The sequence below is a fragment of the Arthrobacter sp. SLBN-112 genome (genome assembly GCF_030944625.1).
Classification (GTDB): Bacteria; Actinomycetota; Actinomycetes; order Actinomycetales; family Micrococcaceae; genus Arthrobacter.
The window spans coordinates 3199189-3314531 of the sequence record NZ_JAUSXY010000001.1 but is presented as its reverse complement, the minus strand read 5'-3'; the positions used below and the strand labels follow the sequence as shown (position 1 = coordinate 3314531).

Annotated in this window: 98 protein-coding genes and 3 pseudogenes (1 of these 101 running past the window's edge); 37 read left to right on the top strand and 64 right to left on the bottom strand. The window is 61.9% G+C overall.

The window, feature by feature from the left end:
* Window positions 1-232 precede the first annotated feature (232 nt).
* From QF050_RS15455 to QF050_RS15430, 6 genes are all read left to right on the top strand, one after another.
* The gene (locus QF050_RS15455; RefSeq protein ID WP_308931217.1) at window positions 233-1849 is read left to right on the top strand and encodes a GMC family oxidoreductase; all 1617 of its coding nucleotides are present in this window, start codon (window positions 233-235) and stop codon (window positions 1847-1849) included.
* On the top strand, window positions 1842-3635 hold the full coding sequence (locus tag QF050_RS15450) for a thiamine pyrophosphate-binding protein (protein ID WP_308931216.1): 1794 nt from the start codon (window positions 1842-1844) through the stop codon (window positions 3633-3635). Before QF050_RS15455 ends, QF050_RS15450 begins: the two co-directional genes overlap by 8 nt.
* Window positions 3636-3648: 13 nt before the next feature.
* Window positions 3649-4506: a sugar phosphate isomerase/epimerase family protein gene (locus tag QF050_RS15445; protein ID WP_308931215.1), complete on the top strand. Its 858-nt coding sequence runs from the start codon at window positions 3649-3651 to the stop codon at window positions 4504-4506.
* 14 nt (window positions 4507-4520) lie between these two features.
* A complete protein-coding gene (locus QF050_RS15440; protein ID WP_308931214.1) occupies window positions 4521-5828 on the top strand; it encodes an extracellular solute-binding protein in 1308 nt (435 codons plus the stop codon).
* A 125-nt stretch (window positions 5829-5953) separates the two neighbouring features.
* Window positions 5954-6796: a sugar ABC transporter permease gene (locus QF050_RS15435; RefSeq protein WP_308931213.1), complete on the top strand. Its 843-nt coding sequence runs from the start codon at window positions 5954-5956 to the stop codon at window positions 6794-6796.
* On the top strand, window positions 6793-7653 hold the full coding sequence (locus tag QF050_RS15430; RefSeq protein ID WP_308931212.1) for a carbohydrate ABC transporter permease: 861 nt from the start codon (window positions 6793-6795) through the stop codon (window positions 7651-7653). The genes QF050_RS15435 and QF050_RS15430 overlap by 4 nt, the downstream gene beginning before the upstream one ends.
* Window positions 7654-8063: 410 nt before the next feature.
* Here the strand turns inward: QF050_RS15430 and QF050_RS15425 are convergent, their stop codons facing one another.
* Complete coding sequence (locus QF050_RS15425) at window positions 8064-9023, bottom strand: LysR family transcriptional regulator (protein ID WP_308931211.1); 960 nt, start codon at window positions 9021-9023, stop codon at window positions 8064-8066.
* 9 nt (window positions 9024-9032) lie between these two features.
* On the bottom strand, window positions 9033-10460 hold the full coding sequence (locus QF050_RS15420) for an aspartate ammonia-lyase (RefSeq protein ID WP_308931210.1): 1428 nt from the start codon (window positions 10458-10460) through the stop codon (window positions 9033-9035).
* A gap of 283 nt (window positions 10461-10743) precedes the next feature.
* Between QF050_RS15420 and hisD the strand changes: the two genes are divergently transcribed.
* The 5 genes from hisD to QF050_RS15395 all read left to right on the top strand — a co-directional run bounded on the left by hisD (window position 10744) and on the right by QF050_RS15395 (window position 16815).
* Window positions 10744-12042 carry a histidinol dehydrogenase gene (gene hisD, locus QF050_RS15415; protein WP_308931209.1) on the top strand — a complete coding sequence of 433 codons (1299 nt, stop codon included), beginning with the start codon at window positions 10744-10746 and terminating at the stop codon, window positions 12040-12042.
* Window positions 12043-12139: 97 nt separating this feature from the next.
* Window positions 12140-12355, top strand: a complete 216-nt coding sequence (locus QF050_RS15410; RefSeq protein ID WP_308931208.1) for a hypothetical protein — start codon at window positions 12140-12142, stop codon at window positions 12353-12355.
* Window positions 12356-12737: 382 nt separating this feature from the next.
* Window positions 12738-13898 carry an iron-containing alcohol dehydrogenase gene (locus QF050_RS15405; RefSeq protein ID WP_308931207.1) on the top strand — a complete coding sequence of 387 codons (1161 nt, stop codon included), beginning with the start codon at window positions 12738-12740 and terminating at the stop codon, window positions 13896-13898.
* Between the two features lie 82 nt (window positions 13899-13980).
* Window positions 13981-15489: a CoA-acylating methylmalonate-semialdehyde dehydrogenase gene (locus QF050_RS15400; RefSeq protein WP_308931206.1), complete on the top strand. Its 1509-nt coding sequence runs from the start codon at window positions 13981-13983 to the stop codon at window positions 15487-15489.
* 300 nt (window positions 15490-15789) lie between these two features.
* On the top strand, window positions 15790-16815 hold the full coding sequence (locus tag QF050_RS15395) for a Gfo/Idh/MocA family oxidoreductase (protein ID WP_308931205.1): 1026 nt from the start codon (window positions 15790-15792) through the stop codon (window positions 16813-16815).
* A 14-nt stretch (window positions 16816-16829) separates the two neighbouring features.
* Here QF050_RS15395 and QF050_RS15390 read toward each other — a convergent pair whose 3' ends face one another.
* Entirely contained in the window at window positions 16830-18080 is a 1251-nt protein-coding gene (locus QF050_RS15390) for an MFS transporter (protein WP_308931204.1), read from the bottom strand.
* Window positions 18081-19040: 960 nt separating this feature from the next.
* Here QF050_RS15390 and QF050_RS15385 point away from each other — a divergent pair.
* Both QF050_RS15385 and QF050_RS15380 read left to right on the top strand, forming a co-directional pair.
* Complete coding sequence (locus tag QF050_RS15385; RefSeq protein ID WP_308931203.1) at window positions 19041-20603, top strand: APC family permease; 1563 nt, start codon at window positions 19041-19043, stop codon at window positions 20601-20603.
* Between the two features lie 75 nt (window positions 20604-20678).
* A complete protein-coding gene (locus QF050_RS15380; RefSeq protein WP_308931202.1) occupies window positions 20679-21341 on the top strand; it encodes a ThuA domain-containing protein in 663 nt (220 codons plus the stop codon).
* A gap of 841 nt (window positions 21342-22182) precedes the next feature.
* Here QF050_RS15380 and QF050_RS15375 read toward each other — a convergent pair.
* Genes QF050_RS15375 through QF050_RS15365 form a run of 3 tightly spaced genes read right to left on the bottom strand, consistent with a single transcriptional unit; the run spans window position 22183 to window position 23824 of the window.
* Window positions 22183-22518 (bottom strand): DUF202 domain-containing protein, encoded by a 336-nt coding sequence (locus QF050_RS15375; RefSeq protein WP_308931201.1) that lies wholly within the window; start codon window positions 22516-22518, stop codon window positions 22183-22185.
* Window positions 22515-22880 carry a DUF202 domain-containing protein gene (locus QF050_RS15370; RefSeq protein ID WP_308931200.1) on the bottom strand — a complete coding sequence of 122 codons (366 nt, stop codon included), beginning with the start codon at window positions 22878-22880 and terminating at the stop codon, window positions 22515-22517. Before QF050_RS15370 ends, QF050_RS15375 begins: the two co-directional genes overlap by 4 nt.
* Window positions 22874-23824 carry a formylglycine-generating enzyme family protein gene (locus QF050_RS15365; protein ID WP_374121534.1) on the bottom strand — a complete coding sequence of 317 codons (951 nt, stop codon included), beginning with the start codon at window positions 23822-23824 and terminating at the stop codon, window positions 22874-22876. The genes QF050_RS15370 and QF050_RS15365 overlap by 7 nt, the downstream gene beginning before the upstream one ends.
* A 217-nt stretch (window positions 23825-24041) precedes the next feature.
* On the opposite strand from QF050_RS15365, the gene QF050_RS15360 reads away from it, so the two are divergent.
* From QF050_RS15360 to QF050_RS15340, 5 genes are all read left to right on the top strand, one after another.
* On the top strand, window positions 24042-24485 hold the full coding sequence (locus QF050_RS15360; protein ID WP_308931199.1) for a PadR family transcriptional regulator: 444 nt from the start codon (window positions 24042-24044) through the stop codon (window positions 24483-24485).
* Between the two features lie 277 nt (window positions 24486-24762).
* Window positions 24763-26532 (top strand): sulfatase, encoded by a 1770-nt coding sequence (locus QF050_RS15355; protein ID WP_308931198.1) that lies wholly within the window; start codon window positions 24763-24765, stop codon window positions 26530-26532.
* Window positions 26533-26573: 41 nt separating this feature from the next.
* Entirely contained in the window at window positions 26574-27935 is a 1362-nt protein-coding gene (locus QF050_RS15350; RefSeq protein ID WP_308931197.1) for an MFS transporter, read from the top strand.
* Window positions 27936-27991: 56 nt separating this feature from the next.
* Window positions 27992-30475, top strand: coding sequence for a glycoside hydrolase family 3 C-terminal domain-containing protein (locus QF050_RS15345; RefSeq protein WP_308931196.1), 2484 nt, complete (start codon window positions 27992-27994; stop codon window positions 30473-30475).
* A gap of 11 nt (window positions 30476-30486) precedes the next feature.
* On the top strand, window positions 30487-30693 hold the full coding sequence (locus QF050_RS15340; RefSeq protein ID WP_308931195.1) for a hypothetical protein: 207 nt from the start codon (window positions 30487-30489) through the stop codon (window positions 30691-30693).
* A 573-nt stretch (window positions 30694-31266) separates the two neighbouring features.
* Here QF050_RS15340 and QF050_RS20370 read toward each other — a convergent pair.
* The 10 genes from QF050_RS20370 to QF050_RS15300 form a co-directional block, all read right to left on the bottom strand.
* Window positions 31267-31521 carry a peptidase dimerization domain-containing protein gene (locus QF050_RS20370; protein WP_374121533.1) on the bottom strand — a complete coding sequence of 85 codons (255 nt, stop codon included), beginning with the start codon at window positions 31519-31521 and terminating at the stop codon, window positions 31267-31269.
* Window positions 31522-31791: 270 nt separating this feature from the next.
* Window positions 31792-31872, bottom strand: a complete 81-nt coding sequence (locus tag QF050_RS20365; protein ID WP_374121576.1) for a hypothetical protein — start codon at window positions 31870-31872, stop codon at window positions 31792-31794.
* A 509-nt stretch (window positions 31873-32381) separates the two neighbouring features.
* Complete coding sequence (locus QF050_RS15335) at window positions 32382-32519, bottom strand: hypothetical protein (protein ID WP_308931194.1); 138 nt, start codon at window positions 32517-32519, stop codon at window positions 32382-32384.
* A 420-nt stretch (window positions 32520-32939) separates the two neighbouring features.
* A complete protein-coding gene (locus QF050_RS15330; protein WP_308931193.1) occupies window positions 32940-34172 on the bottom strand; it encodes a family 1 glycosylhydrolase in 1233 nt (410 codons plus the stop codon).
* Between the two features lie 389 nt (window positions 34173-34561).
* Window positions 34562-35155, bottom strand: coding sequence for a PadR family transcriptional regulator (locus QF050_RS15325; protein WP_308931192.1), 594 nt, complete (start codon window positions 35153-35155; stop codon window positions 34562-34564).
* A 135-nt stretch (window positions 35156-35290) separates the two neighbouring features.
* A complete protein-coding gene (locus tag QF050_RS15320) occupies window positions 35291-37063 on the bottom strand; it encodes a sulfatase-like hydrolase/transferase (protein ID WP_308931191.1) in 1773 nt (590 codons plus the stop codon).
* Window positions 37063-37926, bottom strand: coding sequence for an ATP-binding cassette domain-containing protein (locus QF050_RS15315; protein WP_308931190.1), 864 nt, complete (start codon window positions 37924-37926; stop codon window positions 37063-37065). The genes QF050_RS15320 and QF050_RS15315 overlap by 1 nt, the downstream gene beginning before the upstream one ends.
* Window positions 37919-39730 carry a dipeptide/oligopeptide/nickel ABC transporter permease/ATP-binding protein gene (locus tag QF050_RS15310; protein ID WP_308931189.1) on the bottom strand — a complete coding sequence of 604 codons (1812 nt, stop codon included), beginning with the start codon at window positions 39728-39730 and terminating at the stop codon, window positions 37919-37921. Before QF050_RS15310 ends, QF050_RS15315 begins: the two co-directional genes overlap by 8 nt.
* Window positions 39727-40668: an ABC transporter permease gene (locus tag QF050_RS15305; RefSeq protein WP_308931188.1), complete on the bottom strand. Its 942-nt coding sequence runs from the start codon at window positions 40666-40668 to the stop codon at window positions 39727-39729. The genes QF050_RS15310 and QF050_RS15305 overlap by 4 nt, the downstream gene beginning before the upstream one ends.
* A 57-nt stretch (window positions 40669-40725) precedes the next feature.
* Window positions 40726-42045, bottom strand: coding sequence for an ABC transporter substrate-binding protein (locus QF050_RS15300; RefSeq protein ID WP_308931187.1), 1320 nt, complete (start codon window positions 42043-42045; stop codon window positions 40726-40728).
* 486 nt (window positions 42046-42531) lie between these two features.
* On the opposite strand from QF050_RS15300, the gene QF050_RS15295 reads away from it, so the two are divergent.
* The 8 genes from QF050_RS15295 (at window position 42532) to QF050_RS15260 (ending at window position 52755) form a co-directional block, all read left to right on the top strand.
* Window positions 42532-43278, top strand: coding sequence for a sugar phosphate isomerase/epimerase (locus QF050_RS15295; protein ID WP_308931186.1), 747 nt, complete (start codon window positions 42532-42534; stop codon window positions 43276-43278).
* Entirely contained in the window at window positions 43275-44396 is a 1122-nt protein-coding gene (locus QF050_RS15290; RefSeq protein ID WP_308931185.1) for a Gfo/Idh/MocA family oxidoreductase, read from the top strand. The genes QF050_RS15295 and QF050_RS15290 overlap by 4 nt, the downstream gene beginning before the upstream one ends.
* Window positions 44397-44416: 20 nt before the next feature.
* A complete protein-coding gene (locus QF050_RS15285) occupies window positions 44417-45592 on the top strand; it encodes a Gfo/Idh/MocA family oxidoreductase (RefSeq protein WP_308931184.1) in 1176 nt (391 codons plus the stop codon).
* A gap of 26 nt (window positions 45593-45618) precedes the next feature.
* Window positions 45619-46620 carry a sugar phosphate isomerase/epimerase gene (locus QF050_RS15280; RefSeq protein ID WP_308931183.1) on the top strand — a complete coding sequence of 334 codons (1002 nt, stop codon included), beginning with the start codon at window positions 45619-45621 and terminating at the stop codon, window positions 46618-46620.
* Between the two features lie 240 nt (window positions 46621-46860).
* Window positions 46861-48960, top strand: coding sequence for a M28 family peptidase (locus QF050_RS15275; RefSeq protein WP_308931182.1), 2100 nt, complete (start codon window positions 46861-46863; stop codon window positions 48958-48960).
* Window positions 48961-49424: 464 nt separating this feature from the next.
* Window positions 49425-51236 carry a long-chain fatty acid--CoA ligase gene (locus QF050_RS15270; RefSeq protein ID WP_308931181.1) on the top strand — a complete coding sequence of 604 codons (1812 nt, stop codon included), beginning with the start codon at window positions 49425-49427 and terminating at the stop codon, window positions 51234-51236.
* Between the two features lie 1255 nt (window positions 51237-52491).
* The gene (locus tag QF050_RS15265) at window positions 52492-52626 is read left to right on the top strand and encodes a hypothetical protein (protein WP_308931180.1); all 135 of its coding nucleotides are present in this window, start codon (window positions 52492-52494) and stop codon (window positions 52624-52626) included.
* A complete protein-coding gene (locus QF050_RS15260) occupies window positions 52627-52755 on the top strand; it encodes a helix-turn-helix domain-containing protein (RefSeq protein ID WP_308931179.1) in 129 nt (42 codons plus the stop codon). It begins immediately after the preceding gene.
* A gap of 412 nt (window positions 52756-53167) precedes the next feature.
* Here QF050_RS15260 and QF050_RS15255 read toward each other — a convergent pair whose 3' ends face one another.
* The 3 genes and pseudogenes from QF050_RS15255 to QF050_RS20360 all read right to left on the bottom strand — a co-directional run.
* A complete protein-coding gene (locus QF050_RS15255) occupies window positions 53168-53743 on the bottom strand; it encodes a carboxymuconolactone decarboxylase family protein (protein WP_308931178.1) in 576 nt (191 codons plus the stop codon).
* Window positions 53744-53918: 175 nt separating this feature from the next.
* Window positions 53919-54494, bottom strand: coding sequence for an SDR family oxidoreductase (locus QF050_RS15250; RefSeq protein ID WP_308931177.1), 576 nt, complete (start codon window positions 54492-54494; stop codon window positions 53919-53921).
* A gap of 88 nt (window positions 54495-54582) precedes the next feature.
* Window positions 54583-54684 (bottom strand): annotated as a pseudogene (locus QF050_RS20360) (hypothetical protein); the annotation flags it as partial.
* A gap of 160 nt (window positions 54685-54844) precedes the next feature.
* On the opposite strand from QF050_RS20360, the gene QF050_RS15245 reads away from it, so the two are divergent.
* The 3 genes from QF050_RS15245 to QF050_RS15235 all read left to right on the top strand — a co-directional run bounded on the left by QF050_RS15245 (window position 54845) and on the right by QF050_RS15235 (window position 58973).
* On the top strand, window positions 54845-55681 hold the full coding sequence (locus QF050_RS15245; protein WP_308931176.1) for an IclR family transcriptional regulator: 837 nt from the start codon (window positions 54845-54847) through the stop codon (window positions 55679-55681).
* A 2726-nt stretch (window positions 55682-58407) separates the two neighbouring features.
* On the top strand, window positions 58408-58608 hold the full coding sequence (locus tag QF050_RS15240; protein ID WP_308931175.1) for a ribbon-helix-helix protein, CopG family: 201 nt from the start codon (window positions 58408-58410) through the stop codon (window positions 58606-58608).
* The gene (locus QF050_RS15235) at window positions 58605-58973 is read left to right on the top strand and encodes a Fic family protein (protein WP_308931174.1); all 369 of its coding nucleotides are present in this window, start codon (window positions 58605-58607) and stop codon (window positions 58971-58973) included. The genes QF050_RS15240 and QF050_RS15235 overlap by 4 nt, the downstream gene beginning before the upstream one ends.
* Window positions 58974-59398: 425 nt before the next feature.
* On the opposite strand, the gene QF050_RS15230 is transcribed toward QF050_RS15235, so the two are convergent.
* Together QF050_RS15230 and QF050_RS15225 are read right to left on the bottom strand one after the other, a co-directional pair.
* A complete protein-coding gene (locus QF050_RS15230; protein WP_308931173.1) occupies window positions 59399-59773 on the bottom strand; it encodes an iron-sulfur cluster assembly protein in 375 nt (124 codons plus the stop codon).
* A gap of 492 nt (window positions 59774-60265) precedes the next feature.
* Window positions 60266-60784, bottom strand: a complete 519-nt coding sequence (locus QF050_RS15225; protein WP_308931172.1) for a cupin domain-containing protein — start codon at window positions 60782-60784, stop codon at window positions 60266-60268.
* 200 nt (window positions 60785-60984) lie between these two features.
* Here QF050_RS15225 and QF050_RS15220 point away from each other — a divergent pair, with 200 nt between their 5' ends.
* Window positions 60985-61530: a MarR family transcriptional regulator gene (locus QF050_RS15220; RefSeq protein WP_308931171.1), complete on the top strand. Its 546-nt coding sequence runs from the start codon at window positions 60985-60987 to the stop codon at window positions 61528-61530.
* Window positions 61531-61759: 229 nt separating this feature from the next.
* Here QF050_RS15220 and QF050_RS15215 read toward each other — a convergent pair whose 3' ends face one another.
* From QF050_RS15215 to QF050_RS15160, 12 genes are all read right to left on the bottom strand, one after another.
* Entirely contained in the window at window positions 61760-62560 is an 801-nt protein-coding gene (locus QF050_RS15215; protein ID WP_308931170.1) for an aspartate dehydrogenase domain-containing protein, read from the bottom strand.
* A gap of 517 nt (window positions 62561-63077) precedes the next feature.
* Window positions 63078-64166 (bottom strand): Rieske 2Fe-2S domain-containing protein, encoded by a 1089-nt coding sequence (locus QF050_RS15210; RefSeq protein WP_308931169.1) that lies wholly within the window; start codon window positions 64164-64166, stop codon window positions 63078-63080.
* A gap of 3 nt (window positions 64167-64169) precedes the next feature.
* Window positions 64170-64388: a recombinase-like helix-turn-helix domain-containing protein gene (locus QF050_RS15205; RefSeq protein ID WP_308931168.1), complete on the bottom strand. Its 219-nt coding sequence runs from the start codon at window positions 64386-64388 to the stop codon at window positions 64170-64172.
* The gene (locus QF050_RS15200) at window positions 64381-64908 is read right to left on the bottom strand and encodes an alpha/beta hydrolase (protein WP_308931167.1); all 528 of its coding nucleotides are present in this window, start codon (window positions 64906-64908) and stop codon (window positions 64381-64383) included. The genes QF050_RS15205 and QF050_RS15200 overlap by 8 nt, the downstream gene beginning before the upstream one ends.
* Window positions 64909-65019: 111 nt before the next feature.
* Entirely contained in the window at window positions 65020-66666 is a 1647-nt protein-coding gene (locus QF050_RS15195; protein ID WP_308931166.1) for a thiamine pyrophosphate-binding protein, read from the bottom strand.
* 88 nt (window positions 66667-66754) lie between these two features.
* Entirely contained in the window at window positions 66755-67543 is a 789-nt protein-coding gene (locus QF050_RS15190) for an SDR family oxidoreductase (RefSeq protein WP_308931165.1), read from the bottom strand.
* Window positions 67544-67630: 87 nt separating this feature from the next.
* Window positions 67631-68374 carry an SDR family oxidoreductase gene (locus QF050_RS15185; protein ID WP_141941025.1) on the bottom strand — a complete coding sequence of 248 codons (744 nt, stop codon included), beginning with the start codon at window positions 68372-68374 and terminating at the stop codon, window positions 67631-67633.
* The gene (locus tag QF050_RS15180) at window positions 68371-69078 is read right to left on the bottom strand and encodes an alpha/beta hydrolase (RefSeq protein ID WP_308931164.1); all 708 of its coding nucleotides are present in this window, start codon (window positions 69076-69078) and stop codon (window positions 68371-68373) included. The genes QF050_RS15185 and QF050_RS15180 overlap by 4 nt, the downstream gene beginning before the upstream one ends.
* Window positions 69079-69169: 91 nt before the next feature.
* Complete coding sequence (locus QF050_RS15175) at window positions 69170-70165, bottom strand: VOC family protein (RefSeq protein ID WP_308931163.1); 996 nt, start codon at window positions 70163-70165, stop codon at window positions 69170-69172.
* A 27-nt stretch (window positions 70166-70192) separates the two neighbouring features.
* Complete coding sequence (locus tag QF050_RS15170; protein ID WP_308931162.1) at window positions 70193-71227, bottom strand: PDR/VanB family oxidoreductase; 1035 nt, start codon at window positions 71225-71227, stop codon at window positions 70193-70195.
* A 3-nt stretch (window positions 71228-71230) separates the two neighbouring features.
* Complete coding sequence (locus QF050_RS15165; protein WP_308931161.1) at window positions 71231-71578, bottom strand: RidA family protein; 348 nt, start codon at window positions 71576-71578, stop codon at window positions 71231-71233.
* Between the two features lie 44 nt (window positions 71579-71622).
* The gene (locus tag QF050_RS15160) at window positions 71623-73116 is read right to left on the bottom strand and encodes an aldehyde dehydrogenase (RefSeq protein ID WP_374121532.1); all 1494 of its coding nucleotides are present in this window, start codon (window positions 73114-73116) and stop codon (window positions 71623-71625) included.
* A 485-nt stretch (window positions 73117-73601) separates the two neighbouring features.
* Here QF050_RS15160 and QF050_RS15155 point away from each other — a divergent pair, with 485 nt between their 5' ends.
* Together QF050_RS15155 and QF050_RS15150 are read left to right on the top strand one after the other, a co-directional pair.
* Entirely contained in the window at window positions 73602-74885 is a 1284-nt protein-coding gene (locus tag QF050_RS15155) for an MFS transporter (RefSeq protein ID WP_308931160.1), read from the top strand.
* Between the two features lie 500 nt (window positions 74886-75385).
* Entirely contained in the window at window positions 75386-75529 is a 144-nt protein-coding gene (locus QF050_RS15150; RefSeq protein ID WP_308931159.1) for a hypothetical protein, read from the top strand.
* Window positions 75530-75578: 49 nt separating this feature from the next.
* On the opposite strand, the gene QF050_RS15145 is transcribed toward QF050_RS15150, so the two are convergent.
* Entirely contained in the window at window positions 75579-76973 is a 1395-nt protein-coding gene (locus QF050_RS15145) for an IS110 family transposase (protein ID WP_308931158.1), read from the bottom strand.
* 539 nt (window positions 76974-77512) lie between these two features.
* Window positions 77513-78678 (bottom strand): annotated as a pseudogene (locus QF050_RS15140) (IS30 family transposase).
* Window positions 78679-78877: 199 nt separating this feature from the next.
* Between QF050_RS15140 and QF050_RS15135 the strand changes: the two are divergent.
* The gene (locus tag QF050_RS15135) at window positions 78878-79801 is read left to right on the top strand and encodes an aminoglycoside phosphotransferase family protein (protein WP_308931157.1); all 924 of its coding nucleotides are present in this window, start codon (window positions 78878-78880) and stop codon (window positions 79799-79801) included.
* Window positions 79802-79865: 64 nt separating this feature from the next.
* Here the strand turns inward: QF050_RS15135 and QF050_RS15130 are convergent, their stop codons facing one another.
* From QF050_RS15130 to QF050_RS15080, 12 genes and pseudogenes are all read right to left on the bottom strand, one after another.
* Window positions 79866-80093, bottom strand: a complete 228-nt coding sequence (locus QF050_RS15130) for a transposase (RefSeq protein WP_374121531.1) — start codon at window positions 80091-80093, stop codon at window positions 79866-79868.
* 122 nt (window positions 80094-80215) lie between these two features.
* The gene (locus tag QF050_RS15125; RefSeq protein WP_308931155.1) at window positions 80216-81247 is read right to left on the bottom strand and encodes a sugar phosphate isomerase/epimerase; all 1032 of its coding nucleotides are present in this window, start codon (window positions 81245-81247) and stop codon (window positions 80216-80218) included.
* A 1-nt stretch (window position 81248) separates the two neighbouring features.
* Window positions 81249-82457: a Gfo/Idh/MocA family oxidoreductase gene (locus QF050_RS15120; RefSeq protein WP_308931154.1), complete on the bottom strand. Its 1209-nt coding sequence runs from the start codon at window positions 82455-82457 to the stop codon at window positions 81249-81251.
* Between the two features lie 9 nt (window positions 82458-82466).
* Window positions 82467-83603 carry a Gfo/Idh/MocA family oxidoreductase gene (locus QF050_RS15115; protein WP_308931153.1) on the bottom strand — a complete coding sequence of 379 codons (1137 nt, stop codon included), beginning with the start codon at window positions 83601-83603 and terminating at the stop codon, window positions 82467-82469.
* Entirely contained in the window at window positions 83600-84343 is a 744-nt protein-coding gene (locus QF050_RS15110; protein WP_308931152.1) for a sugar phosphate isomerase/epimerase, read from the bottom strand. The genes QF050_RS15115 and QF050_RS15110 overlap by 4 nt, the downstream gene beginning before the upstream one ends.
* A 49-nt stretch (window positions 84344-84392) precedes the next feature.
* Complete coding sequence (locus QF050_RS15105) at window positions 84393-85286, bottom strand: carbohydrate ABC transporter permease (RefSeq protein WP_308931151.1); 894 nt, start codon at window positions 85284-85286, stop codon at window positions 84393-84395.
* Window positions 85287-85298: 12 nt separating this feature from the next.
* A complete protein-coding gene (locus QF050_RS15100; RefSeq protein WP_308931150.1) occupies window positions 85299-86255 on the bottom strand; it encodes a sugar ABC transporter permease in 957 nt (318 codons plus the stop codon).
* 2 nt (window positions 86256-86257) lie between these two features.
* The gene (locus tag QF050_RS15095; RefSeq protein ID WP_308931149.1) at window positions 86258-87547 is read right to left on the bottom strand and encodes a sugar ABC transporter substrate-binding protein; all 1290 of its coding nucleotides are present in this window, start codon (window positions 87545-87547) and stop codon (window positions 86258-86260) included.
* A gap of 166 nt (window positions 87548-87713) precedes the next feature.
* The gene (locus QF050_RS15090) at window positions 87714-88787 is read right to left on the bottom strand and encodes a LacI family DNA-binding transcriptional regulator (protein ID WP_308931148.1); all 1074 of its coding nucleotides are present in this window, start codon (window positions 88785-88787) and stop codon (window positions 87714-87716) included.
* A gap of 211 nt (window positions 88788-88998) precedes the next feature.
* On the bottom strand, window positions 88999-90069 hold the full coding sequence (locus tag QF050_RS15085; protein WP_308931147.1) for a LacI family DNA-binding transcriptional regulator: 1071 nt from the start codon (window positions 90067-90069) through the stop codon (window positions 88999-89001).
* 372 nt (window positions 90070-90441) lie between these two features.
* Entirely contained in the window at window positions 90442-90606 is a 165-nt protein-coding gene (locus QF050_RS20355; protein WP_374121575.1) for a GH32 C-terminal domain-containing protein, read from the bottom strand.
* Window positions 90549-91678 (bottom strand): annotated as a pseudogene (locus QF050_RS15080) (glycoside hydrolase family 32 protein). Before QF050_RS15080 ends, QF050_RS20355 begins: the two are co-directional and overlap by 58 nt.
* Before the next feature lie 423 nt (window positions 91679-92101).
* On the opposite strand from QF050_RS15080, the gene QF050_RS15075 reads away from it, so the two are divergent.
* Complete coding sequence (locus QF050_RS15075) at window positions 92102-93586, top strand: glycosyltransferase (RefSeq protein WP_308931146.1); 1485 nt, start codon at window positions 92102-92104, stop codon at window positions 93584-93586.
* 312 nt (window positions 93587-93898) lie between these two features.
* On the opposite strand, the gene QF050_RS15070 is transcribed toward QF050_RS15075, so the two are convergent.
* On the bottom strand, window positions 93899-94324 hold the full coding sequence (locus QF050_RS15070) for an Hsp20/alpha crystallin family protein (RefSeq protein WP_308932183.1): 426 nt from the start codon (window positions 94322-94324) through the stop codon (window positions 93899-93901).
* A 601-nt stretch (window positions 94325-94925) separates the two neighbouring features.
* On the opposite strand from QF050_RS15070, the gene QF050_RS15065 reads away from it, so the two are divergent.
* Window positions 94926-95198 carry a hypothetical protein gene (locus QF050_RS15065; protein ID WP_308931145.1) on the top strand — a complete coding sequence of 91 codons (273 nt, stop codon included), beginning with the start codon at window positions 94926-94928 and terminating at the stop codon, window positions 95196-95198.
* Window positions 95199-95248: 50 nt separating this feature from the next.
* Here the strand turns inward: QF050_RS15065 and QF050_RS15060 are convergent, their stop codons facing one another.
* The 7 genes from QF050_RS15060 to QF050_RS15030 form a co-directional block, all read right to left on the bottom strand.
* Window positions 95249-96805, bottom strand: coding sequence for a glycoside hydrolase family 32 protein (locus tag QF050_RS15060; RefSeq protein ID WP_308931144.1), 1557 nt, complete (start codon window positions 96803-96805; stop codon window positions 95249-95251).
* Entirely contained in the window at window positions 96802-97899 is a 1098-nt protein-coding gene (locus tag QF050_RS15055) for an ATP-binding cassette domain-containing protein (RefSeq protein ID WP_308931143.1), read from the bottom strand. Before QF050_RS15055 ends, QF050_RS15060 begins: the two co-directional genes overlap by 4 nt.
* Window positions 97896-98858: an ABC transporter ATP-binding protein gene (locus QF050_RS15050; protein ID WP_308931142.1), complete on the bottom strand. Its 963-nt coding sequence runs from the start codon at window positions 98856-98858 to the stop codon at window positions 97896-97898. The genes QF050_RS15055 and QF050_RS15050 overlap by 4 nt, the downstream gene beginning before the upstream one ends.
* Window positions 98855-99781 (bottom strand): ABC transporter permease, encoded by a 927-nt coding sequence (locus tag QF050_RS15045; protein ID WP_308931141.1) that lies wholly within the window; start codon window positions 99779-99781, stop codon window positions 98855-98857. Before QF050_RS15045 ends, QF050_RS15050 begins: the two co-directional genes overlap by 4 nt.
* A 10-nt stretch (window positions 99782-99791) precedes the next feature.
* Window positions 99792-100769 carry an ABC transporter permease gene (locus QF050_RS15040; RefSeq protein WP_308932182.1) on the bottom strand — a complete coding sequence of 326 codons (978 nt, stop codon included), beginning with the start codon at window positions 100767-100769 and terminating at the stop codon, window positions 99792-99794.
* 106 nt (window positions 100770-100875) lie between these two features.
* Window positions 100876-102555 carry an ABC transporter substrate-binding protein gene (locus tag QF050_RS15035; protein WP_308931140.1) on the bottom strand — a complete coding sequence of 560 codons (1680 nt, stop codon included), beginning with the start codon at window positions 102553-102555 and terminating at the stop codon, window positions 100876-100878.
* Window positions 102556-102633: 78 nt separating this feature from the next.
* Complete coding sequence (locus tag QF050_RS15030; RefSeq protein ID WP_308931139.1) at window positions 102634-103704, bottom strand: LacI family DNA-binding transcriptional regulator; 1071 nt, start codon at window positions 103702-103704, stop codon at window positions 102634-102636.
* Window positions 103705-103945: 241 nt separating this feature from the next.
* On the opposite strand from QF050_RS15030, the gene QF050_RS15025 reads away from it, so the two are divergent.
* Together QF050_RS15025 and QF050_RS15020 are read left to right on the top strand one after the other, a co-directional pair.
* Entirely contained in the window at window positions 103946-105013 is a 1068-nt protein-coding gene (locus tag QF050_RS15025; protein WP_308931138.1) for a LacI family DNA-binding transcriptional regulator, read from the top strand.
* A gap of 11 nt (window positions 105014-105024) precedes the next feature.
* Window positions 105025-106020: an aldo/keto reductase family protein gene (locus QF050_RS15020; RefSeq protein WP_308931137.1), complete on the top strand. Its 996-nt coding sequence runs from the start codon at window positions 105025-105027 to the stop codon at window positions 106018-106020.
* Between the two features lie 66 nt (window positions 106021-106086).
* On the opposite strand, the gene QF050_RS15015 is transcribed toward QF050_RS15020, so the two are convergent.
* From QF050_RS15015 to QF050_RS14975, 9 genes are all read right to left on the bottom strand, one after another.
* Entirely contained in the window at window positions 106087-107043 is a 957-nt protein-coding gene (locus QF050_RS15015; protein ID WP_308931136.1) for a carbohydrate kinase, read from the bottom strand.
* Between the two features lie 31 nt (window positions 107044-107074).
* Entirely contained in the window at window positions 107075-108592 is a 1518-nt protein-coding gene (locus QF050_RS15010; RefSeq protein ID WP_308931135.1) for a glycoside hydrolase family 32 protein, read from the bottom strand.
* Window positions 108593-108615: 23 nt separating this feature from the next.
* Entirely contained in the window at window positions 108616-109527 is a 912-nt protein-coding gene (locus QF050_RS15005; protein WP_308931134.1) for a carbohydrate ABC transporter permease, read from the bottom strand.
* Window positions 109528-109535: 8 nt separating this feature from the next.
* The gene (locus QF050_RS15000; protein WP_308931133.1) at window positions 109536-110465 is read right to left on the bottom strand and encodes a sugar ABC transporter permease; all 930 of its coding nucleotides are present in this window, start codon (window positions 110463-110465) and stop codon (window positions 109536-109538) included.
* On the bottom strand, window positions 110462-111922 hold the full coding sequence (locus QF050_RS14995; RefSeq protein WP_308931132.1) for an extracellular solute-binding protein: 1461 nt from the start codon (window positions 111920-111922) through the stop codon (window positions 110462-110464). The genes QF050_RS15000 and QF050_RS14995 overlap by 4 nt, the downstream gene beginning before the upstream one ends.
* Before the next feature lie 202 nt (window positions 111923-112124).
* Window positions 112125-113168, bottom strand: coding sequence for a LacI family DNA-binding transcriptional regulator (locus QF050_RS14990; RefSeq protein WP_308931131.1), 1044 nt, complete (start codon window positions 113166-113168; stop codon window positions 112125-112127).
* A 212-nt stretch (window positions 113169-113380) separates the two neighbouring features.
* The gene (locus QF050_RS14985) at window positions 113381-113941 is read right to left on the bottom strand and encodes a hypothetical protein (protein WP_308931130.1); all 561 of its coding nucleotides are present in this window, start codon (window positions 113939-113941) and stop codon (window positions 113381-113383) included.
* Window positions 113942-114059: 118 nt separating this feature from the next.
* Entirely contained in the window at window positions 114060-115118 is a 1059-nt protein-coding gene (locus tag QF050_RS14980) for a DUF4862 family protein (RefSeq protein ID WP_308931129.1), read from the bottom strand.
* Between the two features lie 26 nt (window positions 115119-115144).
* Window positions 115145-115343, bottom strand: partial view of a sugar kinase gene (locus QF050_RS14975; RefSeq protein ID WP_308931128.1) — the end only. Its footprint extends 752 nt past the window's final position; 199 of the gene's 951 nt are visible here — the last part of the coding sequence; its start codon lies beyond the right edge, outside the window; the stop codon is at window positions 115145-115147.

The window sequence follows — 115343 nt, the reverse complement described above, 5'->3', positions numbered from 1 at the left end:
AAGTACGATCGTACACTAGATCCACATTGGATGTGATGGTGATCACCAAATGATGGTTATGTTGGACTCTTTGAGTGTCCGAGCACAAGGGTAGGCTTGAGTAATTGAATATTCCCTGTACTCTTGCTTATAGGTGATGGGGCTCGCGGCAGCATGAGCAGCACGAAGGCATCGAGCAGATACCGCTTATACGCGCATCAACCGGCTAGAAAATCGAGAGGTTCAAAAGATAATGACTGTTCAGACTCCTTTGCAGGCGCATGCTCCCACGAAGTCGAGCTATGACGTTGTCATCGTCGGCAGTGGCATGGGTGGAGGCACCCTCGCCTATGCATTGAAGGACAGCGGGGCCAGCATTTTGCTTATCGAACGCGGAGGATTCGTACCGCAGGAGCCGCAGAACTGGAATCCGGACGCCGTCTTTGAGCAGGGCCGGTACAAGAACGCTGAGAAGTGGTACTCCTCGTCTGGGGAGGCCTTCAGTCCCGGGACGTACTACTACGTGGGAGGCAATACCAAGTTCTACGGTTCGTCGTTGGTCCGTTTCCGCCGTGAAGACTTTGCCGCCTCCGAGCACGAGGAAGGCATATCCCCTCAGTGGCCTTTCGGCTACAACGACCTTTCCCCTTACTATTCACGGGCGGAGCATGTCTACAGAGTCCACGGTGATCACACTGACGATCCCACTTTGCCTAGGGATGAACCGTTCCCGTACCCCGCGATTGGGCACGAACCCGAAATTCAAAAAGTTGCGGATGGCTTGCGCCGGCAGGGACTGACTCCGTCCAATATTCCCCTGGGCATCGACTTGAGGCAGGGCGGCACCTGCATTCGTTGCCGCACCTGCGACGGATTCCCTTGCCGGGTCCTTGCAAAAATGGACGCCGACATCGCTTGCGTCCGGCCAGCTCTTGAAAGCGGCACGGTCGAGATTCTCACCGGGGCCTACGCCGAGAAGGTCTTGACGGAGAGTTCGGGGCAGACGGCTACCGGCGTGCAGGTCACTGTCGGCGGGAAGAGCATCGTCATCGAAGCCGGCAAGGTCGTGGTTTCGTGTGGTGCGGTGAACTCAGCGGCCCTGCTGCTGAGGTCGGCGAATGATAAACACCCCAACGGGCTTGCCAATTCTTCGGGAATGGTCGGGCGAAACTACATGGTGCACAACAACAGCATCATGGTGGCATTCCACCCGCAGCGTAACAAAGTTGAGTTCCAAAAAACGCTCTACTTCAATGACTACCTGCTTAAGGGCACCCAAGACTTTCCCTATCCTCTCGGCCACGTTCAGCTCATCGGCAAACTCCAAGGTGCCATGCTGGTTGGGCAAAAACCCCTCATCCCCAAATGGGCGTTGGACATCGCCGCCGGGCACAGCCTCGACTGGTGGCTGTTCACTGAAGACCTGCCGGACCCTGAGAACCGTGTAACCCTCCGAGACGACAAGGGAATCCAGATCAACTGGACACCGAACAACGTCCGTGCCCATCAGCTTCTCGTAAAGGAGGTTAAACGGATTCTGCACAAGATGGGCTACCCGATGATCTTCAGCGAGACCACGGGGATCGCCGTGAACTCCCATCAGGCAGGAACCATCAAGGCTGGGGAAGACCCCCGGACCTCGGTGCTCGATTCGACCTGCCGCACCCACGATGTCGACAACCTCTTCGTCGTTGACTCGTCCTTCTTCCCATCGCTACCCGTGATGAACCCGGCCCTGACGATCGCAGCAAACGCCTTCCGCGTTGCTGAGCACATCGTGCCTGGGGCAAGCCAGCACTGGGCCGCGGTACGTCAGAACCAATTTCTACCGATAACACCCGTACTTACAGGAAGCAACCACAATGACTGAGAAGCAGCTGACCGGCGGACAGATGATTGTCGACTGCCTTATCCGCGAAGGCGTTGATCGAGTCTTCGCGGTGCCCGGCCACGGCAACACCGCCCTTCTGGACGCCTTCGTCGACCGTTCAGACGAAATCCAGGTGATACCTGCAATGCACGAGCAGGGTGCTGCGCACATGGCCGACGGTTACTACAGGGCCTCGGGCAAAATTGCAGCCGTGTGCACCTCTATCGGCCCCGGCGCCACGAATACGCTGACCGGCCTGGTAACGGCCTTCGCCGACTCCCAGCCGTTCATCCTCATCACCGGCGCCGTCCACACCTACATGGAAAACCGCGGCGTGCTCCAGGAAATCGACCGACCCCATGGCAACAACTTCCCTCGCATGGCCGAACCTGTCGTCAAGCGCTGGTGGCAGCCAAGCCGCCTCGAGCAGATCCCCACGGTCATGGCTCAGGCGTTCAACACCATGAATGAGGGCCGAAAGGGACCTGTTCTGGTTGATGTCCCCCAGGACCTGCAGGCCGAGTTCGGCACATACGTGCACGTTCCTGGTCACCGGCGTCCCCGCACTCGGCCTACAGGTGATGCCAGGACCATTGCTGAAGCAGCGGCCCTGTTGGCGTCGGCCAAGCGCCCCGTCATTCTTGCCGGCGGTGGCGTCATTGCAGCCGAAGCGAGTGAGGAACTGCGCTCGGTCGCCGAACGGCTGGGCGCGCCTGTGACGCACTCCTTCATGGGTAAGGGCGCGTTGCCCGCCGACCACGATCTCTACGCGTGGCCCTGCGGGGACATGGGGTCTATCCCGGGCAACCGAATGACCACCCAGGCCGACGTCGTCCTCGCCGTCGGATGCCGCTTTAGCGACCGCATCACCTCTTCCTACAAAGAGGGGATCACCTTCAACATCCCTGCCAAGACCAAGCTCGTCCAGATCGACATCGATGGCTTTGAGATTGGACGCAACTACCCTGTCGAGGTCGGCATCGTCGGTGACGCAAAGAGCTCTCTGGCCCTGCTGCGTGAGCAACTGGGCGACGGCCGTGATTACCACGGCACGGAGTACTTTGAAGAACTCCAGGACTACAAGCAGCGCTGGGAAAATCACCTCGCACCCATGCGGGAGACTGACTACCTCCCTATGACCAACTCCCGTGCCATGGTTGAGATCCGTAAAGCACTCCCGCGCGAGGGCATCCTGGTCACGGACTCAAGCAACCCCGCCAACCAAGCCTTCAATGAATTTCCGATCTACGGGCCGAAGACCAACATCGTTGCCGGCGGTATGTCTGGTATTGGTTTCGGTCTCCCGGCGGCCATCGGCGCCCAGATCGCCGCCCCGGGGACCCCCGTCCTCGCCATGGTGGGTGACGGCAGTTTCCTGCAGACCGGAACCGAGCTTTCAACCGCTGTGATGCTGGGAACCCCTCTCGTCGTCGTTGTTTTGAACAACGGCGGCTGGGAGGCAATCAAGGACCTCCAGATCAGCCTGTTCGGTGCCGACCGGAGGCTCATCACGAACTGGTGCACTCCCGATGGGAAGCCCTACTTTGCCAACATCGCCGAATTTGCCCGTTCCCTCGGATGCACTGCCGAACGGGTCGAAGATCCCGCCCGCTTAGCGGAAGCGATAGAACGTGGTTTCGCCACCGAGGGCCCCGTCGTCATCGAAGCCATGAGCGCCCACGAGCTGCCCTGGAGTGAGATGCACCCGACCGGTTGGTGGGACATCGCTGTTCCTGCCTACCACGGTGAGACCCGCGACGAGTACGTCGCCCAGCGCGGATTCTAGCGGGGTAAATGCCATGGGAAATATCAGCCTTGGTCTCAATCTCGAGTTTGCACGCTACGAAAATGGGTCATTCGACTGGGCCATGGATCGAGCGGCGGAAATCGGCTACCGATACGTGGAGCCCATGGTCCACTGGGGCCGTGAACTCCTGAGCGAGGCCGGCTACTTCCACAGCAGGTCTATGCTGGATGACCCGCTGAAGCTCAAGCATGCAGCGGAAAGCCGCAGCCTGCGGATCTCGTCGATCTCCAGCCATGCGCCGCTGGCCAAACCAGATATCGCGGTGGACTACCTCAAACAGGCCATCCGCTACGCAGCTGAGTGTGGCTCGCCAATGATCATGGTCGACGACGGTCCCGTATCCGGATGGACCACCGAGGAGGAGAACTTCACCTTGATGAAGTACACCCTCCAAGAAGCCGTCATGGTCGCAGAACCTCGCGGCATCGCCATCGCCATCGAGACCCACGGCCCCTTCACGGCAACACCTCAAGGGCTGGACCGGCTAATGAAGCTTGTCGATAGCCCTGTCCTGACTATCAACCTGGACACCGGAAACAGCTACCTGAGTGAGAACGATCCTCACGCTTGGCTGGACGACATCATCTCCAACGTCACCCATCTGCACGCCAAAGATATCTCCGTCGAGGACGCCCGAAGATACCGCGGAAAAGTCCGCGGGATGCTTGGCTGCGCCTGCGGCGAAGGTGTCATTGACTGGGAACGCATCATTCGCACCCTGACATCCGCTGACCACGACACCGTTCTCTCCGTTGAGTGCGGGTCACTGGATGCCGCAACCAAGAGCTTCCACTACCTGAACGACGTCGTCAGGCGTGTAAGCCAACAATCTCCCCAACCCATCAGCTAATCAGAGGAATAGTAATGAACAACAACTCATCGCTGGTCTCTAATGTGTCCCGGCGTGGCTTTCTCTCCCTTGCCGGGGCAGCCGCGCTGACAGCCTCGCTCTCCGCATGCGCCGCAGGCGGCGGAAGCTCCGCAAGTTCCGGAACATTGAAGTTCTGGGACATGCCCTGGGGTACCTCCGTGTACGCCACGGAGGCCGAAAAGCTCGCGAAGTCCTTCACCGGGGCCGGCAACGTCAAGGACGTCTCCTACCAGCAGGTTCTGTGGAATGGCTTCAACGAGACCTACTCATCAGCCATCGCGTCAAAGACCGGCCCGGCCGTATCCACCGGTGGCGGCTTCCAGGCTTTTCAGTTCGCAGCACAGGGCGCCGTAGAGTATGCCGACAAGCTCATCGAATCCTTCAAGTCCAATGGCCTTTACGATGACTTCCTGCCCAACGTGCTTGATGCGATGAAGACGCCGCAAGGTTCAGTCGCCGTTCCTTGGGCCGTTGACATCCAGACCCTCTGGTACCGGAAATCCGTACTTGAGGCCGCCGACGTCGCCGCTCCGACGACGTGGACCGAATTCATTGAGGCCGGAAAGAAGATCGCGGCCAAGGGCTACTACGCCTGGGGCATCAGCGGCGGCAGTGGAAACTTCGGGCCCATGGCCATTCTGAGCCTGATGATCAACAACGGCGGCGGCCTGTTCAACGATGGCGGCGATCTCGACATCGTGACGGACCGTAACACCGAGACCTCAGAATTCGTCATTGAGGCGGTCAAGGCAGGCTTGACCGACCCCGGGGCCGTCAGTCTGAAAGACGACGACCTCGTCACGCAATGGACCAACAAGAAGATCGGTATGGGCTTCTACTACGTAGGCCTGGACGAAGCCATAGGTGACAACGACGTCGTCGTTATGGATCCGCTTAAGGGACCTCACGGAGACACGGGCACCATCCAGTACGTCAACAACATCATGATGTACAAGAACACCCCGTCCCAGGAAGCTTCGGAGGCATTCGTCACCCATTACCTGCAGAACATGAAGGTGCTGTGGGAAAAGAAGTTGGTCTCACAACTGCCGGCACTGAAGTCGATTGCTGGAGCCTCCAGCTTCACCGGAAGCCAGTCCAACGTTGCGATCGTCAACAAATGGCAGCCGATCGCGAAGACGCTTGCCACTAAGGGAACCCAGTCATCTGCCAAGCTCGCAGCTATCGACGGCGGACAGGCAATGGCCGATTTCTGTCAGACCCTGCTCGGAGGCAAGACCGATGCCAAGTCGGCCCTCACGAAGCTCGAAAGCGATATCAAGGCTGTTGTCTCGTCATGACTCCCCAAACTTCGCTAGTCGATACACCCGTTGGGCGGTCCCAAGCCGCCCAGCGTGCGAAGACCCAACACTCAGCCCGTCGAACCATCCGGCGCCGGCACGTCGCCGGACAATCGCGAACGACTTTGGCGGTTCTGATCGCCCCGTCCGTCATCCTCCTTTTGCTGACCAACGCGTACCCGATTGTCTACGCTGCCTTCCAGTCCGTCCACGACGGTTCGCTGATCAATGCCGGCGACTTCGTTGGTTTGGATAACTTTGCCCGCGTCCTCAGCGGTGAGGCCTTTTGGAAAGCCGCCGGTTTTACCCTGGTCTTCACCATCACCGGGGTCTTCGGCAGTTGGCTTGCAGGCCTGGGAATTGCACTTGTCCTGCAACAAAAAGTTCCGGCGCGCGGACTGATCAAGACCTTACTGCTACTGCCCTGGGTAGTCCCGGTGGTTGTCTCATCCACCTCGTGGAACTGGCTTCTGAGCACAGACTCAAGCCCCATCCCTACCCTGTTCCGCTCCCTGGGGCTGGGCGAAGTAAGGTTCCTTTCGGATCCTTTCCTTGCCCAGGTCACTGTTTGCTTGTTTATTGTGTGGCTGAACTTCCCCTTCATGATGCTCATGATGAGCGCCGCACTTACTTCAGTGGACGAAAGTGTCTACGAGGCAGCAAAGATTGATGGCGCCTCTCCGCGTCAGCAGTTCATGTACATGACTCTTCCGATTATTGCTAAGCCGACCTACATCTCGTGGGTGCTGATGACGATTTTCTGCGTCAACGAATTCCCTGCGATCTACCTGCTGACCCATGGCGGCCCGGTGGGATCCACCAGCACGTTGGTTGTGTTGGCGTACCGGACCGTCTTCCAAAACTTCCAGACCGGACCTGGTGTGGCCATCGCCTTCATTATGACCATCGCCCTGGCCACTGTCGCTACCTTCCTGTTTAGGCAGATCCGAAAGTCGAGAGTCGAATGACCACCACCCAGCTCAACCGAAAGCTCGGAAGCGCGCCGATACGTCGGAACCTCGATCCGGCCGACCGTGGAAAATGGAAGCGATTTTGGCTTCTGATCGCGATCGCAGCAGTTGCCCTCGTACCCATTGCCGGCACGTTTGTGTTGTCGCTGCGAGGCAACAACGGTACAGGTGACTTCACCCTGGAGAACTTCGTCCACGTCATCGTTGACACCCAGGTGGTGGCGTGGCTCCTGAACAGCCTTCAGGTAACCCTTGCAACAGTCGTGGTATCTGTTCTGGTCGCCGCCCCGGCAGGATATGTGCTTTCGCGGGGCCGCAGCCGGCTTGTCGAAGGCTACTCGTTGCTCTTGTTTGTTATCCAATCCCTGCCGGTCATTACCTCGGTTATTCCGCTGTTTATCCTCTTCTCGGGCATGGGCCTTGCCGACAACCTGATCGGCATCACCGTCCTGTACGTGGGCAGCTCCATGTCGGTGGCGACGTGGATGATGGCCTCCTACATGGACGGCATTCCAGGAAGCCTGGAAGAAGCTTCCTGGATCGACGGTGCATCCGTGTTTGGCAGCTTCTGGCACATCGTTCTCAGGAACTCTCTGCCCGGTATTCTGTCCACGGCCATCTTCACCTTCCTCATGGCCTGGAACGACTACCTTGTGGCCAGCATCTTCCTCCGGTCCTCCGGAACCTTCACCCTGCCAATCGGCGTTCAGACATTCTTCCAACAGCACTCCACCGACTGGGGATCTGTGATGGCGGTAGCCGTGATCATGATGCTTCCACCGGCCCTCGTGTTTGCAACCATGAACAAGTACTTCAGCGTTGGCGGCGTGGCTGGCTCCTTGGCCGGCAGGTAGGGGGCTCTGCAGGTCCGGCCATGGCTTCATGGCCGGACCTGATCAGCGGAGCCTTCGGACCTCTCGCCGTGTATCCGTGGAGCCAAAACCCGGCAGGGAAACCCGGCCTGTTCAACTCACAATCGAGAAAGGGAGGAGCGAACCTTGGACACCAACAAAAATTGCTATGCATCAACTTTTGGACAGCGACGATAAGTACCTGCCCTTGTTGCAACCGACCCGGACTCTACATCCATGCAGAAGGGGATCAGCAGCGAGGCACAAGAATATCGCGGTGGACGCGCTCCTTACCCGTTTTTCGTCGATGGTGTCCCTAGGGCTCCTGCAGCGCAGGGGGCGTTGTGCTCTGCCCGGCAGGACGGTAAAGGGGCGGCACCTGAGGAGGTGGCGCCCCATTACCGTCCCTGCCATCAACTCAGAAACGCCTCGATGTCGTGGGCCCCGGTGAGGATTTCGGCCGTGCCGTGGTCGGAGGTCTGATGATCGATGAGTGCCGAGTGCGCCAGTCGGGCCATTTCCTTGGTAGCAGGCGAGAGCAGTTGCCCATGCCGTTTGATCAGCGCCAGTGTGTCAAACATCGGCTCTGCCATCGAAATTGCGTGCAGCCCGAGGGGATAGACCTCTGACTCAAGTGAAGCCCGGCAAGCGATCGTGTCGCCGAAACCATCTGCTGCCAAAGACAATGCTGCGGAAAGATACTCCACTTCAATTCCAGCGCTCACGGATTTCCCCCTCAGCCGTGCCCTGGACGACAGCTGCTTTCGGGCAGGGTCAGTGAGTGCGTAGTGGGCGTCGTAAAGGATGAGCGGAGCCTCACAGATCGCGTCGATATCAGGCGGGGTCTGCACACGGTCCGGGACAGCGCTGACATAGACCACTTCGTCCCGGGCCAACGGCAAAACGTCCAGATGGTCGTCCTCGATCGGCAACGTCACTAGTCCGGCCTCCAAATAGCCAGCGACAACGTCGCTCACTGTCTCAGCGCTGTTCTGGCCCACCAGCCGGATTCGGACATTGGGGTGCTTCTGCCTGAAGCGTTTGGCCAGGTCCTGTCGTATATAAAACTCGGCGTTGCGCAGCAGCCCAAAGGTGGCAGTGCCGCCGCCAAGGGAAAGAAGCGCACTTACGGCCTCCGTGCCCTGCCTGGCGGCGTTCACCGTTTGTTCCGCGTAGGGCAGCAGCTCTTCACCAGCTGCGGTCAGCACGAGCGCGCGGCCGCTGCGGCTGAAAAGCGGCGCCCCGAGTTCGCCCTCAAGGCGGCGGATGAGGTCTGACACGGCGGGCTGGCTCATGCCCAACTCCACAGCCGCTGCGGTGAATGTCTGTCCAGTGGCAGCTGCCACAAAAGCTTCAAGTTGGGCCAAAGTCATAAGGCAATCCTATAGCTCGCGCGGGAATGGTGTTTGGACCACGGAAGGCAGTTGTCCGCCGCCGGCGATCACATGAGGTTGGAGGAGGTGCTCCAACAAGTTCGGGTCCAGCAGTTGCCTTTGGCGGACCAGATCCACTACCGGCGTTCCGGTCAGGAGAGCCTCGGCGGCTATTTCGCCGGACAGGTGGTACCCCAGGTACGGGCTCAACGCCGTAACCAGGCCAATACTGCGGGCCATGTGGTCCTCGAGCGTCCGCTCGTTGGCGGTAATTCCGTCAATACAGGTTTCGCTCAGGGTGAGGACCGCAGCGCGCAGGTGCTCGATGCCTCTGAAAAGGGACGCGGCGATGATGGGTTCGAAGGCGTTGAGCTGCAGTTGGCCCGCTTCTGCTGCCAACGAGATGGTCACGTCGGCCCCCATGATCTCGAAGGCCACCTGATTGACCAGTTCCGGAATCACCGGATTCACCTTTCCCGGCATGATGCTGGATCCTGCCTGCCGGGCGGGCAGATTGATCTCTGCGAATCCTGCCCGAGGTCCGGAGGAAAGAAGCCGTAGATCACTGCTGATCTTGGACAGCTTGATGGCGGCCCTCTTCACGGCAGCAGATACTAGAACAAAAACCCCGCAGTCCTGTGTTGCCTCGACCAAATCGGGACTGGTGGTCACAGGCAATCCCGTCACGTTTTCAAGCTTTTCCCGCACGAGGGCCGCATAAAGGGGGTGGGTGTTCAATCCGGTGCCGATCGCCGTTGCACCGAGGTTGATCTCGTGAAGATGACCCATGGCCTCCGTGAGTCGCTCGACATCTTCGCCAATCGTGACGGCAAAGCTTCTGAACTCCTGGCCCAGGGTCATGGGCACGGCATCCTGTAACTGAGTCCTGCCCATCTTCACGATGTGGTCGAACTCCAGGGCCTTCCGCTCACAAGCCCGCTGGAAGACCTCTAGGGCGGCAACAAGAGCACGGCAGTTGTAGATCGTTGCCAGTTTCAGTGCAGTGGGGTAGACATCGTTGGTGGATTGCCCGAGGTTCACGTGCTCATTCGGGCTGATCAGGCCGTAGCACCCCTTGGATTCCCCCAGAAGTTCCAGTGCCCGATTGGCAATCACTTCGTTGGCGTTCATGTTGGTTGAAGTGCCAGCACCCCCCTGAATCAGGGAGATAGGAAATTGGTCGGCCAGCTGGCCCCTGCGCAGGTCCTGGCACGCTGCCACGATCGCCTTGCCGAGGCGCGGCTCAAGAAGGCCTAGCTCAACATTCGCCTCCGCCGCTGCTTCTTTGACAGCAGCCAATGCGAACACTAGTCCCGGTGCCGCGCCCACGGTTTCACCGCCCACACGGAAGTTCTCACACGCCCTCAAGGTGTGGACACCCCAATAGGCCTCCGAGGGGACCTCCCGGGTCCCCAGGAGATCTGCTTCCACGCGCACTACGGCTCCTTCAGCCACGTTCCACCTCGCACTTTGATTCCCGTCGACGGCCACACGCAAGAACGCATGACTTCCCAATCCAAACGACATAAGATAACCTTCTGATATCACACATAAGCATAGCATTTACTTGTAAGCGCGGCTTGAACCTACTTGCTTAGATAAGTAAAAGCTTTATATCTGTTGTAAGTACAAAGGAAATGCTATGCTTGAGTGGTTTCCAATGTAACGCGGAGCACACGCACTACCAGCGCTCTGGCTCCAGAAACGAAAGAGAAAACCATTGCGCACTTCCCTCAAGAACGCTGAAGTCACCCTCTCTGACCCCACATCCCCTCCCGGCGTAAGGGAGACCGTCGAAGCTGTCATCGCCGATGTCCGTGCCCGGGGCGACGAAGCAGTCCGTGCCTACTCCGAGAAATTCGACAACTGGTCCCCTCAGTCGTTCCGCCTGTCCCAGGAAGAGATCGACGCTGCCATCGCACGACTCCCGGAGCAGACAGTGGAGGACATCAAGACGGTGCAGCGCAACGTCAAGCGGTTTGCCCAGCTCCAGCTCAAGTCCCTGACCGAGTTTGAGGCCGAGGTGGAACCCGGGGTGATCCTGGGGCAGAAAAACATTCCGATCGATGCAGTCGGCGCGTACGTCCCCGGTGGGCGCTATCCCCTCCTGGCTTCTGCCCACATGACCATCGTGACCGCAAAAGTTGCCGGCGTCCGACGTGTTGCGGCCGCTACACCCGCAGCCGGAGGGGTCCTTCCCGACGCTTCGATTGCAGCCATGCATTTTGCCGGCGCCGATGAGATCTACCTGCTGGGCGGAGTTCAGGCAGTAGCGGCCTTAGCCGTCGGCACCGAGACCATTGCACCGGTCGACTTCCTCGCGGGCCCCGGAAACGCATACGTGGCAGAGGCCAAACGGCAGCTCTTCGGCGAGGTCGGCATCGACCTGTTTGCAGGTCCCACCGAAGTTCTGATCGTCGCCGACGAAACCGCCGACCCCTTCCTGACTGCCGTGGACCTGCTGAGCCAGGCTGAACACGGCCCGGACTCGCCGGCCATCCTGGTCACCACGTCACGGGAGGTTGGCGAGCAGGTCCTCGAGGAAATCAAGCGGCAACTCGCGGGCCTGTCCACCCGCGCTGTCGCCGAAGTAGCTTGGCGCGACCATGGCCAGGTGATCCTCGTCGATGACCTTCAAGAGGCCTACACGGTGTCCGACGAATTCGCCAGCGAACATGTCCAAATCCTCACCCGCCATCCCCGCGCAGCCTTGGACAACATGATCAACTACGGGTCGTTGTTCCTGGGCGAAAACACCTGCGTATCGTTCGGCGACAAAGTCATCGGAACAAACCACGTGCTTCCCACACGTCACGCAGCCCGCTACACCGGTGGACTCTGGGTAGGCAAATACATCAAGACGGTGACCTACCAGGAAGTGACCTCAGCAGCGGCAAGCGCCGAGCTGGGAGAGCTGCTCGGACGGGCCGCACGCGCTGAAAACTTCGAAGGACATGCCCGCTCCGGAGATATCCGGGCTGCCCGGGCCACCGGAGAGCGACCGGCCTGGGCTTCGTAAGTCCTAATCGGCTTCGGTGGAGCGCCCTAGTGGGGGCCGCTCCACCGGAGGTTCCCTAGCAGGGCAGCGCTGCCCGGCCTGATATGAGGAGCATGACATGAGTACCACTTCCAAGCATCGCCGATACAGAAGAGGACGGACCAGCCGATGGCTCGAAAGAGTCCGGCAACTCCTTTCCAGCATCATTGCCGAAGACTACCGGGCAAAGGAAGCCTCCGCCGGACAACAGACCATGCTTCCCAGCGGCAGCCTCTTCAGCACCCTCTATGCCGGGAGTCACCCGCTGGACCGCATCCCCCCACAGCGTGAGTAAACGCATAAAGCCGCGAACGCTCAGCCTTCGCAGCCGCACCGACAGCCATTACGGACCGACCCACACCAATGGACCGATTAGCCATGCCCAAGGACTCCAATAACTTCAGTACCACCGAGGGGACATCCCCGGTCCTCCAACAGGACTGGCTCCTGACCAAAGGGACGCTCGTTGAAGCCCGGCATCGCCACCATCTCGCCCGAACAGGGCTGGTCGACGACGTGACACCAGACGGTTCAATCCTTTGGCTGGCAGCCGATGGTGCCCTCACCCGGCACATGATCGACAAGTCAGACGGATACGAAATCTGGTCCACATACGAAAAAACCCACGGAGCAACCCCGCAGCCTCTGGCTGCGCCGCCAACATACAGAGGTGCCCAATGATCGCTAACGTCGCTCTCCCCAGGATCATGAAGGTTGGAGGTGGAGCAATCAACGAAGTCGGTGCTTTGGTCGACGAGCTCGGAGCGGCCCGGCCGCTTATCGTCACTGATGCCTTCATGCTGACGACCGGCCATGTCGACAGGATTATTAAAGCCATCGAGCACGATGGCCACACCGCCGCCGTCTTCTCTGGCGTGGTTCCTGACCCAACCACGGACTCCTTGAAAGAAGGCATCGAAGCAGCCCGCCGCCACGATGCTGACCTCATTATCGGCCTCGGGGGAGGAAGCGCCATCGATACCGCAAAGGCTCTCGGCATTCTTAGCCGACAGGGCGGGCAAATGCGCGACTTCAAGGCACCCCGGAACAACAACGGCCCGGCGGTCCCAGTAGTTGCGATACCAACAACCGCCGGAAGCGGATCCGAAGCTACTCAGTTCTCCATAATCAGCGACTCTGAGACACATGAAAAGATGCTGTGTGCGGGGATCTCATTCCTGCCCGTAGCAGCAGTTATTGATTACGAACTCACGCTGACCATGCCCGCACGTCTAACCGCAGATACGGGAATTGACGCGCTCACCCATGCGATCGAGGCCTACGTCAGCCGAAAGGCCAACCCCTTCTCCGACGGGTTTGCCCTCTCAGCAATCCGTACCATCGGCACAAACCTCCGTCGTGTTTATACCGACGGGTCCAACGCCGACGCCCGCGAAGCCATGATGCTGGCCTCAACACAGGCAGGAATCGCGTTCTCGAACTCCAGCGTCGCCCTTGTTCATGGCATGAGCCGCCCAATTGGAGCTCTTTTCCACGTTGCCCACGGACTGGCCAACGCCATGTTGTTCCCTTCCGTCACGGAATTCTCTATCTCAGGTGCCGAAAACAGGTACGCGGATTGTGCCCGGGCGCTTGGCATTGTCAGTCCCAGCGTCTCAGACCAGTACGCAGCCGGAGCCCTGGTCGCTGAACTGCATGCACTAAACCGCGACTTGGAAGTGCCGACCCCCGAAGGCTTCGGCATCGACCGGGCGTCGTGGGAAGAAAAGATCCCTCTTATGGCCGAGCAGGCACTCTCCTCCGGGTCGCCGGGCAACAACCCGTTGGTTCCCGACGCCGAACAAATCCAAGGGATCTACAAAGACATTTTCGCCTGAGCCCCATGCCTAGTGGCTCCGACACAGCCTTTCCCTTCGTGGCGCGGTATCCGACCACAAACCCAATTTCAAAGGACCAAGCATGACCACTACAACGTTGACCACTATCAACCATTTCCTCAACGGTGCCGGGACTGCCGGTGAGGGCGACCGCACCACGAACGTGTACAACCCGGCCACCGGCGCTGTCTCCGGTGAGCTGCGGCTGGCCAACCGTGCCGACCTGGATACCGCCGTCGCCGCGGCCCGCAAGGCCGCCGACACCTGGGGTGACACCTCCCTGGCCAAGCGCACCGCCGTGCTGTTCAAGTTCCGTGAACTGGTCGCCGCGCACGTTGACGAACTCGCGGAACTGGTTACCGCCGAGCACGGCAAGGTCCTCTCCGACGCCAAGGGCGAAATCGGCCGCGGCCTGGAAGTCGTCGAGTACGCCTGCGGCATCCCCACCCTGCTCAAGGGTGACTACTCGGACCAGGTCTCCACCGGCATCGACGTCTTCTCCTTCCGTGAGCCGCTCGGCGTCGTCGCCGGGATCACCCCGTTCAACTTCCCCGTCATGGTGCCGCTGTGGATGGCGCCGATGGCGATTGCCACCGGCAACGCGTTCATCCTCAAGCCCTCCGAGCGCGACCCCTCCGCCTCGCTGCTGCTCGCCAAGCTCTGGAAGGAAGCCGGCCTGCCGGACGGCGTGTTCCAGGTACTGCACGGGGACAAGGAAACCGTCGACGGGCTGCTGACCCACCCGGACGTGGACGGCATCTCCTTCGTCGGCTCCACCCCGATCGCACAGTACGTCCACGAGACCGCCACCAAGCACGGCAAACGCGTCCAGGCCCTGGGCGGGGCCAAGAACCACGCCATCATCCTGCCCGACGCCGACCTGGACAACGCCGCCGACCACCTCGCCGCCGCCGCCTTCGGCTCCGCCGGGGAACGCTGCATGGCCATCTCCGTCGCCGTAGCCGTCGGGGACGCCGCCGACCTGCTGGTCAAGAAAGTCGAAGAGCGCGCCCTGGCCGTGAAGGTCAACAACGGCACCGCCCCCGGCGCCGAAATGGGCCCGGTCATCACCCCCGCCTCCAAGGAACGCATCGTCCGGATCGTCACCGAAGCCGAAACCGCCGGCGCCGCCATGGTGGTGGACGGCCGCGACCTCGTGGTCCCCGGCCACGAAAACGGCTTCTGGGTGGGTCCCACCGTCCTGGACCACGTCAAGACCGAAATGACCGCCTACCAGGAGGAAATCTTCGGACCCGTCCTCGTCGTGGTCCGCGTCGACACCCTGGAAGAGGGCATCAAGCTCATCAACGCCAACCCCTACGGCAACGGCACCGCCATCTTCACCTCCTCCGGCGCCGCCGCCCGCACGTTCCAGCGCGGTGTCACCGTCGGCATGATCGGCATCAACGTGCCCCTGCCCGTCCCCGTGGCCTACCACTCCTTCGGCGGCTGGAAAGCCTCACTCTTCGGCGACAAGCACATCTACGGCCCCGAAGGCGTCTCCTTCTACACCCGCGGCAAAGTCGTCACCTCCCGCTGGCCCGAAACCCACCACGCCTCCGGCGCCTCCTACAACTTCCCCTCCAACTGACGCCACTTCAGGTCCGATCTTCAGGGTGGTCCGCCATGGCGGACCACCCTGAAGCCGTTTCATGTATCCCTTTTTAGCTTCACCAAGAATGGAGAGCCCCATGGTCAGACTTTTCACGGGACTGATGCTGGCATCCGCAACGGCCGGATTGGTCCTTTGCGTTACGGCGTCTGCAACGCTTGCCTTGGCAGCCGGACTACTGATGCTCATGGTCGGTGCCGGGGGATTGACAGCGGTGTCGATGACACACCTTGAGCGGCCGACGCCTGATTCCGGCAAGAAAGGACGGGCTGGGAAGAAATGAACCGCGTCAAGCCACTTGTCTGGGCCCTGATCGGGGCAAGCGACATAGCGGCCACACGGATGGTCCCAGCCATTCGCCGCGTCGGGGACAGCATCGCCAGCGTAATCAGTGCTGATAAGTCACACGCCGAAACCTACGCCATCCGCAACGGAATCCTTCGCCATCACTGGGACCTGCAGACGGCACTGGACGATCCTGCAGTCGACGCGGTGTACATCTCAAGTCGCAACGACCAGCATTACTTCCAAACGTTGTCATCACTCGCCGCGGGAAAACACGTTCTCTGCGAAAAGCCCGTGGCTACGGTGCTCAGCGATGCCCTGGAGATGCAGGCAGCAGCGGAAGCCAGCGGCCTGGTATTGGCCGTCAACCACCACCTGCCGGCGGCAGGGACCCATCGCAAAATCCGCGAAATGGTCACGGCAGGATCGATCGGCAAGCCCTTGAGCATCAACGTCCGCCATTCCACACTTCTGCCGGAACGGCTAAGGAGTTGGCGGCTGAGCAACAGCCCCGGCGCCGGAGTAGTGATGGACCTGTCCTGCCATAACGCCTCCGTCGTGAACCCGCTGCTCGAAGGGCAGGTGCCCCTTGATGTCGTCGCGTCAGCGGTATCGCATGGTCCTTGGGGTACATCGGATATCGAGGACGCGTGCAGCTCGTCGATCCACTATGAGGGCGAAGTGCTGGTGGACTTTCAGGATTCCTTCACAATGCCGTTTACGCCGTCGTACCTTCGCATCAATGGTGAGGCGGGCAGCATCCTCGGCCACGACGTGATGACACCGGAGCCCCTGGGCACCGTAGTTCTCAGCGACTCTACGGGAACCCGTGAGGTGCCAGTCTCAGACAGGCGGCACACCTACGACATCACCCTTTTACGGTTTCACGAAGCCGTCCAGGAGGGAGCACGTCCAATCGTTGATGGAGTGGACGCAGCCAATAATTTGGCCATCTGCCTTTCCATCCTCGAAGCCGCGTCCAGCGGTAAGCGCCAGCCCGTCAACCACGTACGACGGTAGCGCACCGTCGGCAGCTACCGGTCCCCGTCCGAAAGCAGGGCGGGAACGGGCTTTTGGTCAGTTGTTTCGGCTTCAGCGGCGACGGCCTTGGCAAGAACCAACCCCACTGCGCAGAAGAGCAGCGGCACTACAAAGGCTGCCGTAAGTCCCATGAGACTGCCCAGCCACCCGATCAAGGCAGGGCCTGCCAGCAAACCCACGTAGCCGGAACTCACCACCCTGGACAGCGTCTTGCCTGCATCCGAATGTCCAGCTACCCCGGCTGCTGTGTAGATCTGCGGAATGATGCCTGACAAACCCAGCCCAAACAGCACCCATCCTAGAATCGACAGGGGGTAGGACGAGGACAAAACAACTGCCAGCATCCCGGCCGCGGCCATCAAGGACCCGTAGCGGACCACATGAACTGGACCGGCTGCGTGTGAAACTTTGTCCGCCAATAACCGGCCGATGGTCATGGCTGAAGCGAAAGCGCCATAGGCCAGTGCGGCCGCCGATTCAGGCTGTTTAAGGTGCTCCACTGTCTGGAGTGCGCTCCAGTCATTTGCAGCCCCTTCCGACAGCAGAATGAGGAAAGCCAAAACCGCGAGCGTGGCTACCTGACCCCTGCGGGCTTTCTTCGGAGCTGGCGCCGTTCCGGAGGTGTCTTCGCTGCCGTGACCTGCCGTGTCAAGTTTGACTTCATTACGGACCCCAAGGAGTGCCGGGACAGAGATTGCAGCGCCCACAGCACCGAGAATGCCCGCGGACAGAAGGATTTCCTGGAGACCGACCTCAAGTGTTTGTGCTCCGGCTGCAGCCACAGCGCCCAATGCTCCACCCAGGGAGTAGAAAGCATGGAACGCCGACATAATGGGTCTGCCGTAACTGCGCTCCACGACTACCGCATGATGGTTCATTGCCACGTCAGTAATCCCATGGCCCAGGCCAAAAACGAACAAGGCTACGCCCAATGAGAATGCATCGGTGGCAAGACCAGGAAGGTTGACGGTCAAAACGAGTAAGACGAGTCCCAGGAGCACGGAGTTACGGCTACCGAACTTTCTAATGAGCAACCCCGCAAACTGCATGGACACCAGCGCCCCCAGTCCCAGGAGCAGGATTAGCCCACCCAAAACGGCATGTGAGGTCCCGGTACGCTCCTGGATATCCGGAATGTTCACCAGCCAGACGGCCGTGAGAGAACCAACGATCGTAAATACGCCGAACGCACCCATCCTGGCGCGCTTAAGCGGCGGCTGGGTTAAGTCTTTGTCGTAAGGCATGGGGTTGTCCTTCCAGATAGCTGCTGAGGGTTTCACACGAAAGCAAAAGTGGGTGCCGACTTAGGACGCAGCGCGTTGGACAGCGGGATGCTCACCTCGGCCCTACGAAAGATCGTGGTCTTGCACAGCAGCAAGTTCGACCGCTCTGGAATCGCGTGCGTCGGCAGCTTGAGTGAGATCGGCGAGCCCGTCTCAGACGACAACGTCAGTGCGCAGCTGAGAGATGACCTGCTCTCTGATGGCGTAACTGTGCATATTGGCTGAGGGCGGCATACAGCGTGATCCATTACCGCTTTGGAACGGGACCAAACGCGTTTCGCAAATCGGCCGGGGCCATGGTGCATGGGAAACCTTCTGGGCGGGGTTTTTGGCTGAGTAGAAGACGGGGCCCGTGCTACGGGCGTCAAAGGCAGAAGCCTATGTGTACGATCGTACGCTAAAAGTATCTATGCTGCTAAGGCCCGGGTCACAAGCGGCCCCGTTCACTCCTTTGCTCCTTGTCGGAGCGCCGATCGGACGCCCTCAAGGCTTGGGCGGCACACCCTGGAAGTGCCGCTGCGGCTAAGACTGCGCGCAGCGGCTCGACGTCGGAGAGACATTGAACAATTCTGAACCGCTTGCACTGTTCCTATTGCACGTGAACAACGACGCCCGCAGTGCCCTTCCCAACGCCCCTGTTCTGCCAGGGGCGGCCAAGTCGACGAGGAGAAAGTGGATCTTTCTGCGGCGGAGGGTTGCTACCGGACCGCATCGTATTGCTTGGGCCGTTGAACCCCCGAAACTATCTGAGTATGGAGCGCACCGAGGCTGACTCAGTTGAAGTTCACCATCAGGCACCGCGCATAAGCGAAAGTTTGATAAGAGGAAGAATGTCTGTAGTCTTTCTTATAGTGATGCGAGTCACCGGCTGCTGCGCCCCTAAGTTGGGTGCATTGCGACTGACTGATTTGAGAGGACGCCATGAGCATCGAGAGCAGGGATCTCCAACCGCCAAGGACGGACACGCTGGGCCGGGAGAGAACGGGCAGGTACATTAACCAGGTCGCGGAATCCGGACGGTTGCGGGGAACCATGGGCACCCTGCAGCTTGCCTTAACTGTTTTGGCCATGTCTGCGCCTATCGGCAACGTGACTGGAGTGCTGCCCCTAGGCATCACCCAGGGCAACGGGATTGGTACCCCTGCGATCTACGCCTTCGTTGGACTGATATTCCTGCTGTTTGCTGTCGGATTTACAACTATGACAAGAAACCTGCCTAAGCCTGGTGCGTTTTATACGTACATCACCGCAGGTTTGTCGCGAACCATCGGACTGGGCTCCGGGTTTCTCGCCGCTGTCACTTACCTCGTTTACATGGTGGGCAGCTACGCGTTCTTCGGGGTTTCCGTCGGGAACGTTCTCGATGCCTTTCAAGGGCCCGAAATTCCCTGGTGGGTCTGGGGTGCTATCGCCTGCATGATCATTACTGTCCTGGGACACTTCAATGTGGAGCTATCCGGCAAGGTCCTCGCCATTTTCATGGTCATGGAAGTCGCCTTGGTCATGCTCTTCAACATGCCGGTCCTACTGTCAGGAGGGCCCAAGGGTTACCAGTTCGAATCCTTTGAGCCCTCCCATGTCTTTTCTGGTGAACTGGGAGTTGCCACATTGTTCGCGATTACTTGCTTCCTGGGTTTCGAGTCTTCAGCTATTTATCGAGACGAGGTGAAACAGCCCGAAAAGACGATACCCCGGGCAACATACCTCGCGATTATCGGCCTTGGCGCCTTCTACATCCTGACGTCCTGGGCCCTGGTCACTTTCTGGGGACCGGATCAGGTCGCAGCGGCGGGGGCCGCCAACCCCACGATCCTTTTCAATGGCGGATTCAAGTACTACATGGGCGCCACATTCACCGAAGCCATGGTTGTTCTAGTGGTAACCAGCGTTTTCGCCGGGGCCCTCTCGACGCACAATTCGCTCTCCCGCTACCTCTATTCACTGGGAAAGGATCGAATCCTGCCGTCTGCCCTTGGAAGAGCCCACAGTAAACACGGTTCACCCGCGTTTGCATCGCTGACCGCGACGGCGGCCGCAGTCCTCGTCACTATGCCCTTTTTATTTACTGGACTTGACGCTATCGCTATGTACTCGTCGATGTTCGCTCTCGGCACCTTCGCTCTCCTGATCCTGTTCACTCTTACGACCATCTCGGCCCTGCGTTACTTCCGAATCATCCGCCATTCCGAACGCATGTGGAACACACTCATTGCTCCATCCCTGGCCCTGGCCGGGCTCGTCCTACTCGTCGCACTGACGTCCATTCACTTCTCAATGTCGATCGGGGCGCCGCAGTGGATAGCCAGCGGCGAACAGCTCCTCCTCGTCGCGATCCTGATCGCCGGGATCCTGACGGGGTTGAGGTGGCGGAAGACAAGACCGACCGTCTACACCCAAATCGGCGGCGGCGCCGGCGAACACCACAACATCCGCAAGGCAAAGACATCCCTGGCCGCAACCACGAGGATCGCCGCCGATCGATGAGTGATAAAGCTCTCGTAGCCGACCGCACTTTCCCTCGGCCCTGCGGAGGTCTAAAACCAACATAGGAGGAACCCGATGACTAAGGCACTCTATCTCTACGGCGGTTGGCCCGGCCATAACCCCTATGGGGTAGCGGAGTGGGCCCGTAAGGTACTGGACGATCTTGCATTCGAGGTAGACGAATCCTCGGACATTTTCGTTCTTGATCAGGACCTGACCCGCTACGATCTCATCATCAATAATTGGAATAACGCACTGCTTAGTGAAACGTTGACCCCGTCCCAGGAATCCAGACTCCTCGGTGCGGTGCAGTCCGGTACAGGATTTGTCTCCTGGCATGGCGGCGGCGCTGCGTTTCGCGGCAGCGTTATGTATCACATGATGCTCGGCGCCGACGTGTTTTACCACCCCGCCGGGGAGGGTGTTCGGCACCCGTACCCTCTATATGTGGTCGATCCGGACCATCCAATTACTGCAGGCATCAACGACTTCCGAGCGGCAAGCGAGCAGTACTACATGAATGTTGACCCAGGCAACCACGTGCTTCTGGAAACCGTTTTTGACGGCGAGCATATGCCTTGGCTCGATGGGCAGCGCATGCCCCAGGCGTGGACCAAGAAGTGGGGGGAAGGTCGCGTTTTCTACAGCGCGCTTGGCCACTACCTTGAGGATCTCACGGCACCACCAGTCGAGCTGCTCATGAGGCGGGGCTTCCGGTGGGCGAGCCGCGATCAGTAACGGCGCTACCGAATCCGTGTCCGTTGGCCGAACGTGGTCTCGCGCTGGAGCTGTCGGTGGCTGACTGCTGGCAACTGACGTATTGGCGGCGAACACGCGTGTAGGGCCTTGATCGTGAAGGGGAGGGTGTCATCTGGCGCTCCCGGGCCGACGCCAACGATACTGCAGGAAAGTCAAGAAGGAAGGTGTTGACAGTGTCAACACCTTTGGCTTCGGATCTCGTCGTAGATGGCTCGGACCTGGTTGGTTTGCCGATGTTCTACTGTGTTCCCAATGTTTGCAAGGCCTAGAATGCAGTTCGAGTCCCACCTCGGGCACGACGTATTCCCTCGTCAGGGGCGATTTTGCTTTGACGTGTTGACAAAGCTTGCGGTCGCGTCATCTGACGGGTTGGGTCGCGGGCTGTGGCCTGGCCCCCGCGGGGCCTGTTCAGGTGTGTGGGGTGGCGGGTTCAAGTCCCTGGCTGGTGGGCACTCCGCCTTCCGTGGTGGGGATTAAGTGCGTCCTCGTTTCTGTCCTGTCGGGTAGACCCGGGCTGGCCTACACCCATTCATGGTCAGGGACCGCGGGTACAACATGACTTTGCTGATTAGGGTGCGAAACAGTCGTTGAACGCTCTTCCAAGCCGGTGGGGAAGTTGAAGGCGGTCGGTTTGTCCGGCTAAAGGGGGTGTGGACAGTGTCCACACTTATGTCTGCTTTATTTGCGTCTCGTGGAGATGCGGAAGGCTAATTTCGGATCACCAGTGGCCTGTACCCTGTACGCGGGAAGGAGTGTTCCGGCGAGGATGAAGGCCGGATACCCATTCGGCTAAAGCTCCAGCTCGCCCTTCGGAGTGTCCTTAGCCGCCCAGCAGGATGGAGGTGATGGTGGTGACGCCCACCACGACGATTGCAGTCGTTGCCGTGCCCAGGAGAAGCGTTTCGGGGGCTTTCCTATCACGGAGGCTGGCATTTCGTTGCAGAATGCATGCGCCGAGGACTGCGGTGGCGGCAGCAGCAACGGCCGCCGCCAATCCCAGGCTGAGTGAGGAGCCTTCGATGTGTCCATTGTGGTGGGTGAGGGATGTTGCCCAGGCGCGCCAGATGAAGAAGTTGGAGACGAGCATCGCCAGGAAGGTGCGTCTCCAGGCGAGTGTGGTCCGTTCGGGCTGGAGGCCTGGGTCCCGGGTCTTCACCGGACGAGAAGGATGAGGATGGCCACGATGGCGCCCATCAGTGCGACGACGGCGGTCATGGCGATCAGGAGCCAGGCGTGGGGGAGTTCCTGTTTTTGGCGCATGGCTTGTTCTTGCAGGGACCAGCGGCGGTAGGCTTCCATGGCCAGTGTTGTGCCGATGACTGCGAGCACGAGGCACAGGATGATCCGCACCGGGGTAGGGGCGATTTGCGGGGTCAGTTGGTCGACGGCGATAGCTCCGGCCAGGATGGCCATGGCGGTTCGGATCCAGGCCAGGAAGGTGCGCTCGTTAGCGAGTGAAAAGCGGTAGTCGGGCATCTCGCCGCCGCGCCGCCATTGGGGTTCTTTGAGCTTCACCATTTCAGTGCCACCGTCCGGAAGCCGCAATTTCCGCTGGAGGATTCCGGTGTGTTCGAGGTCCGGGCGGCAACCCGGTAGCGGTTGCAGTACGACTCGTGGCAGAGGTAGGAACCGCCGCGCATGACCCGGCCGGCGCCTATTGTTGGTCCTTGGGGGTTCTGACGGGGGGATGTTCGGTAGTACTTGGGAAGGAACCAGTCGTTGCACCATTCCCACACATTGCCGGCTACCTCGTAAAGCCCGTAACCGTTGGCGGGGAAGGACTTGACTGGGGCTGTGCCGAGGAAGCCGTCTTCCTCGCTGTTCACCGTTGGAAACGTGCCCTGCCATTTGTTGCAGCGGTGTTCTCCGCCGGGGGTCAACTCGTTACCCCACGCGTAGCGCTTCTGTTTGAGTCCGCCACGGGCGGCGTATTCCCATTCCGCTTCGGTAGGCAGCCGACGTCCGGCCCATTGGCAGTATGCCTGCGCGTCGTGCCAGGAAACATGTACGACGGGGTGATCGGGGCTTTCCCTCCAGTCCGATGACCGCCCTCCGGGGTGGGCCCAGTCGGCGCCGCGGACGTTGATCCACCAGGGCGCTCCTGCCGCACGGCCAAGGACATCGCCCTCCGGTGCGGTGACCAGGAGGTGAAAGACGGCCGAACTCCCGTACTGCTCAGCCTCGGTGCGGTAATCGGTTGCGTCGACAAAGGCGGCAAACATCCCGTTCGTCACCGTCGTCATATCGATCCTGAACCTGTCCAGATCGACCTCGTGGACCGGTGCCTCACCGTTTGCTGGGTAGCCTTCACCGAATGCGTCACCCATGAGGAATGAGCCGGCCGGGATGGGAACATCCTCGTGCATCCGGGCTGCGGCGGGATTCGAGAGAGTGACGGGGGACTGTTTCGAGTGCTGGCGGGACACTAAGGGCTGGCCGTCGACTGGTGCGCCCGAAGGCATGCAGCATCCGGGCGTGGCGGAAGGGTCATAGCGGTCCATCAGTCCTCCTGGAAGAGAAAGCGGTCCCCTGGACGGGAACTCCGGTCGGTTCTCCATCCACTATGGGTCCCTTCGGAAGCATTCCACAAGTGTTATTGACGAATGATTCCACTTGTGTCATCCTCGATTGCGACAGGGTGATACAGCTCACGAGACCGAAGAACTTCCGGAGGCATCAATGAAGATGGAGAGCATCCTCCTTGGAGTGCTCCTTGAGCACCCCAGCACCGGATATGACCTCAAGAAGTACCTTGATACGCACGGGCGGTTCCTGCGCTCGAACACCCAGATGAGCCAGGTGTACCGGTCGCTGAACAGCATGGAAAAGCAAGGCTGGGTCATGCATGAGCTCGATCCCCGGCCCGGCGCCCAGGACGCTAAGACTTACCGGGTGACGCAGGAGGGGGCCACCGTCTTCCTTGACTGGCTCACGGGACCCTACCAGCCGCCGTCGCGCTTCCAGGACCCTGAACTGAGCGTGCGGCTGACGTTCTCGGGATTCATGAGTGCCGAACAGTTGCTGCACATCCTCGATACCGAAATTGAGACCCGGCAGGCAGAAATTGCCCGCTACCGCAATCGTGACCGGCGGCAGGTTTGGGCGCCGACCATCCCGGTTTGACGCTGAACTTGCTGAATCGGTGGGGGAGCGAATGCACCTAATGGGAGCTGCCGCGATCGACGCGCATGTCGCTGCCATGACCGGGCTCCGCCGCGATCTGCTGGACGGGAAGCTGTCTTCGCGGTCCCTGACCGCACTGCCTGGGGATGAACTCCCGGCAGAACCTCGCTGACACATTTCGCCGGTCACTCTTCGTAACCGGTTGCCAGCACCGTAGCGGGTTGTTCAACTGCGTACTCGTCCACACACTTGGCTTTTGTCTTTGAAAGGTTTCTCCATGCGGGCCATCATCCTTATGTTCGACAGCCTTAACCGGCACATGCTTTCCCCTTACGCCGCTGACACTGTTGTGCAGGCACCCAACTTCGCCCGGCTGGCGGCCAAGTCCACCACCTTTGATAACTTCTATGCCGGTTCCATGCCGTGTATGCCCGCGAGACGGGAGATGCACACCGGCCGGTATAACTTCCTGCACCGCTCCTGGGGACCTCTGGAGCCTTTTGACGACTCCATGCCTGCGCTTCTGAAGCATGCCGGCGTCCACACCCACCTGGTTTCAGACCACCCGCACTACTGGGAGGACGGCGGCGCCACCTATCACCCCCGCTACAGTACGTGGGAATTCTTCCGCGGCCAGGAAGGCGACCCGTGGAAAGGCGTGGTTGGGCCCGGGGGAGAGGAGGACGACTGGCGGTCGCAGATGAAGCGGCAGGACCTGATCAATCGCTCCTACATGACTACCGAGGCAGACCACTCCCAGACGAAAACCGTCGACGCCGGCCTGCACTTCATCGATGTGAACCGGGACGCGGATAAGTGGATGCTTCAGATCGAACTGTTCGACCCGCACGAGCCATTCTTCACGCACGACGCCTACAAGAAGATGTACCCGCACCAGTACAACGGGCCTGAATTCGACTGGCCGGGCTACCAAAAGGTCAGTGAATCCCAGGACCAGGTTGATCACGCCCGCTATGAGTACGCCGCCCTTGTATCCATGTGCGACAAGTCCCTGGGGCGCGTCCTGGACGCCATGGACCGGCATAATCTCTGGGAAGACACCCTTCTGCTGGTCAACACTGACCACGGGTTCCTGCTCGGTGAGCACGGTTGGTGGGCAAAATCCGTTCAGCCCTGGTTCAACGAGCTGGTCCACCTGCCGATGTTCCTATGGGACCCACGCGCCGGGGGCCGCGACACCCGCAGGGCCGCCTTGGCTCAGACCATCGACATCGCCCCCACAATGCTGCGGTACTTCGGCCTGGAACCCACCCCGGACATGCAGGGCCAGGACCTCGCCCTCACCACCGAAGACGATACGGTCACGATCCGCGAAGCGGCACTGTTCGGCATTCACGGCGGGCACGTCAACATCACCGATGGCCGATACGTCTACATGCGCGCGGCTGCCAACCCGGGCAACGGGCCCCTTGAGGATTACACCCTGATGCCCACCCACATGCGCAACCGCTTCGCCGTGCCGGAACTGGCCAGCTGGGAGCCCGCCGCGCCGTTCGGGTTCACGAAGGGCCTTCGGACGATGTGCGTACAGACCAGGTCCTTTATGAACCCCTGGACCCATGGAACGCTGCTCTTCGACCTCGAAAAAGACCCTCAGCAGAAGAGCCCCCTGACAGACGACGAGATCGAACTGCGGATGCTCCGCCTGCTCGCGAAGCACATGCACATCAGTGAGGCACCCACCAGCCAGTTTGAACGCCTGGGCATTCCTGCCCATGGAGAACCCAGCGAGGAACACCTGCTGGTCCGGAAGCAGGCAGAACGCGCCCGCCTCGCCCTGGAACCCCTCCCTCCCCTCGATTCCCTCCCGGGCGGCGGACAGGTCCTAACCTTCCCGGTCCTGGAACTCCTTCAAGACCCCAACGCACGTGAGGTCCTGGAAAGGCACCTGCCGGAAATCGTCAGCACCGAACTCGTCAACCTTCCGGCGCAACTCACCCTCCACCAGCTAGCCGCAGTCGCCGCTGTGCCGGCGGCCGTCCTGGGCCCCATCGCCGAGGACCTCACGTCCGTTCCCACAATCTGACGTCACCCTTTCGCCCTGACAATGTAGACAGGATCCAGTCCATGACCACCCATCACAACCCCGCCACGGCCGCCGCGAACCAAGCCGTCGAAGGCTCCGCACAGGCCCGCCACGTTCCGCACCGGTGGCGCAACCTTGCGGTGCTCACCGGGGTGACTGTTGTTGATAACACCGAGGCGGGCCTCAGCACGACCCTCTTCCCAACCATCGCCGCGGCGCTGAAACTGCAAAGCAGCCACCTCGGACTCCTGGCCGCCCTGGGCAAGCTCGTCGCCGTTCCCGCTGGCCCGGCCTGGGCGTGGCTGGCCGGCAAAGTCGGGCGTCGCAAGACCCTGATTGCCACAACCTTCGTGGGCGGTGCTTTCGGCATCGCGGCAGGCTTCTCTCAGGGCTTCGTCCAGCTGTTGATCTTCAACACCCTGATGTCGGCCGCCATCATCGGCGGCAGCCCCATCGCAAATGCGATCATTGCCGACTCCTTCGATGACAGCCAAAGGGGCAAAGCCGCGGGCTACTTCTACGGCTTCATCAGCCTCATCAGCTCCTTCATCGGTCCCCTTATCGCACTCTTCACGGGATTGTCGGACGGCTGGCGGTACGGGATGTGGGCCATAGGCGGCATCTGCATCGCAGCAGGGCTGCTCGTCGCGTTCTTTCTCAAGGACCCCGGCGTGGGCGCCTCCGAGAAGCAGCTCGCCGACCTGGCAGGCCGCGACGCGCTCGCCCCGAAAGTCACCGTCCGATCGGTGCTCTCCCTGTTCCGAGTTCCAACGTTCTCGGTGATGATGCTGTCCCGACTCCTTTCGGGCCACCTGCTCTTAGTGATCTTCGGTATCCAGTTCCTCGTGGTTGAGCGCGGCTTCACCAACGCGGTAGCCGCCGTTGTGCTCCTGCCCTTCGGGCTTGGCTACTTCGCCGGCACCGCAGGAGGCGGCTGGCTGATGGCCCTGCTCGATCGGGTCCTCCCGGACCGCGGTCGGGTTGCCTACCTGCAAGGTGCCCAGATTCTGTTCGCGGTCGTTGCCTTTTTCGCCACACAGTTTCACTACGACAACATCGGCATTTACGGCATCTTCTGGGCCTTGATGGGCTTCGCTCAAGGCGCGAACCCGCCCGCGAACCGCCCCATCGTCGCCGCTGTCGTCGTGCCGGAACTGCGCAACCAGGCCTTCGCGATCTTCCTGACCGTCTTCGAAACAATCGGCTGGGCAGTCTTCTCCCTCGGCGCCGGTGCACTGGCGGCGACCCTGGGTATCCAGACCGTGTTCCTGTGGACCCTCGTGATCCTGATGCTGATCAACGCCGTAGTGCTGAGTGCCCTTTACGCCTGCTATCCGCGGGACGTGGCGAGGGCGCGCGGCATCCTCGAAAACCGCCGCCAGGAAGCACTCCACCTCGGCTGAGCGCGCTGCATCAATACGGACCCGTCCACCAACACGTAGGAAGTACCACCAATCCCATGGCAACACTCAGCGCACAGCAAACCTCCCCAACATCCACGGATACGCGCCTCCAGAGCCTCCTGCACCAATTGACGCTCGAAGAAAAGGTTCAGTTGCTGACCGGCCGCGATTTCTGGACGACCTGGCCCATGGAAAAGATCGGGCTCCGCCGCATCCTGGTCTCCGACGGTCCCACCGGAGTCCGCGGCGAGGTCTGGGACGAACGCCAGCCATCCGTCAATTTCCCCTCCGCGACGGCCATCAGCTCCAGCTGGGACCCCGCCATCGCCGGCCGCCTGGGGGCTGCCTCCGCAGTTGAGGCGCGGTGTAAAGGCGTCGACGTCGTCCTCGGCCCGACCATCAATCTCCACCGCTCACCCCTGGGAGGCCGCCACTTCGAAGCTTTCAGCGAAGACCCTGTCCTCACCGCGGAACTGGCTGCAGCCTATGTCGCAGGAGTCCAGCGCAACGGTGTCGGGGCCACCCCGAAGCATTACGTCGCCAACGACTCGGAGACCGACCGGTTCACCGTGGATGCCCTCGTTGATGAACGTGCCCTGCGGGAGCTCTACCTGCTGGCCTTCGAGAAAGCCGTCGTCGAATCGCGCGCCTGGCTGGTCATGAGCGCCTACAACTCCATCAACGGGACCACCGCCACAGAGAACGACCTTCTCGAAACCCCGCTAAACAGTGACTGGGGCTTTGACGGGGTCGTGATCAGCGACTGGACTGCCGTGCGCGGCATCGACTCCGCCAACGCTTCCCAGGACCTTGTCATGCCGGGCCCCGACGGCCCCTGGGGCGAAGCCCTCGTCGCAGCGGTCAGGTCGGGAGAGGTAGCAGAAGCGAGCATCGACCGGAAGGTGCTACGGATCCTGCAGCTGGCAGCCCGGGTCGGCGCCCTTGACGGGTTCGAACCGGTCAGCGCCGAACCGGTCGACCGGGAAGACTTAGTGGCTTTCACCCGGGAAGCCTCGGCCGCAGGGACCGTTATGGTGAAGAACGACGGGGTGCTGCCACTTGACCTGGCGGCCGCCGGCAAGATCGCGGTGATCGGGCACAACGCCAGGTACGCCCGCACCCAGGGCGGCGGGTCTGCGACAGTGCTGCCGGAAACGGTCGTCACCCCGCTCGACGGGATCCGGGCGGCGTTCGGTGCGGACAACGTCAGCTACAGCACCGGTGCTATCGTCCAGGAAGGTGTCGCTGAAATTCCCCTAAGCCAGCTGACCAACCCCGCCACCGGCGCGCCCGGACTGCGCGTAGCCTTCCTCGACGCCCACGGGACCGAACTCTTCACGGAGGACCGCCGGTCCACCGCGCTGGTCTGGTTCGGCGGGGACGCCCCAATCCGTGAATCCTCCACGGTCCGGCTTCACATGATCTACACCCCGGACGAAACAGGCTCCATTCGCCTGGGAGCCGCTACCGTTGGCCGGACACGCATTCACGTCGACGGCGCTCTGGTCCACGAAGCAAACATTGAGGTGGACGGCAAAGACATCGCCGAGTCCTTCCTTGCCCCGGCGTCATCAACCGCGGAAATCCCCGTTACCGCCGGCATCGCATTGGATGTCCTGGTCGAACTGGACACTTCAAACTGGACCGGCCCCCTCGACAACGCACTGAGTGTCACAGTCGGCACCGAACCCGCCGATACCAATCCCGAAGCACTGATCATCGAAGCAGCCAAGGCCGCCCGGGAAGCTGACGTCGCCGTCGTCGTCGTTGGAACAAACTCCCGCGTGGAGTCCGAAGGCTACGACCGCTCTACCCTGGACTTGCCCGGCCTGCAGGACCGGCTGGTCCACGCCGTCGCCGCGGCGAACCCGCGTACCGTTGTGATCGTTAATTCCGGCTCTCCCGTCATCATGCCGTGGCGCCACGAAGTCGCAGCGACCTTGATCGGATACTTTGGCGGCCAGGAATTCGGCAACGCCCTGGCAGACATCCTCACCGGCACGACCGAACCCGGCGGCCGGCTCCCCACTACCTGGGCGGCAACCCAGGGCAGCATACCGGTCCTGAACACGACCCCGGATGCAGACGGAAAACTCCACTACTCCGAAGGCATCCACATCGGATACCGGGCCTGGCTTAAAACCGGTGCTACCCCCGCCTACGACTTCGGTTACGGGCTGGGTTACACCACCTGGTCCCTTGACGGTGTGCAAGGACCAGCAAACCCTGTTGCGGCCGGAGACACCGTTCCCCTGCAGATCAGCCTGAGGAACACCGGCGGACGCGCCGGCAAGCAAGTCATACAGATATATGCAGAAAAAAAGGACTCCACGGTAGACCGTCCTATCCGCTGGCTCGTCGCATCCACGCCCGTCTGGGCGGACCCCGGGGAAAGCGTCTCCGTAGTCCTGAACCTCCCCACCCGAAACTTGGCCTATTGGAACAACGGATGGAACTACGAACCAGGCAACTACCAACTCAAGGCCGGATTCTCTGTCACCGACCTCCCCGGAGCCACGACCTTGGTCCTTGCACCATGACGGGAACCACAATGCCCAAAACACCCGGCATGGTCGAAGTCAACATCGACCAACCTTCGGACGCCGACCAGGCATTGAACGAAGCCACCGAAACGGTCACGGAGGCCGCCACCCGATACCAGATGGGGATCATGATCACCCGGACGGGGCCGGGCCGTTATATCGTCCGCGCACACCCGGCCGTACCCTTCGGCCTTATTCGCCAACAATATTCATAGGCTCAAACTTCGACTCCGGCGTCAAGCTTCTACCAATCTCGCTGACCTGCCCGGCGGAAGCGGCTGTTCAGGTACCAGAAGTCGGCAACCCGTTAGTCCGGCTCGTTGCCTACGACGGGCAGAGTGACTTCTTGGGGTCGTCAGGTTGGGGTGTGACCCAACCTTTTAGTGGTTGGTGTGCCATTCACTCAGGGCAACGACAACCGGTACTTGGAGGTCCCTTGCTGCAGTTAAGGCGTCAGCCCCTCCGGAAACCCTCCGAACTGCGCCTAGGGCTAACCCACGGCCTCCAGTTTCTGGACCTTTCAAAGCGCTACGCCTGCCAGAAATTGTGCCTGGTCGAAGGGGATACTTTCGTCAAACACTGCCTGGGCGAGTGCATTGGAGCCCACTCCATTGGGTCAATATCTGGAGAACCCAGCCCGAGATGCCCGTACGCTGCGGGTACCTACACGAGGACACGTGAGAAATCATCAGAGCGGGTTCTAGGGGGCGGGCTCGGTACAAGCAGATGCTCTCCGAAACGTCCGTGCTACCTTCCCCAGAATTCGGCGTCACTGCGATGATTTACGGTCACCGGCGTAATCGGGCTGAACGTGGCTCAGTCGTAAACTGATGAGTGCTCGCCAGTTGCCGGATTAGATCGGGCAGCTCCTGTGCGAGCCGCGCTTCGGCACTTGGGTCGAAAGACCTGACACTGGCCCTGAATTCCGCCGAAGCAGGTAGGACATTCGAGGCGGAACCGCCATGTAATCCGCCCGCGGACAGGACCACGGGATCAAAAACGTTGAATCGCCTAGTGATGTATCTCTGAAGCGCACCAAGCATTTCCGCAGCTACCGGCAGGGGATCTAGAGCCTGGTAGGGCCGCGAATGACACCCACCACCCCCGCTAACCTTGACGGACAGATCTCCGAGGGCTGCCGTGTACGAGCCAGCACGGGTCGTGAACACGCCTGACGGCATGTCCGAAAGGACATGCAAGCGTAGACAGCATCCGGCCGCCTGCCAGCCGTACTAGAACACCTTCCTTCAGCATGATGCGGGCCCCCGTCACCCCTTCTTCCCTCGGTTGGAACATCAAGATGACGTCACCGGTCAGGCTGCACGTACGGACGAGAGCAAGCGCGCAGCGCCAATCAAGCCGGTTGTATGAAGGGCATGACCGCAGGCACGCATCGCTCCATTCGTCGAGGCAAAGGGCATTACCGTCTTTCTGCGACGGGAAATGCGTCCATGTCACCTCTGGGCAGTACAGTTGGACCGGTCCCAAAGGGGGCCTGGGTGGTCTCGCCGCGTAGTACCGCAACCACGGACGAGGCTGCTCCTCCCAGGGTTACTTCGAGGTCGCCAGCACTGAGTGCTTCAAGGACACGCGCCTGGGTGCGGGGCAGATACATGCCAACTTCAGAGTCCGCGTGCATTTCCCAGCGGAAATTAACCGGGTCGCTTCCGAAGGACGGAATCGCTGCTGAAGCGCCCTCAAGGAAACTCGGCGCTGAAGAACGCCCCGTATCTGTCGTTGAAGTATGTGTCATTGAAGGACTTCGCGTGTTGACCGCCCCCGACTTGCTCACATTCTTGAGAGTCGGCGGGAGGAAGCTCCCTTCTTGGTACGAGTCGCGTTTCCGGATTCTTTGTTCGAAGCCCCGCCGGGGCTGCCTTTAGCTTGCTGGAGCCGGAGGCCTTTAGAGCGGGAAGTTTGTCTTGTCCACACCCACCACGCGGTCGCCGGTGAAGAAGCGGACGCCGTACTGGGGACCGTGACCGCCGATACCGCTGGTTCCCCAGCAACTCTGGCGTGAATTGCCGGCGAGGACGCTCATAAACGTTGACGCGAACCTTACCGGCACGAATACGGGAGCCCATGTCGATGGCCCTTGCTTCGTCGGCAGCAGGCCTGTAACAGCCGAGTCGGAAGCCGGCAAGGCAGGCCATGATCAACATCCCGGTCACGCTGGGAAGTACTAGCGGTATAAACAATGCCCTGGCAATAACCAAGCCAAAGGAACAAATGAACGGTTTCCTGCCGGAGGACGGGAGGCAATGAGCCGGCGCTAAACTTTAGCTTCCGCCTCAGGGGCGGACGGGTGCGACGGTTGTGCTGTGGCGACAGCGGTCGTGCCGCCGGCATTGCCTGACGACGATGTCATGAAGAGTTGCTTGCAGCGGGGAGAGGTTATTTGGCGCACTCCTGTTGGACGCACCCTCCGCGAACCGGCGGAGATGCAGGTGAAGGGGAGAAGCTAGACAATGCTTTCGGACATCACGTCATGGGAGATCAGGTCAATGGACCGGGACTGACCAGCTGCGCCGAGCCATGCCGCGGAGGGCTTGGGCGTGCGCACGAAGGTCTTCCTGTCTACGGCAATCAATCCAAAGGTCGGAACGAAGCTGCCCCATTCGTAGTTGTCCAGTGCGCTCCAGTGGTAGTAGCCGCGGACGTCGATGCCGTCGACCATCGCATCCCGCAGCCCTTTGAGGGCACCCGATGTGTAGGCGATTCTGCGTGTGTCATCGCTTTCGGCGATGCCGTTCTCGGTCACGATGATGGGGGTTTCCGGCACGAGGCGGGCGACGGTGCGAATGGATTCACCGAGCGCCTGCGGGTAGTACTCCCAGCCTGTAAGCGTCTTCTGTGCGCCTTCGGGGACGGGCAGTTGCCCGGCGGGTCCGACGAACGCACGGGTGTAGGCCTGTACACCAATCCAGTCATCACCGTCAGCGGCGAGGACGAAGACATCCCGTGAGTCGGACGCCATCTCTGCCGCTTTCGCTTCCCCTCCTGGCACGACATGGTAGTTGGCTATTGCAACCGACCACCCGACCTTGACGTGAGGTGTGAGGCGCCTGATCACTTCAACGGCTCGTCGGTGTGCTTTGATCAAGGCCACAGTGGTGGCCTCGTCGGACCCGGCAGTCCCGGACTGTTCCCAATCACTCCGCACTAAAGCAGCCTTTCGGACTGGGGCAAACCGTGCCACCATATTGGGTTCGTTAATCGTGCAAATATGGTCAACATTGCTGGCAAAAATGGGGGCTGCTGCCTCGACGAAGCGCCCAAAGAGTTCGACGGCTTCCTCTGATTCCCACCCGCCCTGCTCATCGAACCACCGGGGGACGGTAAAGTGATGGAGCGTCAGCAGAGGGCGGAGCCCTCGTTCAATGGCTCCCTCCACCATGCGACGGTAGTGGGCGATCTCGGCATTGGAAAACTCGCCCGGCGCTGGTTCAACGCGCGCCCATTCGATGCTGAACCTGTAGTCGGTAAAGCCAAATCCCGCCAAAAGGTCCATGTCTTCAGGCCAGCGATGGTAGCTGTCGCAGGTATCACCGCTCACTTCCCGAAAGCGTTGCGTGAGTAGGCCGCTGTGCTCGTGGGCCCAAAAATCGCTGTTGACATTCATGCCCTCGATTTGATGGGCCGCGGTCGAGGCGCCCCAGAGGAAGCCTTCTGGGAGCTGGAAACTGGTAGACATACTGACCTTTTCGTTTGTTCGGTTCGATTGGATTTGGTCCCTTGTTACAGCGGTGGTGTCCATCCGGAAGGCGCTCAGCACACCCTATGGGCGGGTACTTCACCGTCGCCGGGGTAGCCCTCGTCGAAACTGTCTCCCATGAGGAAGGATCCAGCTGGGATCACCACGTCCCTATGGACAACGGGACGGTGATCCTTTGGGGCAGGAAACGCGGCGTCCACTGTGACGCGTTGAGCCCCGGGCAGCGAAGACGAACAGCAACCTGTCGTGGGCTGCGGAATTTCGGATTCCACCCTGAGGAATTTCTTTCAAATTGTGCCCTGTGTCACGAATCAACCTCAGCACACGGGCCTAAAGCGGTGAGGCGATTCACGCTGTTTCTGTGGGGACTAGCTCACACGAGCGCCTTCTTGAGCCTGGGTAGCCAGGTAGGCGGTCCACTTTTCATGCTGTTGTTCCAGCCACTCAATCCAGGCGTCCAATGCAGCGGCGCCGCGATTATGCACGGCATCGGACAGTTCAGCCACGAACTCTGCATCCAGTGGAACGATTCCTGGCACCAGCCGGACGGTACGGTCACGGTGCCGGTATCGGCGGACCTGATCACGGCGAAATGCAAGTTCTGTCTCAATGAGCGGGATCAGAGTAGGAGGGTTCAGGGGAACAAGGCAGTTAAGCCGCGCGGTGAAGTCCGGCTCCTGCCACCGAGCAGGAGGTACGTACTGTGACTCCGTCTGCTCCCTGAGGTGTTGCCCTCCCGCGGGCGTGACGGTGTAGACCTTTGCATCGGGAGCTCCGTCGCGCTCCTCTATGGTGAACTCAATTAGGCCCTGTTTCAGGAGACGGTTGAGGGTCTTGTAGATCTGGGATTGGTCGGCGTTGGCACGAATGAATTGCCCCTCAGTGGCCAGCCAGCGTCCTAGATCATATCCGCTGGAAGGCGCCCGCGCGATTAAGGCCAGAAGGACTTCTTCAAACTTCATGTCACGGCTCCTGTCTCAAGCTTTCGGAGGTCTTTGACAGCCCACCCAGCTGTGCTGGCGACCCAGTTTACCGTCAGCTTTGCCAATGCCGGCGCCAGGTATTAAGGGGCCCAGCCTCAAGCAGTGAGCCCGTCATTAGTTGTCTGCTTGGGAGAGGGCAGATTCCAGCTTCAGGATTTCTGCAACCCGTAGGTTCGGGGTCATGGCCGCTGCTTCCACGACGGTGCGGGTTGCGAACATTGCGAGGGACGCACCGTTCCCCAGCGCCGGCATCGCGGCCACAAGAGTCTCCCGTTGGTGCTGATTTTTGAGCAGCGCGGATAGCGGCACGGTAGCGACAATCGCGTCCGCTGGAAAATCTTGCACGCGGGCTGCTGGCGCCTTGGAAGCCACTACCTGTGGCCAGTGCTGTTCGATCAGCAAGTGCTCTTCGCCCACAGGACCCGTCCCTGGCAGCCCCAAGCGCACGAACTGTTCCGCCGGAGCTTCATTTGCCCGCATGAGTTCCACGAGAAGTGTTGCCATACGTTGCTCCAGCTGGGTGTCCTTAAGGGGGTTTTCCTGGTGCGGGTCCCATTCAAGATCGAAGAGCAGGGTCCCGAAACCGTAGGGGCTGCCCATGGTCCACCCTGGCACGCGGAGCAGCGGGACGCCCTTCGTGAAGGAGAAACCGTCAACCAGGACGGCTTCGCGAAGTTCCTCCACCTTGAACCGGCTTCGCATGTGCATCGGCATAAGCGTGTAATCGAAGAGTGGCGTGTTCGCAGGCGTCGCGCAGGACCGCATGTACACGTATCGCCCGTCGGTGACATTTACGTGGGATCCGAAGATGCCGAACAGTGCCGCCTCCCGTACCGGCTCGTCACTTTCGATAACAGACACCAGCGGTTTGCCCTGCATATCGGTCGTCCGATCGACCCCAAAGAACTCAAGGAGAGTAGGGCCGAAGTCGATGGTCTGCACGAGACTCTCCCGCGTCTGGCCGGAAACGTTGGTGCGGGGGTCCCAGATGAACAGCGGGGTGTGGATGGTCTCGTCGTACCAAGGTTGGACGCTCTTGCCCCACCAGCCGTGTTCACCCAAAAGGAAACCGTGGTCGGTGCAGACCATGAGGAGGGTGTCCTGCCACATATCGTGCTCGTCCATGAAGTCCATAACCCGTCCGAGCGACCGGTCGCACATGGAGAGCAATGATAGGTATTCGTTGCGTGCCCGGTCGACGACGTCGTCCTCCTCGATGACGCGACGATATGAAGGCCAGTCGAAGTAGGGGCCCTCGGCATCTTCCAGACCGTACTGCTTTCGATGCTTGTCATAGCTGAAGAACGGCTCGTGCGGGTCAAAGCACTCGATCTGGAGCATCCACCGGTCCTGGTCGACGTTGGTCTGCATGAACTCAAGTCCGGCGTCAAAGGTCCGGGTCTGTGGGTGGTCAGTTTCCTCCTTGAGGTACTCGCGGTTGATCCAGTCCTGTCTGGTGAGCTGGTTGTCGGCATTCAGCGTGGCCGGTGCGGTGGCAGGCGCGACGTGGCCCTTCCAGGCATCGCCTTCCTGGCCGCGGAAGAACTCGTAGGTGCTAAAGCGGTTGTGGTAGGTAGCGCCGCCGTCTTCCCAGTAGTGCTGGTGGTCGGTGACAAGATGGGTGTAGACGCCTTGTCCTTTCAGGATCTCGGGAACCGAGTCGTCGAACGGTTCCAGCGGACTCCAGGACCTGTGCAGGAAGTTGTGGCGCCCGGTGTGCATCTCCCGTCTGGCTGGCATGCACGGCATACTGCCCGCGTAACAGTTGTTGAACATGGCCGTGGAGCGGGCCAATCGCTGAAAATTGGGGGCGTGGACGCCTTCGGCCCCGTAAGGGGGCAGCATGCGCCGGTTCAGGCTATCGAACATGACAACGATGGCGCGCATCAGTTCTGTCCTTTCGTGCCGGCAACTGCCAGCATCATCTGCCGCTCAAGGCGGCGTTCCCGCTGTCGGACCGGGTTTGCCACCGGCGCTGACATCAGGAGTTTTTGTGTGTAGGGGTGCACCGGGTCGGAAGTGACTTGGTCTCCGTCTCCGTATTCGACGATGTTTCCCTTGTACATCACGGCGACCCGGTGGCTGATGTGACGGACCACTGAAAGGTCATGAGACACGAAGAGGTAGGCCACCCCGGTCCTTTCTTGGATTTCGATGAAGAGATCCAGGACGCGGGCCTGTGTGGAGAGGTCCAAGGCCGAGACGGGTTCGTCGCAGACAATGAGCCGGGGGGAAAGTGCCAGCGCGCGAGCGATCGCAACCCGCTGCCGCTGACCGCCGGAGAACTCCCTGGGGAATTTACCCACGGCGCCAGTAGGAAGTCCCACCTGGTCAAGGAGTTCTCGAATCCGGTTCCTTGCGGAGCCTTTCAGCTCTGCTTTGACCAGCAGTGGTTCACTGAGGATGTCTCCGACGGTCATCGTAGGGTTCAGGGATGTGTAGGGATCTTGGAAGACGACCTGGATAGAGTCGCTGAGTTTGCGCCGCTCCCTCCGGTGCAGTTTGGTGATGTCCTGCCCGTCGAAAGTGATGGTGCCGGCGGCGGGTTCGATCAAACCAAGGATGGCCCGCCCGATTGTTGTTTTGCCCGATCCGGATTCTCCCACAAGTCCGACAGTTTCCCCGGGGAGTATGTCGAGTGAGACGCCGTGAAGGACCCGGAACGGCGGTTTGCGGAACCCCTTCATGGGGAATTCGACGACGATGTTTTTGGCTTCAAGGAGGGGTGCAGATGTAACTCTCTCAGACATCGTTGTTTCCTTTTCTCGTCCCTGCGGCCGTGACAGCCAAGGGTGGACGTGGCGGGGCACCGTCCAGGGTGGCAGCGAGCAAGGCTTGGGTGTAGGGGTCGGAGGGGGCGGAGAACAGCGTTTCCGCGTCGTTGGTTTCCACCACTCGTCCGTTCTGCATAACGACGACGCGGTCGCACAGGTCGGCGACGACGCCGAAGTTGTGCGTGACCAGGACGATGCCCATCCCCATTTCGCGCTGCAGGTCCCGCAACAGGTCGAGTACTTCGGCCTGGACTGTCACATCCAGTGCCGTGGTGGGTTCATCAGCGATTAGGAGTTTCGGCTCACAGGAGACTGCCCCGGCAATGAGCACACGTTGAGCCATGCCGCCGGAGATTTCGTGGGGGTAGGAACGGAAGGTGCGTTCCGGGTCCGCTATGCCGACCCGTTCCAGGAGCGCAAGCGAACGCTTGCGGGCTTCCTCTTTGGAGATCTTGAGGACCGCCTGCATGGGTTCGACCAGTTGGTGTCCGATGGTGAAGGACGGGTCGAGGTTGCTCATGGGTTCCTGCGGGATGTAGGAGAGCTCACGTCCTCGGAGCTTTTGCATTTCGTTCTCGGGGGCGAAGGTGATGTCCCGTCCCCGGAATTGGATCGATCCGGAGAGGACTCTGCCGCCACGGGGGAGGAGCCCCAGGATCGAAAACGCGGTTTGCGTCTTGCCTGAGCCTGATTCACCGACAATTCCGACAATCTCTCCGGCCGCTACGTCGAAACTGACCCCCCTGACGACGGTGAGGGGGTTCGCGGTGCTGCCGTAGCCGACCTGGATGTCCTGGACGCGAAGAAGGGGACCATTTCCGGAGTCGGTGTTGAGCGGTTCGGTGTTGTGGGTACGGGATTGACCATGTCCGTGCCGGGGCAGGGCGCGGGGGCGCGCAGCGGATGCGCGGGGTCCTTGCAGCCCGTCGCGGATAGCGTTGCCCAAAAGGACCAGGGACGCCACCGTCGCGGCGATGACCAACCCGGGCCAAAGGATGCCGGGGGGGTCGATGTAGATGTTGCTGAACGCGTTCTGCAGTATCCCTCCCCAGGTTGGCGTTGCGGGATCTCCTAGGCCGAGGAATTCCAGGCCGGACTGGATGATGATGGCGATACCCGCAATGATCGCTGTTTGGATGATGATGGGCGAGCGGACAACGCGCAGGACGTGCCGGCTGATGATCCGGGTGTCACTGAGCCCTGAAACTCGTGCAGCGTCGACGTACAGTTCGTTCTTGACGGCGATGACCTGGTTGCGGACTAGCCGGAAGAATCCCGGTGAGAGCATGACTCCGAAGACTGCCATGGTGGAATACATCGATCCGCCCAAGGTCTGGTAGAGGGCGAGGAGAACGATCATGTGAGGCAGGGCCATCAGGATATTGGCGCCCCAGCTGGACGTGGCGTCGAAGGCCCTGCCGAAGTACCCGGCGACCAGCCCGGCGAGGGAGCCGAGTACCAACGCGATCGATACCGCGATCAACGCCCCGAGCAAAGTGTTTTGACCTGCCCAGATGAGGCGGCTGAACACATCCCGTCCGGCGCCGTCACCCCCAAGCACGTAGTCAGCACTTGGCGGTGCAAGGATCTTGTCGATCTTCACTTCCGTCGGGCTGTGGGGGGCGAAGGATGGAGCGACGACGCTGATCAGGATGATCAGTGTCAGGATGATGAGTGCGGTCAGTCCCAGCGGGTTGCGAAGGACTGTCCGGGTGATGGAGACGCGTCCGGGCGCTACGGGCAGCGGGGCACTCGTGAGGGCTGTGGTTGCTTCGGTCATTGGAGGCGTGCTTTCGGGTTGATCCAGCCATTGGCAAGGTCGATGACGAGGTTGACGATCACGACGAGGATCACCAGGGCCACCACAACGCCCATCAGGGCGGGGATGTCGCCCTGCAAGGACGAGTTGATGGTCAGGGTGCCCATGCCGGGGATGGCGAAGACCCGTTCGATGACGACGGCTCCGCCCAGCAGCGCAATGAACTGCAGGGAAAGGATGGTCAATGCCGGCGGAGCGGCGTTCCGCAGAACGTGCTTGAGTAGCACGCTGGTGGAACTCAATCCACGGGCCCGCAGCGTGCGGACGTAGTCCATGTCCAGCACATCGATCACCGCGCCGCGGATTTGCTGTGCGGCTGAGGCAATGCCACCCAGGACTAGGGCAGTCACGGGGAGGATGAGTGCCAGGAACCAACCGGACAGCGATTCTGTGGCCGGGACATAGCCGGTGGCGGGGAAGATGGGCACCACTACCGCGAGCAGGACAACGAGCACCAGTGCTACCCAGAAGTTCGGCAGGGAGAAGCCAATGACGCTGACCACCTGCAGGAGCCGGTCGACCCAGCCGCCACGGACCGCAGCTGTGACGCCGAGGACGGCACTGACGAAGGCTGTCATCAGAACGGCGAAGATGACTATGGACAAGGTGACCGGAAGCCGATTTGCTAGAAGGCTGCTGACGGGTTCGTTGGTGAACCAGGAAACGCCAAAATCGCCGTGGATTGCGTTGCTGAGCCAGTCCAGATACTGGACGTGGAGCGGGCGGTCCAGTCCCAGTTCCTTGGCCTTAGCTGCGACGTCTGCTGCCGTGGCACTTTCGCCAAGGATGTTGCGCGCGGCGTTGGCGGCATTGGAGTAGATGAGTGCATAAGTGATTGTCGTGATGACGAGGATGAGGACGACGCCGGAGAGGAGGCGACGTGCCAGGAAATTGATCATGGGTTCACCGTCTGGAAGTGGTGGTGCCCCGCTCATGCGGGCCACCACCTGGTCGGTTTAGGAAGCGGGCCGGTAGTTCCGGATCCAGGGGACCGCGTTCCACGGTTGGGGGGTCACATTCGTTTTGACGCTGGAAGCGATGATGATATTGGAGCGGTACAAGGGCGCGAACCAGGCGTTGTCCACCAGCCAGGTGTTGACAGCCTGCATCGCTCTGTTCTGTTCGTCACCGGGCTTTGCAACCCGGGCTGCCTGCACGAGGGCGTTCAGCTCCGCATTGTTGACCTTGGCGGGGTTCCAGGGAGATGTCGGCAGGGCCACCTTCTGGATGTCCTGCCAGGCTGACTGGCTGCCCAGTGAGAAGAAGAACATCGGGAACTTTCCTGACAGCAAAGCGGAGATTGTTGAGTCCGCCGAAACCTTCTGCCACTTGACCTTGATGTTGATAGCGCTCAGTTGCTGCTCGAGAATGGGTGTTACATCCGGGAAGCCAGCCAAATCAGGCATCAGGACCTCGAAACCGTCCGCATAGCCGGCTTCCTGCATCAGCTTCTTGGCGGCGTCGACGTCGAAACGGTATTTGTTGTCCAGGTCGGAAACGTATGCCTGGCTCTTCTTGTTGAAGATTTGATCGGTCACTTCACCCTGGCCGAGTTGGAGGCTCTTAAGAAGGGCGCCACCATCAATGGCGAGGTTGATTGCGCGCCGGACGCGCACGTCGCCGAGTGCCGGAACAGTCTTGCCTTCCCGGTCGGCGATGAACAGGCCTCGCCAGTCAATCGGAGGGTTGATGATGTTGAGCCGGCTTGCCTCGGCCTCCTTGACGCTCTTCGCTTCAATCAGGCCTGAATCAACCTGACCGGATTTCAGGGCATTGAGCCGTGCCGTGGCGTCAGAAATGGGCTTAACGACGATTTTGTCGTATGGGAAGGCATCCTTGTTCCAGTAGTCGAGGTTTCGTGTGTAGGTGTACTGGCTGCCGAGCGTTGTCGCGCTCTTGTCCAGCTTGTAGGGACCACTGCCGACCGGTGTTGTGGCGATCTCGGGGGAGGTTTCTGCAGCAGGGCTGGCCATGGCGCCGCCGACAACGCCGAGGTAGAACACCAGGCCGGGGTCGGGCGCCGTGAGGTTGAGGTTTACTTCGGTGGGGCTGACGACGTCGACGCTGGAGATGGAGTCGGCCATGTATGCGTTCTGGCCCTTCCCGGCCTTCAGGTGCTCCAAGTTTGCCTTGACTGCTGCGCCGTCGAATGGCGTGCCGTCCGTGAACTTGACCCCGCTACGAAGTTTGAGATTAAGCACCGTGTTGTCTGAGTTATACGTCCAGGCAGTAGCCAGATTTGGCTTCAACTCTGCGTTCTCGTCGAAGACCAGCAAGGTGTCGTAGACCGGCATCCAGTAGTGGACCTTGTTGCCAATCTCCAGGGCTGCGGGATCGAACGAATTGTTGTCCGAGACGGCAGCGATTGTCAGCGTCCCTGAAGATCCTCCCGCACTGGCCGCGCCAGTCGATTGGCCACCGTTTCCGCAGGCTGAGAGCAGAAGGCCGAGGGCCGTTAGGGCTGCAAGGGCGGCCGTCGTTCGTTTGGGTGAATGCACTGCATTCTCCTTTGAATGTTCCGGCACAGATACACCGGTGGGCTATGGGAATAGTCCTATAGTGAGCGCCGGTGAATGTGATGTCAAGCACCATTTCCCGCGGGCGGACGGGCAATTGGTCAGTGGCGCCCATTGACAAGCTCAATTTCGAATCTACTATGGGAATATTCCTATAGGTTCCGCTTGCAGAGATCCCTCCGGCAACGCGGGACCGCATCGCTCCGCTGCGCCGTTTTCGACGGGCGCATTTATCTAAAGGAACCCATGTCGTATTCACTCCAGCTGTACACCCTCCGCGACGCCATCCAGGAGGATCTGCCTGGGACCATCAAGAAGGTTGCTGAGATCGGTTTCACGCAGGTTGAACCGTACAACTTCGTGGCCACGGCCAAGGAGCTCGGCGCCGCACTGAAGGAGAACGGGCTCACTGCGCCTTCCGGCCACGCACCGCTGCTTTCTGCCGATCAGGACGAGATTTTCGCAGCTGCCAAGGAACTGGGCATCGCCACCGTCATTGACCCATTCCTCCCGGCCGAGCACTGGCAGGACGCCGAAACCATCCGAGCGACCGCGGAGAAGCTCAACGCCGCTGCTAAGAAGGGTGCCGAGTATGGCATCCGAGTGGGCTACCACAACCATGCGTGGGAGCTGGAGTCCACTATCGAGGGCAAGACCGCATTGGAGTATTTCGAGGGGTTGCTGGCCCCGGAGGTGGTCCTGGAGGTGGACACCTATTGGGTTGCTGTTGGTGGCCAGGATCCCGCGGAGCTCGTGGCGCGCCTGGGTGGCCGGGTTAAGCTCATCCACATAAAGGACGGACCAATAAATCGCGAAAAGGCTGCCCAGCTCCCCGCAGGCCAGGGCAGCATCCCGGTCCTGGATGTCATGGCTGCTGCCAAGTCCCTGGAAGTTGGCGTGGTGGAGTTCGATGACTACTCCGGTGACATCTTCGAGGGCATCGCCGAAAGCCTCGCTTTCCTCAATGCACAGTCGGCAGGAGCGAAGGCATGAGCTTCTCTCCATCAAACCGCAAAGGCCCTGTGGGCGTCGCCGTCATCGGCGCGGGTAACATCAGCAAGCAGTACCTGAACAACCTCACGGTCTTCCCCGACCTTAAAGTCCTGGTGATCGCGGACATCTTCGTCGAGGCCGCCGCGGCACGGGCCAAGGAATACGGGATTCCGGAATTCGGTGCGCCTGAGGTGGCGCTGAACCATCCCGACGTCGAAATCATCGTTAACCTGACCATTCCCGCGGCGCACGTAGAGGTGGCCACCGCCGCCGTTAACGCAGGCAAGCACGTCTGGACCGAGAAGCCCTTCTCCCTGGAGCGCGAGTCCGGGCTTGGCCTGCTCAAGGCGGCATACGCGGCTGGTATCCGTTTGGGCACCGCCCCGGACACGTTCCTTGGTGCGGGCCTGCAGACCGCGCGGCGCATTATTGAGCGCGGTGACATCGGCACGCCGTTGACCGGTTTGACCACGTTCCAGACCCCGGGCCCGGAGTCCTGGCACCCGAACCCGGCCTTCCTGTTTCAGTACGGCGCCGGTCCCCTGTTCGACATGGGTCCGTACTACCTCACCGCCCTGGTTCAGACCTTCGGCTCGGTCCGGAAGGTGGCCGCCGTCGGCTCTTGCGCGAAAGCGGCTCGCGTCATTGGTTCTGGCCCCAAGGCCGGGGAGGAGTTCGCCGTCGAGGTGCCCACGCACGTCAGTGCGATGCTCCAGTTCGAGGGCGGCCAGTCCTCGCACAGCGTGTTCAGCTTCGAGTCCCCGCGCCGACGGACTGGGTTCGTGGAAATCACCGGCTCGGAGGCTACGCTTTCGCTGCCGGACCCGAACTATTTCGACGGCGGGCTGAATCTGTGGCGTCCGGGCGTGGGAGAACCGGAGTTCATCCCGGCGACCGGACCCGCCAACGGCCGCGGCCTGGGCGTGCTGGACATGGCCCGCGCCTTGCGTGCCGGCCTCCCGCACCGCGCCACGGGCGACCTCGCTTACCACGTGCTGGACAGCATGGTCTCGATCGCCGAGTCCATTGAATCGGGCTCGTTCGTGGATGTCACCAGCAACGCACCCGTCTCGGCTGCCGTCCCTGAGGACTGGGCGCCGGAAACCGCAACTCTCTAGAAACAGCGAGGAACAAGAACATGACCATCCCCGGTCACGCACCCGACCACACCCCTGCCCGGGGCCAGGGCCCGCTGGGTGTGGCCGCGATCGGTTACGCCTTCATGGGCAAGGCGCACTCGAATGCATGGCGGAACGTGGCCAGCTTCTTCGACGTCCAGGCCTTCGAGCAGAAGGTCCTGGTGGGCCGGGACGCCGGCGCCGTGGCAGAGGCTGCCGCCAGATATGGCTGGGCCGAGTCGGTTACGGATTGGCGCACCGTGATCACCCGGGATGACATCGACATCGTGGACATCTGCGCGCCGGGCTGGATGCATGCCGAGATCGCCATCGCAGCGCTGGAGGCAGGCAAGCACGTGCTGGTGGAGAAGCCGCTGGCCAACACCCTGGCCGAGGCCGAACTCATGACCGCCGCGGCCGCCAAGGCCCGCGCCTGGGGGGTGCAGTCCATGATCGGATTCAACTACCGCCGTGTCCCGGCGCTGGCCCTGGCCAGGGAACTGATCGCCGAGGGACGCCTGGGCACCGTCCGGCACGTCCGGGCAGCCTATCTGCAGGACTGGCTCGCCGACGCCCAGGCCCCCATGAGCTGGCGGCTGCGCAAGGAAACCGCCGGCTCCGGCGCCCTCGGGGACATCGCCTCCCACGCCATTGACCAGATCCAGTACCTCACCGGGGAAACTATCCTTGAGGCCTCCGGGGTGTTGAAGACGTTCGTCACCCAGCGGCCGGGCCCGGACGGGCTGGAGGACGTCACCGTGGACGACGCCGCGTGGGCAACCTTCTGGCTTACTGGAGACATCGGCGCCTCCGTCGAAGCATCCCGCGTGGCGACCGGTCAGAAGAACAGCCTTCAGATAGAGATGTACGGCACCGACGGCGCGTTGACCTTCAACCTGGAGTCGCTGAATGAACTCAGGTTCCTGGACGCTACCCTGCCCGTTCGCGAGCAGGGCTTCCGCCGGATCCTGGTCAACGAACCCGAGCACCCCTACCTGGACGCGTGGTGGCCCCAGGGCCATGTGATCGGCTGGGAACACACCTTCACCCACCAGATCCGCGACTTCCTGACGGCCATCCGGAACGGAACCCAGCCTTCGCCGTCGTTCGAAGAAGGACTGAACGTCCAGCGCGTCCTGGACGCCGTAGAAGAATCCGCAGCCAACAAAAGCACCCTCACCGTCGTGCGCCACTAGCGCCCTTATCTTCCAAGGAGCCCTGCATGCCCCGCCCCTTCACCCTGTTCACCGGCCAGTGGGCCGACCTGCCCTTCGAGGAAGTCGCGCGCCTGGCCTCCGGCTGGGGCTACGACGGCCTGGAAATCGCCGTCTCCGGGGACCACCTGGACGCCTGGCGCTGGGACGAACCCGGCTACGTCGACGCCAAACTCGAAATCCTGGAGAAGTACAACCTCAAGGTCTGGGCCATCTCCAACCACCTCAAGGGCCAGGCCGTCTGCGATGACCCGATCGACTTCCGCCACGAAGCCATCGTGGGCACGAAGGTCTGGGGCGACGGCGACCCCGAGGGCGTCCGGACCCGCGCCGCCGAGGAAATGAAGCACACCGCCCGGCTCGCCAAAGCCCTCGGCGTGGACACCGTCGTCGGGTTCACCGGTTCCTCCATCTGGCAATACGTCGCCATGTTCCCGCCCGTCCCGGAAAAAGTCATCGACGCCGGCTACCAGGACTTCGCCGACCGCTGGAACCCCATCCTGGACGTCTTCGACGAACAAGGGGTCCGGTTCGCCCACGAAGTCCACCCCTCCGAGATCGCCTACGACTACTGGACCACCGTCCGCACCCTCGAAGCCATCGGCCACCGCGAAGCGTTCGGCCTGAACTGGGACCCCTCGCACATGATGTGGCAAGGCATCGACCCCGTCTCCTTCATCTGGGACTTCAAAGACCGGATCTACCACGTGGACTGCAAGGACACCAAGCTCCGCCCCACCGGCCGGAACACCGTCCTGGGCTCCCACCTGCCCTGGGGCGACCCCCGCCGCGGCTGGGACTTCGTCTCCGCCGGACGCGGCGACGTCCCCTGGGAAGCCTCCTTCCGCGCCCTGTCCGCGATCGGCTACAACGGCCCCATCAGCATCGAATGGGAAGACGCCGGCATGGACCGCCTCCACGGCGCCCCCGAAGCCCTCGCCAACCTCAAAAAAAACGACTTCCCCGCCTCCCAAACCAGCTTCGACGCCGCCTTCAGCAGCAACGACTGACGCATCATATGAGTAACAACCGCTGTTCTTATCTGAATGCTAACCATCACCCCCTTCGAGGACGGATAGAGATGTCTGTACCCGTGCTTGACGCCGTCATCAGCGAGGTGCCCACACGGATCTCGCTGATGCCCCCGTGCATGGCTGTGATATGGCCCGACAAGGCCTTCCGGGTCGCGCCCTTCCCCGGCGGTGGCGCGGTCATCGGCTCGCAACAACTCGTGATGTTAGGGAAACAGGATGAACACCAACAAGCAGGAACATGATCCGCTCAGCGAGCAGTCGCTCATGGCCGATGTGCACACCATCACCGGGTTCGGGTGGAGGAGGAACGGATCGCCCGCCGCGCTACGCACAGCTTCGTTCTTCAGGGAGCAGTTTGAACGCAAGGGCCTTGCCACGACGGTCGAGAGTTGGCCCTTCAATCTCTACTACCCACAGGAATGGTCGCTGACCGGTCACCCCGCGTTGGGGACCGGTGACGACGTGCCGTGGCAGGCAAACTCCATCCCCATCTGGTACTCCGCACCGGGAGCCGTCAGAGGCAAAGCCGTCTATATCGACGCGCGAACAGGAAGCCCGGACCTGGCCAACATCGACATCACCGGCAAGGTCCTCCTCGTCGACGTCAGCTACATCGGTAACTTCTCCTCCACCGACGGCAGTCCGGTGCGCGACCATGGCCTGTACGCCGCCGCCGTCAAGAGGGGAGCAGCGGGGTACGTCCGGCGTGCCGGAGCGCCCGGCAACGCCGTAATGCTCATGCACTTCGCACAGAACTTCCCCACGCACAAAGGGGCCGCGCAGCTCGGAGCCATTCCCGCCTTCACTGTCGGGCAAACGGATTTCGACCGCCTCGCGGAGACGGCGAAAGCCGGGCTCGAGATCGAGCTCAGCAACGTCCTCACCGACGTGCCCAAGGGAGAAGAGCTCGTCGTCACCGGTGGTTCGCTCGGCCCCGGCGAGCACCGGCTGCGCGCCATCGTGGATGACGTCGTCGGCGTACTGCCCGGCCTGACAGACGAAATCATCATCGTGGCCGCACACTACGACAGCACATTCGACGGTGCCGTCGACAACGCGACAGGCAATGCGGTCCTCCTCGGACTCATGCGCCACTACGCGGCCCTGCCGGTCGGGAAGCGTGCCAAGACGATGGTCTTCCTCGCCAGCGGAGCCCACGACACCGGCGACTTCGACCTGTACCACTTCGTGGAAAAGCACGAGGAAGACCTCCTTCCACGAACGGTTGCGTTCAACTGGCTCGACCACATGGCCGCCGGCATCGATCAGGCAGCACCCGGCAACACCGTCGCCCACGGGGTGATCGCCGCAGAGAACGAGCTGCTGCGCTCCCACATCACGGAGCACATGGCGGCCTTCGGTGTCCCAGTTGAGCCCGTCCTGGGACCAGCGTCCACCATCAGCCACCTTCCGCCTTACGTGCCGAGTTACAATGTGACGCTGGCCCCGTCGTGGTACCACTCGCCCGAGGACACCGCCGAAAAGGTACCCCGCCAGGCGCTTGCCGCCATGGCGGCAGCCCAACGTTCCCTGCTCGACACGCTGATGAGCACGAAAGGTTCCGACCTCCGTGCGGCGAACCAGTCAGCCACGGCGATCGCCGCTGCCACGAGGAAGACCCGTGCTGCGGGTGGCACACCGGCGGGAGTGCCCAGCAAGGTCACAGACGGAGTGTTCTTCTCCGTCCCGCCCGAACTGCCGCACGGACGCCACCGCATCGCAAGAGACCTGATCGAAAACGCTCACAGGGAGCGTTTGATGATCGCGGCGACCGAACTTCTCGCATCCAAGGGATATCGGGATTTCGGAATTCGTGAGATATGCAAAGATGCGTCAGTATCGCAGACCGCGTTCTATGTCTGCTACGAGGACAAAGACGCCTGCATCTTCGCCGCATACCAGCGGTTCATCGACGTTCTAACCGACCAGCTGACCGCTTCCGCCGAGCCGCAGGACAGGGCGATCGACACCATCGCAGCCTTCGTGGAAAACTACGTCGACGCGCTGCAGAGGGATCTCGTCACCGCGCGAGCATTCCAGGTCGAGATGGAGACACTCGGTTATCCGGCCAGAAGCATTCGCCGACGAGCCCTCGCTGGCCTCGCCCACACGCTGGCTTATCAGCTCGCACACAACGGAATCGACGTCTCCAAAGCGGCGACCCTCAGCGCCGTTTACGCCATGCGCCAGACAGTCTCGGATGCGCTGGACGAGCAAACGCATCCGGACCTCCTCGCATTGGTTCCCGAAACGACCGGCTGGGTGACACGCATGATCCACCCGGATGCGTCGTCCATCGTCGGCACAGGATGCTGAGGCTGTGACCATTCTTTGGCCACCCGGCCGAACGCTACCACCTTCACAGCTGCCGAACCGCCGCAGGCACGGCGTCGGACCTGCCCTGGTCCGGGCGAGAGTTTCGCAGCGCACCGAAGCACTGGGAGCCGGCTGGTCATGTCATCACACAGGGTCAGAACAACCCAACTGCGAGAAATTGGTGCTGGCAAACACATCGAGTCGGCCGCGATGGAGTTGAAGGCCCCCGAAGTCCTCGACGATGGGCCCACCTACGCTTAAATTCAAGCGTCGAGCCTATTTCATACCTTGAATACTCTACGACCCGCGTGTCTGCTAACCCGAGCCCGTAACGCCGGTGGGCGTTAGACGTTGCAGCCCCTGAGCCCATCTCCATGTGCTATCGGATTGGGTCCCAGGCCAGCAATCAGCCACGAACTAATGCCCCCATTCGGGAACACGACGACATGAAGGAGAAAAGAACCATGCACAAGTCCGAGGTACGGCCCCTGGTGGCGGAAACCCCTGGGGCCAATATTACCGATCTGCTGCTGGAGCGTGTTGCCCAGACGCCGAATGCTTCGCTGTTTTCCCGTTACATCGACGGAGATTGGGCGAACGTCAGGGCCTGCGACTTTCTGGAAGAAGTCAAGGCACTGGCCAAAGGTCTTATCTCCGCCGGTATCCAGCCAGGCGACAAGATCGGGCTCCTGTCGCGCACACGATACGAATGGACGCTCATTGACTTCGCCGTCTGGTGGTCCGGGGCCTGCATCGTCCCAATTTACGAAACTTCCTCGCCCTACCAGGTGCGATGGAACCTTCGTAACTCTCAGGCCTGTGCGCTCATAGTGGAAACGAGAAACCACAGGATTGCATTTGATTCCCTAAAGAATGAGATTCCCGGCGTCTCACAGGTCTGGCAAATCGAGGGCGGCGACCTCGAATCCCTCAAAAGGGCCGGTGAGCGGATCAGTGACGTAGCGCTCGAACGTCGACGCTCTCGCGCCAATGAGGCTGATATTGCAACGATCATCTACACCTCGGGGACCAGCGGCGATCCAAAGGGCTGCGTATTGACCCACGGGAACTTCGTAGAGCTCTGCCGCAACACTCTGGCCGCAATTCCGGAAGTCTTTGCGCCCGGGGGTTCCACTGCGCTTTTCATGCCCATGGCACACGTCTTCGCCCGATTCATTGCCGTGCTCGCTGTCCATGGCGGCGTCAAAGTAGCACACGAGCCGGACCTTTCCAGACTCCTTTTGACGCTCAACTCGTTTCAACCCAGTTTTCTCCTTGCCGTGCCCCGGATCTTTGAAAAGGTTTACAACTCCAGCGAGCAAAAGGCCGAAGCCGCGGGCAAGGGGGGCGTATTCCGTAAGGCTGCCGAAACAGCGATCGCCTACTCGAAGGCAATTGACGCAGGACGGATTCCGTTGCGGCTACGGATCGGGTTCGCTGTGTACGACAGGCTTGTCCTGCACAAGATCAGGGCGGCTCTCGGATCGAATCTTCGTTACGCAGTCTCCGGGTCTGCGCCGCTGGGCGAACGCCTTGGCCACTTCTACCGAGGTCTTGGACTCACGATTCTGGAAGGCTACGGCCTGACGGAGACAACCGCTCCCGTATCGGTAAACAGGCCCGGCAGCTTCTCCATAGGCTCGGTCGGAGCGGCCCTTCCGGGCGTGTCAGTCCGCATTGCCGAGGACGGCGAAATCCAGATCAGAGGTGTGAGTCAATTCCGGGAGTACTGGGACGACCCTGACGCAACTGCGGCCGCGTTCAGTGACGGATGGTTCCGCACTGGAGACATCGGCTGCCTCGACGCGGCGGGATACCTCACGATCACCGGAAGAAAAAAAGAGCTGATCGTCACGGCGGGTGGAAAGAACGTCGCCCCGGCTGTACTGGAAGACCCGATCAGAGCCAATCCCATCATAAGTCAGGTCGTCGTTGTAGGTGACCAGCGGCCCTTCATTTCAGCACTGGTCACCCTCGACCGCGACATGCTCACTCCCTGGCTCAAGTCCAAGGATCTGGATTCCACGATCAGCCTGGTCGAAGCAGCCAGGCATCCTGCGGTGACTGAGGAGGTGCAGCGTGCGATCGATGGGGGAAACTTACGCGTCTCCCGGGCTGAATCCATCCGCAAATTCCTCATTCTTCCCATGGACTTCACTGAAGCCGCCGGTCAGCTCACACCTAAGCTGTCCGTCAAGCGGGCCATGGTCCTCAGCCAATTCGAAACCGAAATCGATCAGATCTACACCAACAGGACGCCGCCGCAAGCCGTCTAACCGACCCTCCGAACCTAAGACATGCATCATGAGCCGGCTGCATTGCCGACTCCCCAACTTGACGGTCACCGAGTCCCCGCAACAAGTAGCCGGTCCGGCCACGCCTTGGACAGGTCTGGTGATCTCGGCATGGACCTGAGCGGCAGGTTCATGATGAAGGACCAAGTTCCTCGGACGGGAGGTGGGGGAACGCCACTCGGCCGCGGATTACGGACCGTTGGCGATGGGGTGGCCGACTTCATCATCGCTCCGGTCGAAGAAGGCTCGAAGCTCCTGCCCGGTGAAGGGGCGGCGGACAGCAGACGATTCCGTCGCCTGTCTTCAGATGAGTTCGCATCCCTCTTGAGCTAGTTCCGGGCGGCAGGGCCGCAACGGACTAATTAGTTCGGACTCGACCCCGAATTCATATCCGAGAGCCGGTTCGAAGGGCTCAAGGAAGGAGCCGCCCTCGGCGGCAAGTCACATCAGCGAGTAATCCGGCCGGTAAGTCAGAAGCGAAGCCGCGTCGGACATCATCTGGAAAGCTCACCCACAGGCGTACTCCTCGGACTTGACGGCCCGAATATCCCAATTCATCAGGCGGCGAAACCCTCCGCGATGTCCAGTACGGAGTTCAGAATGTCCAGGCCATTTTGGGTGACTTCCAGGCTCGTGTTGCACGGCGGAATGACGTGGATGCGGTTGAAGTTCGTGAAAGGTAACGGGCAGCCTGCGGGACTTGAAGGCCGCCACCAGCTGGTTCATTTCCGGGCTTGAACCGCCATAGGGGGCCAGGGGCTCGCGGGTCTGCCGGTCCGGGACGACGTCGAAGTGCTCGACGGCAATTCATGTCCCGGTGCGGCCGAAGCCGGTCATGACTTTGTCGGCTATGAAGACGATGCGTGCCGTATGCAGAGCTCGCGGACCTCTTGGCCGGCTCCAGGACCGCCTTGACGGCCAGCGTCCGATCCGGTTCGGTGGGCATCATTTTGGGCCTGCCGGCACGCCAGCTCCAGGACGCGGTGCTCCAGTACCTTGCCCGGGCCGATGCCGAGCAGGCGCTTCGTTCCGGGGCGCGTGGGCCGGGGCTGCGCCGGGCTGGACCATCGGCGTCGGTCGGCTCACGGATTCCCTCCTCGAGGCTGCCGCGGGCATCGACGAAACGGCCCAAATTGCCGAGACGGCGGCGACTCTGCGCGACGGCGGCAGGTCGTTCTACCGCGCCACGGATGTTCAGTTCCGGGGACTCGTGGGCCTGCTTCGCCACGACCCGCGTATGGAGCAGTTCGTTGAATCGGAGCTGGCGTCCGTCCTGACGGCGGAAGCTCGAGGCCAGGACGACCGGCTGGGACTGCTCGGGAAGTATCTCGAATCCGGGGACAACGCGGCGGCGATAGCCCGCAGTGGCTAGTTGAGCCGCCCTACCCTGTACGCGCAGCTGGTTAAACTGAAGGAGCTGCTGGCGGCGGATCTCGACGATGCCGAATCCAGGACATCCCTGCACGTCGTGCTCTTGCTGCACCGGCTGCGGGGGCTCTAGCAGCGGAGTCTCCGTTGCAGGCAAGTGAACACTTCTCATCGGGGTTTAAAGGCAGAACGTGTGTACGGGAGGGGCTTGCCTCCCCGATGCTGGCGGGGCGAACCCAGGGATAGCTAATTTTTGGGTACGGATGCTCCGCCTCGGGGAGGTGGTCAGTATGGCGGCGCCGCTCAGACCGCGTCAGGATGGGCAGGGAGTATTCGAGATCGCCGGCAGGGGAAGGGCTAGTTCTTGGGGGCGCCTGTTGCGCCTCGGATCCTCAGGCTTGCACCCACGAAGGCGAATCTGAGGGAGACAAGTCCGTTATGGGCCTGGCCGAAGTCGGACGGGTCATCCGGGACCGTCCATTCAGGGTGCGTCATCCATAGTTGGGCGAGCGCGTCCCCCACGGCGCTTCGGGACAGCACCCAACTCAGTCGTCGATCTGCGGCACGTCGACTCCGAAGACGCGCATAGTCTGCGCCAGCGTCCGATAATAACCAACGAGGACGACGAGTTCGTAAATCTGCTGCACGCCAATCAATCCTGCTATCCGATGGAACTCTTCATCAGAGACGTCACTACTGACCAGCAGGGCATCGACCATCTCAAACCCGGCCTGCTCCGATTCGTCAGCCGACTTAAAATTGCCGGCGCGGATCCCCAGCAGCTCCTCATCTGTCAGACCGACTGCCTTGCCCACCCGCTCATGGGCAAACCATTCAAACGCACTTCCCTCTACAGCTGCAACCCTGAGGATGCTGACCTCACGTACTCGACCGCTGAGCGTGGACTTGTAGCGTATCGCCGTGCCCAAGTCCTGCAATGCGTGGCCCAGGACTGGCGCATGCAGCATGACACCAAAAGGACCGTTGAGCGAGCCGTCTTGTGCCGCCAGAGGAAACAGCTGTTTGACGGCCCCGCGCGGACCATTGAGAATACTGTCGTAGAGTTCCCTCTGGGCAGCATCAAGCTGGTCCTTAGTCAGGCTGCGGTGCCGCTTAGACATAGTCTTCCTAGTCTTGGAGTTGGAAACACGGAACGGGTACCGGCCACACGGAACCCGCTCCGCTTGAGGGGCTTATATTTGCGCCGGCATGGACAAGGCCCCCTGTGAGAGTTTCTCTGGGCTCATGGTTCCTCCGAAGCAATTCTGAATTGAACGTGTTTCCTGGGGACGGGGCTTAGTCCAAGGTACGGCCGCCGTCGATGTACATTACGTGCCCGGTCACAAATGAGGCGTGGGGCGAGGCTAGAAAGAGGACCGGCCCGACCACCTCGTCTGGAGTTCCCAAGCGGCCAGCCGGAACGAGGCTGACAAGATTCTCCCGGACGCCGGGCTTGTCCAGGTAGGCCTCCGTCAGCGGGGTTTCAACATACCCCGGCGCCACAGCGTTGACAGTAATGCCCTGGCTCGCCCACTCGGCAGCCAGCACGCGCATGAGCTGGTTGATTCCACCCTTGGTTGCAGCATAAGGGGCGTGGTCTTTATGAGCCAGCAGACCCGAGACTGAGGAAAAGAATATGATTCGGCCGTTCTTCTGCCCAAGCATGTGCCTGCCTGCTGCTTGCGCCAGGCGGAACCCGGTAGACAGGTTGGTGTCCACGATGCGCCGCCAGTCCTCTTCTCCATAGTCCACTGCCGGCCGCCGGACATTTATGCCAATGCTGTGCACTACTACGTCCAGGCCGCCGAGGACTTTCAGCGCGTGTTCCACCACGGCCGTCCCGCTGCCTGCCGCGGGTAAGGTCCGCGGCAAGAGTATGCCCTCCGGCGGCCTGAAATGCGGGTTCCACGGCTAGCTTTGCCAGCCGTTCCTCGTCCCGGTCGACCACCAGTACGTCGGCTGCAGCTTCTGCAAACCCTGAGGCTACGGCGGACCCCAGTCCGCCAGCGCCAGCCACTAACACTTTCTTGCCAGCGAGGCCAAGCCACTCAGTACGACTCATTGCATCTCCATTCTCATTGTGCGATAATTAGTTTCGTTGTACGAAAAATGCTAGCCCGAAGATACGATCCTGTCTACAGTTACGTGCGGGAGTTGTATGGTTTCCTCCACGTCCGGCCCTGTCCCCGGCGGTGAGGGAGAAAGGAGATGGAGGCGAATCGATGCCGGAGGCAACGGCTAAATATCAAGTGGAAGCGCTGGCACGTGGGCTGCGTGTGTTGCGCATTCTCGCTGACACCGGCAGGCCACAGCGGTTGACCGACTTGGTCGAAATGGTTCAGATACCGACAGCAACGCTGTTCCGCGTTGTCTCGACCCTCGAACACGAAGGTTATCTGGAGAAAGACAAGGACGGGCGCTACTTCCCGGCTGTGGGAGTGCTCCAACTTGGTTTCGCAAGCCTGCGCGCGTCCGGACTCGTCGGCGTGGCGGAAGGACCGCTGAAGGACCTCTCACGCAGAGTCGGCGAAACAGTCAACCTTGGCATTCTGACCGGGGACCGGATCTTGTATCTGATCCGGATCCGGAACAATGACCTTGTCACAGCGCATTTGGAAGCAGGTTCTTCGCTGCCTGCAACCTCAACTTCCATCGGCAAAGTGTTGCTGTCTCAGCTCGAGCCCGATAGACGCCAGGAGCTTCTGAACGAAAGATCCTTCAGTGAGGGGGGTGGCCCCAATGCGGTCCGTTCCCTTGCGGAGTTCGAGGCCCAGATGGGTGGAATCCGCGAGCAAGGCTTCGCCATACAAGACGAGGAAGTGGCCGCAGGACTGCGATCCATCGCCGCACCCATCGTCGACGCCGATGGACGGGTAGTCGCGGGAGTCAATATTGCCGTTGCGAGCAGCCGCTTCACAAAGCAAGCGCTTCTCGATGAACTCAAAGACGAGCTACTCAGAACCTCCAGCGACATCAGCCGCCACCTTGGAGCCGATGTGCATGCTCGGAATCCACCTGCGAGAACCCTTGCCGGTCAAGTCCGCTTGCCAGGCACCTGAGCGCCCAGCGCTGCCGCTCTCTTCCCAGGGCAGCTGACCACCCCGCTAACCCGATACGAACCGCTTATTCAGCGAACAATTGCAAGCGCCTCGACGTGGTCTGGTGACGGGAGGTTCATTGCGCGTCGGCGCCGTCATCGCCGAGCGCTGCAGGCAAGATGGCCGCCAACGCGATCGGTCCCGGGCAATTTCGACAGAGCTATTCAGCAAAGCCAACCCGGCTGTGAACCTCGAACCAAGGCCATCATCGAGGGCACCCTCGTAAGGCGTATGGGCAGCCCAGAGGACGTGGTGCAAGCCGCCGCCTACTTTCTCGACGGACGCTCGGGCTTCGTAACCGGGCAAACAAGGCCGTCGCCGTCCGGATCGAAGCTTCGAGATACCGATCTCGACGCGCCGGTTGCGGGTTGGGGGCTTGGTGGCACTGATCCACCGCGCACCCATTCCCAGCGGGCGGTTGGAGTGATGTCCCTCCGCAGCCCGGAGAAATCGGGCGCGCCTGACCGAGCAGCCCGAAAACCTGTCGGTATGTCGGGCTGCGGCCAGTCTGTTGGCCGGTTCACTCTCGCATTTTCTGTCTGCTCCTGCCGCCGTGGCAGGGCGCAAGTCACCGAATGGAGTGTGATTACGAAGCAGCGGCCGAATCGATGGCATAGTCGATGGTCGTAGGCGAGTAGCGAAGGTCTCGGCGACGATGGCAACGGGCGCGAGTTGGTGATTTCGTCCCAAACAGCCCAACGTCCGGATCCACCAGCATCCTCGGGACGAAACCCGGAATGGCGCCGCTTACTGCAACCCTTGAGCTATGGAGACATGCATTAGATGCAGGAACCTCCAGAGCGGCACGCGATCCAGGTTCAAAAATTCAGGTTCCGGCGACGTAACGCAGTCATCCCAGTGGTGTTTCGATCGTGAGCTTTTCCATGATCCCTTAGTTCCCTTCACCTTCGCGTTGTTGTGTTTTCTGCGGTTGTTGGTTCAGTGCGTCGTTCTCGTAAGGGACCACCCGCTGGGTTGAGGGGCCGGAGTGCAACTTGGGGGACCGGCGCCGGGGCGAAAACTTCATCCGAGAACTGCATCGACGATGTGGGAACAGAAGTTTTCTGTTCGGGGTCGGCGCGGTAGCGCCCGGGTTGCGCGGAGGACCCGCCCAGCGATCATGGGGCATATCAGAATGACAAGCAGCGATAGAACTTCCACTTGTCTATCGAAGCGAAGGAACGAAGCGGCATGACTTCGGGCATCAGCAATGATCCGGTTCGCAGGGCGCCTCTTTCGTTCTTCCAGCCCATGCTATGGCGCCGCCGGCCACAGAGTTCGAACATGCTTCGGGACGAGGGTTGTTTGACCTCTAATCGGCTCGGGGCGGTGCCCGCGGTGATCGGCGCCCGTTAACTTGAGCAAGCGGATGCATGGGTGGATACCCTCGTAGATGTCCCGCCTGCCCATTACCGCGGCAGGTATTCCTGCTCCGGCAGAGGCAGAATTTGATGATATGGTTCGCGCGACGGCTTCCCTTACGGCGGTGGCCGTTCACGGCCTCAGCGCCTTGACGTCAGGAGCCACTGCGGCGGAAGATGCGGTCGCTGTCGATGCTTTTAGCGTTGGATCTGCTTCGACTGGTCTCGGATCGGATCGGCTCGGATCACGTTTTCGCGGATTCCCAGTGTCTGCAGGGACTCGAGTGCAGCTCGATGCTTCCGCTGCGTTTAGGGAGAAGTGATCCGAGGCCGCCCCAACAGTGGTGTTGGCGCCATAGGGGCGGGCGACCTGCCGAAGCGGGACTTCCAAGGGGTAGGGCGTGCGCTATCCGACGAAGGGGTCACGATGAGCCACAAATATCGCACTGTTCGGGTTCGCGGTACCGAGCTGGTTGGAACAATTGCCAGGAAGCACGGGAGTGCGGCTGAAATCTACGAAACGTCCAAAGACTTGAGTACATCAGTAGTTCCGGTGTTCTTCGAGGCAACGGGCGAGATCCGTTTCTTCGACAGGTCAGTGTTGGACGACGTTGTGGCACCAGCCACTTAATCCCTTAGGCATACCGGGGCGGCCACGCCGGCTTCGCGTGTGTGACCCATACCGGGGGCAAATGGGGTGTGGACAATGTCCACACTTTCAGCCTCAGAGTGGCTGGTACAGCCGTCGGACTGCTTCGTATTCCGCATGTTTCCGCGGGCTCCCAGTGTTTTCAAGGCCGGGAAGACAGTTCGAGTCCCACCTCGGGTACGACGTATTCCCTCGTCAGGGGCGATTTTGCTTTGACGTGTGACAAAGCTTGCGTTCGCGTCATTTGACGAGCGGGGTGGCGGGCTTTAGCCTGGCTGCCGAGGGGGCCTGTTCAGGTGTGTGGGTGGCGGGTTCAAGTCCCTGGCTGGTGGGCCTTCCGCCTGCTGTCATGGGGACTGAGTGCTTCCTCGTTTCGGTCCTGTCTGGTTGGGCGTGGTTGTCCAACACCTATTCAGGGTCCTGGGGAGCAGGGACAACATGACCTAGCCGATTTTTATGCGGACCCTTCTTGCTTGCTGCCTCCCTGCCTGCATCAGAGCTGGCGGGTGGCCTGTTTGTCCTGCCAACGAGGGTGTGGACAATATCCACACTTATGTCTGCTTTATTGGAGGGGTGCCCGCGGTGGTAGGCCCCCGAGACGCTGGGAGGAATGGCTTTCGGGCCGGAGGGATCGTTCATCCACGGCTAGTACCATCTTGGTACCATTAGGTATGGCAATGAATCTGCGTGTACCCGAAGAACTCGATCGCCGGCTGGAGCAGCTCGCTGCCGAGGAACACACGTCCAAGTCTGCCCTCCTGCTCCAGGGAGCTGAGCTGATTTTGCAGCGCCACGCACGTCGCCGTGAAATCAGCGCGGGATTGGATTTCGTCATAAGTCATGACGCAGAATTGCTGACGCGCCTCGAGGACGCGTGACCGCGTATCTGGATATTGAGGACGCGCTTCAGGTTGTTGACCGGTACGGCTTCCACATTCGGGACGTCGGCCTGCTGGCATCGGCGTTGGCACGGCCCGCGACAACGGTCATGGGCTCCGAGGCGTACCCGGGGTTGGCGTTGAAGGGTGCCGCGTTGCTGGAGTCGGTGGCGCGCTTTCATCCCCTGGTTGATGGCAACAAGCGTACGGCGTGGACGCTCGTGGTTTTGTTGTTGTGGATTAACGGATACAGGCATGATTTCGCTACAAATGAGGGATTCGACCTCGTTGTCGGGGTTGCAGCTGGTTCCGTTGATCTCAGGACCGCGGCTGAGTCGATCTCACGGCACCTGCTGCCGCGATAACACTCGCTGCAGCAGGACCATGGGAAAAAAAGGACGGGCGGGAACCTTCCTGGTATGGCAATGGGAAAACTTGAAGGCAGATCGCTCGCCCGGGCAACGTGCCGGCGGAGCGGTATTTATGTCCCGCCGCCATTGCCGTGTCGCAGGGCGTCAGGTTTGGACACGCGAATTCACGAGCCGCTGACAGAAAAAGGGGAATCGGACCTGCTGTTGACGTTCCCTGGGCGCCGGCCTGCTGTCAGGTCGGCGATGGTTTCAGTCTGACATGTGAATAGGGAAGCACCAGCCACTGCCAGCCTGACGTTCTCCTGCGTCGTTGGCTTGGCGCAAATTATCCGGTTGGTCGGGCAGCACAACCCAGCGGCAATGGGCCCCGTTCGGTCGAAAACCAAAGGAAAAGGGTCCGGAAGTGTGAATGTCACCGCTCAAGGTTTGGAACCAAAGCACCGCATCTGCTGGCGCCCCTTTTCGGTGATACGGTCTGGCCCCCAGGATGGTATTCCAATCCATTTCAAGCGCCAGGTGCCACATATTCCCTGTAGTACAGTCGCGACGTGCTCCTCGATGAACGTGTTCAAGGGGTAGGTTGCAGTCGGTGAAGGAAGCATCAAGGAAATCACGACAGCGCGATCGTTCCCAAACTCCAATTTATAGAGCAGGCCAAGGTCAACGATGTTGGCGCCGAGGTCCGGGTCAAAAACGTCAGTTAGGGCCCGTTCCACGTCCCACAATGACCTGTTGTCGAGGTCCTCTGCTGTTAGCAGGCCAGCTTCCTTTTCGGATGTTTCAATCCGACTCATGATGCCACCATCCCTCCCAGGAAGATGATGAGATGGTGCCGGCCGGAAACCCTGCATTGCGAGGAAGAGCCCCGCGATCGTGATCCCGGCGGCTGGATCCTCCGGGGACGTTGAGCAGCGCATTCAGGATGCTGAAAAAGAGTTTCATGATTGCTGCCTCCGTTGTATGTTCCGAGCATCGAACGGTCGCCGAAGGGTGGTCACCTTGTTGTGAGGCCTGAGGTAAGCCGGTCAGAGGCCATGTTTGACAAAAGAATCACCAGTGATGTGCCCTGCAGATTTATGTGCTTGCCCGTCCTTGCGTACGACTTGAGGGATCTCCGCTGCGACGGTCACTGGCTCCCCGCATCCTTCGCTAGGCGCCAATTGCGCACCCGCGGTTGTACCGCTTGGCGCTGGGAAAGGGCTTGGCCGATGGTTTCACTGGGAGCTGGAGTAAGAAGTGCGGGCATCAACTCTTGTGCTGGTACCCGCGCTTCTCGTATCACATCTCTAGCGAGTAACTCCGTGCATCTCGGAGGTCGGGGGGTAGAAGGGAATCTCCGGCTTTTTTGCACCGATGATCACGCAAATGAGGGCATCTTCACCGCTGACAGTGCGAAGGCTCCGGGGCACACCGGCAGGAACACGAATCAGGTCGCGGTAGCCTAAAACACGACTGGCCTTCTTGGTGCCGTCCTCGACATCGTGGATGCTGACCTCCACCTGGCCCTCAAGGACAAAGAACACCTCTTCAACGTCGGGGTGCGTATGTTCCGGACCTACGCACCCGGCCGGCAGAACCATGTTGGAGAACGTGAAGTGTTCGGCCTGGAGGATGTTGTTATCGTCTGAGTGGTCTCCGGTAGCTCCGGAACCGATGTAACGGACCTGGCCACGCCGGAATTTATCCCCCATTTTCGTTTGGAACTTCAGAGTGTCAAAGTCGACGACCCGGCTCTCACGCGATGCGATAGACGAATCGATGAGCTCTTCAAGATCTGTTGTCGGTGCACTTACGGTTTCGCTCATTGTTAAACCCTCTCGAACTGTGGCGATGTAAACCAAGAAATTGCTAGCAAAGCTAAGGAGCGGGTGCCTCAGCTCTAACTATCTCAACACTAAGGGGTATCCATTCAAGTAACAAGACCCTGAGTGGAACTAAATTGAGTTAATTGATACGAGAAAATCTCAGTGCTAAGATGCACTGACGACATCTAAAGGACAGAGCCATGCCCGAAGACACAACTGAAGCTGACGCTATTGATCTCATTCTGGCGGATTGGCTGCGCGAGCGGCCGGACCTGGATGCGAGCTCCATTGGTATCCTGGGACGGCTCATGCGGTTGGCGAGTCAGGTCCGTGCGGTCGAGAGTTCCTACTTTGAGGAATATGGACTGACACTTGCGTCCTTCGACGTCTTGGCCAACTTGCGCCGCTCTGGCCCACCGCACCGGAAGACTGCCGGGGAACTGGCGACCTCCTCCATGCTCACGACCGGTGGTATTACTTTCCGGTTGGACAGGATGGAGGAGCAGAACCTCATCGAGAGAGTTCGGACGCGCGAAGACCGCCGCGTTGTCTACGCCCAGTTGACCGCTCATGGCAAGACTGTCATTGATGAGGCATTTGGAAGGCATTTGGACAAGCAGCGTCAGATGTTGAGCGGTCTGACAGAATCGGAGCTCGAACAACTCGCAGCGCTGCTCAAGAAGGCAGAGGCATCTGTGGTCGAGTTTGATGTCAAGGCGGCGGAAGCGGTTGGCCAAGGCTCCTGAAACCTTCCATCTTCTTCGCGCGATTCCTGGGTTGTGTAGGTGGCGTTCCCGGCTACCCGGTCTGATCTAGGGGAACAGCATCGCGAAGAACAGTGTTCAAGGGCGCACGGCGTAACTGGCTCTTACCCTGCGGGGTTCCTGGCACACTCCTGACCGGAAGGAAGGACCCCCGGATGTATCGAACAGGTCCTTGTGGTCCTTGCGACGCTCTGTGGCTCGAGGAGTGCACTCATATCAGTCCGCCGCGGCTACCGATAATGGATTCCAGGGATCGTAGTACGGCGAACGGCACTATGCCGCTCGTCCTGGGATTGTCCTCAGAGGGCTTGTTGCGGATTTCGAATCGGTATTCTCCCAGGTCTCCAGAGGCTTCAATGACGTGGCTGGTCAGTTCCGCTGCCGGGTCTGCCCGCACACGGACGGTCACAGCGTCCCAGTTGTTCACGGCGATGGCAACGGCTGCGCCAGCGTTTAGGGACTTAGGGAACAACAGAGCGGCATCAGCGGCCGATCCCTCATAAACGTCCAGTGGCCCACGAGCATTGCGTATCTTCTCAAGCAAAGCCTCGTTCATCCAGGGCTGGACAAGGGAGTCTGGCAGCTTCGTCGTCGTAATCGTGACTTTGTCATAGCCTTCCGCCCGGGCGCCGGAGGACAAAAGGTCAAGACCGCCGATTGCGCCGGATGTCAGGAAGAGTCGGCCTGGTCGGGCGGCGTGGAGCTGCTTTGCGAATTCTCTATCTGCCAAGGCGCCAATAGAGGTCACGAGCAGGTCAACACCTGCACGCAGCACATCTTCAGCGTGCTCGACGAGTGCTTCCTGTCCTGCACATTCGATCAGTAAATCGCAGCATTCCAGCGCCTCCGCCAGGTCCAACTGCTTCACCGGAACATTAGTGAGCAGGCTGCGGGAAATGATACCTTCCAGGGCAGCCCCTGCGACGTGTCCCGAAGCAATCCCAGCAACGACCGGTACTCCGATGGCGCCGTAGCCGATTACTCCGACCCGCCGGGTGTGTGCTGACTTCATATTTTCCTTCGAGTCTTGATTGAGTAATTGCTTCCTCTCGTGGCAGACGGGTTCACGAAGCGCAGCGAGAAAAGAGTTCCCGTCACACTCGATGGCGCTTGTGCCCAGCCGAATACCACTAGGAATTACCGACGATTGCACGCGCTGTTCCGCCCTTGGGGAGGAAGTTTCGTTTCCCTCCGAAAGTCGGATTGCTGATGACAGTCCGACTTTCGGAGGATTAGAACTGGAATAGTGATGTCCACCACCCGGTATATCAATGCACCTGCCGACGATCCCGCGGATGGGCAGCCCGGATAACGCCTTTGTGTTTCGATTTCCACCGTTGGCCTATCTGCGACGAGCCAGCTATCGTTCACCAGGTGGGGCACGGAAAGTCGCCCGAAGGTTCCCGCTCTGGCGTTGCAGACCAGCGCCTTATCGCAGATGCCGGCAGGCTTCGGCAAGTTCATTTGATCCGGCCGAAGGTTTCTCGCCACTGAACATAGGAATCACTTCCGCAGCGGGGAGTCGTGGATTACAGCCCTTCACCCCTGAGGATGGCAGCCTGCTTTTCTGCGTCGGCTTCGTAGACGCGCCTGATCCGCGCGACGCCGAGGTCGTGCTGGTAGAGGTGTTCGTCTTTGTCAGCATCGGCGGCAAGTGCTTCGAGGACTTCGCGGTCCTGTTCCAGGACTGCCCAGTGCTTTTCTTCAAGGGTCGTCTTGTACATGAACCGCCAGACGTCGCGCTCCCAGTCCGATACGGTGCGGGTGCGCCAGTGGAAAATGGCCGAGTTGTTTGCATCAATGGGAGTGGCCATACCGACGATGCCGAAAGTCCCGCCGGGTCCTGCGGATTCGGCATACGGGATTTCCAAATCGACGTAGTCCATGGCCTCGCGGCAGTATTCGACCCAGTCAAAGTTCACGCCGCGCTGGTCCGTCTTCTCAAAGAAGAAGCCTCGGTCAGTTTCGCGGATTCGGAAGCGGGCGCTGGTGTCTCCACCGAACATGGAATGTGAGTCGCGGTGGAGGAACGCACCGTGCATCGGATCCAGGACGTTGTCCATGTAGAAGCGCCAGGGCCCCTTCCACTCCGCGTAGTTCGCGAACCAGGAAACCTCTGGATTGGCTAAGCGGTCCGGCAGCTTGAACTCCGTTACCTCAGAGTCGGCTGTCAGGGGCATGAACGCGAAAATGGTATCGGCTGCTTCAGCAACTGCCAGCGACGTGGTGACCGTTCGGCCCTCGAGGGCACATCCGGGCATGCCGGGAACGGACACTACCATACCGTCTCCATCGACCTGGACTCCGTGATATTTGCAGGCGACACGGTCTCCGAGGTGCTGACCAACGGAGAGGGGGGCACTGCGGTGGGGGCAGCGGTCCTCGAGCATCCGGATGCGTCCGGTGGCGTCGCGGAACAGCAGCCAGTCCACGCCCAGGCGCCTAACCTTGACCATGTCCCCAACGCCGACGAAGCGGGAGGGATAGATGGGGTACCAGCGGTCCCGCAGCCCCATGGCTGCCAGTTCTTTGGCATCGACTTCGTGGCGGACGCCGACCACGTTTTTCGTCTTGCTCTTCCAGGTGGTCGGACGAACGGTTTGCGTTGTAGTTGTCATTTCTTATTCTCCCAGTCGTCGCATTTCGGCGCGGAAACGGGCTTCGTCCCACGGTTTGCCATCCGGAGCATTGAGACCAAGACTGTTCAGACCTGTAACCACCCCTGGCAAATCTTTTGTGCCGCCGCCGAAGACCTCGCTCAGTGCCCCGGCAAGTTTCTTCTCGTAGGGAGTTGCGGGCCTGGTGAGGGCCTGATTCGGTTCTAGGTACTGTTCAGGCACGGAAGTCCTCCTCTGGTTCGGCGAAGGTGTGTAGGCCTTCGGCGATGTTCATGAATGATGTGGCCCACTCGTTGAAAGAGTCGGCCCGTGTTCGGTGTGCGGGGACGGCGGTGTTTTCGATGATGACGAAGACGCCGTTGTCGATTCCTCCGGCAATGCTTTGCGGCTCGGCAATGTCGGTGTATGCCTGCGGCACCGCGGCGATGACCAGCGATGGTGCCTGAACGAGCCGGAGCGAATGTGCATAGCCCTCGATGGAGGTGTCCACCTCCGGGTCTGCAAGAATCAGGCTCTTGACCAGCTCGGGATAACGGCCGGCGAGCACGATGGTGGCGTAGGCGGCCCGTCCGGAGGCCACCAGGTGCACGGGAGTGACCCCGCCGTCCTGGACTGCTGCCGCAGCACCTGAGACCCACTGTTCAAGCTGGTCTTCGGTGACGGTGGCACCGAGAAAGGCGCCGTCGAAGTTTTCCCAGGTTTGTGCATCGTAGGCAGCGACCTGCCGGCTGTACCATTCCATGGCTCCGGTGCCGTTGTGAAGGCAGACGACACGGTGCCGGACTTGCCCTGTGTCCGGTGGTGGGCTGTCCAAAGTCAGTGGTTCTGTCAGTGCCATTTTTTCCTCGTCCCTCTAGTGGTTCCGGCTGGGGATATGCACCGGCGGCACGAACGGTCCCGGCGCAGGGTCCAGGGCTGTGACGTCGATTTCGATGACGGCCGGTCCCCGGACTGCCAACGCTTCTGCCAGTGCCTGATCAAATTGTCCGGAGCCGCGGACCCGCCAGAACGGCAGGCGCAGTGATTGGGCCAGCAGGTCAAAGTCCGGAGTGTAAAGATCCACGCCAGCTTGGGCGAAGCCGTTAGCCTTTTGCATGTTCCGGAGGACTCCGTAGCCGCTGTCGTTGAAGACCAGCACTACACACCAGGCGCCCGAGCCTCCAAGTGAGGCGAGCTCACCGAGGTGGACCGCCAGTCCGCCGTCACCGACAATCACGACGGTAGGGATCCCAGGCCGGGCGCAGGCGGCGCCGATGCCCATCGCAAGTCCCTGGCCGATGCCACCGCCGAGCGGGAAGATGTTGGTTTCCCGCGAGTAGATTTCGAGCAGGCGGTTGCCCCATTGGCTGGAGGGGATGGTTACGTCGCGGGCGATTACTGATTCGCGATCAAGCCGCCGACGAAGGCTTTCGCAGATTTCGGCGTACCCGCCGATGTATTCGGTCAGGGCTGCCCTGACGTTGCACCGGGTCGCGCGTACCCGCTCGGTCCAGCCAGCCTCGACGCCGGGGGCGGGAAGTTTTGCGATGATCTGCTCGAGCAGGACCCGGGAATCACCTTCCAGCCCGACATCGGCCGGGTAGACCCGGCCGATGGCTGCAGGATCGATGTCTAGCTGGATGTGCGTGCCGGGCAGGGCCATGGAGTAGTGCTTTGTTTCATTTGAACGGAAGTGTGTTCCAACACTGAGCAGCACGTCCGCGTCCGCCAGGAGCGCCGCGGCCTCGGGGGTGGTAGCGAAGTTGCCGATCACCTGGTCATCATCTTCAGGCACAACGCCTCTGCCGGAATTGCTGGTCAGCAACCCGGCGCCGAGGCGGTGCAGCAGCTCAGTCAGGGCTGTACCGGCACCGGCGGCTCCCCCGCCTGCCCAGATGAGGGGCATCTTGGCCTGGGAGAGGAGTTCAACGGCCTTGGCCACAGATTCCTCGTCGATGGAGGTTTCAGGCTGGCTGGGGGAGTCCACCGGGCGCTGTTCCTCGGGCAGGGCCAGGTACTGCAGGTCGATGGGCCATTCCAGGCTGGCCGGTGTATGGGGGGCGGTCATCAGGTGCGAAATGGCTTCTTCCAAATCTGCTTCGGCATCTTTGGCGTTGAAGATGGTCCGTGCGTAGCCCGATACGGCGTGAAGCATCTGCAGCTGTCGTGGGACCTCGTGGATCACTCCGCGGTTGCTTCCGAGGAATTCACTGTCGATTTGGCCGGTGATGTGCAGCACGCGGCTGCCTGCGGTCAGCGCCTCCACCATGGACCCGGCAGCGTTGCCGGCGCCTGTTCCGGTGCTGGTGAGGGCGACGCCGAACTTGCCCGAAGCGCGCGCGTAGGCGTCCGCCGCGTTTACTGCCGCGGCTTCGTGGCGGACGGCGACGAAGTTCAGTTCCCGGTCCACGGCCTCGATGAGGGGAAGGTTGTGGATACTGATCACCCCGAACGCGGTGTCAATGCCGTGCCTGCGCATTACCCGGACGAGGATGTCACCGCCGGTTGGGTTTTGGGGCATTTTCGTTCCTTGTTCCATGGACATGTCATATCTCTTTCGTAGATCAGGGCCGGGTATGCCGTTGAGCGTGAGCCCGATGGCAGGTGCCTTACACATAGCGGCCAACGCCGCCGCCGACGTCGATCGTGGCTCCTGTGGTGTAGCCGCTTAGCGGGGACAGAAGGGTAAGAATGTGGAAGGCGACTTCTTCGGCTGTGCCGAAGCGGCCCAGCTTTACCCCCCGGTCCTTGGTGATCTCGGCGGTCCACTCCGTGAAGTCCAGGCCGCTGCCTGACTGCTCGAATCGCCGGCGCCACTGGCCGGTATCGACCAGTCCAAGCAGCACCGAGTTGACCCTGGTACCGTCCGCGGCGAGATCTTCAGCCAATGAGTGGCTCAGGTTCAACAACCCGGCGCGCGCGGCTGAAGTAGCGGCCAGGCGCAGCTCAGGTTGGCGGGACAGGATCGCATTGACGTTGACCACTGAGCCGTGCGGCGACGCGGCCAGGGCAGCCCGCGCCGAGCGTACGATGTTCAACACCCCGAAAATCTTGAGGTCGAATTCTTCGCGGAACTGCTCGTCGGACGTCTCATCCAAGGTAGCCATGAGCGAGCGGCCGGCGTTGCACACCAGCCCGTCAACAGCCCCGAAGCTTTCCAAGGTCGCCGCAACGAACGCGTCGGTGGCTTTGCGGTCGGTCACGTCGCAGGTGGCCAGGTAGATGGAGTTTTTGTCAGCCCACGCAAACTGATCGAAAGCTGCCGCGAGGCGCCCGGCATCACGGGCGCAGGCAGCTACCTTTGCGCCTTCTGCAAGCAGGTAACGGGCGGTAGCCAGGCCGACGCCGGAACTCGCTCCCGTCACAACGACGGTGCGGTCCTTTAATTGCAGATCCATCTGGTGGTCTCCTTGATCATCAGCCGGAACCCGGCGTCCTGGGGTATTTTTCGGGAATGGGGGATGTCGTGGGTGGTGTTAGCTGACTCAGTGCCCCATGACAAAGCCGCCGTCAACGATGATGTTCTGACCGGTGATGAACGCGGCCGCGTCCGAGAGCAGGAACTGGACGACGCTCGAGACATCCTCGGGCACCTGGTCCCTTTCCAATACCCTTGTCTCTTCGTAGAGCCGGTAGCGGGAAGCCGGTACGGACTCGGTTGCCTCGACTCTGGTAAGGCCCGGGGAAACGGCATTTACACGGACCCCGGCTGCTCCCGCATCCCGGGCCATGGTCCGGGTCATTGCCAGGACCGCGCCTTTGGAGCTGACATAGTGGACCAGCCGCGGCGAACCGTACAGCGCGGCGTCGGAAGCGACATTAACGATGGCGCTCGTCTGCTTTTGGGCCAGCTGCGGATAGAGGTGCTTGCTCACCAGCCAGGTACCGAAGGTGTTCACCGTCATGACCCGCTGGAAGAAGTCCTCTTCAAGGTCCCAGAAGGTGTCCCCGCCAACGCCGTCGGCAAGAGCTGCATTGTTGACCAAGCCATCTGCCCCGCCTAGTTCCCGGACGGCATCGGCCAAAGCCGCAACGGAGTCCTTATCCGCGATATCGGTGATGATTGCCGTGGCATCAAACCCGCGTTCGCGCAGCCTATCTGCTGCACCTTCCGCGAGTTCAGCGTTTTTCTCAGCGATGACAATGCGGTCACCTCCGGCTGCCAGCCGTTCAGCGATACTGAATCCCAGACCACGTCCAGAGCCGGTTACTACGATCAGCCGTGTCATGAAAGCCTCTTCCAAAACTCGAGAATCGACGACGCCATCTCTGCCGGCTTCTCCTGCACTGCGGCATGGCCTGCACGGGGAATGATCTTGAAAGAAGCGTCTGTTATGGATTTGGCGAGAATCCGGGATTCAGCCACACCGGTGACTACATCGTCTTCGCCGACCAAAACCAGTGATGGTACCTGCAGGGACGACAGCACATTCGATGTGTCGGTAGCTGCCATCATGGCCGCTGCCGCTGTGTAACCGGGCAACCGGACCTCGGCCATCCCGGACCTGACGGCCGCGGCTTTCGCAGCGTCCGCTGCCGGCGAGACCAGCCTGGACGCGCGCCGGTCGGCAAACGCTTCTGGCCCCAGTTCAGCCAATTCCGGGACGCGAGCCAGCATCCGTTCCACCGACTCACCGGTAACGGCCGAGCCCCGGGTGCTGTCCGCCAGCACCAGGGAGCGGACAGCACCCGGTTCCTGCGCTGCCGCTTTGGTGGCGATAACTCCTCCCCACGAGGTCCCAATCAGGTGTGCGGGACCAAGGGCGAGGGAAGCCAAAATCTGCCGGACGAGCCCGGGATAGTCGACCGGACCCGGTGGATCCGCGGACTCCCCGTACCCTGGGGCATCCCAGCAGAACGTACGGTAGCCGGCCTCACTGAGAAGCTGTGCCAGCGCCCCGCAGGATGAGGCGTTACCCCCGATGCCGTGCATCAGGAAAACAGGCGCTCCTTCACCACGGACGACCAGGGATACGCCGTGGAGGGAAATACGGCTGCCCAAGCTTCCGGTGGCGGGAGCTGCCTCAGTGGGCAGCTGCATGACTTACCGCATCTGCCGACGGAACAGTGAAGTAGTCCGCGCTGCCCGGGACGACGCGGGAGCGGTAACCGTCATCGGGGATTCCGGCCATGGCAGTGCGAACGTTGACCGTCGGCGGCCCGGCGGTTCCCCACTGGTCCGAAAGTTCCGGGGTCCGCTTCCATGTACGGCACAGCCAGCTGTCCTCATCAACCTGCGCAACTTCCGAGGTGTACTCGCAAACCAGGCCTGCAGGGTCGGTGAAGTAGGAGAAGGTGTTATCCCCGGGACCGTGGCGTCCCGGTCCCCACTGGGGGGCGATACCGTGGATTTTGAGGGACCCGATACCGCGCATGAAGTGGTCGATGCTCTGCATTTCGTAGGCCACGTGGTTGACTGCTGTCCACGGGGCCTGGTTGAAGGCGATGACATGGTGCTCAGAATTGCACCGCAGGAAGGACATCTGGTGCTCGGACCAGTCCGAGACCCGCATGCCCAGGACCTGCGTGTAGAAGGCGGTAGCCCGGTCAATGTCGATCGTATTCAGCACGACGTGGGCAATTTTTCGAGGGATTGCCCGGCGCCCGGATGGCTCCTGACTGACGACCGCGTGAACGTCAGCGGACAGCTCTACGAGCCTTCCCTCGGGGTCAACCAACTGCAGGCCGTATCCGCCGGCAGCGTCGTCCAGGGGTCCGGGTTCACGGAAGAGGGGAATACCCAGAGCAGCGAGCTTAAGGGCTGCCTGGTCCACCTCCTGGGGCGTGGCGAGAGCGAAGGCGACGCCCCCAAGCGCGTTCTGCTGGCCCTTTTCCAGCTTTAGAATGTGGTGCTCGGAGCCGGTTCCGCGGAGCCAGAAGCGGTCGCTGTCCTCCTCGACGGTAGAAAGGCCCCAGACCTCGTGGTAAAAATCCTTGGCACGTGCCGTTTCCGGTACCTTCAAGGACACCGAGCGAAGGGCTCGCAATTTACAGACAGGCTCTGCTGCGAAGAAATTCATGGGGCTACCTTCTTACTTTTCGATGGTTTAGAGATCAAGAATCAGTTCGGCCGAACGGCAACGCGAGACGCATACGAACATGGATTTGTTTGCGGCCTGCTCGGCCTGGGTGAGGAGAAAGTCACGGTGCTCCACGTCGCCGCTGATGACGCGTGTTTCGCAGGTACCGCAGATTCCTTCAGCGCAGGAGCTGGGAACGTCGATGCCTGCGTTGTTGAGGGCATCAAGCACGGATACGTCAGCCCCGACGGGGATGCGTTGGCCGGTGCTGTTGCATACCACGTCAAATGCTGATTCGCTCTCCACCGGGACAGCAACTTTTTCCGGTGCCTTGAACCGCTCGATTCGAAGCTGCGCTTCGTCCTGCATGGCCCCGGCAACGGCTTTCAGCAGCGGTTCCGGACCGCAGGCGTAAACCAATGCATCCGGGCTCAGTGTTCCGACAGCGGCGGCCAGGTCAGGGTAGCTGCCGTTGGCTTCGTCGTCGGCGTGGATGGTGATCCGGTCCTGGTGCAGGGTGTCGATCTCGGGAAGAAAGGCCATGCTGGAGCGGGACCGGCCGGTGTAGAGCAGTGACCACTCCGCGCCTGCTGCATGGAGTTTGCGCGCCATGGAGATGATCGGGGTGATGCCGATTCCGCCGGCTACCAGGACGTAGCGTCCTGCGTCTTCGAGCGCGAAGTTATTACGCGGGCCTTCTACCGTGATGAGCGCGCCCACCGGTAGGCCGTCATGGACGTGTTGGCTGCCGCCGCGTGAGTCGGGGGCCCGGAGCACGGCTACTGTCCAGCTGGTCGAATCCAGTGGATCGGAGCAGAGCGAGTACTCGCGTATGAGCCCGTTGGGCAGGTGAAGGCTCAGGTGGGCACCGGGCTGCCATTGGGGCAGAGGTGCTCCGGAGGGGTCAGCGAAGGTAACGCTGGTTACCCCGTCTGATTCAAACTTTTTTTGCTGGACCCTCAGGGTCCGTGCCGTGGGGTCCCCGGTTGCTACCTGGCCGGTGGCGGGATTCTGCCGGGGTGAGTTTTCCGGTCCCCGTGTGTTCAAAGTGACGGTAGTCATGGTTCACTCCTGGCCCCGGTGGGCAATGGCTTCAATTTCCACCGTGGCACCGTAGGGCAGCGCAGAAACTTCAACGAAGGTCCTGGCCGGCCGGGGTGCGGTGAAGAGCTGCTCATAGTGGCTGTTGGCCTCTTCGCGCAGGGTCAGGTCCGTGACGAAGTAAGTGGTCTTGACGATGTCCTGCATCGACATGCCGATGGTCGCCAACCGTTCCGAGAGCCTGGTTGTAGCGGCCTCGATGGCCTCTGTTCGGCCACTGACGGGGACGTAGTTTTCATCAACGGACAACGCCCCGGACACGAAGCCGAAACCCCCGGCCTGGTACGCCGGACTGTAGGGGTGAGCACTCACTGACTTGCCTTTCGTGGGGGATGGATTGGAATATGCTGCGGATTTCATGCGCCGGCCCAAGGCAAGGGTGCGCCGGAAAGATCGACGTATATGCTCTTTTGGCGCATGTAGGAGCGGATACCGTCCCGGCCTTTTTCGGTGCCGAGACCGCTTTCTTTGATTCCGCTGAAGGGGGTGGCGATGCTGAATTGCTTGTACGTGTTGATCCAGACGGTGCCCGCAGCAACCGCCCGCGCAATGCGCCAGGCACGCCGATAGTCCGCTGTCCAGATGCCGCAGGCCAGACCAAACACACTGTCGTTAGCCTGGGCCAGCAGGTCTGTTTCATCGTCAAAGGGAAGAACCACAGCCACGGGACCGAAGATCTCCTCCTGGCAAATCAGGTCGGAGTTGGCCACGCCGGCAATGATGGTGGGCAGGTAGTATGCGCCCTGCTGCAGCTCCGGCTCCGCGGGCCGTGCGCCCCCGCACAGGATTTGTGCTCCGGCGGCCCGCGCATCTTCAACCATTTTTTCAACGGAGTCCCTGTGGGCGTGGGCAACAAGAGGTGCCACCTGTGTGCCCGGGTCGGTTCCTGGCCCCACCCGCAGGGCTTTGGCTCCTTTGATTATGCGTGCCAGCACGGTGTCATAGATGGCCCGCTGGATGAATACCCGCGAGCCGGCAATGCAGCTCTGACCGCTGGAGGAAAAGATTCCGTAAAGCACCCCGGCAACGGCTTGCTCAATGTCGGCGTCCGAAAAAACGATGGTTGGTGATTTTCCGCCCAGTTCCAGCGTGATTGGCATGATTTTCTCGGCTGCGATGCGGCCCAGCTGCCGCCCGGTCGAGGTGCCGCCGGTGAAGGAAACCTTGCCCACATCCCTGTGCCGTACCAAAGCGTCCCCGACCGTCCTTCCCGGGCCCGGAAGCACTGAAAGCAAGCCCGACGGCAGCCCAGCCTCGTCACAGATCCTTGCCAGCAGCAGTGACACCCAGGGTGCCCAGACCGGCGGTTTGATGATGACGGCGTTGCCGGCGGCAAGGGCCGGTGCAACCTTTTGCGCGTCACTGGCAATAGGGGAATTCCACGGCGTAATGGCAGCCACAACACCGATGTGTTCATAGGTGGAGATGCTCAGGTAGTCACCCCGTGGCGGGGTCAGCGCATCCTCCATGGTCTCAAGGGCTGCTGCGGTGAAACGGAACGTGGCCGCGGCGCTCATGGCCAACGCCCGGGTCTCCTTGAGCGTTTTGCCGGTGTCCTGGGTTTGAAGAACAGCGATGCGGTCAGCATCGGCTTCGATAGCCGATCCGATCCTGTGTAAAACAGCGGCACGTTCGTGCGGCAGCTTACGCGCCCATCCGGACTCTTCGACGGCCGCCAGACCGGCCGAGACCGCGACGTCAACATCGTCAACGGTGGCGCCGTGGAGCGTCGCGAAGACCTCAGAAGTTGCAGGATTGACAGATTCGATCAGTGCGCCCGCGCCCCGGGCCCAGACCCCGCCGACATAGATTTCATCCAGCGTGTCCATGCCGGGATCAAAGCTGCGCAAGGGGATAAACCTTTCGGAATATGCTCCGGAAGGCCGTTCCACGACGCCTGCGCTGTTCTGCCTTGTCATCCTTGGTCCACCAATCTTTTTAGTCACTCAGGTTGCCGCCGACTTGGTTCGCGGCTGTCCCCGTTATTCCGGAAGCGACCGGAATGTGAACTAGGTCATGTCCAAGATATAACAGTACTAAGATACTTTGTGTCAAGGCAGTGGGGTCTTGATCTTTAAGGGCTAAGGAGATAGAACTAACACAGTGCCATGATCTTCACCACACCTGAGCACCTCGCCAGCTTCCCGCCCATGGTGGCCGGGTTGACTGGAAGAGAGCACGTGTCGTGCGTGAACGGAGAAACCGCCATGACCTAGCAGCCGGCGCCCACGCCTGGGCCTCGTCTACGGCCTGGACCCGAGAACCGTCCAAGGGCGGATGGCATGCCCCCGCTTCGAGGCTGTACTCGAAGCCATCACAACCTTAAGGATGTCCAATGGACACAATGAGCGACCCCCAAAAGCAGGACGCCGCCAAACCCAACTGGTGGGTGCTTTGTCTCGCCTGCGCCGCTGTAGTGCTCGATGGATACGACACGGTAGCGTTGGGCTTGTCCATACCGGCGATCGCCAAGGACTGGGGTGTTCAAGCCTCGGAGTTTACTGCTGCCCTCGCACTGACCAGTGCTGGGGTCGCTCTGGGGTATCTGGCCGTGGGGCGACTCGTGGCCAAGTTGGGCACTAGAAACGTCATTGTCTCGGCGGTCGTGGTGTTCACCCTGGGTTCGTTGCTGACAGCATGGTCCGGTTCGATTATGGAGCTGACGATCCTCCGTTTCGTGACCGGCCTGGGACTGGGTGCCGTGTTGCCCGCCGCTGTCTCACATGCGACGGCAGTCAATCCCCGTCGTTGGCGTCAATCAATCGCGGTAGCCGTAATGACGGGCATCTCGCTCGGGGCTCTCATCGCTGGGCTGGCCGGGAGCGGTATCGTGGCCGCGTTCGGCTGGCAATGGGTGTTCATTATTGGAGCTGTTTCTTCTACTGTACTTCTGCCGTTTCTGTGGTTCGGACTGTCCGATAACCGCGTATCGAATGCGCTCATGGACGCCGCCGAGGCCAAGCACCATGCGTCGGTTGCACGCCTGTTCGATCCTTCCGTGCGGAGCAGAACCCTCCTCCTGTGGGCTTTTTCGTTCCTCATCTTTTCCGTGTTCTACGTGTTCTCGTCGTGGTTGCCTACGCTGCTTACCAGCTACGGCTTCAGTACCGGTCTCGCGCCGCTGGGGTCGGCGGCGCTGGGCATAGGAAGCATCATCGGTGCTTGCGTACTAATCCTCGGATCTCGTCGATTCCGGATGACGTCCGTCCTGGCTGGAACCTCGGCGGTAGCGATCGTCTTCCTTGTCACCTCTGCATTCCTCGGCCCGGACAAAGCGCTGCTGCTGCTGGTCTTCGGTGGCGTCGGACTCGGGCTTCAGGCCGGCATGATCGGCCAGGCGGCGGTCGCCGTGACGCTGTACCCCCAAGCAACGGTCACCGCCGGCATCGGGTGGGCGGCTTCACTGGGCCGACTCGGATCGGTTGTCGGCCCGATCTTCGGCGGCGTCCTCATCGGACTCGGCGTCGATACCAGCATCATCGTTCTCGCAGTGTGCGTGCCCGTGATCATCGCTCTGGTGTTGGTGCTCATGCTAGGACGGATCACAGCAGCCAAAACGCGGATTCCGATGTCACCACACCTGGCGAAATCACCCCTCACCGCGCCGCCGCGGACCTAAGTAGGCCCGGTTCCGCACTGCCCCTTCGACAATGACCCGAAGGGGTCGTGCGGGTCTATACATGGGTTGAAACTTCATTTCTCGTGCCGCCCAGTGGAAGGCTTCCAAGTTTCTTCTAGGCAAGGAAGAAGTCCGTCCGATCAGACGCGGATTAGCAGAGGCGAGTATTTGCCAACTGTCGCGACTATTCTCGCGCCATCCCCGCCCGCTGTATCCGACAGGGCATCGGGCGGCATCTCCGGACCTGCACCGCCGCGACGTGCAGTCGCTTCCGGCCGTCGTCCATCACCATGCAACCGAGACTGGCGTCCCCAGTTGCCTGGCCTTGCACGCCTCGATGAACTTCTGGCCGTCCTTGTCCTAAAGCCACAGCGTGAACCTCTGGGGCCAGACCCAGTGCCTATCTCTACTACTGATCCGCCCGACAGCACTTATCTGGCTTGGGCTACGGTCGCCCGGTTCCACTCATTGACGGCAACAAACGGACGGCGTGGACGCTCATGGTGCTGTTGCTGTGGATTAACGGTTACCGGCATGGCTTCACCACGGATGAAGGCTTCGACCTCGTCGTCGGAGTCGCCGCGGGCACTATCGATTTGTTGGACCCTGCCGCGCAGATTTCGGAACATCTGGTGCCCCGATAGTCCTTTACGCCCCCGAAAGGGCGTGTGGACAATGATGCTCCTATTGTTGTCAACGGGCGCGCGGCCACGCGCTGCGGAGGTTACCGCGGCCGGCAGTTCCGGCCTCAAGGGTCGCTCTTTTGCGATCGCTGCGCGACGGCCTGCGGCCGCCCTTGACCCCGGGGCTTGCACCGGCCATGGTCAGGCGGGCAGCATGCGGGCCAAACCCGGGATCCGGCATGTGTATGGTTGCCGGGGTTTGGCAGTTGAGCCAGGTTTCGTAGCGTTGGTGGAAGTCGTTGTCGTGGGTGAGTCCGCGTTCGAGGCGGGACAGTGCGGTGGGCCAGACGTGGAGGGCGTCGGCGGCCTGTTGAAGGGTCAGCCGTTTGGCGGTACGTGTTGTCCGGAGGGTTCCAGTATCCGGGGCGGGGGATGGGTGGAGGAGTTGGCCGTAGATTTCCCGGGCGACGTAGCGTTTGAGGCAGCGCATGATTTCCTTGGTGCTTTTGCCTTCTTGGCGTCGTCTGGCCACATAGTCCCTGGTCCTGCTGTCGTGCCTCATCCGCACGAGCACCACGCGGTGGATTGCTTTGTTGGCCTGCCGGTCGCCGCCGCGGCTGAGCCGATGCCGGGAGGTCTTTCCCGATGATGCGGGGACCGGGGCGACGCCGACCAGGGCTGCGAACTTCGCTTCGGAGTTCACGCGTTCGGGGTTGTCTCCCACCGTTACGAGGAGCTGGCTGGCGACGTCGGTGCCCACGCCCTGTAAATCGCGGAGCATCGGTGCGTGAAGGGCGAGGATGGCGTCGAGTTCGGCGTCGATCAGTGCCAGTTCCTGGTGCAGGTGCCGGTAGCGGACGGCGAGGCGTTTGAGCACGGTCGCGGTGCTGGTCAGCGGCTCGGAGGCCGGTCCTGAGGGCCGGGTCTTTTCCAGTGCAGCCATCAAGGCGGGACTGGTCATGGCCCGGTACCTGGCGCGGATCGTTTCCGGGGCGGTCACCAGGATGGCCTTGACCTGGGCCATCACGGCGACCCGGGCGCGCATTGCGGTGGCGCGCTCGGCGCGCAGCACCCGCAATGATTCCACTGCTCCGTCCCGGGATTTCGGGGTGGCGCCGGCGCGGCCGGACAATACCGATTCGGCAGCCTGATAGGCGTCGAGCGGGTCGGATTTTCCCTGCAGCCGGCGGGCCTGCCGGTTCGGGCGCATAACCTCCACGACGTGAATGCCCTCGCGGACGAGTACGCGGGAGAGTTCTGCCCCGTAGCTGCCGGTCCCTTCCACGCCGACAGCAAGGACCGGACCGAACTCCGCGATGAACTCGATGATGCGCCGGTAGCCGGACCCCGCCGTGAGGAATTCCCTGTCGGCCAGGTGCCGGCCGGTGTCGGTGATGAGGGCGACGTGGTGGGTATCGGAGTGGGTGTCGATCCCGGCGATGACTTTCAGCTGTTCGTTTGTCATGATGAAAACTGCCCTGGCCTTTCCGTTGCATGCGATGAGAAAGGGGCACGCTTCGGCCGGGTGGGCAGACAAGACAGTAATGGGACTCTTCGGAACAGGCTCCTATAAGGTCATGTCCACCTGGCCGCCGCGTTTACTGCGGGTTGTGTCGCGGCGGACAGATCAATGTCAAGACAAACCCTCACAGGGCGTCAGCCACACTTAGAGTCACCCCGCGACACAGCCAATTTCATCATTACTGTCCACACTTACGTCTGCTTTATGCGGGGGCCGTGAGGACGTGAGTCTGATGCCTGGTTGGGCCATAAAACCTTTCGATCACGGCTGACTCAAAAGTCGATTCTTGGAGCACAACGTGACTGCGATTTGGGGTGGTTGGTCCGATGAATGCCGGGGCTCCAGCCCCCCCCCCTACAAGTCGCTTTCGGATGCCCCTCCGCGGGTGTAAGTGGCAGTCAGGCCGGCTCTCGCCTGCTGACCGGTTGTCTCGAATCGCGAGTCTGATGCGGCGAATTCCAGTGGTGCCTGCAACACCGGACTTAGTTAGCTGGGTTCGAGACTAGCTCGGCGAGGACTTCTGCGGGCGTTCGGTAGCCGTGTCGTTTCCGTGGCCGGCGGTTGAGTTCCGCGGCGACGTTTTCGAGGATTCCGGGCCCGTGGAATGACAGGTCGGTGCTTTTCGGGAAGTACTCGCGGAGGAGCCCGTTGGTGTTTTCGTTGGTGCCGCGCTGCCAGGGCGAATGGGGGTCGCAGAAATAGATCGGCATACCGGTCGCCATCGTGATCTCCTGATGCCGGGACATCTCCGCTCCTGGATCCCAGGTCGTCGAACGGCGCAATTGCTCGGGCAGGCTATTCATCGCGGTGATCATGGCGTCGGCGACGGTGCGGGCGGTATGGTCCTCTGGCAGATGCAGCAACATCACATATCCGGTTGCGCGTTCGACAAGGGTCCCGATCGCGGATCTCGATGCCGTTGAACCGATGATTAAGCCCCTTCCCAATGGCCGGGAACGGCGCGGTCCTCGACCTCGGCCGGCCGGTCAGAGATCATCACCATCTCCTGGAACCGTTGCGGGCGAGGACCTTCCGGCCTTTGCGGGCGCCGACGCACCCGGCCGGACCGCAGCGCCGTCGCAACTTCCAGGCGCAAGGATCCGCGGCCCTGGACGTACAGGGCCTGATAGATCGTTTCGTGTGACACCTGCATCTCCGGATTCTCCGGATGCTCCACCTTGAGTCGGCCCGCGATTTGCTCCGGGCTGAACCGGTCGGTGAGCATCGTGGTGACCTGTTCCCGTAACGCTATCCCGTCCAGCTTTCGCGGCTTCGGCCTGCGGGCACGGGCCCACGTCTGTTCCTGCGCGAGCGATGGCGAATACCGGTCACTGACGCGGTTCCTCGCGATCTCCCGGCTGATTGTCGACGGAGCCCGGCCCAGGAAGGCGGCGATACGACGCACTCCATGGCCCTGGGCAAGCTGGAAGCCGATCTCTTCCCGCTCACGCAACGACAACAGCCCTGCACGGGGCACACTGAAATTCGGAAGCGGCGATGGCAACACCTTCTGATGGTCGCTCAACCACCGGTACGCAGTCGGACGCGACACCCCCGCGGCCCGCGCCGCTACGGCTACCGCCAGCCCGGCATCCATCCCTTCCCAGAACGCTAAACGAACACTCAACGGCGACCACGGCCTGCCCATCGACGGCACCCCACAGAATTCAGGGTGTTGCACTCACCATCTGAACTCGCCGCGCAGAGGTTTCGAGACCTCGCATTGGGCTGAGTCGTGTTTGGTAAGTGGTCGGGCTGTGGCCGTTCCTCGGCCTGCCGGTGATCGTCAGCATGCATTGTGAGAATGTCCGATGCCTCGATGAAGCGCCAGCTCCTAGAATGGGTGGGTGAATCTTTCGCATCTCGGCGCCCCGATCGGGCCGATGATCCGCGTGCACGGCGGGTTCGCCAACCGGATGTACCGGCTCGACACCGACCAGGGGTCGTTCGCAATAAAGGAGCTGAACCTCGTCGACCGCCGCTGGACCTCTCGCGTCGAGGACGTGTTCAGGTTCGAGCGGGCAGCCTTCGCTGCCGGCATTCCGATGCCAGAGCCAATCTCGGCCAGCCAATATACGCTCGTTCACCGATGGGTCGAAGGCGAGAAGGTGCCCGAAGCCCCGGTGCCGGCAGCGTACGCGTTTGAGGTCGGCGAGATCCTCGCTCGCATCCATGCGCTCGACGTCGCATGGACGAATGTATCGATCGAGGACCCGACGTCACAAGACTGGTCCGAGCTCGCCGCGCGGGCGACGGCAACCGGACAGCCGTGGGCCGGTGAGCTTGCCTCTCAAGTCGAGACGTTCCTCGCGATTGCCCACTTCGTCGACACCTGCGAACGGCGTGGCCCCGTCGTGCTGACCCACAGGGACATCCAACCGTGGAATCTGCTCGCTCGAGAGGGGCGGCCGGTGGTGCTCGACTGGGAGCTCTCGGGGATGCTCGATTTGTCCAGCGAACTCGGCTCGACCGCGCTGAGCCTGGCAAAGGGACCCGGCTTGGAGGACATCGAGCCCGCCATTTTCCGCTCCGTTCTCGACGGCTATGTCGCGGGAGGCGGAGTGCTGCCGCCGCCAGGTCCAAGCTGGTTTGTCTTTATGATCGGCGGCTGGTTGGGGCACACGAGGTGGAACATCCTCCGGTGCCTCGCCGGCGTCGAGACGAGCACCGGCCCTGACCTCGCGCTCTCGCACGAGTCCGTACGCAACGGTGTGCGCGGACTCCCCGACCTGTTCGGGCGACTTGGAGAGCTCGTGGCGCTGCTCTTGTGAAAGTGGCCTGCATCCGGGTGTGGCCCGGAGCGTGTTGATCGACCTGACACGGTCGCAGATCAGATCAGATCAGATCAGTGCGGCGGGCGGTGAGGACGCGCAGGTCCACGCTGATTTTGGACCAACAGACCTCCCGTTCATCCGCGATCTCCGTGATCGTGGCTATGAGTTCGAGGAGCGCGTTTTCGTCGTTCCCGACGCGTTTCGAGAGCAGCACCGTCCCTGTCTGATCGATCACGACGCAATGATGAGCTCTTTTGCCCGAGTCGATTCCTACCCAGAACCCCGGCATATTCAGTGCCCTTTGATCAGCTCCAATTCGGTTGGCCTTGTCGATAACTACGCCGGCACGTCCTTACCCAACGATCAATGATCCAGTGGCGGGAGCTTCGGCGTGTGCTGAGAACTCGGAAGCTAAGCCCGCTGGTCAAGGGGCCACTTAGTGCCCTCTGTGCTGCTGAAGGCGGCGTCGAAGCTGGTTTGGGAGGCGGGGTAGTCGTATTTTTTGAGGTTGGTGAGGGCTTCGGGGGCGCCGTGGAGGCGGTCCATGCCGGCGTCTTCCCATTCGATGCTGATGGGGCCGTTGTAGCCGATGGCGGCGAGGGCGCGGAAGGAGGTTTCCCAGGGGACGTCGCCGCGTCCGGCGGAGACGAAGTCCCAGCCGCGGCGGGGGTCGCCCCAGGGCAGGTGGGAGCCCAGGACGGTGTTGCGTCCGGTTTGGCGGAGCTTGGTGTCTTTGCAGTCCACGTGGTAGATCCGGTCTTTGAAGTCCCAGATGAAGGAGACGGGGTCGATGCCTTGCCACATCATGTGGGAGGGGTCCCAGTTCAGGCCGAATGCTTCGCGGTGGCCGATGGCTTCGAGGGTGCGGAGGGTGGTCCAGTAGTCGTAGGCGATTTCGGAGGGGTGGACTTCGTGCGCGAAGCGGACGCCTTGTTCGTCGAAGACGTCCAGGATGGGGGTCCAGCGGTCGGCGAAGTCCTGGTAGCCGGCGTCGATGACTTTTTCGGGGACGGGCGGGAACATGGCGACGTATTGCCAGATGGCGGAGCCGGTGAAGCCGACGACGGTGTCCACGCCGAGGGCTTTGGCGAGGCGGGCGGTGTGTTTCATTTCCTCGGCGGCGCGGGTGCGGACGCCTTCGGGGTCGCCGTCGCCCCAGACTTTGGAGCGGACGATGGCCTGGTGGCGGAAGTCGATGGGGTCATCGCAGACGGCCTGGCCGGTGAGGTGGTTGGAGATGGCCCAGACCTTGAGGTTGTACTTGTCCAGGATTTCGAGTTTGGCGTCGACGTAGCCGGGTTCGTCCCAGCGCCAGGCGTCCAGGTGGTCCCCGGAGACGGCGATTTCCAGTCCGTCATATCCCCAGCCGGAGGCCAGGCGCGCGACTTCTTCAAAGGGCAGGTCGGCCCACTGGCCGGTGAACAGGGTGAACGGACGGGGCATGTCAGGCTCCTTCAACCATGGCTAAAGACTTGTGGTCAACGGGGGTGAGCGCACTGTTGTTCTTGGCTGATCCTTCGACCGCGTCCAGGACGCGCTGGACGTTCAGTCCTTCTTCGAACGACGGCGAAGGCTGGGTTCCGTTCCGGACGGCCGTCAGGAAGTCGCGGATCTGGTGGGTGAAGGTGTGTTCCCAGCCGATGATGTGGCCTTGCGGCCACCACGCTTCGAGGTAGGGGTGTTCGGGTTCGTTGACCAGGATCCGGCGGAAGCCCTGCTCGCGAACGGGCAGGGTAGCGTCCAGGAACCTGAGTTCATTCAGCGACTCCAGGTTGAAGGTCAACGCGCCGTCGGTGCCGTACATCTCTATCTGAAGGCTGTTCTTCTGACCGGTCGCCACGCGGGATGCTTCGACGGAGGCGCCGATGTCTCCAGTAAGCCAGAAGGTTGCCCACGCGGCGTCGTCCACGGTGACGTCCTCCAGCCCGTCCGGGCCCGGCCGCTGGGTGACGAACGTCTTCAACACCCCGGAGGCCTCAAGGATAGTTTCCCCGGTGAGGTACTGGATCTGGTCAATGGCGTGGGAGGCGATGTCCCCGAGGGCGCCGGAGCCGGCGGTTTCCTTGCGCAGCCGCCAGGTCATGGGGGCCTGGGCGTCGGCGAGCCAGTCCTGCAGATAGGCTGCCCGGACGTGCCGGACGGTGCCCAGGCGTCCCTCCGCTATGAGCTCCTTCGCGAGGGCCAATGCCGGGACGCGGCGGTAGTTGAATCCGATCATGGACTGGATGCCACGCGCACGGGCGGCACGCGCGGCCTCGGTCATCGCTTCCGCCTCGGCGATGGTGTTGGCGAGGGGCTTTTCCACCAGGACGTGCTTTCCGGCTTCCAGCGCCGCGATGGCGATTTCGGAGTGCATCCAGCCCGGAGCGCAGATGTCCACGATATGGATGTCATCGCGTTCCAGGACCTGGCGCCAATCCGTGGCCGACTCGGCCCACCCGTACCTGGCCGCGGCCTCGGCGACCTGTTCCGGGTCCCGGCCCACGAGCATTTTCTGCTCGAGGGCCGGAACATCGAAGAAGCTGGCCACGTTCCGCCACGCATTGGAATGGGCTTTGCCCATGAACGCGTAGCCGATGGCCGCAACACCGAGGGGTTCGCATTCCGGGTGGCCATTCTGGGGGTTGGTGGGGGCAGGTGCGGAGTTCGTCATGAGTGATTCCTAGAGGGTGGCGGCCGTCGGATCCCATTCCTCGGGGAGGGCCTGGGACGTTACGGCGGAGCTGTCAACGCCTACAAAGGTGCGGGTTTCGGCGGACTCGGAAATGGAAACCAGGGTATCGACAACGTGGTAGGCGAGGGCTCCCTGGGCGCGGTGCGGGACACCGGCGCGGAGGGAGCGGGCCATGTCCAGCACGCCCATGCCCCGGCCGTTGGCCGGTCCCGTGGCGCGAATGGTTTCCGCTTCTTCGGCTCCCGCGCGCCAGAGCTTGAGGTCGCCGTCGAAGTAGTTCGGGTCAGGCAGTTCCAGGGTGCCCTCGGTGCCGGTGATCTCCACGAAACCCGTCCGGATGCGCGGGGACTCGAAGCTGTAGACGCTGTGCGACGAGGCACCCCCCTCGAACTGCAGCATCGCGGAGACGTGGGTGGGGACCTCGACGGCGAACTCCTCCCCGGCCTTGGGCCCGGAACCGACCACGCGGACGTCCTTGGCTTTTGACCCGACGGCGGCGACCTTCTGGACCGAGCCGAAAGTCTGGACCAGGGCAGTGATGTAGTACGGGCCCATGTCGAAGAGGGGGCCCGCGCCGTGGGCGAAGAGGAAGGCCGGGTTCGGGTGCCAGGACTCCGGGCCCGGTGTCTGGAACATGGTCAGGGCCGTCAACGGGGTGCCGATGTCACCGCGTTCGATGATCCGGCGGGCCGTCTGCAGGCCGGCGCCGAGGAAGGTGTCCGGTGCGCAGCCCAGGCGAATGCCCGCGGCGTCAGCCGTTTTCAGCAGCGCCAGGCCGGATTCGCGGTCCAGGGAGAACGGCTTCTCGGTCCAGACGTGCTTTCCCGCGTTGACGGCGGCGGTGGCCACCTCAACGTGCGCTGCCGGGATGGTCAGGTTGACGATGATTTCGACGTCGGGATGGTTCAGCGCCGCGTCCACGCCACCCCACCCGGGGATGCCGTATTCCTTCGCTCGGGCCTGGGCGGCTTCCTCGAACAAGTCCGCGATGACGTGGACCTTCAGGTCCGGGAACACCGTCAGGTTGTCCAGGTACGCCTTGCTGATGTTACCTGCGCCGATGACGGCAACGCCCACCGGCCCCCGGCGGGTGGAAGGGGTGGTCTGTTGCGTTGCGGTGCTCATGCGCTCATGTCCTGTGCTGGGTGGAGGTAGGCGAGGCTCTGGGCGATGCCTTCGAAGATGTCGCCGGCGTAGTCGTCGAACTCCACGACGCCCACTTCCAGGGACTTCGCGGCGCCGATGACATCCCACACGGCGATTTTGCCTTGGCCGGCTGGCTGCTGGGCTTTGGTGTCCGTAGTGCCGGGGCCGTCCTTGATGTGGATGAACTTCACACGGTCACCGAGGCGGGCGAGCAGCTCCACGGGGTCCTGGCCGCCGACGGCGGCCCAGTAGGTGTCCACTTCCAGGACCAGTTCCGGGTCCAGGAGGGACTCGAAGTACTCCAGGGCGGTGCGGCCGTCGATGATGGACTCCAGCTCCCAGGCGTGGTTGTGGTAGCCGACGCGGATGCCGTACTCGGCGCCCTTCCTGGCGGCTGCGTTGAGCGTGGCTGCGGTGGCCTGGATGTCTTCGGCTGTCTGCCAGTGCTCGGCGGGCAGGTAGGGGTCAATGACCGTGCTGATGCCCAGTTCCTTGGCGGCGGTGAAGATCCCGTCCTGGTCCTGGCTCATCAGCGGGGCGTGGCCGGAAGGGGCAGTGAGGCCGTTCTCCTTCAGAGCGGCGCCGAGCTCCTTGGCCGTGGCGACGAAGTTGTAGGGTTCAACCTGCGTGTAACCGATCTCGGCAACCCTCTTGATGGTGCCGGGAAGGTCTTCCTGCATTGCATCACGCAGGGTGTACAGCTGGATGGAATAGTGCATTCGTTTCCTTGGTAAAAGGGGGCTGGCAGGTAGGTTTGCTTGGCGGTGGCTACTTGATGCCGGTCGACGCTACGCCTTGGATGAAGAAGCGCTGCAGGGCTATGAACAGGGCAACGATTGGGGCGATGACCAGCACCGCACCTGCCAGCAGCAGGCCGTAGTCTGTTGCGTTCTGGCCGGTCGAGTACAGGGACAAAGCGACGGGCAGCGTGTATTTTTCTTCGCTTTGGGCGGCCACAAGTGGCCAGAGGAAGTTGTTCCAGGAGCCGAGGAAGGTGAGGATCCCGAGGGTTGCCAGCGGAGGCCCGCACAGGGGCATGACGATCCGGGTGAATGTCCGCAGCTCTCCGGCCCCGTCGATTCTGGCTGCCTCGATCAGGGACTCCGGTATCCCCATCATGAACTGCCGCATCAGGAAGACCCCCAGGGGCGAGACCAGGAAGGGCAGGATCAGCGCCGGGTAGGTGTTGACCAGACCCAGCTTGCTGACCATCACAAACAGTGGCACGAAGGTGACCACGCCGGGCACCATGAGGGTGACCATGATGCCCAGGAACAGGACGCGCTTGCCGGCGAAGTCCATTTTCGCCAGCGCGTACCCGACCATCGAGCAGAACAGCAGATTCCCCAGGACTGTAAACACTGCAACGAGAAGGCTGTTCATGAAGAAGCGGTCGATGTGCAGCTCAGTGAACCAGCGCACGTAGTTATCCAGGGTCGGGTCCTGCGGCCACCAGGTCACGGGGCGCCGCAGCAGTTCCCCCTGGGTTTTGAAGGACCCGAGCAGCATCCAGGCAAAGGGCAGAATCGTCGCGGCTCCGGCGAGAACAAGCGCGGCGTAAACCAAGCCCCGCTTTGCCCACTTTGGGGAGAGCTTGGGGCGAGGTGTGGACGGCCGGGCCTTGGGGCGATCCCGCAGCGGTGCGGTTTTTGTATCGATCATTGTCTACTCGCTTCAGTCTTTGGAGCGGAGGGCACGGAATTGGATCAGGCTCAGCAGCGCGATGGCCACGAACAGCACGTAACTGGCGGCCGACGCCAGCCCGTATTTGCCGAATCCGAACTGGTTGAAGGTGAAGTAACTCACCGACAGGGTGGAATCCAGAGGTCCGCCCTTGGTCATCACGAAGGGTTCTTCGAAGAACTGAAGGAAGCCTACGGAGAGCATTACCGCGCCCAACAGCAAGGTGGGCCGCAGGATGGGCAGGGTGATCCGGATAAACCTCTGCCACGCGTTCGCACCGTCAACCTGCGCCGCTTCCAGCACGTCCACGGGAACGTTCTGCAGTCCGGCCAGGAAGATAATCATCAGCGTGCCCATGTTGCGCCAGACAGCCATCATGATCATCGCCGGCATCGACCATTCGGTGCTGTTCAGCCAGTCCGGCCCGGCAACGCCGACCCAGCCCAACACGATGTTCAGAAGCCCGTCCGGTTGAAGGATGAACCTCCACACAACGGCCACAGCCACGATGCTGGTCACGACCGGGGTATAGAAGCCGACCCTGAAGGCGCTTCGGAACCGGGTGATGCCATTGTTCAGCGCCACTGCCAGGGCCAGGCCGGCGGCCATCGTCAACGGGATCCCGACGATCACGAAGTAGCCGGTGTTCAGCAGCGAGTGAAGGAACTGCTGGTTGCCGAAGAGCGCCGCGAACTGGTCCAGGCCGACGAACCCTACGCCGAGGGGATTCCGGATGTCCTTGCTGGTGAAGTCCGTGAAGGACAGCACGAAGGAGGAAAACAACGGGACCAGCATGAAGAAGCCGAAAATGAGGACGAACGGCAAGGCGAACAGCCAGGCAATAACAGACTGCCGGCGGCGTCTGGCGGCAGGGCCGCGACGCTCGGGGGCCCTGGGCGGGCGGACAGCCCGAATGCTGCCCGCCCGCCCGGTTTCAGTGGTGACCATGATTACTTGCCGGTCCCGATTTTGTCCGCGGTCGCCTGGAGCTCCTTCATCGCTTCTGCGGGGTCCATCCCGGCCTTGACGATCTTTTCCAGCTCGGAGTCCGCTGCGCCGGCGACCTCGGTCCAGGTGGAGATCGTGGGCGGGAAGTTGGTGTCCTTCAGCTGCTCACCGAACACGGCGAGTTTCTTGTCGCCTGCCAGCACGGGGTCCTTCCAGGTGCTCTCAACTGCGGGCAGGCTTCCTGAGAGCTTGTACCACTTGGCCTGCACCTCGGGCTTGGAGAACCACTCAGCCAGCTTCCAGGCTCCGTCCCGGTTTTTGGCGTCCTTGAAAACCGTCAGGTTCGATCCGCCGATGAAGGAGGTCCCGGTAACTTTCGTGGGGATCTTCGCCACCATGTACTTGTCCTCGAAACCGGGGCCGCCGGCCTTGTTGATCTGCCCGAGAAGGCCCGGTCCGGCGATCAGCACCGGAGCGGTGCCGTTGACAAAGGCCGCTTCACCGGCGCCGGCCCCCGTCTCGGGCGTCTTGTTGGCCAGTCCATCAGTAAAGAAGCTCTGGTAATACTTCAGCGCTTCGACGATTTCAGGGGTGTCGAAGGTCCACTTGGAGTTGTCCTTGGTGATGAATTCAGCGCCGTTGGACCAAAGGAACGGAAGCATGCCTTGGAAGTCCTTGACCGGCAGCTGGAAGGGTTCCTTTACGCCTGGCTGGGCCTTCAGGGCTTTCGCCATGTCAGTCAGGCCCTGCCAGGTAGTGGGGAATTCGGTATAGCCGGCTTTTTCCGCCAGATCCTTACGGAAAAAGAAGACACGGGTGTCGACGTACCACGGGACACCCACCGCTGTACCGCCGACTTCCGTCGATTTGACCGAAGCGGGCAGGAACCCTGAGGTGTCGATCTCGGCAGGCTTCGGATCGAAGGCGTCACCGAAGTCAGTCATCATCGTCGTGCCCATCTGGGCGATATCCGGTGTAGTACCTCCGGCAATGGCTGCCTGGTACTTGTTGACCGCAGCATCCCAGGGAATCGCCGTGACATTGACCTTCACGCCAGGGTTCTCCGCCTCGAAATCCTTCACGAACGCCGGAAGCAAGTCTGCTTCCCCGCCCTGTGCCCAGAGATTGATCGTGCCGGTGGCGGCCCCGGCCGAGATCGCCCTGCTGGTCGCCTCGCTCTTGGAAGCTTCACTGCCGCCGCGCCCGCAACCTGTCAGCAGTAACCCGGCAACCAGCCCGAGGGCAGCCGCCTTCCTAAGCCGGACACCTGTGTCCGTGGGGGCCTGGATCATGTTCGTTCCCTTCAATCAGGCGCCCAAGGCGCCAACAGTAGACAAGTCCCCCGATTGATGCGCTTAGATAGCTGATCGTTAGCCTCAATGCGCTTAGATCGGTGGCTGAGAGTTAATCTAAGCGCATTAGTGTGACTTTGACAACACTTTTCCCGCAATCGGCGGGTTAGTTTTCCTCTGTGCTGCAGCCGCAGCTTTCGCGCACGGCGAGCCGGACAGGCAGCTGCCTGTGTGCAGGGGCAGTGGCGGTGTCCGTCAGGGCGTCTGCAAGGATTTCGACCGCCGTGCGTCCGATCAGTTCCATCGGCTGGCGAATGGTGGTCAGGGACGGCCGGGCAAGTCGGCCCGCAACGATACCGTCAAAACCGGTGACCGCAACCCGGCCCGGGACCGGGACCCCGGCGGCCTTGAGCGTCTCCATGACGACCAAAGCTTCCTGGTCGTTGGCGCAGACGAAGCAGTCAGGGAGGGAGCCGGAGCCGAGCAGGTCCGCGACAAGCCCGGCAGTCACGGCACTCCCGCCGGGACGGCTCTCCAGAGGCTGCAAAACCTGCAGTCCGTGCGTGCTCAGTGCAGTCCTGAACCCGTTGTACCTGGCCTCTGTCTCGGCGTTGGGGATGCTGACGAACATGAATCTCCGGAACCTGTGAACGCCGATCAGGTGCTCCATCAACTGCCGGACGCCCGAGGCATTGTCTATTGTGACGTGGTGGAGCCTGCTGTCGCCGGATGGGTCGGAAAGTTCAACGACCGGGACTCGGCCAGAGATCCGACGGCTTACCTCGGTGGGAATGGTGCGGGCAAAAACGATCAGGCCGTCCACCCGGCCGGCGATGTCGGTCACTGCCCTTTCACTGCTTGCCTTGTTGCCGCCACCGATCATGAGCGCGTATCCCCGGCTGAAGCACTCCAACTCCACCCCGCGCTGAACCTCGTCCACCCATATCGGAAACAGCCGGTAATCGTCGTCGGGCTCCGAGCCAGCGGTCGCGCCGTCGCCCCCTGCCTCGGGCAGCAGATTCAAGTAGTCGAACGAAAACAGTCCAAGAGCACCCGTCCGGCCCTTGGCCAGCCCGCGGGCGCTGGCGCTGGGCACGTATCCCAGCGCTCGTGCAGCATTCAGGACCGAGTTCCTAGTCGACTCCTTGACGCGGTGAGGCTGCGTGAAAGCAAACGAAACTGTGGCGATCGAAACCCCCGCCTGCTCAGCAACGTCATACACCGTCGGACCCTTGACCATCGTTATTGCTTCCTTCCCCAGAGACTATGCGCTTAACAATAGGCTCTGAAGGAATTGAAGCCGATTCCTCCGCGCTTCTGGACTGACTGAGACTCGTGCTCCCACACGCTCAGCGCGCTGCCTGATAAGAGCGACGTGAGAGCGCTTGTGGCCCGATTTCTCCAGCTACAGGAGGGGATGAACAGGGAGAATTGGTACGCCCGGTACCCGGTTAGTCTCCATCTATGCAGCAGCCGCAGCTTTCGCGGACGGCGAGGCTGACCGGCAGTTGCCTGTGTGCGGGGGATGCCAAGGGATCCGCCAAAGCGTCTGCAAGGATTTCGACGGCGGTGCGCCCGATCAGTTCCATCGGTTGGCGAACGGTGGTTAAAGTTGGCTTCACCAAACGCCCTGCCAGGATTCCGTCGTAACCGGTGACAGCCACCTGGTTCGGGACCCGGATTCCGGCTGCCTTGAGGTTCTCCAACACCACCACGGCCTCCTGATCGTTGGCACAGACGAAACAGTCGGGAAGTGAACCGGAGTCCTGGAGCTCCGCGATCAGCTCAGCGGTTACCGCCCGGGAGTCGGGCCAGCTCTCAAGCGGGGGCTGCGCGTCCAGTCCGTGCGCGTGCAGGGCAGACCTAAACGCGTTGTACCTGACCTCAGTCTCGGCGTTCGGGATGCTGACGAACATGAATTTGCGGAACTTGTGAACGCCGATCAAGTGTTCCATCAGCTGCCGGATGCCGGAGGCATTGTCTATCGTGACACGGTGAAGTCCGCTATCGCCGGATGGGTCAGAGAGTTCAACGACTGGAATCCGAGCCGATATCCGGCGGGCGACCTCCGCCGGAATGGTATTGGGGAAAATGATCAGGCCGTCGACGCGGCCGGCGATGTCGGTCACCGCTCTTTCACCGCTCGCTTTGTTGCCGCCACCAATCATGAGCGCGTAACCACGCCTGAAGCACTCCAGTTCAACACCCCGCTGGACCTCGTCCACCCAAATCGGGAACTGCAGGAAATCATCAGGCGCACCGCCAATCGCAGTACGGTCTGTCTCCGCCTCCGGCAGGAGGTTTAGAAAGTCGAAGGAAAAGAGCCCGAGGGCTCCCGTGCGGCCCTTGGCCAGCCCGCGGGCGCTGGCACTGGGCACATACCCCAACTCGCGCGCGGCAGCCAGCACCGAATTCCTCGTCGTCTCTCTGACACGGTGAGGCTTAGAGTAAGTGAAGGAAACCGTCGCAATCGAAACCCCCGCGAGCTCCGCAACGTCATATACCGTCGGACCCTTGACCATCAATCGCTCCCTTCCCGACAGCCTGTGCACTTAACACTAAGCTGTTACAAAGCGGGAATTACCCACAACACGTCCGGCTTGACGGAGTCGCGGCGATAGCGTCAGGGACTGTAGACAAAGGTACCTCTTCAGGGTGGATAATCACCGTGTTCCGAGACGCCCCCCAATTAATTTGCGTGTCCCCGCGACTGATTGCAGCCACTGGATCGAGAAGGACTACCTTCCCTCAAGCTGCGCTCGTGTAGGTGCGCACAGGATTTCAAAACGAGGCATATTGGTTGCCTGTGTCACATTTCCAGGAAATGACCTCGCTTTCGGGGGCAGAGTAGCTACAACTTTCCGCAGCAACTCGCGAGCATGGGTCGGGGCGGCCTATTGTGCGGCCAGCGTGGTGAGTTTCAGTGAGGAAGCCGTCGCAGTCCCTTCGGAGGCGTAGATCGCCAAGCTGACGCTTTCCGGGTCCGGGAAGATCAGTTCGGTCATGGTGACCTGTCCGTCTTGCGCGAAGATCTCCACTGAGGATTGGTCCACAAAAATGCGCAGATCATATGATCCTCCCGTTGCCCGGGGATAAACGTGGCCTCGATAAGTTGCGCGGCGGTGCCGCCCGCCATAGCGTGGAGGCCTGCCTCGAGGTTGAGGCCTGTGTACGTGACACCGTGCTCGGGAGCCGTATCGGCTTCGCAGACGGCCCGCTGGCTGAGGCGGAGTTGTCCGTTGGAAGTGATGGGTGAAACCTCGCGCGCGAGCGACATCGGGCTGCGCCAGGGTGAGGTCGGGATGTCGTTGCCGTACTGCCAGTTGTTCATCCACCCGAGCATGAGCCGGCGTCCGTCCGGGACGTTGTTGAAGGACACCGCGGCGTAAAAGTCCCTTCCCCAGTCGAGCCAGAGGTATTCGCTCAGGCGCGCTGGATCCTGCAGGCCCTCGGTGACGGTGGTTGCCGAGCTGAACCTCACGCCGTCGAAGTGGCCGACGAAGTACTGTCCGGCGGAGCCTCCGTTGGGGTCGCCGGGATTAAGGTTGACGGTGAGGACCCTTTTGATGTTGTCCTCATTTCCATCCAGGGGCAAGGGGAAACGGTCCGGGCACTCCCATACGCTCCGTGTACCGTTGGCGGGTCCGAAGCTGCTGAGATCTTCCCACGTTTTCAGGTCATCGGAGCGGTCGAGGACCACCTTGTGCTCCCGGGCTTCGACGGCGACCATGACCCAGCAGCTGCCGGCCGGACCGCTGTAGCGGAAGACCTTCGGGTCCCGGAAGTTGCGGACCGACGGTCCAGGACCGGGTTGGCGTGGTACTTCGTCCAGGTGTACCCGCCGTCGGTTCTCCACTGGAGCGACTGGGCTCGGTGCCCGTAGTGGGGTGAGTCCTGTTTGAACGCGCTGGTGTAGATGGCCACAAGAGGGGAAGCCATGGGGCCTCCGAGTCCGCTGGTGTTGAACTCGTCCCATACGATGCTGCCCGAGAAGATGTCTTCGGAATCTTCGCAGCTGATGGCGACCGGCTGCTCGGTCCAGGTCAGGAGGTTGGTCGAAGTGGCATGGCCCCAGGACATGTTTCCCCAGACGTTCCCGAACGGGTTGTTCTGGTAATACAGGTGGTATATGCCCCCGTGGAAGATCAGCCCGTTGGGATCGTTCAGCCATGTGTTCTTACAGGCATAGTGGAATGCCGGTCGGAATGCTTCTCACGGGGGAAGAAGCAGCTGTCATGGCTTGGGGTCCTCTTTCATCGTGCAGTTGGATGTGAAACCGGGCTTCGGCAGCGTGGCCCTTGGCCGGCGGTTGGAGAGAGTGCGGAGACCAGGAGGGGCTTTTGTGGCGCCCGTAGATGAACTCGCCTCCGGAACCTGTCGGCAGCAAGCCCGGGCGGCCCTGTCATACGGGGCCAGAAACCAGTGGTTGATTCGATTATGCGCTTAGATCCTATCTGCCTGCTCTTCTTGGTGTTTGTGTGTTGCACGTTGGCCATGCTGATCGAGTACAAGTTGGGGTCCGGCGGTGGTGATACGGCCCGCTAGACTCTCTTCATGCGCAGAACGTCGGCACGAGGCCCCGACGCCGCTGGGAGGGAGCGCGTACTTATCCTGTCAGCAGGGGTAGGAGCGGGCCACAACAGCGCCGCGGCGGCGGTGCAGCAGGCGTGTGCCGCGCGCGCCGACATCGACGAGGTGCAGGTGCTGGACGTGCTGCAGGTGAGCAGCGTGCTCTACCGCACACTGCTGGGCAAGGGTTACTTCGTCCTGGTCGAGGACTTGCCCTGGCTGGTCGAGTGGGGCTACGACATCAACGACCGTCCGTTCCGGCGGCGGGGCCCAGTAGACCCCTGGACACGGGTGAACGCTCTTCCGGTGATCGGTGCGATCAAGCGTTTCCGGCCGACGGCGATCGTCTGTACGCACTTCCTGCCAGCCCAACTGCTGGCGTCACTGCTCCTTCGCGGCGTGATTGACGCGAGGACCGCCGTCGTTACAACGGACTATGATTTCCAGGGCCTGTGGCTTACGGGCGCGTTCCACGCGCTCTTCCTGGCCAGGGAGGAGGGGAGGGTGGAACTGATGGCGCTGGGTTTGCCCCCCGACCGCGTCGCGGCCACGGGAATCCCGATCGCTACCCAGCTGAACGTAGCGCCTGCGCGCGATGCAAACGAGCCCCCGATGTTGCTGATCTCGGCGGGTGCGACTGGCGGCGACTATGCCGTCTCGGTCGTGCGGCAGACGCTGCACATGCGGTCGTCCTTCACGGCCACGGTCATGTGCGGACGCAACAATGCGCTGCGGCAGCGTATCGAGCAGCTGGTGGCGCCCGCTGGCGACCGCTACCGCGTGCTCGGCTTCACGGCGGAGATGCCGCAGCTGCTGCGCCGCGCCGACCTGTTTGTGGGCAAGCCGGGCGGCCTGTCGGCGTCAGAGTGCATGGCTGCAGGACTGCCCATGGTGCTTGTGAACACCATCCCGGGGCAGGAGGTTCGCAACGGCGACTACCTGATGGAACAGGGGGCGGCGGTCCGCTGCAACACTCCCGCGACGATCGGCTGGAAGATCGACGAGCTGCTGCGGGAGCCGGGTCGCCTGCGGCGGATGCAGGCGGCGGCGTGGAGAACGGGCCGCCCTAACGCTGCAGCGGACGTGCTGACAGGACTGCTGGACGGGCCGTCCCGTCCCCTGGTCGTGACACGTGCAGCGCAGAAGACGATCCTCGCCGAGAGCGAGCGGCGCGTCGTTGCGACGGATCTGACGGGACCCTCCTCGCTGGTCCGCATGGTCGACTTGGCTGGGGCCAGCACGGTCGCGCTGCTGCGCGCCGAGGAGCTGGGAGATCTGCAGAAGCGGTATGCCACCCCGGACGGGGGTCTGGTCCTGCGGCGCGGCGACGCGCTCATGTCGCTCAGGGGAGAGGAGCGGCGGCTGCTCCGCGCCATTCTTCGGGGGGACGACGAGCTGCCCGTCCGCGTCGAGGGGTCCTCGCCACCCCCTCGCATCGTTCCCGCGGGACCGGCGGGCCACGACCCATAAGGACTGAATTGCTGCAGTCACCGGAGGAGTTATGAAGGACAGGACGCCCGTCAGGCCGTGCAGGCAGCTATCTGCCAGGTGACCCCCGACGTCGAGCTTGAAAACCTCGCCGGCCGCGTCCGGCTGCGACAGGACCTGGAGCTCGACTCACTCGACTTTCTCCACCTCGTGGAAATCATCGCAAAGACATGGGCGTGGACATTCCGGAACGCGACTATCCGGCTGTGGCAACGGTTGACGGCATGGTCAACTACCTGGCCAGCCACGGCTCAAGGCAACTTGGCCGACCAAGATGGTAGCCCTCTGCCGCTGTCATCGCAATCGGGTGCCATACCTGCTGTGCTCGACATTGCCATTGGGTGTCCACTGTTGTGTGCTCACCAGGTCTCCGGCAGCACATTTGCGTGGCGACCGCTGCTGTGTGAATCCCGGGGACAGGAGCTGGCCAGCTGCCTGGAACAGCACGGCGGTGATGGTGTGGGCAGGGCCGCTGCGCCGGTACGGTCCATGAACCACTGCCGGTGTCTTCGGGGGCGCCGGCTGCGCTGCTTGGTCCGAAAGGTGCGCAGGGACTTCCAATACCCCGTCGGAGTAGGTGGCCTTGATATCTCGTTCCTTAACATCGTCGGGAAGCGGGATGCTGCGGCTGAAGGGTCCGTACCGGAATTCGCACCGGAAGCGCTGGGAGTCAAACAGTCTGTCCAGGGAGTGCAGCAGCCCAGACGGGGTGCATAACATGGATGCAGGTAGATTATGGGCGAACCGGCGTGGCAGGTAGATGTCTGTGACGGATCCTGTTGGGTCGCCCAGGCGCCGGTCAAGGGGGTCAGCGGGCAATGAAAGCCATTGCCCACAAAGACTGATGTCTCCCCAGCCACAACTGCAGCAGCAGTGGCCGCTCGTCTGTCGGTCTTCCCGCGGAACCCCGCATAGAGCAGATAGACCATGCAGGCCTCGATGCTAAACCAAGCCTGAGTATGAAAGCCTTTAACTGCCCGAAGGGCCCACTTGGTTGTTTCCCATGTTGTCAAGAGGAACACAGCCGGCGGCCGCTGCTTAGGGTATTCCGGCCCGATAGCCTGAACCTGATCTGCTCATCATCGAGTGGGGGAACCGATGAAGCGCTTTGCCGCACTGCTCCTTGTGCCACCGCTTATGCTGACCGGGCGTGTGCACCCAGGTCATTGTCGCGCACGTCAGCCCGATCCCCGGCAAAACAAGTTGACCGGCGCACCGTGATGCTGGCCTCTTTAGCGGCCGAAAGGGAATAGTTGGGGCGGGTTTGGGCTTGTTCAAACTGAGGCGCCGACCGCTGGATGCCTCGTTCGAAAGGACCCTCTTGCCTATAGCTTTCATTCCCTTCTCCATGAGCGTCTCCGTCCGTGACGAGCACCGCCGCACCTTCCGCACCGACATTGAGCGACTATCTGACGGACACCTCCGCTGGACGCCCCTGGACGTACTCAGGTCAACGAACACCCAGGCTGTATTCCGCGGCGCCGTCCAAAAGGGACCGCATACCGCCACCGATGCAAGCCTTTCCCGGTACCTGGAGGACCGTCTCGCTGCCGAGAACATCCACCTGGATCTCTTCGTCACCATCGACCGGTAAACCGATGTTCGAAGCCCCGGACCACGTACGCGGCTCGCTGCCGCGCCCGGTCAGGGGAAGAGGCTCCGGGGACCCTCATGGATTTCGGCCATCGTCCACGCGTCGAGGGAAAGTATCTGGGCCGCGCCTTCGGCGGCAAGCCTGACTTGTTCCCCGCCGAGGGTGGGGTAAACGCGGGCCGTGAGCGGGATTCCGTTGGCAAAAATTTCGACGGCGGATCGGTCCAGGATGACACGCAGGTGCACCCGCCCTTCGGGCATGGGGACGGGTCCGGCCTTCTCTTCCACATCAACGGTGGGATCGAGGCTGCTTCGCGCGCGGTCCAGGCGGAGCGTGCCGTTGGTGGAGCCGTCGGTTGCCCTGAGCAGCTCGATGACGGTTTCCTCGTCGGGTATGGCGGAGGTAAGCGTGTCCGTGGAGCCCAGGACGCCCAGCCGCAGCTGGGCGCCCGGTGCCAGTTGGAGGTCCAGTTCGAGGTCGAGTTGCGTGCCGGACAAGCCAAGTTCCAAGGCCGCCGATGTACTGGACAACGTCTGTCCGGGCAGACTCACATGGTCACGGCGCAGCTTCTTGATTTCCGGGACGGGTGCGAAGCGGAGTGTACCGTCGCCGGCCGCCGTGACGATCCGCGGCAGGCTCATGACTCCTGACCAGCCGGCCTCCACCATGGCGGTATCACTTCGGCCTTCCTGCATCCAGCCGAACATGACACGTCGGCCCGATTCATCCTGGAACGATTGCGGCGCGTAGAAGAACCGGCCTCCGTAGTCGAGACGGTGCAGCGCTGCGGGCTCGAAGGTATCCCCGGCATACCTGCCGGTCCAGTACAGCGGGTGGCGGGTGTCGCCGTCGTCCCATGCGGAAAAGACCAGCACATCGGGGGATCCATCAGAAGGGGCAGACCCCAGCGAACCCTTCCCTGCCCGGAACAGGTCCACGCATTCCCACATGGTCCCCGTCCAATCGTTGTCCTCAGGATCGCCCTGCGAGGCATCGCCGATGAACAACGGCCCGATGTAATCCCACGATCGCAGGTTCGAGGACTCGTACAAGAACGCCGTTCCGCCGCGCCCACGAATGCCTGAACCCACCAACTGCCGCCACTTCGTTCCCTCACGCCAGACGCAGTGATCCCGGTACGCCGTGATGTCCACGCCAACCGGCGGCGCTGCGATCACAGGGTTTCCGGGGTCCTTGGTCCAGGTCAGAAGGTCCGGTGACCCTACGGCGACGCAGGGCAGCTCCTTGCCCTCTAACCGCCCCGAATAAACCAGGGTGGGGGTGCCGTCGTCGTTCACCAGGACCCCGGACCAGCAGCCCTCGGCATCGGGCCCTGCGGACGGTTCCAAGGCAACAGGCTGGTCCGTCCACGTGATCAGATCGGTGCTGGTGGCATGACCCCACCGAATGCGGTGGTGGAAAGCGCCTTCTGGGTTGTACTGGTAAAAGAGGTGGTACGTGCCGTTCCATTGACTGACGCCGTTGGGATCGTTGAGCCAACCGGCGGGTGACACGAAGTGGAAGCGTGGCCGGAGAGGATCGGACTCGGCGCGGCCAACCAGCTCATCCTGAGGCACGGTGGCGAGCGGGTGGGTCAGTTCAGTCATGCGGAGGCCTTTTCGTGAGTGTTCGACGCCGGGAGGTTGGGTGGCGTCGGTTCGCCCGCCAGTGCATGGCCGTCGCTACCAGCCCACGGCTGGTAGCGGTGGCAGCGCACCCAATGGCGCTTTTCGCGGTCTCCAACCTGATGGCGCACGGGTTCCTCGGCCGAACAGGCCTGGTTCGGGTCGCCGTCGTAAGCGCAATGCGCCGACGCCATGACCGCTTGCCGCAGTTCGGCACGACGGACAGGATCATACGAACCTGCCCTGGCGGGGTCCGGGACAGCCGAAACGAGGAGTTGCGTGTAGGGGTGGCCGGGGTTTGAGAGCAAATCCAGGGACTCGCCTTCTTCGACGAGTTCCCCGGCGAACATCACCGCTGTCCGGTCTGCCAGGTAGCGGGCGGACGCGAGGTCGTGGGTGATGTAGAGCATGGAGATGCCCTGCTCGTCGCGGAGCTTTCGCATCAGGTTCAGCACGCCGATCCGGACTGAAACATCCAGCATGGAGGTGGGTTCGTCGGCCAGGATGACTTGTGGTTCAACGGCGAGGGCGCGGGCAATCGCAACCCGCTGGCGCTGACCGCCGGAGAGCTCGTGCGGGTAGGAGTTCAGCATGTCCGCCTGCAGGCCAACGGTGGTCATAAGCTCTTCGAGACGGCGGTGGGTCTCCGTCTCGGAGCCGCCGCCCTTCCGGTGGATCGCCAGCGACCTCCGCAGGAAGTGCTCCACTCTGTGGGCAGGATTCAGCGAGCCGAAGGGGTCCTGGAAGACCATCTGCAGTTGGGAGCGGAAGGCTCGTGATGCTTGGAAGCGGTCGCGCTTGAGGACGTCGACGCCGTCGATCAGGATCTCGCCGGAGCTCGGCTTTTCCAGCCGGGCAACGCAGCGGGCGAGGGTGCTTTTGCCCGACCCGGACTCTCCCACGAGGGCAACGATTTCGCCGCGGCCAATGGTCAGGTCGATGCCGTGCAGGGCCCGGACGGACCCCTGGGAGAACAGGCCACCGATGGGGAAAGACTTGCCCAGTCCGCGGACCTCGAGGGCGGGCGTTTGGGTGGAAACGTCTGGACGTGGTGAAGACTGAACAGCGTGGCTCATCGTGCGGCTCCTTCCATGATGGCAGCGTCAGCCGCCGAAGCGTCGGCACTGACAGGTGCCACGAAGTGTCCGGGTGCCACTTCGGTGAGGTCCGGGATATTCCGGAACTTCACGCCGTCGGGCAGTCCCGTCAACGGAACCCGCGGACCGGTGAGCGGCGGGAACGCACCCATCAGCGCCCGGGTGTAGGGGTGGCGGGGGTCGGCGTAGACGTCCTGGGCCTTCGCGGTCTCCACGATCCGGCCGCCGTACATCACGGCCATGCGGTGCGAGAGTTCCACCATGAGGGACATGTCGTGGGTGATGAAGAGGACGGAGAAGCCCAGTTCGCGCTGGAGTTCCTTGATTTGGGCCATGATTTCCTGTTGCACCACCACGTCCAAGGCCGTCGTGGGTTCGTCCAGGATCAGCAGCGAGGGCTTGAGCGCCACGGCCATCGCGATCACCGCGCGCTGGCGCATGCCGCCCGAAAGCTGGTGCGGGTAGGACTTCAGGCGTGCGGGGTCGATCCTCACGAGTTCGAGCAGTTCACCCGCGCGCCGCAGGGATTCCTTGCGCGAGTAGCCGGCATGGGTGGTGAAGATGTCCACGATCTGTTCGCCGATGGTCAGCACGGGATTGAGCGAGTTCATCGCTGACTGGAAGACCATGGCCACGTCCTGCCACCGGAAGCGCCGCAGCTCATCCGGGGTCATGGCCAGGACGTCTTTGCCACCAAAGGAAATGCTGCCGCCGGCGATCTTCGCGGGATCCTTCAGGAGCCGCATGATTGAGTTGGCGATAGTGGATTTCCCGCAGCCGGATTCTCCCGCGAGGCCGAACACCTCACCAGTGCCGATGCTGAAGGAAACGCGGTTGACGGCGGTGGTGGAGCGGGTGTCACCGATGTACTCGACGGTGAGGTCCTTGACGTCCAGGACCGGTTCGTGGGAGCCGAAGGAGACTTGGGAGATGGTCATTTGGCGGCGCTCCTTTCGGTATCTTTCGGGGTTTTGATCTTCCGCAGCCGCGGGTTGGTGACCTCGTCCACGGCGTAGTTGATGAGGGCAAGGGCGAAGGCGACCAGCGCGATGCAAACGCCCGACGGGACGAACACCCACCAGCTGCCGGTGAGCAGGGCACCTTCGTTGCCGGCCCAGAAGAGGTTGTTGCCCCAGGACACTGTGCTGACATCGCCCAGGCCCAGGAACTCCAGTCCCGCTTGGGCACCGATGCCGTAGATGACGCAGGCCAGCAGGGTGCCCATGACGATCGATGCCATGTTGGGCAGGATTTCGCGGAACATGATCCGGCCGGCCCGTTCGCCGGACACTACGGCCGCGGCCACGAAGTCCTTGGAGCGGATGGATAATGCCTGTGAGCGCAGGACGCGTGCTGAGCCTGCCCAGCCGGTGACGACGAGGACAAGAATCACGGTGCCCAGCCCCGGAGGCAGGAACGCGGCCAGGATGACCAGCAGCGGCAGGCCGGGAAGGAGCAGGAAGACGTTGGTCGCCAGGGACAGTGCTTCGTCGATGAACTTGCCGAAGTACGCGGAGGCCAGTCCCACCAGGATCCCGATGAAAGTGGAGGCGAAGCCCACGGTCAGCCCCACGAACAGGGAACTCCGGGAGCCGTGGACAGTCAGCGCGAGCACGTCCTGGCCTTTGGCTGTCGTTCCCAGCCAGTGCTCGGGAGAGGGTTCCAGGGAGGCCATGTCGGTGATCCGCGACGGGTCGCCCGGGAAGAGCACCGGTGCGAGCAGGGCCAGTGCAATGAAGACGAGCATCACGGCCGTCCCCGTCATGGCCTTTTTGTTGGTGCGGAGGCCGTGGACGAAGCTGCGGTTGGGCTTGCGGGCAGCTGTGGGCTCAGTGGGCTGCTTCAGAATTGCGGTTGTCATGATGGGTCCCTCAGTTGTTGCGCACGCGCGGGTCGAGGCGGACGTAGAGGACGTCCACCATGAAGTTGGCCAGCAGCACGGCGGCGGTGATGGTCAGGAACAGGCCCTGCATGAGCGGGTAGTCGAGGCCTTGGACGGCGTTGAGGAGCTGGTAGCCGACGCCGGGATACGCGAACACCACCTCGGTCAGCATGGCACCGCCCACCACGAAGCCCAGGCTCATGCCGAAACTGGTCACGGAGGGGAGCATGGCGTTGCGGGCTGCGTAGCGGAACATGATGCGTCCCGGACGTAGTCCCTTGGCCTCGGCCATGGTGATGTAGTCCTCGGAGTTGGTGGCGATCATCGTGTTGCGCATGCCAAGCATCCACCCGCCAATCGACACCAGCACGATTGTCAGCGCTGGAAGCACCAAGTGGGCGCCGACGTCGGAAAGGAACTCCGAGGTGAAGCCGGGTTCCGCACCGTCACTGAACGCGTGGCGCAGCGGCGACCAGCCCAGGATCACTCCGAACAGGTACAGCGCGCCCATAGCCAGCCAGAAGTATGGGAAGGAGCCGATGAAGATCAACACTGGCGGCAGTGCGGAGTCGATTGCGCCGCCCCGCCGCCAGGCGGCCAGGATGCCGAGCAAGTTACCTGCGACGGCGGCAATTACCAGTGCGGTGCCGCCGAGCAGGAGGGTCCAGCCGATCTGGGCGGCGATGACCTCGGTGACCGGGGCGGGGAAGCGGGAAATCGAAATGCCCATGTTGCCAGTGACAATGTTGTGCAGATAGTCGATGTACTGCTCCCAGATGGGACGGTCGTCCACACCGAGCAGCTTACGCAGTGCGTCGATCTGTTCCGGCTGCATCTTGCCCTGGGTACGGGCAAACATGCGCGAGACGGGATCCCCGGGCATGAAGCGCGGGAGCAGGAAGTTCAGGGTGATGGACGCCCAGAAGGCGATCAGGTAGAAACCCAGTCGGCGCAGGATAAAGCGCACGGTTTCCTCCATTCAGGTATTGCGGCAATGGGGAGGGGGCGGCATGCCCGGCGCGGTGATCCGGCGCCGGGCATGCCGGGCTGCTGAGCCCTGCGGGGCCCAGCTGTTACTTGCGCGGTTCCAGAGTGGTGAGAATCAGCACCGTGGTAGGAGAACGATCGGAAAGTGTGGCATAAGGGTTGTCCTGGGACGGCCACCCTGTGAAGTGAACGTCCGTGTAGTCGCCCCATTCAGGTCCTGAGAACAGCGGCACCAGCGGGGCGGCATCGTTGTATTCTTCCTGGAGCTTGTACGCGACGTCCTTCTGCTTGGCTTCATCGCCGGCGGCAACGAAATCCTGCAGGAGCGCATCGGCTTTGGGGTCACCAAAGCGGTGGTAGTTGTCGAAGGTCTTGGTGCCGACCGGCTTTACTGTGGCGCTGCCCATGGCGTTGTTGAAGTATTTGAACGGGCTGGGATCGTTGGCGCTCCAGACAATGCCGGAGTCAAACGTGCCCTGTTCATAGCCGGCCACCACGGAGGCCCAGTCCGGGGAGTCCACCTTGGCCGTGACCCCCACTGCTTGGAGGTTCTGTGAGATCACGTTGGCCACGGACAGCCAGTCGGAGGAGCTGGCGCCCACGGAGATCTTGAACTCGAAAGGCGTTCCATCCTTCAAGGTGCGCTTGCCGTCGGCCCCCTTGGGGTAGCCTGCTTCGTCCAGGACTTTGTTGGCTTCGTCCACATTGAGCTTGGTCCAGCTGCAGTTGTCCTTGACGGCCGGGTTCTTCCACTTCTCGTAGTTACCGGAAAGGCCGGTGCAGTCGGCCGGCTGGGCGTAGCCGCTCATCCCGATCTTGGTCACCTGGTCGCGGTCCACGGCCATACTGAGCGCCTTGCGCACCTTTGGGTCGTTAAACGGAGCCTTGGTGGTGTTGAGCTGCCAATTGATCATGGCACCCGTGGGCGGGAACCAGTAGTGGCGGTGCTCTTTATCTTTGGAGATAAAGGTCTTCTCGATGTTGGGGATGAACTGGGTGGACCAGTCGACATCCCCGTTGACGCTGGCCAGATTGGCTGCGTCGTTGCCGGACATTGCAAGCATCTTGATGCCAGCAATCTTCTGTTTTTCCGGCTGCCAGTAGTTGGGGTTTTTCTTGAGTGTGTAGGACTGAGCCTGGAAGGAATCGACCTCCGTGTAAGGTCCTGTTCCCACGGGCGTGGCGTTGGCGTCCTTAGCCGGGTCGGCGATCGCAGACCAGATGTGCTTGGGCAGAATGGGTAGCTGGCCCACCTCGTAGAGCGCCGGAGACCAAGGCTTGTTGAAGGTGAAGGTCACCTTGTTGGTTCCTTCGGCGGTGGCGCCGACGAGGTACTCGTAGCCGCCCTTGAGCTTCTTCTGCAGCTCGAACGTGTAGGCGACGTCGTCGGCCACGAGTGGCTTGCCATCGGACCACTTCACGCCGTCGCGCAGGGTGAAGGTGATGGATTTGCCGTCAGCAGCAGTCTTCCATTCGGTGGCGAGCCACGGCGTCGTGTCTCCCTTGGCCGGGTTGAAGACCAAAAGGGGTTCGTAGATCGCCTGGTTGACCATGGGATTCACCGCGGGCGCAAAAGGATTGAAGTTGCGGTCGAACGTGCTCATGTCTTCCCGCGGGATGGTGAGCATGGCGTTCGTGTTGTCCGAAGTCGAGGAGCTTGTGCCTGATTTGTTGACGGTGGCCGAACAGCCGGTCAGCATCAGTGCGCCTACCGCCAGGCCGGCCGCGGTGATGCGGGCAGACCTCAGGAATCGGGGTTGTGTCATGATGGGTATCTCTTTCCTATCTTCATCAGCAAGGTGAAGGGGTGGGGGAGGGGTTGCTCTTCGCTATTGATTTCGCGGTCAGACCGAAGAGCGTTCTAGCAGCGGACAGTCGACTAATTGCTGGTCGGCAATTATCGGCTGTCCTGCTGTCAGGGCTGCGAGCGTCTGGACTCCCAGGGCGCCCATTTTTTCGAATGGCAACGCAACTGTGGTCAGCTTGGGCCTGAGGTAGGCCGCAATCAGTTCCTGGTTGTCGAAGCCGATCACGGCGATGTCTCCGGGGATGGTCAGCCCCCGTTCCTTGATGGCGTCGTAAGCGCCCATCGCCATGCGGTCGTTGAGGCAGAACAGCGCGGTTGGCCTGTCCTCCTGTGGGTAGCGGTCCAGGATGCGGCACGCGGCCTCATACCCGCCGTCCGCCGTTGCATATCCAGACACCACGAGCTCGGGGTCCAGCTCCAGTCCGGCTTTGGCGAGTGCTTCGCGTGCACCCGCCAAACGCCCGATTGCTGCGGGAATGTCCGGATCCAGGTTGATGACTCCGATCCTGCTGTGGCCCGCCTGGAGCAAACGTTCGACGGCGACACGGCCCCCGGCACGTTCGTCCGGGACGATCGAGGGCAGCTTGCCATCGGCGTCGAAGCAGTTGATCAGGACGGTGGGTACTTCCTTGGTGCTTTCCGGCACGTGCACGCCACGGTGGAACGTGGCTGCGTAGAGAAGTCCTTCCACGCGCTGCTCCAGCAGCTTCTCGGTCGCGGCGTCTTCCAATCCCTGGTTGGGTCCTACGGCATCGGCCTGGTCGGAGGGTGCGATTAGCAGGAACTTGCGGTCCAGCCAGGCCTGGTCTTGTGCACCCTTGATGATGTCGACGGCGAACGGTGCCGTCACAATCTCGGTGACAATCCCGTACCAGTCACTTCGCTGGGATGCCAGTGCACGTGCTCCGGCATTAGGGCGGTAGCCCAAGGCCTGAACAGCTTCGTTGATCCGGGCGCGGGTTTCCTCGGAGATGCTGGCATTCGCGCGGTTACTCAGGACGAACGAAACCGCGGTCCGGGAAACGCCGGCGTGCTTGGCAACATCGTTCATGGTGACACCCCGCTGCCGCGCAGCGGCGGCATGATTCGAGGTAGTGGTCTTCGCCATTGAATGCTCCGTTGTGGGGGTGATGCTGCCAGGATAAGTAACGCGCGTTACTCAGTGCGTGTGATAGAGGTTACGCGCGTTACTGGAATGGTGTCAAGGGGCACCTTGCGAACTTCACCGCCATCGCCTTCATTGACGCAGCCTGTGCTGGATGGAGGCCTTCATTGCCGGCGAGGACCGGATGGCGGAGAAGTTCTGCAAGCGCTTGCGTTCAACGCCGCCATCGACCTAGCATGGGCGCATGACAGCTAGCGTGGAATTGGTCGCCGAGATGGCAGGTGTCTCTGTATCGACGGTCTCTCGGGCCCTTCGTGACATTCCGGGCGTATCCGCGGCCACCCGCAAGCGCGTGCAGGACCTGGCGCGCCAACTGGGCTATTCGGCGTCTCCTGCTGCTTCGCGGCTCGCGACGGGCCGGACGCAGACCGTCGGCATTGTGGTGCCGGTCCTGGCGAAGTGGTTTTTCGGAAAGGTCATCGGCGAAGCAGCGCATACGCTCCGGGAAGCCGGGTTTGACGTGCTCCTTTTTGAGCTGGCCACCCTTGCCCAGCGGGAGCGGTTCTTCGGCGGTGCGCATCTGCATGGCCGGACTGACGGGGTCATCATCATCGCGCTACAGCCCACCAAGGGCGAGCTGGAATCGCTCGCTTCCCAAGGCCAGGCAGTGGCGTTGCTTGGTGCGGAAGCGCAGGGCATCGGATCAGTATCAGTGGACAACGTCAGCGCCGGGCGGGCTGCCGTGAGGCACTTGCTAAATCTGGGCCACGAACGGATCGCATTCATCGGCATCCGTGATGACGACGGCAGCAACCTCGGCGGTGTCCCTCCCTTGCAGCGGCTCACGGGCTACCGGGAGGCCCTCTCCACGGCCGGGCTGCCCCAGGACAGGACGCTTGAACAGTTTGATGAGAACAGTGTGGCCGGGGGCGCCCTCGCCATGTCGCGGCTGCTGGTCACGGACCAGGTCCCCACGGCAGCCTTTGTTGCCTCCGATGAGATGGCCTTCGGTGCACTCAAAGTCCTCCGGAAGGCTGGCTTGGATGTTCCCCGGGATTTCTCCGTGCTGGGGTTCGACAATCATGAGCTCTGTGACGTCGTGGACCTTACAACCATGGACCATGAAGTAGCCGAACAAGGACAGAACGCCGCCCGGATCCTCCTGGACATCCTGAAGGGAGGGCCCCCTGCTGCCCTCGTGCGTCCTGCGCGCCTGGTTGTGCGGGAGACCACTGCACCTCCCCGTGCACTGCGCTTACCTGCCAGCACCCCGGATTCTCCCCCTTCCGCCGGACACCCCGGCAACCCTTGAAAGGAAACTTCATGCAATACCGCAAACTCGGCACCAGCGGCATGTACGTTAGCGCCATAGCACTGGGCAACTGGGCTACGCATGGCGAAACCGTGGAGCAGGACCTCGCCACGGAATGCGTCCGCAAGGCGCTGGATCTGGGCATCACCACTTTTGATACCGCGGACGCCTATGCCGGCACCAAGGCCGAATCCATGCTCGGCGAGGCCCTGAAGGGAGTCCGCCGCGAAGGCGTGGAAATCATGACCAAGGCGTTCTTCCCCACGGGACCGGGCAAGAATGACCGCGGGCTGTCCCGCAAGCACGTGATGGAATCGATCGACGGTTCGCTGAGGCGTCTGCAGATGGATTACGTGGACGTTTACCAGGCTCATCGCTACGACTACGAAACCCCGCTGGAGGAAACCATGGGGGCCTTCGCGGACATCGTCCATGCCGGAAAAGCCCACTACATCGGCGTGTCCGAATGGACCGTGGAAGAGATCCGGGCCGGCGCAGCGCTGGCGGCCGAACTGGGCATCCGGCTGGTGTCGAGCCAACCGCAGTACAACATGCTGTGGCGTGTGATCGAGTCCGAGGTAGTGCCGGTCTGTGACGAACTGGGGATTACGCAAGTCTGCTGGTCACCGCTGGCCCAAGGGGTGTTGAGCGGCAAATACGGTACTTCCACAGCGCCGGCCGGCAGCCGTTTCAGCGACGAAGACGGCGGATTGAAGACCGAGCACAGGTTCCTGCAGCCGCAGGTGCTGGAACGGGTTGAAAAGCTCAAGCCGATAGCCCAGGAGCTGGGCGTGCCATTAGCCACCTTGGCCGTAGCCTGGGTGTTGGCCAACTCAAACGTTTCCGCAGCGATTGTCGGCGCCAGCCGCCCCGAACAGCTCGACGAAACAGTCAAAGCTGCCGGATTGGTCCTGGAACCCGAAACGCTTGAACTGATCGACGATGCTCTTGGCGATGTCGTGGAGCGCGACCCTGCAAAGGTCGAGTCTTTCCCGGAGCGGGTTTAGGCCGGCGGCCGCGGTGACCTATGGGCGGCGCGGCCAAGGCAGGTTCTTGGCGGGGAGGGCCAGTTGCTACGAGTAGGAATGCAGTTGGGGCTGATGCTGAAGCTTTGCGCGGAGTTCATCTTCAGTGGGCGGCCGGGCACCGGCCCTGGATACGGTGATCGCGGCCGCAGCGGCCGCTGTGTGTCCGAGCTGGTCAAGGACCGAGGGCGCGAAGCCAGCGGTTGCCCGGGTGAGGAGTCCCAGGATCAGGGCTGACATGTAGGAGTCGCCGGCCCCGATGGTGTCAACCACAGGGGTCTTTACTGCAGGAATGGTGAGGGACGTGGCGGGCGTTGCGAGCAATGATCCTGATGAGCCCCTGGTGATGACAGCCAGCTCCGCTCCCAGATTCAGGATGTATGTCGCGGTGTCCTCCAGGGCCTTTTCCGGGTACAGCCATTCGGCGTCCTCGTCGCTGAGTTTGACGACAGTGCTGAGGTGCACCAGTTCCTCGAACGTGCGCCGTGCTTCCGCATGGGTTCCCAGCAGGGCCGGCCTGATGTTGGGGTCGTAGGTGATGATGCACTCGCTGCGGAGTTCCTGGAGGATGGCTTTGACCCTGCCGGCGCCCGGTATGAGGAAACTCGCGATGGAACCGGTGTGGACCACCTTCGGCGGAGGAAGTGCAGGATCCAGGGGTTCCACGTCCCACGTGACGTCGAAAGCGTAGTCCGCCGAGCCGTCGCGGGCGATGGTGGCGGTCGCCGTCGACGTTTTCTCCAACGACCGGGCGCCGGGCAGGATCATCACGCCGGCGCCGGTGAGGTGCTCTTCGAGTGCATCACCACGGCGGTCAGCGCCCATGGAAGTGAGCAGCCCCGTGCTGACTCCAAGACGGGCCAGGCCGTAGGCGACATTGGCCGGCGACCCGCCGGGATACTCATGCGTCCCCTCCGGGGTGGTGACGACGTCGGTCAGGGCTTCCCCGACAACGACGACGTCCAACACCTGCCGCGGAGGGTACGGTTTGCCGTTGTTATCCATTTTTTTATTGTTCCTTGCTGTGGGTGCCGCGCTACGCGAGCTGCGTGACCTGGAGGCTGCTGATGGTTGCAGCACCGCCGGTGGCGTAAACGGCTAGGTCGGCGCTGGTCTCTGCCGGGAAAATCAGTTCGGTCATGGTGACCTGGCCGTCCTGGGCGAAGACTTCAACGGAGCAGCGGTCCACGTAAATGGTGAGGTCGTAGGTTCCCTGCATCGCCAGGATGGGGGCGGTGTCGATGGAGCTGAAGGAGGGGTGGAAATCTGTCCGCCCGGATTCCCGGCGATCCACGAACAATGTGGCTTGGTGCGGCCGGATGCCCACGCGGGTTCCCTTCGCGCCGTCACCACGCAGGATGAGGCCGAATTCCTCTGCGCTCCCGGGTGCGAAGCTCACGTCGATGCGCTGGACCGTGCCTTCCGCGCCATCAAGAAACCGCACGTCGTCGTCGATGGTGGTTCCGGAAAGGCAGAACGACTCCGAGCCCGCCAAGGTAGTCCGGTCATTCGCGGGCTGCTGGACCAGGCACAACTTTCCGTCGTTTGTCTGGAGTGAAATTTCCCGGGGGAGGCTCATGGGGCTGCGCCATGGTGTGGTGGGGATGCTGTTGGCGTATTCCCAATTGTTCATCCAGGCGATCATGAGCCGGCGGTTGTCCGGGGCGTCGCTGAAGGAGACGGCGGCGTAATAGTCCCGTCCCCAGTCCAGCCATCGGTAGTCCCCGAGCCGGTCAGGGTCCTGGAGGCCTTCGGTTACGGTGCTCGTGGAGGTGAATGTGGCCCCGTCAAAGTCGCCGATAAAGTACTGGCCGGCTGAGCCCTTGTTGGGCCCGCCGGGGTTGAGGTTGACGGTGAGGACCCACTTGAGGTTTGCCGGATCGCCGTCCACGGGCAGCGGAAGCAGGTCGGGGCATTCCCAAACGCCACCGGTGGCGTTTGCAGGGCCAAAAGTGCTCAGGAGTTCCCAGCTTTTCAGGTCGTCGGATTTGTAGAGGACCACTTGGAAGTCTTTGGCTTCGACGGCGACCATCACCCAGTAGCTGCCCGCGTCGCCGTCGTACCTGAAGACCTTGGGGTCGCGGAACTCGGCGGACCCGCGGCTCAGTACGGGGTTGCCTGCGTATTTCGTCCAGGTGTAGCCCCCGTCCAGGCTGTAGGCCAATGACTGGGCCTGGACGCCCTCGTGCAGTGAACCCGTTTTGAAGGCACTCGTGTAGATCGCCACGAGCGGGGCGACGGACCCGCTGCCGAAACCGCTGGTGTTGTGACGGTCGTAGACGATGCTGCCGGAAAAAATGTCTTCGTCCTCGTCACAGGCAATGGCGACCGGGTGTTCGGTCCAGGTGAGCAGGTCGGTAGAGGTGGCGTGACCCCAGGACATGTTTCCCCACGTGTTTCCCAGCGGGTTGTTCTGGTAGTAGAGGTGGTAGAGGCCGTCATGAAAAATCAGGCCGTTGGGGTCGTTGAGCCAGGTGTCTTTCGCGGTGTAGTGCAGGGTAGGGCGGTAGCTGCCTGCTGTGCCGGCCGTATGAGTCGAAGTAAGTGTCTCCACAAGGGTCCTTTTGAGAGTTTGAGTTATTTGCTCGCGCCGGCCGTGAGGCCTTCGCGGAGGGTGCGTTGGCCGAAGATAAAGACGACCAGTGCGGGCAGCATGGATAGGATCACGCCGGCGAGGACCACCGAAATGCTTCCGGTGCCAAGGTTGCCCTGGAGCGTGACCAGGCCGAGGGGGAGGGTGAAGTTCTGTTCGCTGATGGTGAGGATCAGTGGCCGGAAGAACTCGTTCCAGTGGAAGTTGAAGGCAAGGATCCCGACGATTGCCATGCCGGGGACGGCCAATGGAACGTAGACGGAACGGAAGATCCGCCATGGTCCGGCGCCGTCCAGGGAGGCCGCTTCTGCGAAGTCGTTTGGCAGGCCCAGGAAGTATTGGCGCATCAGGAAGGTGCCGAAGGCGGTGGGAATGGCCGGCAGGATCAGGGCCAGCAGGGTATCGGACAGGCCCATCCCTCGAATGAGCATGAACACCGGGACGATCGTGACCTGAACCGGGACCATCATGGTGGCCAGCACCAGTGAGAAGATGGCGTTCTTGCCGCGGAAGTCCAGACGGGCGAAGGCGTAGCCGGCCAGGGTGGCGGAAGCCATCTGGCCAAGTGCGATCAGTCCGGTCACCAAGGCGCTGTTCAGGACCAGGAGGCCCACGTTGATCTGTTTGAACACCTCTTGGTAAGCGGTGAAGTCCGGGTTGATGGGCAGGAAGGACGGCGGCAGGTTGAAGGATTCCGACGGCGTCCGCAGGGAGGTGGAAAGGGTCCACAAGACAGGGCCGAGGGTCAGCGCGGCTGCCACGGCCAGGGCCGTGTACCTGCCGACGGTTCCTGCAGCGGGCAGGCGGCGGTGGCGGTAGGGCTTGGGCGCGGTTGGTGTGCCGGTGGTGGAACCGGAGGTCTTCCCGGTCCCGGTGTGCAGGGTCTGGCTGGACATGAGGGACCTCACTGGTAGAAGACGAAGCGGCGGCTGAGGCGGAATTGCAGGGCGGTGACGGCAAGGATAAGAACAGTGAGTACCAGGCCTATGGCCGAGGCTTCGCCGAACTCCAGTTGCTGGAAGGCGGATTCAAAGATGACCATGACGGCGGTGCGGGTGGAATCGCCGGGACCCCCGTTGGTCAGGACGTAGGGCTGGTCAAAGACCTGCAGGGCACTGATGATGGCCATCACGGAGGCCACCAGCACGGTGGGGCTGATCAGCGGAAGGGTGACATTGCTGAACTGCTTCCAGCCTGTGGCGCCATCCAGGTTGGCGGCTTCGTGTAGTTCCTTGGGAATGTTGGTCAGGGCGCCGAGGAAGAGGAGGAAGGAGAACCCGAAGTTCTGCCAGACGTAGACCAGGACGACGACGGCGGCGGAGGCCACGGGACTGGTCAGCCACGGGACTGCGGGAATGCCGATGAGCGACAGGAGCCAGTTCACCACGCCGAACTGTTCGTTGAACATGTATCGCATGAAAATGGACACTGACGCGGCCGACAGCACCAGGGGAAAGAAGAAGGTGGACCGCAGGAACACCCTGAGCCAGGACGGCATCCTGGGCTGCAGCATGGACGCCAGGCCAAGCGCGATGCCGAGTTGAAGCGTGACTGCTACGACGACGAACACGATGGTGTTCAGGAACGACACCCGAACGGTGGGGTCCTGTGCCAAGGAGGCGAAGTTGGCGAAACCGACGAACTGGGGTGCAGAAATGATGTCCCAGCGGAAGAAGGCCAGGACCAGCGAGCCGATGATCGGCAGGAAGGTGAACAGGGCCATCCCGAGTACCGTGGGAGCAAGGAAGATCGTGGCCAGCCACCGCTCAATCAACGGTCGGCGGGCGGCCGCTGTTTGCGCCGTTCGGCGTGGAGCGGCGGCAGTGGTGATCATGAGTTCCTCCTGAGGGCCAGTTCGAGATCTCGCTGCAGGGTGCCCATCGCGGCCCGCACATCAGCGGAACTGCCGCTGACGGCAGTGGAAACGTTTTTCATCAGGGCAGTTTCGACGGCGGCCTGCTGCGGCGGAGCGGGAATGGGGCCGGAGGTGGGGAACCTGTCGAGGGTGTCGTAGAAGACTTTCCAATGCTTGGGTCCGGTGGCCGCGTAAAAGGACTCATTGACCATCGAGCGGCGGGTGGGGGTGGTGTTTGGTTTGGGAATGGCCAGCTGCATTGCTTCGCGGCTGGAGCAGAACTTAACCCATTCCCACGCGGCGTCCTTGTCCTTGGCCGTGCGCATGATCGCATAGCCGGCGGCACCGAACTGATGCCGCTGGCTGCGCCAGCGCGGGAAGAACTGCACGTCGAATTGGTCGGGGGTCATGCCGGCGTCGTGCAGGCCCTGTGCCCAGTAACCGCCGGCCGGCGTGGTGCCGATGCGGTTGTTGCCGAACAGTCCAACCAAGGCGTTGCCGCCCCCGGCTTCAGGACGGACGCCCAGTCCTTCGGCAACGAGTTCGCGCAGGTAGTCGAAGGTTTCGATGACGCGCCCGTCCTCGGCGTTGGGCGAGAGCCACTGGTAGCCGCCGCCGCGTGTGGCCCGGGCTGGGTCGGTCGGGTAGAAACGGTCCCAAAGCCAGTCCCCGCCGGGTGCCTTGGTTTCGGTCAGGAAGCTGGTGTTGTTGGCGTATAGCCATGGCACTACTCCACCGAAAAGGCGGTTGGTCCAGTAGTACGGGGTGAAATCGGCTGGGCGTGCTTTCCGCAACGCACGGAGGATGGCGCTGAAGTCGTCCTGGGTCCAGTCTTCCCTGGGCCGGTCGAGCCCGGCCTGGGCGAAGGTGGTGGTGTTCAAATACATGTTCGCCGCGTTCCAGTCCAGCGGAAGCTGGTAGAGGTTGCCTTGGTACATGAAGGCTTCCAGCAGGCTCGGATGAACGTCGTCGAAGTAATCCCTCATGTCCGCTGCGTCCCGGCGGACATAGTCATCCAGCGGTTCGGCGAGCTTGTCGGCGAACAGTTGGGCGCCCTCAGTGGCTACGTAGACGACGTCCGGCGGTGTTCCGGCGGCGGCCATGGTGAGGATCTTGGAAAAGAAGTCCTTCCAGTCCGCGCCCTGGATCGCCTGCAAGCGGACCGGAATATCAGGGTGGGCGGCGGTAAACGCCTGAACCAGACCCTGGCGGGCCGCCGCGTCGGCTGCCGTTCCAAGGATGGCGATGTTCAGGGCTTTACTCCCGCGGCCTGGAATGTCGCTTCCGGTCAGTCGGGGCCAGGCGCCCACCGTGGCTCCCGCGACAGCCAGGCCGGTCAGGCCCAGCAGGGACCGCCGCGTGAGCTGTGAAAGTCCACTGCCGGACCGCGGCGCATACGAGGGGTTTGCTTTACCCGGTGTCTTTTCAGACGTCATTGTCGGCTCCTCCTAACACGTGTTAAGTAGAGTAGGTAGTGGACCTAACACGTGTCAAGCAAGACTTTTCGAGTGGTTCAGTGAAGTTGAATCACGAGCGCGGACTGCCTGGCCATACGCGGACGTCGTGCTCCCGCCGGGGCCGGGATAGGACGTCCCTGTCATTATGTTTCAGCCAGGCGATATGGAACTGTCCGCCAGGTTAGCCGGCCGGAACCGCTGCAGTGGACGCCCGGGGAATGATCCGGCAGGGCATGTAGAGAGTTCCTGCTTCCAAATCCTCAGCTGCCGGGACTTTTCCTTCGACCGCGTCCAACAGCAGGGACATGGCCGCTGCTCCGATTTCGGCGTGCGGAAGTGCCACCGTCGTTAGGGCGGGAACAAGGTTGGCGGCGAGGTTCTGCTGGTCGTCGTAGCCCACCACGGACAGATCCTCCGGTACGCGCAGTCCCGCGGCCGCGGCGTACAGCAAAACACCGGTGGCAACCCTGTCGTTGGAGCAAATGATCGCTGTCGGCCGGTCTTTGCGGCCCAGAACCGAGGAAGCGGCCCGGTAGCCGTCATCGATGTCCCATCCGGTCGCATGGACATGCTGTTGTTCGGGGCCCAGCCCCGCTTCGGCCATGGCCTCACGGTAACCCTGTTCACGCTGCGGGGCGGCGGGTGAGCTGAGAGTTCCGGTCAACAGGGTGATGCGGCGGTGGCCCAGGTCAATCAGCAGCTGTGCCGCCGCTCGTCCGCCGTCGACCTCTGCCGGTATTACCGACTGGAGTTGCGAGCCGGCATCGGTGCAATTGGCCAGAATGGCTGGCAGGGTGAGCATGGCCGGTGGGGCGGTAATTTCACGCAGGCTGCCGGTGGCGTACATGATTCCGTCGACCTGCCGGTGCACGAGTTGCTGCGCCGCAGCGCCATCGCGGGCCGTATCATGTTCTGTGTCGACCACCAGGACCATGTATCCGCGGGCCAAGGCCGTGCGTGAGGCGCCGCTGATCAGCCGGCCGGCGAAGGGGCTGGTGACGATGTCATCCGTGATGACGCCGATCGTCGATGTCTGCTGGTTGCGCAGGCTGAGGGCAACGGAGTTGGGCGTGTAATTTAGCTCCGCCGCGGCGCGGAGCACCCGCTCCTGGCGTTCAGCGGTGACGTTGCCGTTTGCCCTGCCGTTTAGTACCAGTGACACTGCACTGCGGGACACCCCTGCCCGCCGTGCCACGTCCAGTGCCGTTGCTTTACGTATGGCCATACCGATCCATCACCTGCCTTTCGGCATAGCATACCTAACTCGTGTCAGGTTCTGAGGTAGCCCTGGGTATGGACGAGCAGGACGGCCAACCCGGCCAGAATCTCCTGCTGATGACCCAGAACGGAAGTGGGGATTGCCGTTCCCGGAATGCAAAATGTAAACCGGTTCCGCGTGGCGCCCGCCCCCAGAGCCGTATTTTGCTCCGTGGATCATCAGGCGGGGTCCACCCGGGGAGCTCCCTGGCGTCTGCCTGGTCTGCGCGCGACAAGGGTGAGGGCAGCGCAGGCGCCGGCGATGACGAGCAGGCCGCCGAGCCAGCCCAGTGCCAGGAAGGTCAGGGTCATCCTGTCGCTGGCTTCGAAGGGTGCCAGGGACTGCCCTGCGACGACGACTTTGCCCGCCGCTTCCTTCGCGACGATGGCCATCCGCAGGTTGGGCTCTGGCTGCCAGGTCACGGTGTCAGTACCAAGGGACCTCGCGGTTTGGAGCACACCGTCGGGGACGGAAGGGACAGTGCCATGCAGGGTAACGGTAGTGGAAATTGGGACATTGCCCTCGTCGTAGACAATGAGGAAGATCCCGCTGTCCGGTGTCAGTTCCAACCGGGGTCCGGCCGTGACGTCGGATCCCATGTGCTGGAGCTGGGCTGCGGCAGCGGCGGCTGGTGCCATGTTTGCCGTGTGCCGGCCGATTTGTTGGAACGATACGTACACGCTCCCAAAGATGAGCGTGGTGACGATAGCGGCCGTCAAGCACCAGATGTTCCTGCGCATGGGCTAATCATGCGCCCAATTGGCCTTAAAAGGGGCGGAGCCAGGTTTCTGCCCCAACGGGCGCCACCTCGCCTCAACGGGAACTGTGACGGCCTCACCTGATGACGTTCAGCCGGCTTCAGGCGTCGTCTGCAGATATGGCCAGGGCTGTAGGGTCGGGAGAAGCCCGCTGGGCGACCGTCAGGGTCTGTGCAATGGCAGCTACGCGCTCTTCCACGCTGGCGTTTGGGGGTGCTGCCACCTTGATTGCCCGGAATCCTGTTTTGGGCAGGGGCCCGGCCGCCTCCAGGCACTCTTCTATCCGCCCAATGGTCAGTAGCGAGGCTGGCTCAAGGACTCCCTCTGAACTGATGGTCAGATCGGACGGCCCGGACCGGGCTGATTCTGGCGGGGCGGGCGGTACGTGGACATCAGCCCAAGCGGGACCGTACCTCGTGTCAACGCTGGCGCACCCGGAAAGTACAACGCCTGCCAGCAGTCCACGGTCACGAAGGTAGGTGATGTGTTCACGCCCGGCCTCTGGCCGCCGCTGCTCGATAACCGACCGGCCCCAGTTGACCACCATGCCGAAAGGATGACCTGTGGCGTCGGCCGCCCGCTGCACCGCCTCTGCCTCCGCTTCCAGGCCAAGGAAGCCTTTGGCAGGGACATGGCCTGGTATCAGGGCGTCGCAGTGTTCCAGGACGAGGCGGGCCCCGGCCGTGTCCCAGCGAGCCAGTTCGGTCAGCGAGGCTTCCAGGGCGGCAGCCGACGCGGCATCACCGGCAGCTACCGGGGCAGCATGCAGCTCCAGCGCGACGACGGCCGGCCTGCCCAAGTGCCGGTTGAGCCGTTTCACCGAGTCCAGCGCATCCTGGACAAAATCCAGTGCCGACCTCCGGCCGGACGCGGATGTTGAGGCAAGGCCGAAGCTCTGGTCGGCCTGCAGCCTGGCCATGGTCCCGGGTATGGTCGTCACCACGAACCGTGCATCGTCCGGGAGTTGCCGCAGGAACCAGGCTTCGTCCTCTTTATGGAGCTTCCCCGTGAAGGGAACTTCCAGGCCGGCCACGCCCTCGAGGGCAAACACGGAGGCCAGGAACTTTCCTTCAGCAACGGGATCCCATCCCACCAGGCTTGGCGCGGCCGCATAGGCGCCAATGACATACGGGGTCCTGGCCGGGCTTGTCGAGGGCATCATGGTCTCCCTGGGTTTTGTGTCCGTCAACGGCTGACGGGCTCGCGTGTTTGCAGCATCGGCAGTTCGTGACGGCGGGGGAGGCCTTCCCAGTCTCCCGGGACGAGGCAGGCGAACGCGCCGGTTGCGGCGGCGGTGTTGAGCCGCTCTTGCGGTCCGCGGCCGGTGACGAATTCGGCCAGGTAGCCGGCGACGAAAGCATCACCGGCCCCCACAGTGTCTACA

Excerpts from the sequence above, each read along its gene's own strand:
- QF050_RS15455 (WP_308931217.1), top strand. The coding sequence starts at position 233 with ATGACTGTTCAGACTCCTTTGCAGGCGCATGCTCCCACGAAGTCGAGC.
- QF050_RS15450 (WP_308931216.1), top strand. The coding sequence starts at position 1,842 with ATGACTGAGAAGCAGCTGACCGGCGGACAGATGATTGTCGACTGCCTT.
- QF050_RS15445 (WP_308931215.1), top strand. The coding sequence starts at position 3,649 with ATGGGAAATATCAGCCTTGGTCTCAATCTCGAGTTTGCACGCTACGAA.
- QF050_RS15440 (WP_308931214.1), top strand. The coding sequence starts at position 4,521 with ATGAACAACAACTCATCGCTGGTCTCTAATGTGTCCCGGCGTGGCTTT.
- QF050_RS15430 (WP_308931212.1), top strand. The coding sequence starts at position 6,793 with ATGACCACCACCCAGCTCAACCGAAAGCTCGGAAGCGCGCCGATACGT.
- QF050_RS15425 (WP_308931211.1), bottom strand. The coding sequence starts at position 9,023 with ATGACTTTGGCCCAACTTGAAGCTTTTGTGGCAGCTGCCACTGGACAG.
- QF050_RS15410 (WP_308931208.1), top strand. The coding sequence starts at position 12,140 with ATGAGTACCACTTCCAAGCATCGCCGATACAGAAGAGGACGGACCAGC.
- QF050_RS15405 (WP_308931207.1), top strand. The coding sequence starts at position 12,738 with ATGATCGCTAACGTCGCTCTCCCCAGGATCATGAAGGTTGGAGGTGGA.
- QF050_RS15400 (WP_308931206.1), top strand. The coding sequence starts at position 13,981 with ATGACCACTACAACGTTGACCACTATCAACCATTTCCTCAACGGTGCC.
- QF050_RS15395 (WP_308931205.1), top strand. The coding sequence starts at position 15,790 with ATGAACCGCGTCAAGCCACTTGTCTGGGCCCTGATCGGGGCAAGCGAC.
- QF050_RS15390 (WP_308931204.1), bottom strand. The coding sequence starts at position 18,080 with ATGCCTTACGACAAAGACTTAACCCAGCCGCCGCTTAAGCGCGCCAGG.
- QF050_RS15385 (WP_308931203.1), top strand. The coding sequence starts at position 19,041 with ATGAGCATCGAGAGCAGGGATCTCCAACCGCCAAGGACGGACACGCTG.
- QF050_RS15380 (WP_308931202.1), top strand. The coding sequence starts at position 20,679 with ATGACTAAGGCACTCTATCTCTACGGCGGTTGGCCCGGCCATAACCCC.
- QF050_RS15370 (WP_308931200.1), bottom strand. The coding sequence starts at position 22,880 with ATGGTGAAGCTCAAAGAACCCCAATGGCGGCGCGGCGGCGAGATGCCC.
- QF050_RS15365 (WP_374121534.1), bottom strand. The coding sequence starts at position 23,824 with ATGCCTTCGGGCGCACCAGTCGACGGCCAGCCCTTAGTGTCCCGCCAG.
- QF050_RS15360 (WP_308931199.1), top strand. The coding sequence starts at position 24,042 with ATGAAGATGGAGAGCATCCTCCTTGGAGTGCTCCTTGAGCACCCCAGC.
- QF050_RS15355 (WP_308931198.1), top strand. The coding sequence starts at position 24,763 with ATGCGGGCCATCATCCTTATGTTCGACAGCCTTAACCGGCACATGCTT.
- QF050_RS15350 (WP_308931197.1), top strand. The coding sequence starts at position 26,574 with ATGACCACCCATCACAACCCCGCCACGGCCGCCGCGAACCAAGCCGTC.
- QF050_RS15345 (WP_308931196.1), top strand. The coding sequence starts at position 27,992 with ATGGCAACACTCAGCGCACAGCAAACCTCCCCAACATCCACGGATACG.
- QF050_RS15340 (WP_308931195.1), top strand. The coding sequence starts at position 30,487 with ATGCCCAAAACACCCGGCATGGTCGAAGTCAACATCGACCAACCTTCG.
- QF050_RS20370 (WP_374121533.1), bottom strand. The coding sequence starts at position 31,521 with ATGCTTGGTGCGCTTCAGAGATACATCACTAGGCGATTCAACGTTTTT.
- QF050_RS20365 (WP_374121576.1), bottom strand. The coding sequence starts at position 31,872 with ATGCGTGCCTGCGGTCATGCCCTTCATACAACCGGCTTGATTGGCGCT.
- QF050_RS15335 (WP_308931194.1), bottom strand. The coding sequence starts at position 32,519 with ATGAGCGTCCTCGCCGGCAATTCACGCCAGAGTTGCTGGGGAACCAGC.
- QF050_RS15330 (WP_308931193.1), bottom strand. The coding sequence starts at position 34,172 with ATGTCTACCAGTTTCCAGCTCCCAGAAGGCTTCCTCTGGGGCGCCTCG.
- QF050_RS15325 (WP_308931192.1), bottom strand. The coding sequence starts at position 35,155 with ATGAAGTTTGAAGAAGTCCTTCTGGCCTTAATCGCGCGGGCGCCTTCC.
- QF050_RS15320 (WP_308931191.1), bottom strand. The coding sequence starts at position 37,063 with ATGCGCGCCATCGTTGTCATGTTCGATAGCCTGAACCGGCGCATGCTG.
- QF050_RS15315 (WP_308931190.1), bottom strand. The coding sequence starts at position 37,926 with ATGTCTGAGAGAGTTACATCTGCACCCCTCCTTGAAGCCAAAAACATC.
- QF050_RS15310 (WP_308931189.1), bottom strand. The coding sequence starts at position 39,730 with ATGACCGAAGCAACCACAGCCCTCACGAGTGCCCCGCTGCCCGTAGCG.
- QF050_RS15305 (WP_308931188.1), bottom strand. The coding sequence starts at position 40,668 with ATGATCAATTTCCTGGCACGTCGCCTCCTCTCCGGCGTCGTCCTCATC.
- QF050_RS15295 (WP_308931186.1), top strand. The coding sequence starts at position 42,532 with ATGTCGTATTCACTCCAGCTGTACACCCTCCGCGACGCCATCCAGGAG.
- QF050_RS15290 (WP_308931185.1), top strand. The coding sequence starts at position 43,275 with ATGAGCTTCTCTCCATCAAACCGCAAAGGCCCTGTGGGCGTCGCCGTC.
- QF050_RS15285 (WP_308931184.1), top strand. The coding sequence starts at position 44,417 with ATGACCATCCCCGGTCACGCACCCGACCACACCCCTGCCCGGGGCCAG.
- QF050_RS15280 (WP_308931183.1), top strand. The coding sequence starts at position 45,619 with ATGCCCCGCCCCTTCACCCTGTTCACCGGCCAGTGGGCCGACCTGCCC.
- QF050_RS15275 (WP_308931182.1), top strand. The coding sequence starts at position 46,861 with ATGAACACCAACAAGCAGGAACATGATCCGCTCAGCGAGCAGTCGCTC.
- QF050_RS15270 (WP_308931181.1), top strand. The coding sequence starts at position 49,425 with ATGCACAAGTCCGAGGTACGGCCCCTGGTGGCGGAAACCCCTGGGGCC.
- QF050_RS15265 (WP_308931180.1), top strand. The coding sequence starts at position 52,492 with ATGGAGCAGTTCGTTGAATCGGAGCTGGCGTCCGTCCTGACGGCGGAA.
- QF050_RS15255 (WP_308931178.1), bottom strand. The coding sequence starts at position 53,743 with ATGTCTAAGCGGCACCGCAGCCTGACTAAGGACCAGCTTGATGCTGCC.
- QF050_RS15245 (WP_308931176.1), top strand. The coding sequence starts at position 54,845 with ATGCCGGAGGCAACGGCTAAATATCAAGTGGAAGCGCTGGCACGTGGG.
- QF050_RS15240 (WP_308931175.1), top strand. The coding sequence starts at position 58,408 with ATGAATCTGCGTGTACCCGAAGAACTCGATCGCCGGCTGGAGCAGCTC.
- QF050_RS15230 (WP_308931173.1), bottom strand. The coding sequence starts at position 59,773 with ATGAGTCGGATTGAAACATCCGAAAAGGAAGCTGGCCTGCTAACAGCA.
- QF050_RS15225 (WP_308931172.1), bottom strand. The coding sequence starts at position 60,784 with ATGAGCGAAACCGTAAGTGCACCGACAACAGATCTTGAAGAGCTCATC.
- QF050_RS15220 (WP_308931171.1), top strand. The coding sequence starts at position 60,985 with ATGCCCGAAGACACAACTGAAGCTGACGCTATTGATCTCATTCTGGCG.
- QF050_RS15215 (WP_308931170.1), bottom strand. The coding sequence starts at position 62,560 with ATGAAGTCAGCACACACCCGGCGGGTCGGAGTAATCGGCTACGGCGCC.
- QF050_RS15210 (WP_308931169.1), bottom strand. The coding sequence starts at position 64,166 with ATGACAACTACAACGCAAACCGTTCGTCCGACCACCTGGAAGAGCAAG.
- QF050_RS15200 (WP_308931167.1), bottom strand. The coding sequence starts at position 64,908 with ATGGAATGGTACAGCCGGCAGGTCGCTGCCTACGATGCACAAACCTGG.
- QF050_RS15195 (WP_308931166.1), bottom strand. The coding sequence starts at position 66,666 with ATGCCCCAAAACCCAACCGGCGGTGACATCCTCGTCCGGGTAATGCGC.
- QF050_RS15190 (WP_308931165.1), bottom strand. The coding sequence starts at position 67,543 with ATGGATCTGCAATTAAAGGACCGCACCGTCGTTGTGACGGGAGCGAGT.
- QF050_RS15185 (WP_141941025.1), bottom strand. The coding sequence starts at position 68,374 with ATGACACGGCTGATCGTAGTAACCGGCTCTGGACGTGGTCTGGGATTC.
- QF050_RS15180 (WP_308931164.1), bottom strand. The coding sequence starts at position 69,078 with ATGCACGGCATCGGGGGTAACGCCTCATCCTGCGGGGCGCTGGCACAG.
- QF050_RS15175 (WP_308931163.1), bottom strand. The coding sequence starts at position 70,165 with ATGAATTTCTTCGCAGCAGAGCCTGTCTGTAAATTGCGAGCCCTTCGC.
- QF050_RS15170 (WP_308931162.1), bottom strand. The coding sequence starts at position 71,227 with ATGACTACCGTCACTTTGAACACACGGGGACCGGAAAACTCACCCCGG.
- QF050_RS15155 (WP_308931160.1), top strand. The coding sequence starts at position 73,602 with ATGGACACAATGAGCGACCCCCAAAAGCAGGACGCCGCCAAACCCAAC.
- QF050_RS15150 (WP_308931159.1), top strand. The coding sequence starts at position 75,386 with ATGGTGCTGTTGCTGTGGATTAACGGTTACCGGCATGGCTTCACCACG.
- QF050_RS15145 (WP_308931158.1), bottom strand. The coding sequence starts at position 76,973 with ATGACAAACGAACAGCTGAAAGTCATCGCCGGGATCGACACCCACTCC.
- QF050_RS15130 (WP_374121531.1), bottom strand. The coding sequence starts at position 80,093 with ATGCCGGGGTTCTGGGTAGGAATCGACTCGGGCAAAAGAGCTCATCAT.
- QF050_RS15125 (WP_308931155.1), bottom strand. The coding sequence starts at position 81,247 with ATGCCCCGTCCGTTCACCCTGTTCACCGGCCAGTGGGCCGACCTGCCC.
- QF050_RS15120 (WP_308931154.1), bottom strand. The coding sequence starts at position 82,457 with ATGACGAACTCCGCACCTGCCCCCACCAACCCCCAGAATGGCCACCCG.
- QF050_RS15115 (WP_308931153.1), bottom strand. The coding sequence starts at position 83,603 with ATGAGCACCGCAACGCAACAGACCACCCCTTCCACCCGCCGGGGGCCG.
- QF050_RS15110 (WP_308931152.1), bottom strand. The coding sequence starts at position 84,343 with ATGCACTATTCCATCCAGCTGTACACCCTGCGTGATGCAATGCAGGAA.
- QF050_RS15105 (WP_308931151.1), bottom strand. The coding sequence starts at position 85,286 with ATGATCGATACAAAAACCGCACCGCTGCGGGATCGCCCCAAGGCCCGG.
- QF050_RS15100 (WP_308931150.1), bottom strand. The coding sequence starts at position 86,255 with ATGGTCACCACTGAAACCGGGCGGGCGGGCAGCATTCGGGCTGTCCGC.
- QF050_RS15095 (WP_308931149.1), bottom strand. The coding sequence starts at position 87,547 with ATGATCCAGGCCCCCACGGACACAGGTGTCCGGCTTAGGAAGGCGGCT.
- QF050_RS15090 (WP_308931148.1), bottom strand. The coding sequence starts at position 88,787 with ATGGTCAAGGGTCCGACGGTGTATGACGTTGCTGAGCAGGCGGGGGTT.
- QF050_RS15085 (WP_308931147.1), bottom strand. The coding sequence starts at position 90,069 with ATGGTCAAGGGTCCGACGGTATATGACGTTGCGGAGCTCGCGGGGGTT.
- QF050_RS15075 (WP_308931146.1), top strand. The coding sequence starts at position 92,102 with ATGCGCAGAACGTCGGCACGAGGCCCCGACGCCGCTGGGAGGGAGCGC.
- QF050_RS15070 (WP_308932183.1), bottom strand. The coding sequence starts at position 94,324 with ATGTTATGCACCCCGTCTGGGCTGCTGCACTCCCTGGACAGACTGTTT.
- QF050_RS15060 (WP_308931144.1), bottom strand. The coding sequence starts at position 96,805 with ATGACTGAACTGACCCACCCGCTCGCCACCGTGCCTCAGGATGAGCTG.
- QF050_RS15055 (WP_308931143.1), bottom strand. The coding sequence starts at position 97,899 with ATGAGCCACGCTGTTCAGTCTTCACCACGTCCAGACGTTTCCACCCAA.
- QF050_RS15050 (WP_308931142.1), bottom strand. The coding sequence starts at position 98,858 with ATGACCATCTCCCAAGTCTCCTTCGGCTCCCACGAACCGGTCCTGGAC.
- QF050_RS15045 (WP_308931141.1), bottom strand. The coding sequence starts at position 99,781 with ATGACAACCGCAATTCTGAAGCAGCCCACTGAGCCCACAGCTGCCCGC.
- QF050_RS15035 (WP_308931140.1), bottom strand. The coding sequence starts at position 102,555 with ATGACACAACCCCGATTCCTGAGGTCTGCCCGCATCACCGCGGCCGGC.
- QF050_RS15030 (WP_308931139.1), bottom strand. The coding sequence starts at position 103,704 with ATGGCGAAGACCACTACCTCGAATCATGCCGCCGCTGCGCGGCAGCGG.
- QF050_RS15025 (WP_308931138.1), top strand. The coding sequence starts at position 103,946 with ATGACAGCTAGCGTGGAATTGGTCGCCGAGATGGCAGGTGTCTCTGTA.
- QF050_RS15020 (WP_308931137.1), top strand. The coding sequence starts at position 105,025 with ATGCAATACCGCAAACTCGGCACCAGCGGCATGTACGTTAGCGCCATA.
- QF050_RS15015 (WP_308931136.1), bottom strand. The coding sequence starts at position 107,043 with ATGGATAACAACGGCAAACCGTACCCTCCGCGGCAGGTGTTGGACGTC.
- QF050_RS15005 (WP_308931134.1), bottom strand. The coding sequence starts at position 109,527 with ATGTCCAGCCAGACCCTGCACACCGGGACCGGGAAGACCTCCGGTTCC.
- QF050_RS15000 (WP_308931133.1), bottom strand. The coding sequence starts at position 110,465 with ATGATCACCACTGCCGCCGCTCCACGCCGAACGGCGCAAACAGCGGCC.
- QF050_RS14995 (WP_308931132.1), bottom strand. The coding sequence starts at position 111,922 with ATGACGTCTGAAAAGACACCGGGTAAAGCAAACCCCTCGTATGCGCCG.
- QF050_RS14990 (WP_308931131.1), bottom strand. The coding sequence starts at position 113,168 with ATGGCCATACGTAAAGCAACGGCACTGGACGTGGCACGGCGGGCAGGG.
- QF050_RS14985 (WP_308931130.1), bottom strand. The coding sequence starts at position 113,941 with ATGCGCAGGAACATCTGGTGCTTGACGGCCGCTATCGTCACCACGCTC.
- QF050_RS14980 (WP_308931129.1), bottom strand. The coding sequence starts at position 115,118 with ATGCCCTCGACAAGCCCGGCCAGGACCCCGTATGTCATTGGCGCCTAT.